Annotated in this window: 105 protein-coding genes and 1 pseudogene (1 of these 106 running past the window's edge); 57 read left to right on the forward strand and 49 right to left on the reverse strand. The window is 69.4% G+C overall.

Annotated features, from left to right (window positions below; all coding sequences use genetic code 11):
* On the reverse strand, window positions 1–746 hold a 746-nt coding region (locus MKL11_RS06690; RefSeq protein WP_243941496.1), incomplete at its 3' end, for an outer membrane protein.
* 294 nt (window positions 747–1040) lie between these two features.
* Window positions 1041–1811: a peptidoglycan editing factor PgeF gene (pgeF, locus tag MKL11_RS06695; protein WP_243941844.1), complete on the reverse strand. Its 771-nt coding sequence runs from the start codon at window positions 1809–1811 to the stop codon at window positions 1041–1043.
* A 146-nt stretch (window positions 1812–1957) separates the two neighbouring features.
* Between pgeF and MKL11_RS06700 the strand changes: the two genes are divergently transcribed.
* Complete coding sequence (locus MKL11_RS06700; protein ID WP_243941498.1) at window positions 1958–2155, forward strand: fibronectin-attachment protein (FAP); 198 nt, start codon at window positions 1958–1960, stop codon at window positions 2153–2155.
* Between the two features lie 33 nt (window positions 2156–2188).
* Here the strand turns inward: MKL11_RS06700 and MKL11_RS06705 are convergent, their stop codons facing one another.
* The 10 genes from MKL11_RS06705 to rpsF all read right to left on the reverse strand — a co-directional run bounded on the left by MKL11_RS06705 (window position 2189) and on the right by rpsF (window position 10942).
* Window positions 2189–3259, reverse strand: a complete 1071-nt coding sequence (locus tag MKL11_RS06705) for a class I SAM-dependent methyltransferase (protein WP_243941500.1) — start codon at window positions 3257–3259, stop codon at window positions 2189–2191.
* On the reverse strand, window positions 3256–4161 hold the full coding sequence (gene lgt / locus MKL11_RS06710) for a prolipoprotein diacylglyceryl transferase (RefSeq protein WP_243941502.1): 906 nt from the start codon (window positions 4159–4161) through the stop codon (window positions 3256–3258). Before lgt ends, MKL11_RS06705 begins: the two co-directional genes overlap by 4 nt.
* 83 nt (window positions 4162–4244) lie before the next feature.
* Window positions 4245–5147, reverse strand: coding sequence for a VOC family protein (locus MKL11_RS06715; protein WP_243941504.1), 903 nt, complete (start codon window positions 5145–5147; stop codon window positions 4245–4247).
* Entirely contained in the window at window positions 5144–6046 is a 903-nt protein-coding gene (locus MKL11_RS06720) for an SMP-30/gluconolactonase/LRE family protein (RefSeq protein WP_243941506.1), read from the reverse strand. Before MKL11_RS06720 ends, MKL11_RS06715 begins: the two co-directional genes overlap by 4 nt.
* An 11-nt stretch (window positions 6047–6057) precedes the next feature.
* Complete coding sequence (locus MKL11_RS06725) at window positions 6058–6507, reverse strand: cupin domain-containing protein (protein ID WP_243941508.1); 450 nt, start codon at window positions 6505–6507, stop codon at window positions 6058–6060.
* 93 nt (window positions 6508–6600) lie between these two features.
* Complete coding sequence (locus tag MKL11_RS06730) at window positions 6601–8088, reverse strand: replicative DNA helicase (protein WP_243941510.1); 1488 nt, start codon at window positions 8086–8088, stop codon at window positions 6601–6603.
* Between the two features lie 356 nt (window positions 8089–8444).
* Window positions 8445–9017, reverse strand: a complete 573-nt coding sequence (gene rplI / locus MKL11_RS06735) for a 50S ribosomal protein L9 (protein WP_243941512.1) — start codon at window positions 9015–9017, stop codon at window positions 8445–8447.
* 41 nt (window positions 9018–9058) lie between these two features.
* A complete protein-coding gene (locus tag MKL11_RS06740) occupies window positions 9059–10081 on the reverse strand; it encodes a DUF2232 domain-containing protein (RefSeq protein ID WP_243941514.1) in 1023 nt (340 codons plus the stop codon).
* 126 nt (window positions 10082–10207) lie between these two features.
* Entirely contained in the window at window positions 10208–10471 is a 264-nt protein-coding gene (gene rpsR, locus MKL11_RS06745) for a 30S ribosomal protein S18 (RefSeq protein ID WP_243941516.1), read from the reverse strand.
* A gap of 3 nt (window positions 10472–10474) precedes the next feature.
* Complete coding sequence (gene rpsF / locus MKL11_RS06750; RefSeq protein ID WP_243941518.1) at window positions 10475–10942, reverse strand: 30S ribosomal protein S6; 468 nt, start codon at window positions 10940–10942, stop codon at window positions 10475–10477.
* Window positions 10943–11308: 366 nt separating this feature from the next.
* Here rpsF and MKL11_RS06755 point away from each other — a divergent pair, with 366 nt between their 5' ends.
* From MKL11_RS06755 to era, 5 genes are all read left to right on the forward strand, one after another.
* Window positions 11309–12058, forward strand: coding sequence for a pyridoxine 5'-phosphate synthase (locus MKL11_RS06755; RefSeq protein ID WP_243941520.1), 750 nt, complete (start codon window positions 11309–11311; stop codon window positions 12056–12058).
* Window positions 12055–12465 carry a holo-ACP synthase gene (gene acpS, locus MKL11_RS06760; RefSeq protein WP_243941522.1) on the forward strand — a complete coding sequence of 137 codons (411 nt, stop codon included), beginning with the start codon at window positions 12055–12057 and terminating at the stop codon, window positions 12463–12465. The genes MKL11_RS06755 and acpS overlap by 4 nt, the downstream gene beginning before the upstream one ends.
* Window positions 12466–12716: 251 nt before the next feature.
* Window positions 12717–13517, forward strand: a complete 801-nt coding sequence (lepB, locus tag MKL11_RS06765) for a signal peptidase I (RefSeq protein WP_243941524.1) — start codon at window positions 12717–12719, stop codon at window positions 13515–13517.
* Window positions 13514–14293, forward strand: coding sequence for a ribonuclease III (gene rnc, locus MKL11_RS06770; RefSeq protein WP_409565821.1), 780 nt, complete (start codon window positions 13514–13516; stop codon window positions 14291–14293). The genes lepB and rnc overlap by 4 nt, the downstream gene beginning before the upstream one ends.
* A complete protein-coding gene (gene era / locus MKL11_RS06775; RefSeq protein WP_243941526.1) occupies window positions 14290–15276 on the forward strand; it encodes a GTPase Era in 987 nt (328 codons plus the stop codon). The genes rnc and era overlap by 4 nt, the downstream gene beginning before the upstream one ends.
* A 129-nt stretch (window positions 15277–15405) precedes the next feature.
* Here the strand turns inward: era and MKL11_RS06780 are convergent, their stop codons facing one another.
* Window positions 15406–17484 carry a prolyl oligopeptidase family serine peptidase gene (locus MKL11_RS06780; RefSeq protein WP_243941528.1) on the reverse strand — a complete coding sequence of 693 codons (2079 nt, stop codon included), beginning with the start codon at window positions 17482–17484 and terminating at the stop codon, window positions 15406–15408.
* Window positions 17485–17727: 243 nt separating this feature from the next.
* Between MKL11_RS06780 and MKL11_RS06785 the strand changes: the two genes are divergently transcribed.
* Window positions 17728–18633, forward strand: coding sequence for a class I SAM-dependent methyltransferase (locus MKL11_RS06785; RefSeq protein WP_243941530.1), 906 nt, complete (start codon window positions 17728–17730; stop codon window positions 18631–18633).
* A complete protein-coding gene (locus MKL11_RS06790; RefSeq protein WP_243941532.1) occupies window positions 18630–19370 on the forward strand; it encodes a pseudouridine synthase in 741 nt (246 codons plus the stop codon). The genes MKL11_RS06785 and MKL11_RS06790 overlap by 4 nt, the downstream gene beginning before the upstream one ends.
* Window positions 19371–19398: 28 nt before the next feature.
* On the opposite strand, the gene MKL11_RS06795 is transcribed toward MKL11_RS06790, so the two are convergent.
* Complete coding sequence (locus MKL11_RS06795; RefSeq protein ID WP_409565822.1) at window positions 19399–19692, reverse strand: hypothetical protein; 294 nt, start codon at window positions 19690–19692, stop codon at window positions 19399–19401.
* A 189-nt stretch (window positions 19693–19881) separates the two neighbouring features.
* Here MKL11_RS06795 and MKL11_RS06800 point away from each other — a divergent pair, with 189 nt between their 5' ends.
* From MKL11_RS06800 to MKL11_RS06810, 3 genes are all read left to right on the forward strand, one after another.
* Window positions 19882–20949, forward strand: a complete 1068-nt coding sequence (locus MKL11_RS06800; RefSeq protein ID WP_243941534.1) for a 30S ribosomal protein S2 — start codon at window positions 19882–19884, stop codon at window positions 20947–20949.
* A gap of 116 nt (window positions 20950–21065) precedes the next feature.
* Window positions 21066–21992: a translation elongation factor Ts gene (gene tsf / locus MKL11_RS06805; RefSeq protein WP_243941536.1), complete on the forward strand. Its 927-nt coding sequence runs from the start codon at window positions 21066–21068 to the stop codon at window positions 21990–21992.
* A 709-nt stretch (window positions 21993–22701) separates the two neighbouring features.
* Window positions 22702–23670, forward strand: a complete 969-nt coding sequence (locus MKL11_RS06810) for a sterol desaturase family protein (RefSeq protein ID WP_243941538.1) — start codon at window positions 22702–22704, stop codon at window positions 23668–23670.
* A gap of 546 nt (window positions 23671–24216) precedes the next feature.
* Here MKL11_RS06810 and MKL11_RS06815 read toward each other — a convergent pair.
* Together MKL11_RS06815 and MKL11_RS06820 are read right to left on the reverse strand one after the other, a co-directional pair.
* Window positions 24217–25032, reverse strand: a complete 816-nt coding sequence (locus MKL11_RS06815) for a metallophosphoesterase family protein (protein WP_243941540.1) — start codon at window positions 25030–25032, stop codon at window positions 24217–24219.
* Window positions 25029–25931: a diacylglycerol/lipid kinase family protein gene (locus tag MKL11_RS06820; RefSeq protein WP_243941542.1), complete on the reverse strand. Its 903-nt coding sequence runs from the start codon at window positions 25929–25931 to the stop codon at window positions 25029–25031. The genes MKL11_RS06815 and MKL11_RS06820 overlap by 4 nt, the downstream gene beginning before the upstream one ends.
* A 189-nt stretch (window positions 25932–26120) precedes the next feature.
* Here MKL11_RS06820 and pyrH point away from each other — a divergent pair, with 189 nt between their 5' ends.
* From pyrH to MKL11_RS06845, 5 genes are all read left to right on the forward strand, one after another.
* The gene (gene pyrH, locus MKL11_RS06825) at window positions 26121–26843 is read left to right on the forward strand and encodes a UMP kinase (RefSeq protein ID WP_243941544.1); all 723 of its coding nucleotides are present in this window, start codon (window positions 26121–26123) and stop codon (window positions 26841–26843) included.
* A gap of 105 nt (window positions 26844–26948) precedes the next feature.
* Window positions 26949–27512 (forward strand): ribosome recycling factor, encoded by a 564-nt coding sequence (frr, locus tag MKL11_RS06830; protein ID WP_243941546.1) that lies wholly within the window; start codon window positions 26949–26951, stop codon window positions 27510–27512.
* 19 nt (window positions 27513–27531) lie between these two features.
* Window positions 27532–28389, forward strand: coding sequence for a phosphatidate cytidylyltransferase (locus MKL11_RS06835; protein WP_243941548.1), 858 nt, complete (start codon window positions 27532–27534; stop codon window positions 28387–28389).
* A gap of 33 nt (window positions 28390–28422) precedes the next feature.
* Window positions 28423–29601 carry a 1-deoxy-D-xylulose-5-phosphate reductoisomerase gene (dxr, locus tag MKL11_RS06840; RefSeq protein WP_243941550.1) on the forward strand — a complete coding sequence of 393 codons (1179 nt, stop codon included), beginning with the start codon at window positions 28423–28425 and terminating at the stop codon, window positions 29599–29601.
* 426 nt (window positions 29602–30027) lie between these two features.
* Window positions 30028–30963, forward strand: coding sequence for a dienelactone hydrolase (locus tag MKL11_RS06845; protein ID WP_313900734.1), 936 nt, complete (start codon window positions 30028–30030; stop codon window positions 30961–30963).
* An 85-nt stretch (window positions 30964–31048) separates the two neighbouring features.
* On the opposite strand, the gene MKL11_RS06850 is transcribed toward MKL11_RS06845, so the two are convergent.
* Complete coding sequence (locus tag MKL11_RS06850) at window positions 31049–31693, reverse strand: TetR/AcrR family transcriptional regulator (protein WP_243941554.1); 645 nt, start codon at window positions 31691–31693, stop codon at window positions 31049–31051.
* Between the two features lie 139 nt (window positions 31694–31832).
* Here MKL11_RS06850 and MKL11_RS06855 point away from each other — a divergent pair, with 139 nt between their 5' ends.
* The 9 genes from MKL11_RS06855 to lpxB all read left to right on the forward strand — a co-directional run bounded on the left by MKL11_RS06855 (window position 31833) and on the right by lpxB (window position 43591).
* On the forward strand, window positions 31833–33077 hold the full coding sequence (locus tag MKL11_RS06855; protein ID WP_243941556.1) for an HlyD family secretion protein: 1245 nt from the start codon (window positions 31833–31835) through the stop codon (window positions 33075–33077).
* A 74-nt stretch (window positions 33078–33151) separates the two neighbouring features.
* Window positions 33152–34666 carry a DHA2 family efflux MFS transporter permease subunit gene (locus tag MKL11_RS06860; protein WP_279600331.1) on the forward strand — a complete coding sequence of 505 codons (1515 nt, stop codon included), beginning with the start codon at window positions 33152–33154 and terminating at the stop codon, window positions 34664–34666.
* A 186-nt stretch (window positions 34667–34852) separates the two neighbouring features.
* Window positions 34853–36007 (forward strand): M50 family metallopeptidase, encoded by a 1155-nt coding sequence (locus MKL11_RS06865; RefSeq protein ID WP_243941560.1) that lies wholly within the window; start codon window positions 34853–34855, stop codon window positions 36005–36007.
* Between the two features lie 419 nt (window positions 36008–36426).
* Window positions 36427–38997 (forward strand): outer membrane protein assembly factor BamA, encoded by a 2571-nt coding sequence (gene bamA, locus MKL11_RS06870; RefSeq protein WP_243941562.1) that lies wholly within the window; start codon window positions 36427–36429, stop codon window positions 38995–38997.
* A 50-nt stretch (window positions 38998–39047) separates the two neighbouring features.
* Window positions 39048–40106 carry a UDP-3-O-(3-hydroxymyristoyl)glucosamine N-acyltransferase gene (lpxD, locus tag MKL11_RS06875; protein WP_243941565.1) on the forward strand — a complete coding sequence of 353 codons (1059 nt, stop codon included), beginning with the start codon at window positions 39048–39050 and terminating at the stop codon, window positions 40104–40106.
* Between the two features lie 134 nt (window positions 40107–40240).
* Entirely contained in the window at window positions 40241–40717 is a 477-nt protein-coding gene (gene fabZ / locus MKL11_RS06880) for a 3-hydroxyacyl-ACP dehydratase FabZ (protein ID WP_243941567.1), read from the forward strand.
* Window positions 40714–41532 carry an acyl-ACP--UDP-N-acetylglucosamine O-acyltransferase gene (lpxA, locus tag MKL11_RS06885; protein ID WP_243941569.1) on the forward strand — a complete coding sequence of 273 codons (819 nt, stop codon included), beginning with the start codon at window positions 40714–40716 and terminating at the stop codon, window positions 41530–41532. Before fabZ ends, lpxA begins: the two co-directional genes overlap by 4 nt.
* An 11-nt stretch (window positions 41533–41543) precedes the next feature.
* Window positions 41544–42407, forward strand: coding sequence for an LpxI family protein (locus tag MKL11_RS06890; protein WP_243941570.1), 864 nt, complete (start codon window positions 41544–41546; stop codon window positions 42405–42407).
* A complete protein-coding gene (gene lpxB / locus MKL11_RS06895) occupies window positions 42404–43591 on the forward strand; it encodes a lipid-A-disaccharide synthase (RefSeq protein WP_243941572.1) in 1188 nt (395 codons plus the stop codon). Before MKL11_RS06890 ends, lpxB begins: the two co-directional genes overlap by 4 nt.
* 6 nt (window positions 43592–43597) lie before the next feature.
* Here lpxB and MKL11_RS06900 read toward each other — a convergent pair whose 3' ends face one another.
* Both MKL11_RS06900 and MKL11_RS06905 read right to left on the reverse strand, forming a co-directional pair.
* Window positions 43598–44257 carry a peptidase inhibitor family I36 protein gene (locus tag MKL11_RS06900; protein ID WP_243941575.1) on the reverse strand — a complete coding sequence of 220 codons (660 nt, stop codon included), beginning with the start codon at window positions 44255–44257 and terminating at the stop codon, window positions 43598–43600.
* 102 nt (window positions 44258–44359) lie between these two features.
* A complete protein-coding gene (locus MKL11_RS06905; RefSeq protein ID WP_243941577.1) occupies window positions 44360–44992 on the reverse strand; it encodes a 2OG-Fe(II) oxygenase in 633 nt (210 codons plus the stop codon).
* 292 nt (window positions 44993–45284) lie between these two features.
* On the opposite strand from MKL11_RS06905, the gene MKL11_RS06910 reads away from it, so the two are divergent.
* The 3 genes from MKL11_RS06910 to MKL11_RS06920 all read left to right on the forward strand — a co-directional run bounded on the left by MKL11_RS06910 (window position 45285) and on the right by MKL11_RS06920 (window position 48283).
* A complete protein-coding gene (locus MKL11_RS06910) occupies window positions 45285–45605 on the forward strand; it encodes a hypothetical protein (protein WP_243941579.1) in 321 nt (106 codons plus the stop codon).
* Between the two features lie 151 nt (window positions 45606–45756).
* Window positions 45757–47868 carry an ABC transporter ATP-binding protein/permease gene (locus MKL11_RS06915; RefSeq protein ID WP_243941581.1) on the forward strand — a complete coding sequence of 704 codons (2112 nt, stop codon included), beginning with the start codon at window positions 45757–45759 and terminating at the stop codon, window positions 47866–47868.
* A gap of 118 nt (window positions 47869–47986) precedes the next feature.
* Window positions 47987–48283, forward strand: coding sequence for a hypothetical protein (locus tag MKL11_RS06920; protein ID WP_243941583.1), 297 nt, complete (start codon window positions 47987–47989; stop codon window positions 48281–48283).
* 80 nt (window positions 48284–48363) lie between these two features.
* Here the strand turns inward: MKL11_RS06920 and eda are convergent, their stop codons facing one another.
* The 3 genes from eda to MKL11_RS06935 form a co-directional block, all read right to left on the reverse strand.
* A complete protein-coding gene (gene eda / locus MKL11_RS06925) occupies window positions 48364–48984 on the reverse strand; it encodes a bifunctional 4-hydroxy-2-oxoglutarate aldolase/2-dehydro-3-deoxy-phosphogluconate aldolase (protein WP_243941851.1) in 621 nt (206 codons plus the stop codon).
* Window positions 48985–49016: 32 nt separating this feature from the next.
* Window positions 49017–50843, reverse strand: coding sequence for a phosphogluconate dehydratase (gene edd, locus MKL11_RS06930; RefSeq protein ID WP_243941585.1), 1827 nt, complete (start codon window positions 50841–50843; stop codon window positions 49017–49019).
* A gap of 490 nt (window positions 50844–51333) precedes the next feature.
* Window positions 51334–52455: a type II asparaginase gene (locus MKL11_RS06935; RefSeq protein ID WP_243941587.1), complete on the reverse strand. Its 1122-nt coding sequence runs from the start codon at window positions 52453–52455 to the stop codon at window positions 51334–51336.
* A 167-nt stretch (window positions 52456–52622) separates the two neighbouring features.
* On the opposite strand from MKL11_RS06935, the gene MKL11_RS06940 reads away from it, so the two are divergent.
* Window positions 52623–52850, forward strand: coding sequence for a hypothetical protein (locus MKL11_RS06940; protein ID WP_243941588.1), 228 nt, complete (start codon window positions 52623–52625; stop codon window positions 52848–52850).
* A gap of 133 nt (window positions 52851–52983) precedes the next feature.
* On the opposite strand, the gene MKL11_RS06945 is transcribed toward MKL11_RS06940, so the two are convergent.
* The 7 genes from MKL11_RS06945 to MKL11_RS06975 all read right to left on the reverse strand — a co-directional run bounded on the left by MKL11_RS06945 (window position 52984) and on the right by MKL11_RS06975 (window position 62152).
* On the reverse strand, window positions 52984–54006 hold the full coding sequence (locus tag MKL11_RS06945) for an acyltransferase family protein (RefSeq protein WP_243941590.1): 1023 nt from the start codon (window positions 54004–54006) through the stop codon (window positions 52984–52986).
* Window positions 54007–54193: 187 nt separating this feature from the next.
* A complete protein-coding gene (locus MKL11_RS06950) occupies window positions 54194–55132 on the reverse strand; it encodes a DMT family transporter (RefSeq protein WP_243941592.1) in 939 nt (312 codons plus the stop codon).
* 61 nt (window positions 55133–55193) lie between these two features.
* The gene (locus MKL11_RS06955; protein ID WP_243941594.1) at window positions 55194–56462 is read right to left on the reverse strand and encodes an arsenic transporter; all 1269 of its coding nucleotides are present in this window, start codon (window positions 56460–56462) and stop codon (window positions 55194–55196) included.
* Window positions 56463–56496: 34 nt separating this feature from the next.
* Window positions 56497–57798: a metallophosphoesterase family protein gene (locus MKL11_RS06960; protein ID WP_243941596.1), complete on the reverse strand. Its 1302-nt coding sequence runs from the start codon at window positions 57796–57798 to the stop codon at window positions 56497–56499.
* 26 nt (window positions 57799–57824) lie between these two features.
* Window positions 57825–59150 carry an MFS transporter gene (locus MKL11_RS06965; protein ID WP_243941597.1) on the reverse strand — a complete coding sequence of 442 codons (1326 nt, stop codon included), beginning with the start codon at window positions 59148–59150 and terminating at the stop codon, window positions 57825–57827.
* A 147-nt stretch (window positions 59151–59297) separates the two neighbouring features.
* Window positions 59298–60704 (reverse strand): sigma-54-dependent transcriptional regulator, encoded by a 1407-nt coding sequence (locus tag MKL11_RS06970; RefSeq protein WP_243941599.1) that lies wholly within the window; start codon window positions 60702–60704, stop codon window positions 59298–59300.
* The gene (locus tag MKL11_RS06975) at window positions 60689–62152 is read right to left on the reverse strand and encodes a sensor histidine kinase (RefSeq protein ID WP_243941601.1); all 1464 of its coding nucleotides are present in this window, start codon (window positions 62150–62152) and stop codon (window positions 60689–60691) included. The genes MKL11_RS06970 and MKL11_RS06975 overlap by 16 nt, the downstream gene beginning before the upstream one ends.
* A gap of 251 nt (window positions 62153–62403) precedes the next feature.
* On the opposite strand from MKL11_RS06975, the gene MKL11_RS06980 reads away from it, so the two are divergent.
* Window positions 62404–62751: an Hpt domain-containing protein gene (locus MKL11_RS06980; protein ID WP_243941603.1), complete on the forward strand. Its 348-nt coding sequence runs from the start codon at window positions 62404–62406 to the stop codon at window positions 62749–62751.
* Window positions 62752–62754: 3 nt separating this feature from the next.
* On the opposite strand, the gene MKL11_RS06985 is transcribed toward MKL11_RS06980, so the two are convergent.
* The 8 genes from MKL11_RS06985 to MKL11_RS07020 all read right to left on the reverse strand — a co-directional run bounded on the left by MKL11_RS06985 (window position 62755) and on the right by MKL11_RS07020 (window position 72723).
* Window positions 62755–64002: a sensor histidine kinase gene (locus tag MKL11_RS06985; protein WP_243941605.1), complete on the reverse strand. Its 1248-nt coding sequence runs from the start codon at window positions 64000–64002 to the stop codon at window positions 62755–62757.
* A gap of 259 nt (window positions 64003–64261) precedes the next feature.
* A complete protein-coding gene (locus MKL11_RS06990; protein WP_243941607.1) occupies window positions 64262–65893 on the reverse strand; it encodes an ABC1 kinase family protein in 1632 nt (543 codons plus the stop codon).
* Window positions 65894–66024: 131 nt separating this feature from the next.
* Window positions 66025–67350 carry an MFS transporter gene (locus MKL11_RS06995; protein ID WP_243941609.1) on the reverse strand — a complete coding sequence of 442 codons (1326 nt, stop codon included), beginning with the start codon at window positions 67348–67350 and terminating at the stop codon, window positions 66025–66027.
* Window positions 67351–67416: 66 nt separating this feature from the next.
* Entirely contained in the window at window positions 67417–68118 is a 702-nt protein-coding gene (locus tag MKL11_RS07000) for a substrate-binding domain-containing protein (RefSeq protein WP_243941611.1), read from the reverse strand.
* A 29-nt stretch (window positions 68119–68147) separates the two neighbouring features.
* Window positions 68148–68987 (reverse strand): NAD-dependent epimerase/dehydratase family protein, encoded by an 840-nt coding sequence (locus MKL11_RS07005; RefSeq protein ID WP_243941614.1) that lies wholly within the window; start codon window positions 68985–68987, stop codon window positions 68148–68150.
* Window positions 68988–69003: 16 nt separating this feature from the next.
* The gene (locus tag MKL11_RS07010; protein ID WP_243941616.1) at window positions 69004–70299 is read right to left on the reverse strand and encodes an MFS transporter; all 1296 of its coding nucleotides are present in this window, start codon (window positions 70297–70299) and stop codon (window positions 69004–69006) included.
* A 41-nt stretch (window positions 70300–70340) separates the two neighbouring features.
* Window positions 70341–71402, reverse strand: coding sequence for a lactonase family protein (locus MKL11_RS07015; protein ID WP_243941618.1), 1062 nt, complete (start codon window positions 71400–71402; stop codon window positions 70341–70343).
* A gap of 13 nt (window positions 71403–71415) precedes the next feature.
* Window positions 71416–72723, reverse strand: a complete 1308-nt coding sequence (locus tag MKL11_RS07020) for an alpha-hydroxy acid oxidase (protein WP_243941620.1) — start codon at window positions 72721–72723, stop codon at window positions 71416–71418.
* Between the two features lie 159 nt (window positions 72724–72882).
* On the opposite strand from MKL11_RS07020, the gene MKL11_RS07025 reads away from it, so the two are divergent.
* From MKL11_RS07025 to MKL11_RS07035, 3 genes are all read left to right on the forward strand, one after another.
* Complete coding sequence (locus MKL11_RS07025; protein ID WP_243941622.1) at window positions 72883–73935, forward strand: LacI family DNA-binding transcriptional regulator; 1053 nt, start codon at window positions 72883–72885, stop codon at window positions 73933–73935.
* A gap of 95 nt (window positions 73936–74030) precedes the next feature.
* The gene (locus MKL11_RS07030) at window positions 74031–74702 is read left to right on the forward strand and encodes an aspartate/glutamate racemase family protein (protein WP_243941624.1); all 672 of its coding nucleotides are present in this window, start codon (window positions 74031–74033) and stop codon (window positions 74700–74702) included.
* A 3-nt stretch (window positions 74703–74705) separates the two neighbouring features.
* Window positions 74706–75497 carry a hydroxypyruvate isomerase family protein gene (locus MKL11_RS07035; protein ID WP_243941626.1) on the forward strand — a complete coding sequence of 264 codons (792 nt, stop codon included), beginning with the start codon at window positions 74706–74708 and terminating at the stop codon, window positions 75495–75497.
* On the opposite strand, the gene MKL11_RS07040 is transcribed toward MKL11_RS07035, so the two are convergent.
* Both MKL11_RS07040 and MKL11_RS07045 read right to left on the reverse strand, forming a co-directional pair.
* Window positions 75494–76522 carry a hydroxyacid dehydrogenase gene (locus tag MKL11_RS07040; protein ID WP_243941628.1) on the reverse strand — a complete coding sequence of 343 codons (1029 nt, stop codon included), beginning with the start codon at window positions 76520–76522 and terminating at the stop codon, window positions 75494–75496. The two genes, MKL11_RS07035 and MKL11_RS07040, sit on opposite strands and share 4 nt — an antisense overlap.
* Before the next feature lie 4 nt (window positions 76523–76526).
* Window positions 76527–77732 (reverse strand): amino acid aminotransferase, encoded by a 1206-nt coding sequence (locus tag MKL11_RS07045; protein ID WP_243941629.1) that lies wholly within the window; start codon window positions 77730–77732, stop codon window positions 76527–76529.
* 230 nt (window positions 77733–77962) lie between these two features.
* Between MKL11_RS07045 and MKL11_RS07050 the strand changes: the two genes are divergently transcribed.
* The 3 genes from MKL11_RS07050 to MKL11_RS07060 all read left to right on the forward strand — a co-directional run bounded on the left by MKL11_RS07050 (window position 77963) and on the right by MKL11_RS07060 (window position 80558).
* Window positions 77963–79105 (forward strand): branched-chain amino acid ABC transporter substrate-binding protein, encoded by a 1143-nt coding sequence (locus tag MKL11_RS07050; protein ID WP_243941631.1) that lies wholly within the window; start codon window positions 77963–77965, stop codon window positions 79103–79105.
* 212 nt (window positions 79106–79317) lie between these two features.
* Entirely contained in the window at window positions 79318–79593 is a 276-nt protein-coding gene (infA, locus tag MKL11_RS07055; RefSeq protein ID WP_007561169.1) for a translation initiation factor IF-1, read from the forward strand.
* Window positions 79590–80558 carry a DMT family transporter gene (locus MKL11_RS07060; RefSeq protein ID WP_243941633.1) on the forward strand — a complete coding sequence of 323 codons (969 nt, stop codon included), beginning with the start codon at window positions 79590–79592 and terminating at the stop codon, window positions 80556–80558. The genes infA and MKL11_RS07060 overlap by 4 nt, the downstream gene beginning before the upstream one ends.
* Here the strand turns inward: MKL11_RS07060 and MKL11_RS07065 are convergent.
* On the reverse strand, window positions 80528–80830 hold the full coding sequence (locus tag MKL11_RS07065) for a hypothetical protein (protein WP_092042366.1): 303 nt from the start codon (window positions 80828–80830) through the stop codon (window positions 80528–80530). The two genes, MKL11_RS07060 and MKL11_RS07065, sit on opposite strands and share 31 nt — an antisense overlap.
* 176 nt (window positions 80831–81006) lie before the next feature.
* On the opposite strand from MKL11_RS07065, the gene MKL11_RS07070 reads away from it, so the two are divergent.
* Window positions 81007–81612: a sulfite oxidase-like oxidoreductase gene (locus tag MKL11_RS07070; RefSeq protein WP_243941635.1), complete on the forward strand. Its 606-nt coding sequence runs from the start codon at window positions 81007–81009 to the stop codon at window positions 81610–81612.
* Entirely contained in the window at window positions 81587–82324 is a 738-nt protein-coding gene (locus MKL11_RS07075; RefSeq protein WP_243941637.1) for an FAD-binding oxidoreductase, read from the forward strand. Before MKL11_RS07070 ends, MKL11_RS07075 begins: the two co-directional genes overlap by 26 nt.
* Here MKL11_RS07075 and MKL11_RS07080 read toward each other — a convergent pair whose 3' ends face one another.
* Window positions 82325–83416, reverse strand: a complete 1092-nt coding sequence (locus MKL11_RS07080; RefSeq protein WP_243941639.1) for a calcium:proton antiporter — start codon at window positions 83414–83416, stop codon at window positions 82325–82327.
* 299 nt (window positions 83417–83715) lie between these two features.
* On the opposite strand from MKL11_RS07080, the gene MKL11_RS07085 reads away from it, so the two are divergent.
* Entirely contained in the window at window positions 83716–85488 is a 1773-nt protein-coding gene (locus tag MKL11_RS07085) for a DEAD/DEAH box helicase (RefSeq protein ID WP_243941641.1), read from the forward strand.
* Between the two features lie 43 nt (window positions 85489–85531).
* Here MKL11_RS07085 and MKL11_RS33055 read toward each other — a convergent pair whose 3' ends face one another.
* Window positions 85532–86386 carry a hypothetical protein gene (locus MKL11_RS33055; protein ID WP_279600326.1) on the reverse strand — a complete coding sequence of 285 codons (855 nt, stop codon included), beginning with the start codon at window positions 86384–86386 and terminating at the stop codon, window positions 85532–85534.
* 262 nt (window positions 86387–86648) lie between these two features.
* Here MKL11_RS33055 and MKL11_RS07095 point away from each other — a divergent pair, with 262 nt between their 5' ends.
* The 7 genes from MKL11_RS07095 to MKL11_RS07125 all read left to right on the forward strand — a co-directional run bounded on the left by MKL11_RS07095 (window position 86649) and on the right by MKL11_RS07125 (window position 92012).
* Window positions 86649–88124: an ATP-binding protein gene (locus tag MKL11_RS07095; RefSeq protein ID WP_243941642.1), complete on the forward strand. Its 1476-nt coding sequence runs from the start codon at window positions 86649–86651 to the stop codon at window positions 88122–88124.
* Window positions 88121–88795, forward strand: a complete 675-nt coding sequence (locus tag MKL11_RS07100) for a response regulator (RefSeq protein WP_092042374.1) — start codon at window positions 88121–88123, stop codon at window positions 88793–88795. The genes MKL11_RS07095 and MKL11_RS07100 overlap by 4 nt, the downstream gene beginning before the upstream one ends.
* A 15-nt stretch (window positions 88796–88810) precedes the next feature.
* Entirely contained in the window at window positions 88811–89503 is a 693-nt protein-coding gene (locus MKL11_RS07105; protein WP_243941644.1) for a TenA family protein, read from the forward strand.
* Between the two features lie 16 nt (window positions 89504–89519).
* Window positions 89520–90302, forward strand: a complete 783-nt coding sequence (locus MKL11_RS07110; protein ID WP_243941646.1) for a DJ-1/PfpI family protein — start codon at window positions 89520–89522, stop codon at window positions 90300–90302.
* Window positions 90303–90412: 110 nt separating this feature from the next.
* On the forward strand, window positions 90413–90874 hold the full coding sequence (locus MKL11_RS07115; protein ID WP_243941649.1) for a TerB family tellurite resistance protein: 462 nt from the start codon (window positions 90413–90415) through the stop codon (window positions 90872–90874).
* Between the two features lie 16 nt (window positions 90875–90890).
* Window positions 90891–91292, forward strand: coding sequence for a CidA/LrgA family protein (locus tag MKL11_RS07120; RefSeq protein ID WP_243941651.1), 402 nt, complete (start codon window positions 90891–90893; stop codon window positions 91290–91292).
* 3 nt (window positions 91293–91295) lie between these two features.
* Window positions 91296–92012, forward strand: a complete 717-nt coding sequence (locus tag MKL11_RS07125; protein WP_243941653.1) for an LrgB family protein — start codon at window positions 91296–91298, stop codon at window positions 92010–92012.
* 4 nt (window positions 92013–92016) lie between these two features.
* Here the strand turns inward: MKL11_RS07125 and MKL11_RS07130 are convergent.
* Window positions 92017–93102 (reverse strand): annotated as a pseudogene (locus MKL11_RS07130) (NAD(P)/FAD-dependent oxidoreductase).
* Between the two features lie 301 nt (window positions 93103–93403).
* Between MKL11_RS07130 and MKL11_RS07135 the strand changes: the two are divergent.
* Window positions 93404–93811, forward strand: coding sequence for a MucR family transcriptional regulator (locus MKL11_RS07135; RefSeq protein WP_243941654.1), 408 nt, complete (start codon window positions 93404–93406; stop codon window positions 93809–93811).
* A 40-nt stretch (window positions 93812–93851) separates the two neighbouring features.
* On the opposite strand, the gene MKL11_RS07140 is transcribed toward MKL11_RS07135, so the two are convergent.
* Window positions 93852–96503: an MGH1-like glycoside hydrolase domain-containing protein gene (locus MKL11_RS07140; RefSeq protein ID WP_243941656.1), complete on the reverse strand. Its 2652-nt coding sequence runs from the start codon at window positions 96501–96503 to the stop codon at window positions 93852–93854.
* Window positions 96504–96612: 109 nt separating this feature from the next.
* Complete coding sequence (locus MKL11_RS07145) at window positions 96613–97278, reverse strand: HAD-IA family hydrolase (RefSeq protein ID WP_243941658.1); 666 nt, start codon at window positions 97276–97278, stop codon at window positions 96613–96615.
* A 165-nt stretch (window positions 97279–97443) separates the two neighbouring features.
* Here MKL11_RS07145 and trpA point away from each other — a divergent pair, with 165 nt between their 5' ends.
* From trpA to MKL11_RS07165, 4 genes are all read left to right on the forward strand, one after another.
* On the forward strand, window positions 97444–98283 hold the full coding sequence (gene trpA / locus MKL11_RS07150; protein WP_243941660.1) for a tryptophan synthase subunit alpha: 840 nt from the start codon (window positions 97444–97446) through the stop codon (window positions 98281–98283).
* 83 nt (window positions 98284–98366) lie between these two features.
* Window positions 98367–99263: an acetyl-CoA carboxylase, carboxyltransferase subunit beta gene (accD, locus tag MKL11_RS07155; protein WP_243941662.1), complete on the forward strand. Its 897-nt coding sequence runs from the start codon at window positions 98367–98369 to the stop codon at window positions 99261–99263.
* Window positions 99264–99272: 9 nt separating this feature from the next.
* Window positions 99273–100598: a bifunctional folylpolyglutamate synthase/dihydrofolate synthase gene (locus MKL11_RS07160; RefSeq protein ID WP_243941664.1), complete on the forward strand. Its 1326-nt coding sequence runs from the start codon at window positions 99273–99275 to the stop codon at window positions 100596–100598.
* Between the two features lie 207 nt (window positions 100599–100805).
* Entirely contained in the window at window positions 100806–101705 is a 900-nt protein-coding gene (locus MKL11_RS07165) for an outer membrane protein (RefSeq protein WP_243941665.1), read from the forward strand.
* 186 nt (window positions 101706–101891) lie between these two features.
* On the opposite strand, the gene trxA is transcribed toward MKL11_RS07165, so the two are convergent.
* Window positions 101892–102215, reverse strand: a complete 324-nt coding sequence (trxA, locus tag MKL11_RS07170; protein ID WP_007561219.1) for a thioredoxin — start codon at window positions 102213–102215, stop codon at window positions 101892–101894.
* A 401-nt stretch (window positions 102216–102616) separates the two neighbouring features.
* Window positions 102617–106102: a double-strand break repair helicase AddA gene (gene addA / locus MKL11_RS07175; RefSeq protein ID WP_243941667.1), complete on the reverse strand. Its 3486-nt coding sequence runs from the start codon at window positions 106100–106102 to the stop codon at window positions 102617–102619.
* Between the two features lie 111 nt (window positions 106103–106213).
* Between addA and minC (MKL11_RS07180) the strand changes: the two genes are divergently transcribed.
* The 6 genes from minC (MKL11_RS07180) to minE all read left to right on the forward strand — a co-directional run bounded on the left by minC (MKL11_RS07180) (window position 106214) and on the right by minE (window position 110238).
* On the forward strand, window positions 106214–106969 hold the full coding sequence (gene minC, locus MKL11_RS07180) for a septum site-determining protein MinC (protein ID WP_243941669.1): 756 nt from the start codon (window positions 106214–106216) through the stop codon (window positions 106967–106969).
* Window positions 106970–107093: 124 nt separating this feature from the next.
* Window positions 107094–107372: a CopG family ribbon-helix-helix protein gene (locus MKL11_RS07185; RefSeq protein WP_243941671.1), complete on the forward strand. Its 279-nt coding sequence runs from the start codon at window positions 107094–107096 to the stop codon at window positions 107370–107372.
* Window positions 107360–107650 carry a type II toxin-antitoxin system RelE/ParE family toxin gene (locus MKL11_RS07190; protein WP_243941673.1) on the forward strand — a complete coding sequence of 97 codons (291 nt, stop codon included), beginning with the start codon at window positions 107360–107362 and terminating at the stop codon, window positions 107648–107650. Before MKL11_RS07185 ends, MKL11_RS07190 begins: the two co-directional genes overlap by 13 nt.
* 678 nt (window positions 107651–108328) lie before the next feature.
* Window positions 108329–109057, forward strand: coding sequence for a septum site-determining protein MinC (gene minC, locus MKL11_RS07195; protein WP_243941675.1), 729 nt, complete (start codon window positions 108329–108331; stop codon window positions 109055–109057).
* Window positions 109058–109087: 30 nt separating this feature from the next.
* Entirely contained in the window at window positions 109088–109903 is an 816-nt protein-coding gene (gene minD / locus MKL11_RS07200) for a septum site-determining protein MinD (RefSeq protein ID WP_243941676.1), read from the forward strand.
* A complete protein-coding gene (gene minE, locus MKL11_RS07205) occupies window positions 109900–110238 on the forward strand; it encodes a cell division topological specificity factor MinE (RefSeq protein ID WP_243941678.1) in 339 nt (112 codons plus the stop codon). Before minD ends, minE begins: the two co-directional genes overlap by 4 nt.
* Before the next feature lie 124 nt (window positions 110239–110362).
* Here minE and MKL11_RS07210 read toward each other — a convergent pair whose 3' ends face one another.
* Together MKL11_RS07210 and MKL11_RS07215 are read right to left on the reverse strand one after the other, a co-directional pair.
* Entirely contained in the window at window positions 110363–111799 is a 1437-nt protein-coding gene (locus MKL11_RS07210; RefSeq protein ID WP_243941681.1) for a cytochrome P450, read from the reverse strand.
* Window positions 111800–111884: 85 nt separating this feature from the next.
* Window positions 111885–113705: the 3' portion of an ABC transporter transmembrane domain-containing protein gene (locus MKL11_RS07215; RefSeq protein WP_243941683.1), read on the reverse strand. It continues 828 nt past the right edge of the window; only the last 1821 of its 2649 coding nucleotides appear in the window; the start codon falls outside the window, past its right edge; the stop codon is at window positions 111885–111887.

The following is a 113705-nucleotide window of genomic DNA, read 5'->3' on the forward strand; positions in this document are numbered from 1 at the left end:
TTGGCGGCGTTGACCACCAGGGCGCCCTGGTTGCGGTTGTTGCGGTCGAGGTTGACGTACAGGCCTTCGACCTTGAGCGTCACTGCCGAGGAGCGGAAGAAGTTCAGGAACGACTCGGTGGGGAGGGCGTACTCGATGCCGCCTCCGACGGCGTAGCCGGTGCGGAAGCTGTCGTTGCCGGCGTAGCCGCCAAACGAGCGGTCGGCGCTGCCCGAGCCGTAGGCGAAGCCGCCGGTGCCGTACACGAGGGTGCGGTCGAAGGCGTAGCCGAGGCGGCCGCGCACGGTGCCGAAGTAGTCGAGGCTCGACAGGCCGCGCGGGTCGGTGACGTACAGGCCCGAGGCGACGGCGCCGTTGAGGAAGGCGTTGTTCCGTTTGCGGCCGAAGTCGAGATACTGGGCGTCGGCCTCGATGCCGACGACCACGCCCGAGCGCGGGGTGAACTGGTAGTTGTAGCCGACCTGGGCGCCGCCGGAGAAGCCGTCCTGGCTGCGGTCGCGGAAGGTGGCGGTGGTGCCGGTGGTGGCGTAGGGGGCCGGGATGCCGAAGACCGAGCTGTTGGAGCGGCTGCTGGCGTCGAAGGCGTAGCCGGCGTTGATACCGAAGTAGGCGCCGGTCCAGGTGAACACCGGCACCGGGGTGAACACCGGCGGCGGCGCGGCGCGGCGCGGCAGGTCGGCGGCGAAGGCGGAGCCGGCGAGAGCGACGCCCGCGAAGGCGGTGGTGGCGCGAAGCAGGGATTTCATTATCTGGTCCTCACTGGTGGCCCCGCACCGGCCTCATAGGACCGACACGGAACACGGATCTGGCTGTATTCCAGCGGTTCCAGGGCGCTTTGCGCTCTGCGGTATCGCCGACCGCTCATCGCGGCCCCTTATGGCAATCCGCCGTTTTTCCCCGGCACCTCGTGCATCTAAACGCACCCGAATGGTCAAGGTTCGCTTACGGCCACGCTTTTTTCAGCCGCGGCCGTTTGACAAAGTGTCGCACTCTCTAGTCGACAGGGGGCATAGATGCGGTGGCGGCCCGGTTCGCCGGGGTCACGGCGTCAGCGCGATGGCGGAGATCAGGCGCCCATAATCGGGTTCGCCGCGGTGGGTGGTCCGGCGATAGCTGTAGAAGCGATCCGGGTCGGCATAGGTACAGAGGTCGAGCATCGCGGCCTCGCCGATCTCCGCCTCTCCGAGACGGGCCAGGATGAAGCCCGGGAGATCGAACTGCGCGTGGCCTTCCCGGGCGCCTGGCCCGAGGAAGCGTTCCATGCCGGGGGCTTCGGCGCGGAAGCGCGCGACGAAGTCCGGGCCGACCTCGTAGGAGGCTTGGCTGATGGTTGGACCGAGCACGGCCACGATCCGCTGCCGCCGCGCGCCCAGCGCCTCCATGGCCCGCACGGTCGCGTCGATCACGCCGGTGAGTGCGCCCTTCCAGCCGGCATGGGCGGCTCCGACCACCCCGTTCTCCGGATCGGCAAACAGGATCGGCCCGCAATCGGCGGTGGCGATGCCCAGGGCGAGGCCGGGGACCCGCGTCACCATGGCGTCGGCCTTCGGGCGGTCGGCGGCCGGGAATGGCGCCTCCACGGTGACGACCTCGGCGGAATGAACCTGGTACAGGCTCACGAGCCGGTCCGGCGGCAGGCCGAGCTGGGCGCACATCCGCCTCCGGTTCTCGGCGACGCGCTCCGGGACGTCCTGCGAGCCGAGGCCGCCGTTGAGGGTCGCGTAGACGCCCTCCGAAACGCCGCCCGACCGGGTGAAGAAGGCGTGGCGCACGCCGGAATGCGAGGAGAGTTCCGGCGCCTCGATGTACATGCCTGCGGTCACGGTCGCCTCCCTCGCGGTCCTGGTGTCGCGCTCGATACCGGAATGGCCGCCCCTTGACGATGTCGTGGAACCGTCAGATTCTTGCTGCATTGCAGCATGAGTCCGGGTTCCGGCTTCTTCCGAGAAGGATCGCAATGTCACGACGGACCGAGAACGACCCCCCGATCGAGACCAAGGCGCAGGAGGCCCCGGAGCACCGGAGCCCGAGCACGGCCGAGCATCCCGTCACGCGTGAGCCCGGCGACCTCGACCCCTCCAACCCGAACCCGCCGGCACCTCCCACGCCGCGGGCCCCGAGCGCTTCCGACGCGGGTTTCGGCTCGTTCGGCTGACACCATCCCGAGCCGACGTCCGGAGACCAAGCCTCAGGCTTCGGGAAATCCGGGCAGTGGCCCGAGAGCCGGGCCGCTCACGGCCAGGACCTTGAACAGACTGCCCATGCCGCCTCGGCTCGCATCCGTGAGCCGATGGACGGCCGAATCGATCGCCGCGGCCTGAGCAGCCGTGGCGCGGGTCTTGAGCCGCTCGGCCCGCGCGTTCAGGCCCAGGGCGAGCAGGAAGTCCCGCTGCGCCTCCGGCCCCTGGACCACCGCACCCTCCGCCTGTGCGGCCTTCGCGAGGGCCGCGAAATCGACGTGATGCGTGAGATCCGCCGCGCCCGGCGCTGCCAGCGGGTCGGCGAAGCGATGCCCCGACAGGGCCTGAAGCGTATCGCCGAAGCCCGGCCGGACATGGCCGTAATCGATCGCCAGCAGGGCGCCGCCGGCTTCGCGCAGGCGCCTTGCGAGCTGCCGCATCAGCGCCAGGCCAACGCCCGGCACGCTCAGCAGGGCACCCTCCGGGCCGTCGGCGTCGAGCCCCGGTGTCGCGTCCGGGGCGAGCCCGAAGACGAGATCGCCCTCGGGGCCGAGCCCGACTTGGCGCTCGTGCCAGCCGGTGGCACGGCGCTCGAATTGGCGCACCGGCAGACAGTCGAAGAATTCGTTGGCCAGAACGATCGCCGGGCCTTCGGGCAGGGTCTCGAGTCCGGCATGCCAGGTCGCGCCGGTCCCGGTGAGGGCTCGCTCCTGCGCGGCCCGCAGCACCGGGCTGGTCTCGACGAGATGCGGCCGCACCTCGGCGCCCGGGACCGCCGCCCGCAAAGCACGCAGGGCGTCCTCCATCAGCGTGCCGCGGCCGGGGCCGAGCTCCACCAGGACCAGAGGGTCCGGCTGGCCAATCCGGCCGTGAACGTAGGCCGTCCAGGCGCCGATCAGCTCGCCGAACATCTGGCTGATCTCGGGGGCCGTGGTGAAGTCGCCCTGCGCCCCGAGCGGATCGCGGGTGCGGTAATAGCCGTGGACTGGGTGACCGAGGCAGAGGGCCATGTAGCGGTCGATGCCGATCGGCCCGCCGTGGCGAATCAAAGCCGCGATCTCGGCCCCGAGCGGCGTCACGCCTTCGCGGGCGCCTCGCGCGCCGCCTCCCCCGGAGCTGCCGCGGCGATCGGATTGCGGGGGCGGGTCCGGCCGGTCGCCGCCAGGACGATGTAGGTGAGACCGACGATCATCATCGGCACGCAGAGCAGCATGCCCATGGTCACGCCGCCCCCCATCGGCCCGAGATGGTCGCCGAACAAGAAGCCGAGCTGCCGGTCCGGCTCGCGGAAAAACTCGCAAAACGTCCGGGCCAGGGCATAGCCGAAGACGAAAATGCCGCCGAGCAGGCCGGGCTTGCGGAAGCCAAAGCGGCGCACGCTCAGCGCCATAACGACGAACAGCAGCAGGCCCTCGGTGGCCGCCTCGTAAAGCTGGCTCGGATGGCGCGGCAGCGGCCCGCCCGTCGGGAACACGATCGCGTAGGGGAAGTCTGGCGCTACCCGGCCCCAGAGCTCACCGTTCACGAAATTCGCGATCCGCCCGAAGAACAGGCCGATCGGCACGACCACGGCGCCGATGTCGAGGAGCGTGTACCCGTTGAGCTTCTTGGCCCGGGCGAACAGCAGGAAGGCCAGGATCGCGCCCAGGAATCCGCCGTGGAACGACATGCCGCCGTTGCGGATCGCGAGGATTTCCATCGGGTCGGCGATGTACATCGGCAGATTGTAGAACAGCACGTAGCCGATCCGCCCGCCCAGGACGACGCCGAGCGCGACCCAAACGACGAGGTCGTCGATGTCGACCACCTGCGGGCGCTTGACCACGCCCCACAGGCTGTCGGCCATGACGAGGCGGCGCGCGTAGTACCACCCGCCGATCAAGCCGGCGATGTAGGCGAGGGCGTACCATTTGATCGTGATCGGCCCAATCGCGAGCGCCACCGGATCGATGGCCGGAAAGGGCAGGGCGAGGAGCGGCATCGGTCTGACCTCCGGGGCGGCCGGATTGGACGCGGGAGGGGCGGCGCGTCAAGTGCGCGGCGTGCACCATCCGTCCAGAGACGTCAGACGCTCAGGAACAGGAACCCATGCCCGTCCGGCCCAGCACAATAGACCGCTGATCCGTCGTCGGACGTGCGCGGCGCGAACCCCGCGGCGCGCAGCGCATGGAGAAGACCTGCGAGATCGTCGACTGCGAAGACGAAGCGGGTCGCGGTGCGGTCGGCCGGGCCGACTGGAGAAAGGAGCGCTTTCCGGCCGGACGGCCGCCGATAATGCAGCAGCTCGACATGCGGGGCGGGCGCGGGCGGTTCGAGGGCGAGCACGTCGACGTCCGGATCGTCGAGGCCGTCGAGTCGCGCCTGTTCGGGACCCTGGTTCAGCCCGGTCTGCGCGACCGTGAGGCCGAGGGGGCCGGTGAGGAATGCCAGGGCCGCGCCGAGATCGGTGACGGTGATCGCCGAATGGTCGATGCCGAGAAACAGGCCCGGCGCGTCGCGCCAGCGCTCGGCCGGCGGCCCGTCGGGAAAGGCAATCAGCTCCAGCGGGTGACCGTCGGGGTCCCGAAATTTGAAGGCGGTGACGCCCCCCGAGGAGGCCGGCAGGACCTGCGCACCGCCGCGGCTGATCGGCGTCGGCCCGAGCCGGGCGAGCCGCGCCATCGCGGCCTCCATGTCGCGCACCGGGATCGCGAGGTGCTGGAAGAACGGATCGGTCGCCGCCGGATCGGGGGGATAGGGCGCGCCGGGTGGATCGACGGACAGGACAGTCACGATCTGACCGCCGAGTCGCAGGCGCAGCTGCATCGCCTGCCGCCCCGCGATTCCCATCGCCTCAACTTCTGCGTCCGGCACCGGCTCTGGCGGGGCGACGCGCTCGAAATTGAGCCCGTCCCGATAGAAAGCCTCCGTCACCGCGATGTCCGCGACCGTGCGGCTGAAACCGGCGATGGCCCGTACGCCGCTCACAGCAGCCGCGCCCCGCGAACGTTGACGTAGATCGCGTAGAGGGTGTGCGAGGCGCACAGGAACAGGCGGCTGTCGTTGCGGCCGCCGAAGGCGAGGTTCGCCACCGTCGCCGGCACCAGGATCTTTCCCAAAAGTTCGCCGCCGGGGTCTAGGCAGTGCACGCCGTCGCCGGCGCTCGACCAGAGATTGCCGTGCTCGTCGCAGCGGATCCCGTCGGCATTGCCCGGGGCGATCGTGCAGAACACCTGTCCCCCGGACAGGTCGCCGTCCTCGCCCACGTCGAACACGCGCACATGCTGCAATGGATCGATAGCGAATTGCAGCCCGGTCTCGACGACGTAGAGTTTTCGTTCGTCGGGGGAAAAGCACAGGCCGTTCGGGCCCTGGAAATCGTCCGCGACCACGCGCAGCGAGCCGTCGCGGGGGTCGAACCGATAGAGCGCCGCGGGCAGCTCGGAGTCCTGCTTGCCGCCCTCGTAGTCGGTCTGGATGCCGTAGGGCGGGTCCGAGAACCAGATCGTGCCGTCGGACTTGCAGACGATGTCGTTGGGCGAGTTCAGCCGGCGGCCCTGGTAGCGCTCGACCAAGCTGGTGATGCGGCCGTCGAGTTCGGTCCGGTGGATGCGCCGGCCGCGATGCGAGCAGGAGAGCAGCCGCCCCTGGCGGTCCCGGGCGTGGCCGTTCTCGAAGTCGCTGGCCTCGCGGTAGACGCTCAGCCCGCCCTGGTCCGTCCAGCGCATCACCCGGTTGTTCGGCAGGTCCGAGAACAGCAACGCGTTGCGGTCGCCGAACCAGACCGGGCCTTCGGTCCAGCGGAAGCCGTCGGCGAGCTTCTCCAGGGGTGCGTTCGGCAGGACACACCCCTTGAAGCGCGGCTGCGTCAGCTCGATACCGTCCATGCCGCGGCCTCCTACTTGAAGCGGCCGGGCTGGTTCACGGTCGGCTCGACCTCAAGCCCCGTCACGATCATGGTGCAGGGCTCGTCGCCCACGGTGCCGGAGAGGTGACCCTTCTTGCCGTCACGCGCCCTGGTGTTCTGGTCCTCGCCCATCATCAGCTCGCCCGGGCCCATCTCGACCCGGTGGCCGTCCATGGTCTCCACGAACCAGCGACCCGAGAGGATCGCGATCCATTGCGGCCGCGGGTTCTCGTGCCACTCGCCGACCCAGCCGACCGGAAGGACCGTGAAGGTCACCACCGAGGGCGCCGGATCCATCTTGTCGTTCCATTGCGGCGCGGTCTCGGGGTTGATCCCCTCGAACTTGAAGCGCGCGATGGAAAAGAGTTCCTGGCGGCTCACCCCCTCCGCGTCGGTATAGACGTGCCAGTACGGCATCTTCGGAGGGGTCGGCTCGCTCATCGTCGATCCTGCGCGGCGGAAAAATCGTCTCCCGCACAACGGCCGGGTCCGGCGATGGTTCGCGGCGGCGATGGGCCGCCGCAACAAGCGCGATCACATCTGCTCGGGCAGCCGGTCGCTCTGCGCCAGGTTCGAGAACCGGGTGATGTTGGCGTCGAACTGCAACTCCACCGTGCCGGTGGGTCCGTGGCGCTGCTTGCCGAGGATCACCTCGGCCTTGCCGTGCACGCGGTTCATCTCCGCCTCCCAGGCGAAGAACTCTTCCGTACCCTCGCGGGGCTTCTTGTTGTTGACGTAGTACTCCTCGCGGAACACGAACATCACCACGTCGGCGTCCTGCTCGATCGAGCCGGATTCACGCAGATCCGAGAGCTGCGGGCGTTTGTCATCGCGGTTCTCGACCTGACGCGAGAGTTGCGACAGCCCGATGATCGGCACCGCCAGTTCCTTGGCCAGCGCCTTCATGCCGGTTGTGATCTCGGTCATCTCCTGCACGCGGTTGTCGCTGCGCTTGCCGGAGCCGGAGAGCAGCTGCAGGTAGTCGACGATCAGCACGTCCAGGCCCTTCTGGCGCTTCAGGCGCCGGGCTCGGGCGGCGAGCTGGGCGATCGAGATGCCGCCGGTCTGGTCGATGTAGAACGGGATCGTCTGCATATCCCGGGCGGCGTCGGTGATCTTGTAGAAATCCTCCGGCCGGATGTCGCCGCGGCGGATCTTGTACGAGGGCACGCCCGATTGCTCGGCGATGATGCGGGTGGCGAGCTGCTCGGCCGACATTTCGAGGGAGAAGAACCCGACGATGCCGCCGTTGACGGTCTGCATCGTGCCGTCGGCGGCCTTCTCGCCGCGATACGCCTTGGCGATATTGAAGGCGATGTTGGTCACCAGCGAGGTCTTGCCCATGGCCGGGCGGCCCGCGAGGATGATCAAGTCGGAGGGCTGCAGGCCGCCCATCTTGGCGTCGAGGTCGGACAGGCCGGTGGCGATGCCCGAGAGCTTGCCGTCGCGCTGGTAGGCCTTGGCGGCCATGTCCACGGCGGCGGTCAGCGCGTCGGAGAATTTCTGGAAGCCGCCGTCGTATTTCCCGGCCTCGGCGAGCTCGTAGAGCCGGCGCTCGGTCTCCTCGATCTGGTCGCGGGGCGCCTGCTCGACCGGCGCCTCGTAGGCGCCGTTCACCAGGTCCTCACCGATGGTGATCAGGCGGCGGCGGATCGCGAGGTCGTAGATCGTCCGGCCGTAGGCGCCGGCATTGATCACGGTCGTCGCGTCGGCCGCCAGTCGGGCGAGGTACTGCATCACCGTCTGGCCGCCGAAATCGGCATCGCCCAGATAGGTCTTCATGGTGATGGGCGTCGCGAGCTTGCCGGCCCGGATCAGGGACGCCGCCACCGAGAAGATCTGCTGGTGGGCATCTTCCATGAAGTGCTCGGCCAGGAGGAAGTCCGACACCCGGTAATAGGCGTCGTTGTTCACCAGGATCGCGCCGAGCAGCGCCTGTTCCGCATCGATGTTGTGCGGGGCGACGCGGTACTCGGCTTGAACGGCTTCCAGCTTGGCCGTGAGCGCATTGGGCAGGGCCATCGGCAGACGACTCCGAATCAGGCGCCAGGACGGGCGCACCAGGATCACACCGCGCGACCTTGGCCACGGTAAGGTTACCGAAGCCTGGAGCCTCGTCCGTATCCCAGAGTGGGGAACCACCCTTCGGGACGACGCTCCAGTCGACGGCGGGATTCATCCGGACCTCGGCCCGGACGAACGAACGCCCGCCGACTCTCGCGAGGGGCGGGCGTCCATGCTGGAACAAAACTGGAACGTGTCAAGTCTCGGAGGCTATGATCCCCAATCTTCACCGGTATACACGGAGCTGGCCTGCGCCATCCCGCGAGCGCCGCGGGGCCCTCACGGAAAGGCGCAGGCCGAGTCTCTAAAGAGAATCAGCCGCGGTCGTCGGCACCCTCGCCAGCATCGGCCAGCGCCGCGCCGACTTCCAGGCCGAGGTCGTCGAGGTTGAACGCCTCGCGCTCGGTGACCGACTCGCCGCGGGCCTGACGCTCGGCCTCCTCGGGGCTGCGGGCGACGTTGACGGTGATCTTCACGTCGACTTCGGGGTGCAACACCACCGGCACCGGGTGAAGGCCGAGCGTCTTGATCGGCTGGTTCAGGATGAACTGGCCGCGATCGACCGTGTAGCCGTCCTTGGCCACCACCTCGGCGAGGTCGCGGGTGGAGACGGAGCCATAGAGGACGCCGGACTCGCCCGACTGGCGGATCAGGACGAAGCTCTGGCCGTTCAGCTTCTCGGCGACGGCCTCGGCGTCCTTCTTGCGGTCGAGGTTGCGGGCCTCGAGCTGGGCGCGCTGCGCCTCGAAGTGCTTCTTGTTGGATTCCGTCGCGCGCAGGGCCTTGCCGCGGGCGAGCAGGAAGTTGCGGGCGAAGCCCGGGCGGACGTTCACGGTCTCGCCCATCTGGCCGAGCTTGGCCACGCGCTCGAGCAGGATCACTTCCATCGTCTTTCTCCTTCAGTTGGTCGGCCTCGCGGGCCGGGGACTCACGGCGCCGGGTTGTCCTTGGGACGGCGGCGATCGAGGGCGGTGTCGGCCAGGCCGAACAGGGTGAGTGCCACCAGGGCGACGCCCTGGGTCACGAACAGGATCAGGTACATGCCGAACAGCATCAGCCCGCGCCCGGGCCGGCCGCGCGAGCGGTCGTGGAAGGCGGCGAGCCCCTGGAGCGCGAAGGCCGCGCTGAACGCGCCGACCAGAGCGACGCCGAACACGCCGACGAAGCCGGGGGCGAAGCACATCAGCACCGCCGCCGCCAGGGTCACCAGGGTGGTGCGCGGCATGGCGGTCGCGGGCAGGTCGGGCCAGGGCCGCGGCAGCCGGCCGGAGATCTTCACGATCCTGGCCGAGGCCCAGAGATAGAAGGTCAGGAGCAGGGCGAGCCCGTTGGCCGCGAAGGCCGGGACCACGCGGGCCAGGGCGTCGGCGACCTCGGTCCGGGTCACCTCGGCCTCGTCGGTGGCGGGCTTGGGCGCCGGGTCCGGCGCCTCCTCCGATCCGGACTCGTTCGCCTCGGCCCGGGGCGTGTCCGCACGGCCATCCGTCGTCCGCGTGGCGGGATTCTGCACCTGCACCAGCGTGCGGGCGAGACCGCGCAGCTGCGCATCGAAGGCCGCGTGGTTCGGCGAGGACAGGACCGCGATGGCGATGAAGGCAAGGGCGGCCGTGGCGGCGGTCCAGCCGAGCAGGCGGCCGGTCGGGTACCATTCGAGGCCGGTGGGCGTCTCGCGGCCGAGCAGCGTCAGGTAGGCGAGCCACCAGGCGGGGAGGGCGATGTAGGCTGCGAAGGCGAGGCCCATGAAGGGCGCGATCACCAGGGCCAGCGCGAGGCTGCCGGCCGCCGCCGCCGCGAGGGCTGCCTTGTGGCTCCAGCCGAGGCCGACGATCAGGATCGGCAGTGGTGCCACGAGGTAGAGCACGATCGCCAGCGGGGTCGCCTTCAACAGCACCCCGAACAGGAGTGCGGAGACGAGGCCCGCGCCGATACCGATGCCGATATGCTGTGCCATGGGTTCCGCTGTCCCGCTGCCCGTCCGGCAGGGTTAGAGGCGACGCTGCGCCCCAACGATCGAGCGATGCCAGATCGCTCTGTGAAGACCGGCCCGGATCGATCCAGGCCGGTCTGTCGAATCAGCCTACTTGATCACGTAGGGCAGCAGGCCGAGGAAGCGGGCGCGCTTGATCGCCTGGGCGAGCTCGCGCTGCTTCTTGGCCGAGACCGCGGTGATGCGGGAGGGAACGATCTTGCCGCGCTCGGAGACGTAGCGCGACAGGAGCTTGACGTCCTTGTAGTCGATCTTCGGCGCGTTCGCGCCGGAGAACGGGCATGTCTTGCGACGACGGAAGAAGGGACGGCGTCCGCCGCCAGCAGCTGCGCCTGCACCAGCACCAAATGCCATGGTTCAGCCCTCCCCGCCGAAAGTGCGCTCGGGACGATCGCCGCCGCGATCACCCCGGTCCGGACGGTCGCCGCCGAAGCCGCCGCCGCCACCGAAGCCGTCATCGTCGCGACGCCGGCCGCGCTCGCGATCCTTGCGGTCGTCGCGGTCGCGCTTCTGCATCATCGCCGACGGCTCCGAATCGAGATCCTCGACCCGGACGGTCATGAAGCGGAGCACGTCCTCGGAGATCTGCATCTGGCGCTCCATCTCGGCGATGGCGGCCGGAGGGGCGTCGATGTTGAGGAGCGCGAAATGCGCCTTGCGGTTCTTCTTGATGCGGTAGGCCAGGGACTTCACGCCCCACATCTCGATCTTCTCGAGGCGGCCGCCGTTCTGCTCGATCACACCCTTGTAGGTGTCGATCATCGTCTCGACCTGCTGGGACGTCACGTCCTGCCGAGCCAAGAGCACGTGCTCGTAGAGAGGCATGTTCGGGCCTTTCAGTGTCAAAAGGAGCCCGGCCGCTGACAGGCGGCTGGTTCGGGCCGGTTCATTCGCGAGACGCTCGGCGCCAAGCCCTTCGAGCCGATTTTCAGGCCCGAGCGGTTGATCGAAGGCGGAGACACCGGACGACGGATCGGTGAAGACCCTATGCCGCAAGCGGCACCATCCGTTCAGCCCCCGGCCGGAGCGAACGCGAGGGGCGGCGCATAAGGGTTTTTTTGCGGGCTGGCAAGACCGGAGGCCCACGACGGGTCCGTGAGCCGGCCCGGCTTGCCGGTGGGGCGCAACGCCAGCATATCGGCGGTTCGAGGGCGCATGCCGGAGCGTGGCGGCCCCGGGACGAACGAGCCCATGATCAGTGAAAAGCAGCGCCTCGGCGTCAACATCGACCACGTCGCCACCGTGCGCAACGCCCGCGGCGAGCATTACCCGGACCCCGTTCGGGCCGCCCTGCTGGCGGTCGAGGCCGGGGCGGACGGCATCACCGCGCATCTGCGCGAGGACCGCCGCCACATCCGCGATGCCGACATCGCCGCGCTGAAGCGCGATCTCACCGTGCCGCTGAACTTCGAGATGGCCGCGACCGACGAGATGGTGGCCCTCGCCGTCGCCACCCGGCCGCATGCCGCCTGCCTGGTTCCGGAGAAGCGTGCGGAGCGCACCACCGAAGGCGGCCTCGATCTCGTCGGCGGGCGCGATCATCTCGCCCCCCGCATCCGCGCCCTGGCCGAGGCCGGCATCCGCGTCTCGCTGTTCGTCGAGCCGGAGCCCGCGATCATGGCCGCCGCCCGGGCGCTCGGGGCGCCGGTGGTCGAGCTGCATACCGGCCGCTACTGCGAAGCCGTCATCGCGGGCGAGGATGGGCGCGTCGCGCACGAGCTGGCGCGGATCACGCGGGCGGCCGAGCACGGTGCCGGGCTCGGGCTCGAGATCCATGCCGGGCATGGGCTCACGGTCGAGAGCGTCGGGCCGGTGGCGGCATTGCCGCAGATCCGGGAGCTGAATATCGGCCACGCGCTGATCGCCGAGGCGATCTTCATCGGGCTCGCCCAGGCCGTGCGGGACATGCGATCCGCTATGGACCGCGCGCGGCGCGCATGATCATCGGCATCGGCTCGGATCTCTGCGACATCGACCGGATCGCCCGGACGCTGGCGCGCCACGGCGACCGCTTCACCCACCGCGTGTTCACGGACGGCGAGCGGGCGCGCTGCGACCACCGCGCCGCACGTGCGCCGGGCTACGCCAGGCGATTCGCCGCCAAGGAGGCCTGCGCCAAGGCCCTGGGCACAGGTCTCAGCAACGGCGTGTTCTGGCGCGACATGGAGGTCGTGAACCTGCCCTCCGGCCAGCCGACCCTGCGGCTCTCCGGCGGCGCGGCGGCGCGCTTGGCCGAGATGCTGCCCCCGGGTCATGAGGGCCGGCTGCATGTGAGCCTCACGGACGATCCGCCGATGGCTCAAGCCTTCGTGATCATCGAGGCGCTGCCGACGGTTCCGCCCGGTTAAGATCCGCGGCCGTGGATTAGCCTGTCATCCTCGTGCGTTGCGAGGGGCTCGCGCTTGGTCTAGACCGCCGCACCAGCGGACACGATTGCGGCGCATTCCTCGGGACAACCGCAGATCAGCCGCAAGCGGCGGGGCCAAGCCCCGCTCGCGGCTGGCGTATGATGCGGAAAAGCGAGGTCCGGTTTTCCGAAGCTATCATGCGATAACGGAAGCGCCGGGGCCTGCTCCGGCGACGGGATCTGAGTCTGAAGATGGAACGCGCACGCGTGGATCACGACGGCAAGCCGCTGACGAAACCAGCCGAGACCGGCACCTGGGCCAGCATCCGCGAGACGCTCAAGGTTGGCGTTCAGGCGCTGCTGATCGCCCTCGTGGTGCGGACGCTGCTGTTCCAGCCGTTCAACATCCCGTCCGGATCGCTGGTGCCGACGCTGCTGATCGGCGACTACCTGTTCGTCTCGAAGTACTCCTACGGATACTCGAAATACTCGCTGCCCCTGTCGGAATACATACCGATCCAGGCTGACGGGCGCGTCTGGGCGGCCGAGCCGAAGCGCGGCGACATCGCGGTGTTCAAGCTGCCCAAGGACAACGCGACCGATTACATCAAGCGCGTGATCGGCCTGCCGGGCGACAAGATCCAGATGATCGACGGCGTGCTCAACATCAACGGCAAGGCGGTCAAGCGCGAGCGGATCGCCGATTACGAGACCACCGATCCGTACGGCCAGGCGACCAAGGTCCCGCAATACATGGAGACGCTGCCCAACGGCGTCGTCCACCGGGTGATCGAGCGCGACGGCGACAACGGTTTCTGGGACAAGACCGAGCTGTACACTGTGCCCAGCGGCCATTTCTTCATGATGGGCGACAACCGCGACAACTCCACCGATTCGCGCGATCTGGCCAGCGTCGGCTACGTGCCCTTCGCCAATTTCGTCGGGCGTGCCGAGATGATCTTCTTCTCGATCGACGAGGGCACGCCGGCCTGGCAGATCTGGAACTGGCCGGCCCATGTGCGCTGGTCGCGCCTGTTCTCGACCATCCATTGAACGGCCCGAACTTGGACGAGGCTGGACAGGCCCGACCGTCTTCCCGGGCGCGGCGGTCCCACAAGCCCAGGCCGCCCCTTGCCGTCCTGGAGGAGCGGATCGGTCACAGCTTCGCCGACCAGACTCTGCTCACCCGCGCCCTGACCCATACCAGCAAGGCCACAGGCCGCGGCGGCAGCTACCAGCGCCTGGAATTTCTCGGCGACCGCGTACTCGGGCTGGCCGTGGCGGACCGGCTCTACGGTGCCTTTGTCGACGCGGACGAGGGCGACCTGTCGCGCCGGCTTGCCGGACTCGTGCGCCGGGAGACATGCGCGGCGGTGGCGGCTTCCTGGGAGGTCGGGCCTCACCTGATCCTCGGCCAGGGCGAGGTGATGGGCGGCGGCCGGCGCAACCAGACGATCCTGGCCGACGTGTGCGAGGCGATCCTCGGGGCGGTCTACCTTGATGCCGGCTTCGATGCGGCCCGGGCGATCGTCGAGGCGCATTTCCACCCGACCGAGCCCTTGTCGGCCCATCGCGGCCGCGACGCGAAATCCGCCTTGCAGGAATGGGCCATGGGACGGGGCCTGCCGATCCCCGTCTACGCGGTGGTCGAGCGCACCGGCCCGGATCATGCACCGCGCTTCCGCATTGCGGTACAGGTCGAGGGGCTCGAGCCGGGCCAGGGCGAGGGCACCTCGAAGCGTGTCGCCGAGCAGGAGGCCGCCCGCGCGCTGATGGAGCGCGAGGGAATCGGCACCGTCCCGGAGACGGGGCCGACGGAGACAGCATGATAGACCACGATCACGACGACGGGCACGACGACGGTTCCGCCGAGGGACCGGCCCGGAAGGCCCCCACGGCGCTTCCCGGCACGCCCGCCGATGCGCGCGCGGGCTTCGTCGCGCTGATCGGCGTGCCGAATGCCGGCAAGTCAACGCTGCTCAACAACCTGGTCGGCACCAAGGTCTCGATCGTCTCGCGCAAGGTGCAGACGACCCGGGCGCTGGTGCGCGGCATCCTGATCGAGGGCTCGGCCCAAGTCATCCTGGTCGATACCCCCGGCATCTTCGCGCCGAAGCGCCGGCTCGACCGGGCGATGGTCCATTCGGCCTGGAGCGGTGCCGCCGACGCGGACGCGGTCTGCCTGCTGGTCGACGCCCGCAAGGGCCTGGACGAGGAGGTCGAGGCGATCCTGAGCCGCCTCGGCGACGTGAAGCGCGAGAAGATGCTGATCCTCAACAAGATCGACTTGATCCCGCGCGAGCGGCTGCTCGATCTCGCCGCCAAGCTGAACGCGGCCTCCCCCTTCGCCGAGACCTTCATGATCTCGGCCCTCAAGGGCGACGGCGTCGGCGATCTGCGCCGGGCGCTCGCCGCCCGGATGCCGGCTGGCCCGTGGCTCTACCCGGAGGATCAGGTCTCGGACGCGCCGCTGCGCATGCTCGCCGCCGAGATCACCCGGGAGAAGATCTACGACCGGCTCCATGAGGAACTGCCCTACCGCTCGACGGTCGAGACCGACCAGTGGCAGATCCGGCCGGACGGCTCGGTGCGGATCGAGCAGACGATCTTCGTCGAGCGCGAGAGTCAGCGCTCGATCGTGCTCGGCAAGGGCGGCCAGACCATCAAGGCGATCGGCCAGGCGGCCCGGATCGGGATCTCCGAGGCGGCGGATGCCAAGGTCCACCTGTTCCTGCACGTGAAGGTGCGTGAGAACTGGGCCGATGACCCCGCCCGCTACCGCGAGATGGGCCTGGAATTTCCGCGCGGCTGAATCGGGTTCCCAAAGGGCACAGCCCTTTGGCTGGGTTCGGGGGCGGAGCCCCTGATCATCGGGCGGAGCCCGACTGCAGGGCTCCACCCTGCACCCGCAAAAGGTCGAAGACCTTTTGAAACCGAGATTTCAGGCCTCCGGTACATCCCAGCCGATCGAGCGGCGCAGGAACGTCAGGCCCAGCGCCAGGAACGCGGCGGTCTCGGCATTGTCCTTGCCGTAGCCATGGCCGCCGGACGCGGGTTCGTAGAAGGACGCGTCGTAGCCAAGGGCGTTCAGCTTCCGCGCCATCTTGCGGGCGTGGCCGGGATGCACCCGGTCGTCGCGGCGGCTGGTGGCGAGCAGGATCGGCGGGTAGGGCCGCCCCGCCTCGGCCGCATGGTAGGCGGAGATCGCGCCGAGGAACGCCCAGTCCTGCGGGTCGTCCGGGTCGCCGTATTCCGCGATCCAGCTCGCCCCGGCCAGGAGCTTGGTGTAGCGGCGCATGTCGATCAGCGGGATCGTGCAGAACAGCGCCCCGAACCGCTCCGGGTAGCGGGTCAGCATGTTGGCGATGAGCAGGCCGCCGTTCGACCCGCCCTCCGCGGCGATCCGGCCCGGCCGCGTTACGCCCCGCGCCACGAGGTCGGCCGCGACCGCGGCGAAGTCGTCATGGGCCAGGGCCTTGCCCTCCCAGCGCCCGGCATCGTGCCAGCGCGTGCCGAACTCGCCGCCGCCGCGGATGTTGGCGACGACGCTTCTGCCGCCCCGCTCCAGCCAGAGCTTGCCCAAGACCGGCTGGTAGCTCGGCAACAGGGGAACCCGGAAGCCGCCATAGGCGGTCAGGTACATGGGAGCCTCGCCGGTCAGCCCGTCCGGCCCGGTCTGGACGTAGGGAACGCGCGTGCCGTCCGCCGAGACCGCCTCGTGGCGGGTGACCCGCAGGCCCTGCGCGTCGAAGGCCGGCGGTGTCCGGCGCAGCACCGTGGGCGCTTCCAGGCTCGGTGGAATGCTGAGCAGCGTCGCAGGCGTTACCGGATCGTGCACGGTCGCGAGCAAGGTGCCGTCCGCCTCCTCGGGGTCGCCGTCGAGGGGCCAGACGTGGACGCTGCCGAGAGCCGGCAATCCCTCCAGGGGACGCGTCGTCCATCCTCCCTTGTCTGGGGTGCAGACCGTGTAGGTGGGGCGCAGGTCGTCGAGCGCATGCACGAACAGGCGTCCGGCGGACCAGAACACGTCCTGGAGCGCCCGGCGCTCATCCGGCCGCCACAGCACCGCGAAGTTGCGGCGTCCGGCCAGGAACCCGGAGAGGGGCAGCGCCAGAACGGTGTCGGTCGCGTGCTCCACATCGCCCACGCGCCAGGGCCGGCGCGGCCGCACGGCGAGGTAATCCCGGTCGATCTGCACCTCCGCGTCCGTGGGCAGGTCGAGCTCCGTGCGCGGACCCGTCCGGTCCCCGAGGTGGATCTTCGTGTCGAAGAAGCCGACCTGCTCGATGAACACGAGCCGCTCGACGCCCGTCTCCCGGTCGACCGAAGCCCAGGCCGCCATGCTGGTCTCGGGCACGGCGAACAGCACCGCGGCGGCCTGCGGATCCGATCCCCGCGGCAACACCCGGATCGTGCGCGGGTAGCCCGCGCGCGTGGCCATGCCGTCGCCGTAGGCGCTCGACACCAGCAGCGTGTCGCGGTCGAGCCAGGTCGCCCCGCCCTTGGCCTCGGGCAGGACGAAACCGTCCGCTACGAAGCGGCGGGCGGTCAGGTCGAACTCACGTACGACCTTGGCGTCGCCGCCGCCCCGGCTGAGGGAGAGAAGGGCGCGTTCGTGGCCGTCCTTCAGGACCGAGGATCCGGCCCAGACCCAATCCTCGCCCTCCGCGGCGGCCAGGGCGTCGAGGTCGAGGAGGATGTCCCAAGCCGGCGACCCGGTCCGGAAGCTCGCTGCGTCGGTGCGCCGCCATAGGCCGCGCGGGTGCTCGGCATCGGTCCAGAAATTATACAGCAGACCGCCGCGGCGCGAGACGAACGGGATGCGGTCCGGCCGGTCCAGGATGGTGCGCGCGAAGTCGCGGTCCCGGGCGAAGGCGGCATCGCCGTAGCGGGCCAGGGTCTCGGCGTTGCGCGCCTCGACCCAGGCCAGCGCCTTCGGCCCGTCGATCTCCTCCAGCCAGAGGTAGGGATCGTCATCCGGGTGCTGCAGGGACGGGCGCGGATCGATCGGAGAAGTCATGGCGGACACGATAGACCCGCGTTGGGGGATTCGTGAACGGCTCAGACTGCGTCAGGTTGGGCGCACGCATAGGTTGCTGGACCATGGCTCGAATTCCGGACCATGCGGATCCGGAGGCTGGGCTTCCGGGCCCTTTCCGGGTAACAGGCGACGTTCCCCCCGGATGATCCGAGTCGGGCGCGGGTTTCCCGCTCCGCTGTGGATTCGCGTTCCGATGCCAGCTCTCCAGAACCTGAATCATTCATGCGCCACGCCGTTTACGGCCTGCCGCCGGTCGACCTCGCCGAGGTCCCCGGTGACGCCGTCCAGTTGTCCCCCCTGATTCCCGGCTCCGCCCGGCTCGAAGATCTGTCCGAGGGCAGCCTTGATGCCGCGACCGTGCTGGCGCCGCCCGGCACGATCGAGCGGCGTTACGTGCTCGCTCATACGTTGCGCGCCCTCGTACCCGGCGGCCGGATGCTCGCGCTCGCCCCGAAGGATCGGGGCGGCACCCGGCTGGCGAAGGAACTGGCGGCCTTCGAATGCCACGCGGCCGACGAGCCGCGCCGCCACCACCGGATCTGCCGGCTCGTGCGGCCGCCCGAGCCGGCCGGGATCGCCGCCGCCATCGACGAGGGCGGCCCGCGCCACGTCGACAACCTCGCCCTGTGCACGCAGCCCGGGATCTTCTCCTGGGACCGGCTCGATCCCGGCACGGCGCTGCTCCTGGCCAACCTCCCGCCGCTGAAGGGGCGGGGGGCCGATCTCGGCTGCGGCCTCGGAATCCTGTCCCGGGCGATCCTAGGCTCGCCCGCCGTGACCGCGCTCACATTGGTTGAGATCGATCGCCGGGCCGTCGAGATGGCGCACCGCAACGTTGCCGATCCGCGCGCCACGATCGTCTGGGCCGACATCCGGGCGGCTGGCACGGTGCCGGGCAGCCTCGACTTCGTCGTGATGAACCCGCCGTTTCACGACGGCGGCACCGAGGATCAGGCGCTCGGCCGGACGTTCATTGCCCGGGCCGCCGAGGCTTTGCGCAAGGGCAGCACGCTGTGGCTCGTCGCCAACGCGCATCTGCCTTACGAGACCGCCCTGTCGGCGGCGTTCCGCGACGTCTCGGTCGCGGTGCAGGCCGGGGGCTACCGGGTCTACGAGGCGCGCAAATGACGGCCGCGAAATCCGTTCGCCTCGACAAGTTGCTCGCCAATCTCGGCTACGGATCGCGCCGCGAGATCCAGGGGCTGGCCCGGGCCGGTACGATCCTGCTGGATGGCGCGGAGGTGGCGGATGCCGGCGACCGGATCGCCCTCGATCCCGATCTTCCGGAGCGGCTGACGATCGACGGCGCGCCGGTCGATCCGCTGCCGGGCCTGTGCCTGATGCTGCACAAGCCGCTGGGCGTGACCTGCTCGCACAAGGAGGCCGGCCCGCTGGTCTACGGGCTGCTGCCCGAGCGCTGGCGCCGGCGCGACCCGCCGCTCTCGACGGTGGGGCGCCTCGACAAGGAGACCTCCGGTCTGCTGCTGCTCACCGATGATGGCGCGCTGCTGCACCGGATCATCGCCCCCAAGGCGAATGTCGCGAAGCGCTATCGGGTCACTTTGGATCGTCCGCTCGACGGCACCGAGGGAGCGGTCTTCGCGTCCGGGACGCTGATGCTGGAGGGCGAGGAACGCCCCTTGCTGCCGGTGCCGCTGGAGGTGGAGGATCTCACCCATTGCGCGGTGACGCTGACCGAGGGGCGCTATCACCAGGTCCGCCGAATGTTCGCGGCCATCGGCAACCATGTCGTGGATTTGCATCGGGACCGGGTCGGCGGCCTCGACCTGCCATCGGACCTGCCGGCCGGGGGCTACCAGGTGATGCAGGGGGCGGATGTAGCGGCCGTGTTCGCCAGCCCTTGAGTGCCTGCCCTGCGGCCCTGCCCCCGCCTCAGTGGAGCGACCGGGCAAGGGCGACCACGGCACCGATGACGGCCACCGTCTGAAAGCCGATCAATCCGGCGACCCAGCGCACGATCTCGGCCCGGGTCTCCGCTAATTCGGCGCGGAGATCTGCTTTCGTAACGAGATCGCCTTGCAGCGCTTCAGCCATGGCATCGGCCATCCCCTCTGCCTGCCCGGGTGAGAGCTTGGCTTTGTCCCGGAGCGTCCCGGCGAATTTCAGCGTATCGAATGCTACGCTATCCATCCGGGCATTATCGGAGCCGAAGGCGAAAGGTTGCAAGCGCCGCGCGCTGCGGCACCCGTCCCATCACCCGAATCCTTGCGTCCGGCCCCGGACTCTGCTAAGCGCCCGCCCATCCCACACGCGGAGCCGGCCTCATGCCTGAATGAGGCGTCTTCCGGTGGCCGCCCGAATCTTTTGGGCGGCTGCATCCCTCCGCGGCGGATCCAACCGGAGAGTACAAAAGATATGGCCGTCGATTTCTCTATGCGTCAGCTCCTCGAGGCGGGCGCCCATTTCGGTCACCAGTCGCACCGCTGGAACCCGAAGATGCAGCCGTACATCTTCGGCACGCGCAACAACATCCACATCATCGATCTGGCCCAGACCGTGCCGGCGCTGCACACGGCGCTGCAGGCGGTGAGCGACACCGTCGCCAAGGGCGGCCGCGTGCTGTTCGTCGGCACCAAGCGCCAAGCGGCCGACACGATCGCCGACGCCGCCAAGCGCTCGGCCCAGTACTACGTCAACTCCCGCTGGCTGGGCGGCATGCTCACCAACTGGAAGACTATCTCGGGCTCGATCTCGCGCCTGCGCAAGGTCACCGAGACGCTGGAGACCGGCGGCCCGGGCCTGACCAAGAAGGAGCGCCTGATGCTCTCCCGTGAGAAGGACAAGCTCGAGAAGGCGCTGGGCGGCATCAAGGACATGGGCGGCGTGCCGGACCTGCTGTTCGTGATCGACACCAACAAGGAGCAGCTGGCGATCAAGGAGGCGAACCGCCTCGGGATCCCGGTGGCCGCCATCGTCGACACCAACTGCAACCCGGACGGCATCACCCACATCGTCCCGGCCAACGACGATGCCGGCCGCGCCATCGCGCTCTACTGCGACCTGATCGCCAAGGCCGCCATCGACGGCATCTCGCGCGCCCAGGGCTCGTCGGGCGTCGATCTCGGCGCCTCCGAGGAGCCGCAGGCCGAGGAGCTGCCGGCCAACGACGACGCGGCCGTCACGGTCGAGTCCGACGCGCTCGATCCGGCCGACGTGGCGATGCTCGCCGAGACCACTGAGCATTTCGAGCTGCTCGCCGCCCCGCGCGGCGCGCCGGACGACCTGACCAAGCTGCACGGCGCCGGTCCGCAGATCGTGCAGAAGCTCAACGACGCCGGCATCTACCATTACTGGCAGATCGCCGCGATGACGCCGGAGGAAGTCGCCAAGGTCGATTCCGACCTGAAGCTCAACGGCCGCATCGACCGCGATTCGTGGGTCTCGCAGGCCCGCGGCTTCGTCGAGGCCGCCGCCGCGGTCTGATTCTCGGTCCGTCGCGGCGCCCCGTCATCGGGGCGTCGTGAACCCAGGCATACCGGGCCCGGCCGCTCACCCGCGCGCCGGGCCTCTCTCATCCAGACCACACGAAAGGGACCGCCATGGCCAACATCACCGCCGCGATGGTGAAGGAGCTCCGGGAGAAGACCGGCGCGGGCATGATGGACTGCAAGGGCGCGCTCAACGAGACGCAGGGCGACATCGAGGCGGCCATCGACTGGCTGCGCAAGAAGGGTCTCGCCAAGGCCGCCAAGAAGGCCGGCCGCGTCGCCGCCGAGGGCCTCGTCGCCGTCGAGTCCGCCGGCCATCACGCCGCGATCGTCGAGGTGAATTCCGAGACCGACTTCGTCGCCCGCAACGACGCCTTCCAGGCCTTCGCCCGCGAGGCCGCCAAGATCGCCCTCAACACCGACGGCACCCTGGAAGGCCTCCAGGCTGCGAAGTTCCCGGGCGCCACCGAGACCGTCTCGGAGAAGCTGCAGAGCCTGATCGCCACCATCGGCGAGAACATGAACCTGCGCCGGGTCGCCAAGCTCGAGGTCAAGAAGGGCGTCATCGCCTCCTACGTTCACAGCCAGGTCTCCGAAGGGCTGGGCAAGATCGGCGTGCTTGTGGCCCTCGAGTCCGAGGGCGACGTCGAGGCCCTGTCGGCGCTCGGTCGCCAGATCGCCATGCACGTCGCCGCCACCAACCCGGTGGCGCTGGACGCGTCAGGCGTGGACGCCGCCACCCTGGAGCGCGAATCGAACATCCTGCGCGAGAAGAACGCCGGCAAGCCGGACCACGTGCTCGCCAAGATCGTCGAGAGCGGCCTGAAGAGCTACTACAAGGAGGTCACCCTCTTGGAGCAGCCCTTTGTGCATGACGGCTCGAAGACGGTCAGCCAGGTGCTCAAAGAAGCCGCCGGCAAGGTCGGCGGTCCGGTCACCCTGACGGGCTTCGTCCGCTACGCGCTGGGCGAGGGCATCGAGAAGGAAGACGGCCCGGACTTCGCCACCGAAGTCGCCCAGCAGGCCGGCCGCGCCTGATTTTCTGGGCCTTTCGGACTGAGGATGTGGAAGAACCCCGCCCGGCGAGAGCCGGGCGGGGTTCTTTTTTGTGCCGGGGATTGGCCCGGCCGCGATGACGGGTTTCACAGGAAGACGGCGCTGCGGGCTGGCCCAAGCGAGCCGACACCTGCCCAACCCATCCGCGCCCTAGAACCGTTCCCGATCGCGTTGCGACAGGGAACGGCTCTAAATCCTTGTCTAGCCGCGCTCGCTCAGGCCGAACCGGTGTCAACTTCGGCGGAGAGCGCTCTGTGTGGAGGAGCTTTCGGGCAGCGGAAGCCTCGGCAACACCCTCCACAGACTGCTGTGGCATCTTTGTCCCGCTTGGAAGGCCCGCGTGCGCGGGCCCCTTCCAATGCGGGCAGCGGGCGAGGAGGATCCTCGTTCCCTATCGCGACAGCTGCAGACGTGAGCGCAGCCTCGTGACGACGTCACCCCAGGAAATTTCGGCTCCTGAAATCGCCCCAACGTTTAAAAACAATCCACAATCCGAGCCTGAGTACTTTTGACGCATAACCTTTTCGGCTACTGTCGTGTCTAAGCTTGGGTCGACCGAACGCGTGTTCAGTGAACGACGTCGGGCGAAGCTAAAACAGTGCTCAGTTGCGTCGGTCGTATATCGATTTTCTGTGCAAAAATTACCGATACAGCCTCAGTAATCATACTCATCGAGAATCAGAGTTGTCACATGATCGATTTTTTCATGTTGATACATCCGTTTATTTTAACCTGGATAACATTCTTTATTGGCGGATTCGCATTTGTAATATTTCAATCTTCCAGAAACGAATTTGATCTATCGGTCAACGAGATCAGACAGCATTTTTTTCCGTTCAATCCATTCAAATCAACAAGTGTTCGAATGGATGCAATAATCTATTTGTTCCGAAAACTTACGGACTTTGTCTTTTTAATGCCGGGGCTGGTCATTTTCACGTTCGTCGCAAGCCAATCCGAGCGGCTGATGCAGATCCTGGTTGGCTCTCGTTCGGGACTGTCCGTGACACAGTTATCCGCGTTCGGCTGCACAATCGTCATGATGCTAGCCGTCGAGCTATCCGAATACGTCATTCATTACTTCGAGCATAAAGTTCCATTCTTGTGGGAGCTGCATAAGGTCCATCATTCGGCCGAGCACATGACTCCTTTGACCACGAAGAGGGAGCATTCTTTCCTGCAGTTCGCTAGTGGGCTGACCGGCGGCATCGTGAAGGGTGTTCCTGCCGGCGTGATCATGTTTCTCTACAATCTTGGTGTGGTTGAAACGACATTGCTCAGCATCATCGCGAACAGGATCTTACTTGTCTGGACCCTTGATCCTCTCAAGCATTCTCACATCCCGATCGGTCTTGGCTGGTTCGACAAGGTCTTCATCAGTCCCCATATGCATCAGATTCATCACAGTAAGACACAGGCTCATTGGGATCGGAACTTCGGAACGAACCTCTCAATCTTTGATTGGATATTCGGAACCGCGTATAGGCCGAGCAGGGGCGAGAAGGCTGTATTCGGGATTGCTGGCTATAGCGATAGTTCTCTGAATAAGTTCAATACGCTTCACGGAGCATTCATCAATCCGATCAAGCGTAGTTATAAGCGCCTCGCCAAGTATGTCCCGGCCGGCCTGTCCCAGAACGAAGGGGCCGTCAAGCCGTGAGGCTATACGGCGCAACGTATGGTTTCTTCTTGGGTGTGGTGGCGCAACTCACTTGGGGCCAGGGGGTGAACGGCGTGAAGAGGTGACGCTGCTTCTCCGGTTGGGCCGCGGCGAACAAAGTCTGGCGGAACGCAGGATGTATCGTTTCGTATTCAGAGCGAGACGAGGGAAACGACATCGCCACGCTTCGCTGAAACGCCGATTGCTGTCGTGCCGAAGGGGATGAGCGGGTCGGCAATCTGACCAGCCCCGGCATGCCGGAGCTCCGCAACGCGACCGGGATGGTGGAAGAGCACGAAGACATTCCGATCGAAAGATCATTCGCCGCGGAGCGAGTTCAGCGCTGCGTTTCCATCGCGTAATCCCTGACGCGTCGTGTTGCAGCGCACACCGAGCGGGCGACCGGCGCGCTACATTACGCTCATGGCATTGAAATCGTTCTCCTATCTGATGATCGGTGTATTCGCGTCCGGTCTCGTCATGACCCTCCTGGGCTCCGTCGGTGTCTTCGCCGGGAGCTGAACATCGGCGCCGGTGTGACATGCGTCATGCCGGCGCTGCATCGACCCAGGCGCGCCCGTCCCACAGTCGCACCGCGACGGTGGCGCAGCCTTCCGCGATGGTGATCCGGTTGTAAGCGTTGGGTTCGTTGCCCCGCAGCCGCGTCGAGGTCGCCGAGCCGGCCTGGACCGCCAGGAGCCGTCTCGGACGCGACCGGATCGAACCCCGATCCAGCATTTCCGGCGCAGGCTCATCCGCGTCCGTGTAACGCGCGTAGTGCCGGTGCAGGTGACCCGCCAGGGTCAGACCGACGCCGCAACTCCGAAAGACCGCGAGCGCTCGATCGGCCCGCCCGACCATGCGAGCTTCCGCGTCCCAGGGGGGCGGCAGGAACGGGTGGTGACCGACCACGATCTTGAACAGGTGCTCCGGCATCGCCGAGATTCGCGCCTCGGCCCGGGCAATCTGGCTTCGGCGGATCACGCCGTGCGACCAGTCCGGCTCCGGCGCCCAGCGCCGCACCGTATTCAGGCAGACGATCCCGATCTCTTCATCCTGAAAGCACGGCTCGGTCTCGGCCGCGATGGCGCGCCGGTAGCGCGTGAACGGGGATACGAATCGCTGGACCAGCCGGAACGGCGAGATGTCGTGGTTGCCCGGCACCCCGATCCAAGGCGGCGCCAGGCGGTCGAGGAACGCCCGGGCCTGCGCGAATTCCGAAGGCCGCGCCGCCATGGTGAAATCCCCCGAGGCGACGATCAGGTCCGGCGCATCCGCGTTCAGCTCGTGGACCAGGGCCTCCACCACGGCCGGGTCGGTGCGGCCGAAATGCAGGTCGGAGATATGGCTGATCCGTCTCACGGATGCGCGCTCGACCGAGGCACGATCACCGTCAGGGCCTGACGGTGGATCCGGTAGCGCAGAGGCGCGGGGATCAGCGCCACCTCGCCGTCGTTCATGACCCGGAGCGCCCTGGCCTCCGACGCGATGGTCAGGTTGGCCGCCGGCAGCCGCTCGACGTCCGGCAGCCGCCGCCAGTCGCCCAGCGCGAAGCCGAGGGCGAGACGCAAGGTCCGCCACGGTGACAGATGCGCCAGGACATAGAGCGTGAGCTGCCCGGCATCGACCGGCGCGCGCACCAGCACGTGGCCCGGCCGCTCGACATAATCGCCGATCACCACCGCCAGCAGCCGGAACCGCCAAATCCGCGCCGCGCCGTCGATCGTGCCGGTCACGGTGATCCGCGGATACCGGCCGAGATGGCGCAGCACGCCCAGGATCCATCGCAGCAGGCTGCGCAGGCCGAGATGCCGGCGATGCGCCTCCCGGTGCCGCGTCACCCGGGCGGGAAGGCCGAGCACCGAGTTGATCAGGAATGTGCGGCCATTGACCTCACCGACATCGATCCGCCGCCTGGCGCCCGTAACCAGCATGGCGACCGCGCCGTCGATATCGAGCGGCACCCCGAGATCCCGGGCCAGGAAATTCATGGTGCCCAACGGCAGGATGCCGAGCGGGATCGCCTTGCCGACGAGGGCCGCGGCGGCGCACGCGATGGTGCCGTCGCCGCCGGCCACCACGAGGGCGTCGATATCGGGCTCCGACGCGGCGGCCGCGATCCGCACCGGCAGGGGCGCCCCCCGGTCGGCCTCGCCCAGGAGCTCGATCCCAGTCGCGACCAGCTTCTCCCGGATCGCCTCCGGCGTCGTGCCGGACGCCACCGCCCCGGAGGCGCCGTTGATGACGAGGGCGATGCGCATGGGATCCCGGAGCGTCCATCTCGACGACGAGCCCCGCTCCTCTGCCAAAGCTGCACGTCGATCGCGTGTCGGTAGTGAATCGTCCCCGTGATCCCCGCCCGGAACGGCCGCCGCCCCTCGACGCCGCTCCCGCGGCTGACGTAGAAGCCTCGCGGGTTCGGGTGATGCGGTATGGAGCCGGAGATCGAGATGCCGGAAGCGACGCCGTTTCGCCGGATCCTCCTCAAGCTGTCGGGCGAGGCCCTGGCCGCCCCGGACGGCTACTGGCTCCATCCGCCGACCCTGGCCGCGCTCGCCGAGGACATCGCCCGCACCATCGAGTCCGGGGCCGAGATCGCCATTGTGGTCGGGGGCGGCAACATGATCCGCGGAGCCCGCATCTCGGCGGCCGGCTGGATCGACCGGGCCACCGGTGATTCCCTCGGCATGATGGCCACGGTGATGAACTCGCTGGCGATCGAGACCGCGCTCAACGCCGCCGGCGTGCCGGCCCGGACCATGTCGGCGGTGTCGATGCCGACGATCTGCGAGACCTATGCCCGCCAGCCGGCCCTGCACCATCTCGACAAGGGCCAGGTGGTGGTTCTGGCCGGCGGCACCGGCAACCCGTTCTTCACCACCGACACCGCCGCGGTGCTGCGCGCCGCCGAATTGCGCTGCGACGCCGTGCTCAAGGCCACGCAGGTCGACGGCGTCTATTCGGCCGATCCGAAGACGGATCCCTCCGCCACACGCTACGACCGGCTGACCCATGACGAGGCGATCGCCCGCGACCTCAAGGTGATGGACACCGCCGCCTTCGCGCTCGCCCGGGAGAGCCGGCTGTCGATCGTCGTCGGCTCGCTGCATCCGCCGAGCTCGATCGCCAAGATCCTGTCCGGCGAGGCGCCCTCGACCCTCGTGGCGCCCTGAAGGCTCGGCCCGAAAGGTTTGCGGCACCGGGAAAATTCCGCCATTGAGGCCGCGACTGCCCGTACCGGGCGAGAAGACAACGTCAGACGTGTCGGGACGACCACCATGGCCACACCGGAATTCGACCTCAACGACATCAAGCGCCGCATGCAGGGCGCGGTCGCGTCCCTCTCCAAGGATCTCGGATCCCTGCGCACCGGGCGGGCCACGCCCTCGCTGCTCGATCCGATCCAGGTCGACGCCTACGGCTCGTCGATGCCGATGGCGCAGGTCGCCACCGTGAGCGTGCCCGAGCCCCGGCTCCTGTCGATCTCGGTCTGGGACCGCAGCATGGTCACGGCCGTCGAGAAGGCGATCCGCGAATCCGATCTCGGCCTCAACCCGCAGACCGAGGGCCAGACCATCCGGCTGCGCATCCCCGAGATGAACGAGCAGCGCCGCAAGGAGATGGTCAAGGTCGCCCACAAATACACCGAAGAGGCCCGCGTCGCCGTGCGCCACGTCCGCCGGGACGGCCTCGACCACCTCAAGAAGCTCCTGAAGGACAGCGCCATCTCGGAGGACGACGAGAAGCGCCAGGCCGCCGACGTGCAGAAGGCGACCGACCAGTTCATCGCCGAAGTCGATGCAGTGCTGGCCTCGAAGGAGAAGGAGATCATGCACGTCTGAGGCGAAGGCCGAGACGCGCGTGACCCCCACTGCCACCCCGGCTGCGCGCCCCTCCGGACGGCGCGAGCTCCGGCTGCGCGTCGCCTCGGGCGTGGTGCTCGCCCCCGCGATCCTGGCGGCCCTGGTGTACGGCGGCTGGCCGTTCGCCGGGATCTGGCTCGCCGCCGGCATCATCGGCTTCGCCGAATGGATGGTGATGAGCCGGACCGAGCCCCGCGAGGTGCTGATCGCCCTGGGCGCGGCGACGCTCGCAGCCCTGCTGCTGTGCCAGCGTGGCGGCGCTCCGGCCCCCGCCTGCATCGCCGTGCTGCTGCTGGGGGCCGCGGCCTGCGCCACGGTGGCGCGCACCGGCTTCGGCCGGATGCGGGCGCTCGCCGGCGTGCTCGGAGCGGCGGCGATCGCCTCGGTGCCGGTGGCCCTGCGCGACGATCCCGGGATCGGCCTGATCGGGCCGGCCTGGATGTTCGCCGTGGTCTGGTCCACGGACATCGCCGCCTATTTCGCCGGCCGCAGGATCGGCGGCCCGAAGCTGATGCCCCGGGTCTCTCCGAACAAGACCTGGTCGGGCGCCATCGGCGGCCTGATCGGTGCGGTCGCGGCCGGGTCGATGGTGGTGGTAGCCGCCGACCTCGCCGGGCTGGACCTTCCGACCGCCGCCTCGCTGCCGGTGGTGGCAGGCGTCAGCGCCCTGGCCTCCGTGCTGAGCCAGGCCGGCGACCTTCTCGAATCCGGCCTGAAGCGCCGCTACGGGGTGAAGGATTCGAGCAAGATCATTCCGGGCCATGGCGGCGTCATGGACCGGCTCGACGGATTTTTCGCGGTGGCCGTGCTGGCCGGGCTCTATCTCGCGCTGCGCGGGAGCGGTCTGATCCCATGATTCCGATCCCATGACGATGAGGGAGTTTCACCCGTGACCCAGATCGTCACCGTCTTCGGCGCCACCGGCTCGATCGGCCGCTCCACCGCCGACCTGCTCGCTCAGCACCCGGACCGGTTCCGCACCGGTGCCGTGGTCGGCGGCCGCGACGCGGTCGCGCTGGCCAAGGTCGCGCGCGAGCTGGGCGCCGCCTTCGCGGCCTTGGCCGACGAGACAGCCGGTCCGGCTTTGGCCGAGGCGCTCTCGGGCAGCGGCATCCCCAACGGGGCGGGGGAGGGCGCCGTGATGGAGGCGGTGGCCCGCGACGCCGACATCGTGGTCGCAGCGGTGAGCGGCGCGGCGGGCTTGAAGTCCACCCATGCCGCGCTCCGGCTCGGCCGCACGGTGGCGCTCGCCAACAAGGAGAGCCTGGTCTGCGCCGGCGACGCCTTCATGCGCGACGCCGCGCGCTACGGCGCCACGATCCTGCCGATGGATTCCGAGCACGACGCCCTGAGCCAGGCGCTGGCCGGCCGGCCGCTGGCGGACGTCCGCACCATGATGATCACCGCCTCGGGCGGCCCGTTCCGGACCTGGACCCGCGAGCGGATCGCCGCCGCCTCGGCGGCCGAGGCCGCGGCCCATCCGACCTGGTCGATGGGCATGAAGATCAACATCGATTCGGCCAGCCTGATGAACAAGGGCCTGGAGCTGATCGAGGCGCACCACCTGTTCGGCATCGAGCCCGGGCGCCTGGACGTGGTCGTGCACCCGCAATCGGTGATCCACGGCCTGGTCTATTGGCTCGACGGCGCCGTCACCGCGGAGCTGGCCCTGCCGGACATGCGCGTGCCGATCTCGCACTGCCTGGGGCTCGGCGACCGCCTGACCATCGCCCGGGGCCGGCCCCTGGACCTCGTGACGCTCGGGTCGCTGACCTTCGAGGCGGCGGACGAGGCGCGCTTCCCGTGCCTGCGGATCGGTCGGGCAGCGCTCGCGGCCGGCGGCGCGGCCCCGACCGTGATGAATGCGGCCAACGAGGTCGCGGTGGCGGCCTTCATCGCCGGCCGGATCGGCTTCTACGGGATCAGCGACCTGGTCGAGCGGGCCTGCGCGCATTTCGCCGGCGCGTACCGGACCGCACCGGCCGACGTGGACGAGGCGCTGGCCATCGACGCCCATGTCCGGGTCTGGAGCTCCGAGGCCCTGCCGAAGCTGCGCGCGGCCGGTTGAGGCGGCTTCTTTGATTTGCTTCGCCTCCAAAACGGCAGCGCAACATGACGATCGCTTCCTGGCTATAAGCTTGGTGCCATCGTGGGTGGCCCTCTATTGCGCAAGTGGGGAAGGGCTCCCTCCAAATCTCCAAAGCGACATCCTCCCCGTCCTCCAGCCGCAACGCAGACGTGTTCCGTTCGGCTCCGAGAACCCCCGAGCGCGCGTTAGGATACCCGCACGCCGTACATGGCAACGGGGTCGTCAAATGTGGACGTCCTAATCGTCATGAGATAGTATGATCTCGTGTCCAGAATTTACAGAATATGCTCCTAAAAGCGATTGAAAATTAAAATCTAAAACTTTATATGTCAGTTATTAATTACAAATTTTGGGGCAAAAATGTGTCTAAATCGATTTTTTATTGCAACAATATTGAGTCTTGCGGTGACCGCTGCTCAGTCGGCGGGCTTTAAAATATTCTCGGTCCCATCCGACACGGATAGTCCGGCTTTGGAAGCGGCCATGTGGTCGCCGTGTGCTGCCCCCGCCAAAGACATCCACCTTAGGATCACCGTCATTCCCGGTGTCCGCGATTGCCCGATCGCGGGTCAAAATTTACCGCTTATTGTCGTTTCTCACGGATTCGGCGGATCTTACCTCGGCCACCACGACACAGCGGAAGCTCTTGCGGATGGGGGCTTTATCGTCGTAGCGATCAATCATCCTGACGATACTTACGCAAACCAAGCAAGATTTCGCGATTACCGGGCCTTGATCAGCCGTCCCACGGATATCAAACGCCTTATCGATTTCTTGCTAGGCCCGGCATCAGACCTAGCGAGTATCGACTCGAATCGGATCGGCTTTTTCGGGTTCTCGCGAGGGGGTTATACTGGCCTCGTGCTTGGCGGTGGCCAGCCCGATTTTCGCGCTTGGTTCTCGCCTTGCACAGGTTCCAACGCAGAGAGATGCGCGCATGGAAGCCCGGACGTCTGGTCAATTCACAACTTAATTCATGACACGCGAATCAAGGCTCTCGTTATAGCTGATCCTTTCAGCAGGATGTTCCCGACGAGCGATAGCCTGAAAATGATCTCAATCCCCGTCCAGCTCTGGGGGTCCCAGTCAGGGGGCGACGGCGTGTTTCCTGAGGATGTCGCCACGATCGCTCGGAATTTGCCCGGAAAATCTGAATTTCATCTTGTGCCGCGAGCAGCACATTTCGCATTTCTGAGACCCTGTCCAGAGGAGTTAAAAAACTCTAAGCCAAATATTTGTGTCGATGATGCGGGCTTCGATCGTGTAGCCTTCCACAAAGATTTCAATCAACGAGTGCTCACCTTCTTTCGACAGCACCTCGGTGCAGGCGAACACCCTTAGGCTAGACACGGGAACGGGGCCGATGAATCCGATATCGTCCTCGCGATCAAAATGTCTTCCACCCGTCCGGCCGGGCACGGGCAAGTTAGGTCGAGGTATCCGGCCCGTATCCGGCTAGGAACATCCGCACCGCCTCCGCCACCTGAAACCGCTTCCGGGCTTCGTCGGCCATGCCGCCGGCGGCGAACAGGAGGCGGGTCAGGAGGCCCGCCAGGCACAGATGCAGGAAGTGCTGCGCGGCGAGGGTCGTATCCGTGATGCGAAGCCGGCCGCCCTGCACCTGCACGTCGAGATAGGCCGCCAGCCGCGCGACCCCGCGGGCCGGGCCGGCTTCGTAATAGACCTGCCCGAAATGCGGAAACTTCTCGCAGACGCCGATCACCATGCGGTGCACCGAGATATGCTCCGGCTTGGACATTTCGGTGAGGAAGCTCAGGCCCAACCGCGTCAGCACCGCGGGGATATCCGTGTCGGCCGGGTCGAAGGTGAACAGGGTCTCGGCCAGGCTGGTCTTCTCCAGGATGATCAGGGCCTCGAACAGCGCCTCCTTGCTGTCGAAGTAGACGTAGAGCGTGCCCTTGGAGACCCCCGCGGCCCGGGCGATCTCACCCATGCTGGCCCCGTCGAACCCCGACGCTAGGAACACCCGGCGGGCGCCGTCGAGGATCTGCCGCCGCTTGTCGCTCTCGACCTGCGACGGTTCCCGCTCCAGCACCACGCCCTGAACCATCACCCTGCTCCGCGTCCGAGACGCTGCTCTGCTTGACCGAACCGTTCGGTCAATCTACCCTGAAGCCAGATTCGACGTGCGTCAAGGCGCGTCCAAATGATTGACCGAACGGTTCGGTCATGAGTTCAGAGGCGCTGAGATGTCCCTTCGCGAGGATGGCGACCGGTCCGCTGCGGGCATCGAACGCATGGACGACGATCGTGCCGAGGGTCCGGCCCCGATGCGCGCGCAGCCCCGTGCCACCGAAGCCCCCCCCGCGGCGGCCCCGATCGCGCCGGAACCCGGCCCAGCCAAAAAGCGCCCGCTCAAGCGCGTGCTGCTGTTCGGCCTCCTGGCAACGGCCCTTGGCGGCGGCGCCTATGAAGGCTGGCAATGGTGGAGCGTCGGGCGGTTCTTCGTCTCGACCGACGACGCTTACGTGCAGGCCGATATCTCGATCCTGGCCGCCAAGGTCTCGGGCTATCTCGAATCCGTCCCCGTGGTGAACGGCATCTCCGTCAGGAAGGGCGACGTGATCGCCAAGCTCGACGACGGCGATTACCGCCTCGCGCTCCAGGCCGCGCAGGACAAGCTCGCCACGCAGGAGAGCACGATCGTGCGGATCGGCCGGCAGGTCGAGGCCGCGCAGGCGCAGGTCGCCCAGGCCGCCGCGCAGATCGACGCGAGCCGGGCCGACGCGGTGCGCGCCCAGGCGGATTTCACCCGGGCCACCCAGATGCAGGCCGATTACGTCGCCAAGTCGCGGATCGATCAGGCTCGCGCCGACCGGGACCGGACGGAAGCCTCGGTGAAGGGCATGGAGGCCGGGCTCCTGGCGGCCCGCGCCAATGTCGACGTGCTCCAGGCTCAGAAGCGCGAGGCCGAGCGTCTCTCGGCCGAGCTGCGCACCGCCGTCGACCGCGCCCGGCGCGACCTCGACTTCACGGTGATCCGCGCGCCCTTCGACGGCGTGGTCGGCAACAAGGCGGTCGAGGCCGGGGCCTACGTGGCGCCGGGCACCCGGGTCGCCGCCCTGGTGCCGCTCCAGAGCGTGCGGATCGATGCCAACTTCAAGGAGACGCAGGTCCAGCGCATGCGCCCCGGCCAGCCGGTGATCGTGACGGTGGACGCCTACCCGGACCGCGAGATCCAGGGCGTGGTCGAGTCGTTCTCGCCGGCCTCCGGCTCGGTGTTCAGCCTGCTGCCGCCGGACAACGCCACCGGCAATTTCACCAAGATCGTCCAGCGCCTGCCGGTGCGGGTGCGGGTACCCGAGGCGGTCGCCCGCGAGGGCCTGCTGCGGCCCGGCCTCTCGGTGGAGGTGCGGGTCGATACCCGCGCCGGCACCGATCGCTCGGTCCTCGACCACGCCGAGGACGGGCGCTTCAACGCCGCGAGCCGCTGAACCCGTCCGTGGCCGCAACCGCCGCCATCTCGGCCGGAGCCCCGGCCGCCGAGCCGCCGCTGGACCGCCGCCGCATGGTGGCGTTCTTCTGCATGGTGTTCGGGATGTTCATGGCGATCCTGGACATCCAGATCGTCTCGGCCTCCCTCAACGAGATACAGGCCGGCCTCTCGGCCTCCGGGGACGAGATCCCCTGGGTCCAGACCAGCTACCTGATCGCGGAGGTCATCTCGATCCCGCTGTCGGGCACCCTGTCGCGGGTGCTCTCGACCCGCTGGATGTTCGCGCTCTCGGCGGGCGGTTTCACGCTGATGAGCGTGATGTGCGCGACCTCCTCGTCGATCTCCGAGATGATCGTCTGGCGGGCCGCGCAGGGCTTCATCGGCGGCGGCATGATTCCGACCGTGTTCGCCGCCGCGTTCACGATCTTCCCGCCCTCGAAGCGGACCATCGTGTCGCCGGTGATCGGCCTCGTGGCGACGCTGGCGCCGACCATCGGCCCGACGATCGGCGGCTACCTCACCGACCTGATGTCCTGGCACTGGCTGTTCCTGATCAACGTCGTGCCGGGTATCGCGGTGACGATCTCGACCTGGATCCTGATCGATTTCGACAAGCCGAACTACGACCTGCTGAAGTCGTTCGACTGGGCCGGCCTCGCGTTCATGGCGGGATTCCTCGGCTGCCTCGAATACGTCCTCGAAGAGGGGCCGAACCACGATTGGCTGCAGGACGAGGCTGTCTTCGCCTGCGCGATCATCGGCGGGGTCTCGGGGCTGCTGTTCTTCTGGCGCGTCCTCACGGCGCAGCAGCCGATCGTCGACCTGCGCGCCTTCTCCGACCGCAACTTCGCCAGCGGCTGCGTGGCGAGCTTCGTGCTTGGCATCGGGCTCTACGGGCTGACCTACATCTACCCGGTCTACCTCGCCCGGGTGCGCGGCTACTCGGCGCTGATGATCGGCGAGACCATGTTCGTCTCGGGCCTGTGCATGTTCGCCACCGCCCCGATCGCCGGCCGGCTCTCCGGCAAGGTCGATCCCCGGATCATGATGGGTCTGGGCTTTGCCGGCTTTGCCTGCGGCACCTGGATCGTCACCGGGCTCACCAAGGACTGGGACTTCTGGGAGCTGCTGTGGCCCCAGGTCCTGCGCGGCTGCTCGCTGATGCTATGCATGATCCCGATCAACAACATCGCGCTCGGCACGCTGCCGCCGGCCCGGATGAAGAACGCCTCCGGGTTGTACAACCTCACCCGCAACCTTGGCGGCGCGGTCGGCCTGGCGCTGATCAACACCGTGCTCAACGCCCGCTGGGACCTGCACCTCGCCCGGCTGCACGAGCGCTTCACCTGGGCCAACACCACCGCGCTGGAGCGCCTCGACACGATGCAGCGCGGCTTCGGCTCCTACGGCAGCGCCGCGTCGGACATGGCGCTCAAGGCCATGACCAACACGGTGCGGATCCAGGGGCTGGTCATGGCCTTCGAGGACGTGTTCCTGGCGCTCACCGTGCTGTTCCTGGCGATGGCCTGCGCCGTGCCGCTGATCCGCCGCCCCCGCGCCGGGGGCGCCGGCGGCGGGGGGCACTGACCGCTTCGGAACGCGGATCACGGGGATCGTTTTCTCCGATAGGCGCCGCGCAAGTCCCGCGACCACCACCCGCGACCACCCGCGACAGCCTCGGCGGATTGCGTTGGCGGTAAGCCGCACCGATCTGCTAAACCGGCCCGATGGCCGGCCTGAGAAGCCGGCGCAGAGACGGCCAGGGATCGGCTTATGGACTTCCTCAACGCGATGGGCGGGACCGCCGGCGGCTTCTTCGGGGCCGTGATCCCGTTCCTGTTCGTGCTCACGGTCGTGGTCTTCGTCCACGAGATGGGCCACTTCCTGGTCGGCCGCTGGTGCGGGGTCGGTATCCACGCCTTCTCGCTCGGCTTCGGCCCGGAGCTGTTCGGCTTCAACGACCGCCGCGGCACGCGCTGGAAGCTCTGTGCCATCCCGCTCGGCGGCTACGTCAAGTTCCATGGCGACGTGAACGGCGCGAGCGTGCCGGATCCCGAGGCGATCGCCCGGATGTCCCCGCAGGAGCGGGCGATCAGCTTCCCGACTCAGCCTGTCGCCAAGCGCGCCGCGATCGTCGCCGCCGGGCCGGTGGCGAACTTTTTGCTGGCGATCGTGCTGTTCGCCGGGGCGATCTGGCTCGCCGGCCGCTACGAGCTGCCCGCCCGGGTCTCCTCGGTGGAGCCCGGCAGCGTCGCCGCCCAGGCCGGCTTCCAGCCGGGCGACGTGATCACCGCCATCGACGGCGAGAAGATCGGCGACTTCAACGCCATGTACCGGACCGTGACCGGCAGTGCCGGCACGCCCCTGACCTTCACGGTGGAGCGGGGCGAGCAGCCGGTCACCATCCAGGCGACCCCGGCCACCTACGAGGAGAAGACTCCCTTCGGCCGCCACCGGATCGGCCGGCTCGGCATCCGCTCCCCGGCGGGCTCTGAGGCGAGGCTCGTCCGGTACGGGGCGCTGGACTCCCTCGATCTCGGGGTGCGCGAGACCTATTTCGTGGTCGAGCGGACCTTCTCCTACCTGAGCAAGCTCGCCACCGGCCGTGAATCCGCCGACCAGCTCTCAGGCCCGATCGGCATCGCCCGGGTCTCCGGCGAGGTCGCCAAGAACGGCGGGGTCGGCGGGCTGGTCGGCCTGATCGCGCTGCTCTCGGTCTCGATCGGCCTGCTGAACCTGTTCCCGGTGCCGCTGCTCGATGGCGGGCACCTGCTGTTCTACGCCTTCGAGGTCGTCCGCGGCCGCCCGCTGAGCGAGCGCGCCCAGGAGATTGGCTTCCGCATCGGCCTCGCCCTGGTGCTGATGCTGATGCTGTTCGCCGCCTGGAACGACATCCTCAACCTCGGCGCCTCCTGGCGGAACACCTGATCGCGGGATCCGGCGCGGGCACCGGTTCCGGTCTCCACCGGAATCGGTGCCCCAATCCCGCCGCGATGCCGCCCGGGGGCCGCCTGAAAGGCGCCGTGTCGCCGGCCCGTAAGGTGCTTAAAACACGGTTAACCGACAGACTATCTGTCGTAAAAACAGTCATCGCCACAAAGATTTACAGGCCATTCACCACGATTGGCGCTTTGTCCACACGGTGCGGGCTCCGTTAAGTGGCGCGAAGGCCACGACCCCCCAAAATCCCCTGACGATGGCCTCCCGCGCGTTTGCTTGGCAGGGGAATCCCGCTAAGAGCTACGCTTGGACCTGAAGCCACGCTTGGACCAGGGTGACAGGACGACCGGTCAACGGTCGCCTGTGACGGGCTAACCCCCGCGACCAGAACAGAAACGGGCGATTGCATGATGTCGTTGACGGGGAAGCCCCGACGTAAGTCGGTGCGGAAGACCATCGTCCTAGTCGCTGCCGGTGCGGGCCTGGTCCTGAGCGGTGCCGCCCAGGCGCAGCAGATCGTCGTCCAGGGCAACCAGCGCGTCGACGCCGACACCATCCGCTCCTACGTGACGGGGACCGCCTCAGGCTCCTCCGAGGAGGCCAGGCGCAACCTGCTCGCCAGCGGCATGTTCTCGGATGTGAAGGTCGCCCAGTCCGGCGGCCGCACGGTGGTCACCGTCCGCGAGAACAACCTGATCAACCGGGTGGTGTTCGAGGGCAACAAGAAGATCGAGAAGGCCACCCTTGAGGGCGTGGTCGAGGCGAAGGCGCGCGGCCCCTACAGCGAGGCCATCGTCAACGCCGATCTCGCCCGCATCCGCGACGTCTACAAGCGCTTCGGCCGGGGCACCGCCAAGGTCACCTACCGGACCGTGGACCTGCCCAACGGCCGGGTCGACGTGATCTACCAGATCGACGAGGGCGACAAGACCGGTATCATCTCGATCAACTTCGTGGGCAACAACGCCTATTCGGAGCGGACCCTGAAGGGTCTGATGAGTTCCTCCGAGATGAACTTCCTGTCGTTCATCAAGACCTCCGACGTCTACGATCCCGACCGCATCACCAGCGACCTGGACCAGGTGCGCCGCTACTACCTGAAGAACGGCTATGCCGACTTCCAGGTGGTCAGCGCCGACGCCCGCTACGTCGAGGGCGACAACTCGGGCTACGTCATCACCGTGACGGTGAACGAGGGCGAGCAGTACAAGGTCGGCGCGGTCGCGGTGGATTCCCGCCTGCCCGGCATCGACACCGCCAAGCTCGACGGCAACATCACCGCCGCGGTGGGCGACGTCTACAACGCCGACGACGTGGAGCGGACGCTCAACAACGTCACCCGCGAGGTCAACCGCGCCGGCTACCCGTTCGCCCAGGTCCGCCCAACCGGCCAGCGCGACCCCGCGACTCACCAAGTCTCCCTGGGCTTCGTGGTCGAGGACGGCCCGCACGTCTACGTCGAGCGCATCAACATCCGCGGCAACACCCGCACCCGCGACTACGTCATCCGTCGCGAGCTCGATATCGCCGAAGGCGACGCCTACAATCGCGTGCTCACCGACCGGGCCGAGCGGCGCCTGAACGGCCTCGGCTTCTTCAAGAAGGTCCGGTTCTCCAATGAGCCGGGCTCCGCGGCCGACCGCGTGGTCATCAATATCGACGTCGAGGATCAGCCCACGGGTTCGTTCTCGGTGGCGGGCGGCTACTCCACCCAGGACGGCATCATCGGCGAGGTCTCGGTCTCCGAGTCGAACTTCCTCGGCCGCGGCCAGTATGTCCGCCTCGCCGGCACCGGCGGCCAGTACTCGCGCGGCGTCGATTTCTCGTTCACCGAGCCGTACTTCCTCGGCTACCGGCTCGCCGCCGGCTTCGATGCCTTCTACAAGTACTCCGACCTGACCCGGTACTCGCGCTACGAGACCACGGTGTATGGCGGCCAGCTGCGCCTGGGCCTGCCGATCACCGAGGAGTTCGGCATCACCCTGCGCTACTCGCTGTACAACACCGAGCTGAAGGTCCCGAACACCCTCAAGAAGCCGTACAACGACTGCTCGATCCCGATCCCGGGCTACACCGCGACCTATCCGGCGAACTTCATCGACCCGAATACCGGCCGCAACATCGGCGGTCAGGCGCTGTATCCGAACTGCGCCTATGACGGCGAAGCCTCGATCGCCATCAAGGGCTCGCAGGGCAACACGCTGACCTCGCTGGCCGGCCTGACGCTCGCCTACTCGACCCTCGACGTGGTCGGTGCGCCCCATAACGGCCTCTACGCCGAACTGAAGCCCGACGTGGCCGGCCTCGGCGGCGACTCGAAGTTCTTCCGCGTCACCGCGGATGCGCGCTACTACAAGGAACTGTTCGAGGACGTGATCGGCTTCGTCCGGTTCCAGGGCGGCCATATCCAGTCGATCAACGGAGAGCCGCTGCGCGTCACCGACGAGTTCTTCCTCGGCCCGTCGCTGGTCCGCGGCTTCGCGCCCAACGGCATCGGCCCGCGCGACGTCGGCATCGCCGACGCCCGCTCGAACGCCATCGGCGGCTCCACCTACATCGGCGGTACCCTCGAAGTGCAGTTCCCGCTGCCCCTCATCCCGCGGGATCTCGGCCTGAAGGGCGCCCTCTTCGCCGATGCCGGTACGCTGTTCGGCTACAACAGCCGGCGGACCTTCGACGTGAACGGTGACGGCTTCATCAACGGCATCGCGCCGCAGACCGGGAAGTGCAACTTCTCCGCCTTCACCATCGGCGTCGAGCCGGAATGCGTGAACGTCCGCGACACGGCCGCGATCCGCTCCTCGGTCGGTGCGTCCATCCTGTGGAACTCGCCGCTCGGACCGATCCGGTTCGACTACGCCTACGCCCTGACCAAGGACGAGGGCCAGTCGGTCTACGTGCCGCTGCTCGGCAAGGTCGGCCATATCGGCAAGGATCAGACCCAGGCGTTCCGCTTCTCCGGCGGCTCGCGGTTCTGATAAAAACCTGGCGCGCCGGCCGGATTCTTCCGGCCGGCGCGTTGTCACGCATGGCAGATCCCGATTTCTTCGCCGCGACCGGCTTTCTCACCCTCGCCGATGTCGCCGCCGCCGCCGGCACGTCCCTGCCCGAGGGCGCGGATCCGGAATACCGGCTCACCGGTGCCGCGCCGCTCGAGAGCGCCGAGCCGGATCACCTCGCCTATATGGACAATGCCCGCTACGGCGAGGCACTCACCACGACCCGGGCGGGGGCCTGCCTGGTGAGCCCACGCTTCGCCGCGCGCTGCCCCGCCGGGACGATCGCGCTCGTAAGCCGGGACCCCTATCGGGCCTACGCGGCTCTGCTCGGCCGCCTGCACCCGGATGCCCTACGTCCAGGCTCGCAATTCGGCGGCCGCAGCATCGCCCCGGGCGCCCATGTCCACCCGGATGCGCGGCTGGAGGAGGGGGTCACGGTCGATCCCGGCGCCGTGATCGGCCCGGGCGTCGAGATCGGCACGGGCAGCGTCATCGGCCCGAACGCCGTGATCGGTCCCGGCGTGCGAATCGGGCGCGACTGCTCCATCGGCGCCGGCACCACGCTCAGCCACGCACTCGTCGGGAACCGGGTGATCCTGCATCCCGGCGCCCGGCTCGGCCAGGACGGCTTCGGCTTCGCCATGGGCGCGACGCATCTCAAGGTGCCGCAGATCGGCCGGGTGATCGTTCAGGACGATGTCGAGATCGGCGCCAACACCACGATCGACCGGGGCGCCTCGCGCGATACGGTCATCGGCGAGGGCACCAAGATCGATAACCTCGTTCAGATCGCCCACAACGTGGTGATCGGCCGCCATTGCGTGATCGTCTCGGGGGTCGGCATCTCGGGCTCCACGACGCTCGAAGATTACGTGGTGCTCGGCGGCCAGGTCGGCGTGGTCGGCCATCTGCGCATCGGCCGCGGCGCCCAGATCGCCGGCTCGTCCAACGTCAACCGCGATGTCCCGCCGGGCAGCCGCTGGGGCGGCACTCCGGCCAAGCCGGTGCGGGCCTGGTTCCGCGAGCTGACGACCCTGGCCCGGCTCGCCGAGCGCTCGGGCAAGGATCCCACCCCCGACGCGGAGTGATCCGGCCCGCGATATCGGCTGCGTCGCCCGGAAACCCTTGCATCGCCGCCGATTTCTTCCGAAGAGGGCGTCCGCCTGTCATGGGGGGCGGATATCGGTCCGCCCGATGGCGGTGAGGCAAGGTACGGGATTCGATGAGCGAGGCGGCGCGCGAGACCAACGAGGAGCTGGGCACAGCCGACATCCAGACGCTGCTGGAACTGCTGCCGCACCGCTACCCGTTCCTGATGATCGACCGCATCGTCGAGATCGATCGCGACGAATCCTGCATCGGCATCAAGAACGTCACCGCCAACGAGCCGCAATTCATGGGGCATTTCCCGGGGATGCCGGTCTTTCCCGGGGTGCTGCTGATCGAGGGCATGGCCCAGACCGCGGGCGCGATCTGCTGTCGTCACATCCGGACGGACGAGCTGCGCACCAAGCAGGTGTTCTTCATGACGATCGACAAGTGCAAGTTCCGCAAGCCCGTCACCCCTGGCGACCAAGTGCGCTTCCACATGAAGAAGATGAACCACCGCCGGACCATGTGGTGGTTCCGGGGTGAGGCCCGGGTCGAAGGCGTGCTGGTGGCGGAGGCCGAGATCGGCGCCATGCTGGTGACAGAGTGAGCGACGCCCTCATCCACCCGAGCGCCGTGATCGAATCCGGCGCCGCGATCGGCGACGGCGTGCGGATCGGCCCGTTCTGCCACGTCGGTCCGGAGGTCGTGCTCGGCGAGGACTGCGAGCTCCTCAGCCATGTCGTGCTGGCCGGCCGCACCACGATCGGGCCGCGCACCCGGATCTTCCCGTTCGCCTCCATCGGCCACCAGCCGCAGGACCTGAAGTACCGGGGCGAGGCCTCGACGCTGACGATCGGGTCCGATTGCCTGATCCGCGAAGGCGTCACCATGAACCCCGGCACCAGCGGGGGCGGCCTCGAGACCACGGTCGGCGATCACTGCACCTTCCTGGCCAATTCCCATGTCGGCCATGATTGCCGGGTCGGCGACCACGTCATCTTCTCCAACAACGTGATGCTGGCCGGCCATTGCAGCGTCGGCGACTACGCGATCCTGGGCGGCGGTGCCGCCGTGATCCAGTTCGCCCGGGTCGGCGCCCACGCCTTCGTGGGCGGCCTCTCGGGGCTGGAGAACGATTGCATCCCCTACGGCATGGTGCTCGGCAACCGCGCGACCCTGTCGGGGCTCAACATCATCGGCCTGCAGCGCCGGGGCTTCGCCCGGGAGGATATCCACGCCCTCCGGCGGGCCTACCGCCTGCTGTTCGCCCCCGAGGGCACGCTGATGGAGCGGGTCGAGGACGTGGCCGCGACCTTCGAGTCCCACACCGCCGTGGCCGAGATCCTCGCCTTCATCCGCGCCGGCGGCAAGCGCTCGATTTGCACCCCGCGTGAGCTCCCGGTTCCGATCGGGGCCGCCTGATCCGCCCCGCCATGGCCGAGGCCGCTCCGCTGCCCAAGGGCACGCTTGTCCTGATCGCCGGCGCCGGCCGGCTGCCCGAGCTGGTCGCCGAGTCGCTGACCCGGACGCAGAGGCCGTTCCGGCTGATCGCCCTGCGCGGTTTCACCGAGCGGTCCCTGCGCGCCCGGGCCGACGCCACCGTCGACCTCCTCGACCTCGCCGCGATCCTCAAGCTGCTGCGCCGCTGGGGGCCGGCTGTGATGGTGCCGGCCGGCGGCGTCTTCCGGCCGAGTCCGGCCGCGCTCCTCAACGCCGGCGCGGCTTTGCGAAACCGCGAGACCCTGCGGGCGATCGCCGGCGGCGGCGACGACCGCTTGCTGCGCGCCGCCCTGGCGCTGGTGGAGGAGGAGGGCCATCGGGTGCTGGGCGTCCACGAGGCCGCGCCGGACCTGCTCTGCCCGGAGGGTCGGCTCGGGCGCTTGGGTCCCAATGGCGATGCCGATACATCGATCCGCACCGGGCGCGGGGTGCTCGACGCACTCTCGCCCTTCGATCTCGGTCAGGCGGTCGCCGTCTCGGGCGAGCGGGTGCTCGCCGTCGAGGGGCCGGAGGGGACCGACCGCATGCTCGCCCGCGCCAGGGCGCTCGGACGCAAGCCGTTCGGTCGGGGGCGGGCGCTGCCCGCGACCGTGCTGGTGAAGGCACCCAAGATCGGCCAGGACCTGCGCATCGACCTGCCCGCCATCGGTCCCCGGACTGTGCGCAACGCCGCCGCCGCCGGCTGCGTCGGCCTGGCGCTGGAAGCCGGCGGCACCCTGGTGATCGATCGCGCCGCCACCGCCGCCGAAGCAGACCGCCTCGGGCTGTTCCTAGTCGGCTACGGAACCGAGCCATGAGCGCCGCGTCCGGGTCGCCCTCCAAGACAATCTGGCTCGTGGCCGGCGAGGATTCCGGGGATCAGCTCGGGGCCAAGCTGATGCGGGCGCTGCGGGCGACGGCGCCCGGGACCGTGTTCGGCGGCGTCGGCGGCGAGGCCATGGCCGAGGAGGGTTTTTCCTCCCTGTTCCCCCTCGATGACGTCGCCGTCATGGGCTACCTGCCGGTGCTCGCCCGCGCCCGGACCCTGCTGCGCCGGATCCGCGAGACCGCGAACGCCGTGGTCCGAGCCCGGCCCGACGTGCTGGTGATCATCGACAGCCCGGGCTTCACCCACGCCGTGGCCCAGCGGGTCCGGAAGGCCGCCCCCGGCATCCCGATCGTCGATTACGTCTCCCCGAGCGTCTGGGCCTGGCGGCCGTGGCGCGCGAAGGGCATGCGCGGCTTCATCGACCACGTGATGGCGCTGTTGCCGTTCGAGCCCGACGCGCATTTGCGGCTCGGCGGCCCGTCCTGCACCTATGTCGGCCATCCGCTGATCGAGCGGTTTTCGGAACTGCGCCCGTCCCCGGCCGAGAACCGGCGCCGGGAGGCGGTGCCCTATAGCCTCGTGATCCTGCCGGGGTCGCGCCGCGCCGAGATCGACCGGCTGATGCCGGTGTTCGGGCGGGTGCTGGAACAGGTCGCGCGCATCCTGGAGGTCGAGGCGATTTTGCCCGCCGTGACCCGCCACCGGGCGCTGATCGAGCGCCTAGCGTTGGACTGGCCGGTGCCGGTGCGGGTCCTGACCGGTGAGGCCCCGAAATACGCCGCCTTCCGCGGTGCTCGGGCTGCGCTCGCGGCCTCTGGCACGGTCACCCTGGAACTGGCGCTGGCCGGCGTCCCGATGGTGGTGGCCTACAAGGTCTCGCGCGCGGAGGAGTTCATCGCCCGGCGCCTGATCCAGGTCCCAAGCATCGTGCTGCCGAACCTGATCCTGGCCGACAACGCCATGCCGGAATTCGTCCAGGCCGCGTGCACCCCCGAGCATCTCGCGCGGGCGCTGCTGCCCCTGCTGGTCGGCGGCCCGGAGCGGGACGCGCAATGCGACGCGCTGGCCCGCATCGACGGACGGATGCGGCTCACCGGCGACGACACGCCGAGCCAAGCTGCGGCGCGGATTGTCCTGAACGCCGCCAAGGGGCGGGTGATCGGGATCGCCTGACGCCCCTCAGCCGCCACGCCGCCCGCAGCGGACATAAGCCGCGGTGCCGCGGCCGCTGGACCATGTGAGGCGGTCTCCGGCGACCATGAGGCGGACCTGGGAGGACCAGTGCCGGCCGCGGTCGCTGCATTCGGCACTCACCACCCAGGCGTTGCCGACCCGACGACCGTCATGGAAGTTGCAGATCGTCCGCCCGGCCCGGGCCCGCTCCTGCGTGATCGTGGCCGGGAGGTAACCCAGGCGTCGGGAGCGCGCCGCGCAGGCATCAACGGTCGGACCCCAGACGCCGACGAACTCGGCATTGGCCGCGCCTGTCGGCTTGGCGGTTGCGGGCACCGCCGGCGGGGCGGCGATCGCCGCCGACGTGCCCGGGGATGCCTGGCTCGGAGCCGCCTGCGTCGCAGCCTGCAGCGCGGCATCCGGGCGCTGCACGTCCGGGATGGCCTCATCCGGCATGTCGAGCATCACGACCCGGCGTCCGAGGGGCTTCGGCGCCGCGCGGGTCTCGGCGGTCTGCTGGCGGAACGGCATGTCTTCGGTGAGGTAGGCCGCGCTGTAGGCGAACAGCCCGGCCCAACCGAGCACGAGGAGGGCGGGCACGACGAAGCGACGCTTGGAACCGGTACGGGTCTCCTCACCCGGATCGGCCAGCACCACCGCGCCCATCCTATCCGCCTCCCTGGTCCAGGGTTCCGGCGCCGATTCGATCCTCGGGCCGCCGATGAAAAACATGCCCCAACAAGAGCCTGGGTGAAACTGCCGCGTCGCTCAGCGTCCGAAAATTCCTTTCAGGAACTGCGCGGTGCGGTTGCGCTTGCGCTTGCGCTCCAGTTCCGCGGCATCCTTGAGCCAGGCGACCTGCACGACGCGCCGCTCGCCCTCGAACGGCTCGTGGCCGTGCCAGGAATTGTCGGCCCGCAGGAAGGCGAACATCGTGCCCATGGTCGGCGGCACCTCGACCGCGAAAGGCGCGTAATTGCGGCCGTCGTAGAGCACGCGCAGGCGGCCGGCGGCCGGGGCGTCCCAGGCGTCGTTCATGTAGACCAGCAGCGTCAGCACCTTCGACGGGCCGTCGGTGTGGATCGAGCCGTATTTCAGCTGGCTCTTCCGCATGATCGTGGTGAGCCGCGGGCAGGAGACGAGGTCGATGCCGAACTTCTCACCGAGGATCTCCGAGAACGCGTCGCTCTCAAGCTCGTCGATCAGCGCCTTGAACCGGCCCTTGAGGGCGACCTCGTCCACCGTCAGGTAGCCGGGCTTGGCGATGTCCGGGAAATCGCGCCGGATCGCGTCGATCGCGTCCGGGTTCAGGACGTTGGTGCCGAGTGTGTAGGGGTAGGGCTCGCGGGCCAAAGGGGCGGCGCGAACGGCCGAAACGTCGAGGATCGAGAGGGCGGACATCTGCGGGTCCCTGGGCTCCAGCGCGCGACGGCCGGCACGCGAGGCGCCGGGAGGCGCGTGCCGGAGGGCCAACCGGGGCGGCTCGTACCGGGCTCGCCCAGGGGCGTCCGCGGTCGCGACGTTCAACGGCTCTCGGTGGTCCCGGAATCCCATAATCCGGTGATTGCGGCGGTCCAACGGCGAAAGCCGTGTGGTGGCGCATTCCGGTGACAGTCTCGGGCCGCCCGGCCGTGCAGGATGGCGCGAGGCCTGAGGACTTTCTTCTCGGGTGCGTATCCGGAACCCGTTCGCGATGAGGCCGCTGGTCCTCGCCTTGCTGTGCATTCACCTTGTCGCGATGGCGACCGGGGCGGGCGCGTTCGCGCAGCAGTCGCGGCCGTCGCGCCCCGCCGGAATGACGCGGATGACGTGCGCGGACGCGATGGCGCTGGTCAAGAACGAGGGAGACGTGGTGATCGCCGGGGGGACGAACCCCGAGCGCTTCGTCAGCGGCCCCAGCCTGTGCAGCGGCTCCGAGATCGCCGAGCTGCGCTTCGTCCCCACCCGCGACAATCCGCAATGCCCGATCGGCTATCGCTGCCGCGAGCCGGGCTTCGAGGAGTGGAACTGGTAGCCCAGGAAGCGGCCTGAGGTCGCGGCCGCCGGATCGTGACCAAACTTTCACGTGACAGGGCATGCGAAGTGCCACGTTCTCGCCATGACCCAGGGCCAAGGCCGCTCGGTTGCGTTCCGGAAGGTGCGCTCACGTTAGGCGGGAGAAACGCGTGGCTTCACTCAGGACCGGGCTCGGGATCCAGGCCGTGCTCACGGCCGTGGCCGCGCTGATCCTGCTTGCGCTCCCGGGTATCCCCAGCCCGCCGCTCTACGTCTCGCTCGCCGGCTTCGCGATGGCCGGCATCCTGGTCGCGTCGAACGGCATCTCCGCCTACCTGAAGGTTTTCGTCTCGGTCTACGGCTTCGGCTACCTGCTGCTCGCCGGCCTGAAGACGGTGGCCGCCATGGGCCTGCTCCCCCCGGTGGTGGCCGCGCTGCTGCCGCCGGACTTCGCCGCCACCGGCGCCGTGGTGTTCGGCGCCATCGTGCTCGGCGCGTCGTATCTCGAGCCGATCCGGGCGATCACCGACATCGCAGACCCGTATTTCGCCAACCGCGACACGCCGACCAAGGAGATCGGCCTGTTCCGCCGGTTCGGCAGCACCGAGGGCCGGATCGGCCGCAACCTCGTCGCCCTGTCGATCTTCGTGAACTTCGCCGACGTGGCGCTGACCCTGCGGTTCAACTTTTTCTACCGCGACATCTACAACGCGCTGCAGGAATACGACGCGTCAGCGTTCTGGTACCAGCTGCTCTGGATCTTCATCCCGCTGGCTACGCTGAACATCGCCATCGGCATGTTCGACCTGTTCGTCGATTCCTCCCTGCACATCCGCTGGCGGACCTGGCTCACCCACAGCCTGTACGAGCGCTGGCTCGGCAAGGGCACCCATTACCGGATCCCGTTCACCGACGAGGAGGCGGATAACCCGGATCAGCGTATCCAGGCCGACGTCAACCTGTTCATCCAGCAGACCGCGAGCCTGTCGATCCGGCTGCTCAGCCAGGCGGCGCAGCTGGTCTCGTTCATCGTGATCCTCTGGACCCTGTCGCGCGACTTCGTCGTGCCGTTCACCGACACGGTGGTGCCGGGCTTCCTGGTCTGGCTGGTGATCGCCTACGCGGTGGTCGGCACCTGGCTGACCCACCTGATCGGCCGGCCCCTGATCGGGCTCAACTTCCGGCAGGAGCAGGTCGAGGCCGATTTCCGCTTCTCGCTCGCCCGCAACCGGATCTACTCCGAGCAGATCGCGCTGCTGCGCGGCGAGCGTGCGGAGGCTTCGCGGCTCGGCTCGCTGTTCCACTCGATCATCGACAATTACGTCGGCATCATCTTCCGCCGGATCAAGCTGATCGCCTTCACGTTCAGCTACCGGCAGGCGAGCGTGATCTTCCCGATGGTGCTCGCCGCGCCGTCGTTCTTCGCCAAGAAGATCACCCTGGGGGCGCTCCAGCAGACCTCGCAGGCGTTCGGACAGGTGCAGAGCTCCCTGTCGTTCTTCGTGGATTCGTACACGACTTTGGCCTCCTACAAGGCCAACACCATTCGTCTGGGCTCCTTCCGCCGGGCGATGAGCAAGGCCGAGGCGCTGGAGGCGGCCGGCTACGGGCTGGTCCAGGGCAACGACACCGCCAACGGCGTGACGACCCGGGGCCTGGTCCTCGCGCTGCCGGACGGTCGCGAGATCGTCTCCGCGCCGGAGCTGACCCTGCCCAAGGGCGGCGCGACCCTGGTCACCGGTCCCTCCGGCTCCGGCAAGTCGACGCTGTTCCGGGCGATTGCCGGGATCTGGCCGTTCGGCAAGGGCCGGGTCGACGTGCCCGCCGGGCAATCGACGCTGCTGCTGCCGCAGCGGCCGTACATCCCGCAGGGGACGTTGCGCGGCGCCGTCGTCTACCCGAACACCACCGACCAGTTTTCCGATACCGCGATCCGGGATGCGCTGACGGCGGCGCAACTGCCCCATCTCGTCGATCGCCTCGACGAGACCGACACCTGGGAGCGGCGCCTGTCCGGCGGTGAGCAGCAGCGCCTCGCGATCGCCCGGGCGATCCTGGCCAAGCCCGCCTGGCTGTTCCTCGACGAATCGACCGCCTCCCTCGACGAGCCGTCCGAGGCGAAGATCTACGCGATGCTGCGCGAACGGCTGCCGGACACCACCATCGTCTCCATCGGCCACCGCTCGACGCTGGACGCATTCCACGACCGGCGCATCGTGCTGGAGCCGCAGGGCGGCCTCTTCACCCCGCGGGAGCGCCGCGAACCGCAACCGGCGGAATAAGTGGACTTGGTCACGCCAGCCCAGGGAAAATGCCCCGCAGAAGTTGCGAGTTGGAAATATTAAGGAACCTGTGACTGCGGGGTCCGTTTGTCAGGCGCTGAATAAATCGGAGGAACGCATGACCAAGATCAAGACCCTTGCGGGTGCCGGCGCTCTCATCCTGATGTCGACCGCCGCCTTCGCGTCGCCGTGTGCGACCGGGACGACCGTGACGCGCGACAAGGACGCCAGCAAGGCCTCGAATGTCGATCCGAGCGTGAAGAACCCGACCTCTCCGGGCGCCAAGGCCGAGTCCCCCGGGACCGTCGGTGCCATGACCAATGCCGGCACCGCGACGTCGCCGTCGGACGTGCAGGCGCAGTCGCAGGGCAAGCCCACCGCCGCGCAGGCTGGCAAGGGCGGCGACGACTGTTGATCGTCGCCAACGCATTTCCCGGATGATGGAACGCCCGCCCGGCCCTGCCGCGGCGGGCGTTTCTTACTTCCGAGCTGCGTTCAGGCGACCTTGCGGAGACCGGAGGCGGCCCGTGCCGCTCCTTCAATGGCCGCGCGGTCCGGAATCCCCGGCTTCACCACCCAGCTGCCGCCGACACACAGCACCGATGGGACTGCGAGCCATTCCGGCGCGGTCGCCTCTGTGATCCCGCCGGTCGGACAGAACCTCGCGTGGCCGAACACGGCGGTGAGCGCCTTGAGCGCCTTGATCCCGCCCGCGGCCTCGGCCGGGAAGAACTTGAACCGGTCGAGCCCGTGGTCGAGCCCGCGCATGATATCGGCCGCCGTGGCGATGCCCGGCAGGTAGGGCACGCCGTTGGCCTTGGCCGCGTCGGTCAGCGGCGCCGTGAGCCCCGGCGAGACGATGAATTTGGCACCCGCCGCCAGGGCGCGTTCGAGATCGGCCGGGTTCAGGACCGTGCCGGCCCCGACGACCGCGCCCTCGACCTGGCTCATCGCGCGGATCACCTCCAGGGCGGCCGGCGTCCGCAGGGTGACCTCCAGCGCGGTCAGACCACCCGCGACCAGGGCCTCGGCGATCGGCCGGGCCTGGGCGACATCCTCGATCACCAGGACCGGGATGACGGGCACGGAGCGCATCAGCGCGTCGATGCTGGTCAGATCGTTCATGATCGGCTTCTCCCGTTCGACGTTCAAAGGCCGGCTGCGGCGAGCATCGCGGAGGCGCCCCGCTCGGCGGTGTCGGCCCCGTGGCGCATGAAAGCGAACAGCTCCCGCCCGGTACCGGCCTCCGGCACCGGCTGGACCGCCTCCTCGCGGGCGGCCAGCTCGGCGTCGTCGACCAGCACTTCAAGAAGGCCCTCGGCGGCGCTGAGGCGGACGATGTCGCCGTCGCGGATCCGCCCGATGGCGCCGCCGCCCAACGCCTCCGGGCTCAGGTGGATGGCGGCGGGCACCTTGCCGGAGGCGCCGGACATGCGCCCGTCGGTGACCAGGGCGACCTTGTGGCCGCGGTCCTGCAGCACCCCGAGCGGCGGGGTCAGCTTGTGCAGCTCCGGCATGCCGTTCGCGCGCGGCCCCTGGAACCGCACCACGACCACCACGTCGCGCTCCAGTTCGCCGGCCTTGAACGCCTTGAGCACGTCGTCCTGATCGGAGAACACCCGGGCCGGGGCCTCGATGGTCCGGCGGCTCTCCTCCACGGCGCTGGTCTTGAACGTCGCCCGGCCGAGATTGCCCGTTACGAGCCGCATGCCGCCATCCGCCTGGAACGGGTTGCCGGGCCGGCGGATCATCGTGTCGTCCAGGCTCTCGGGCACCGCGTCCTCGAAAACGAGCTCGTCGCCGTCGAGCTTCGGATCGCGGGCGTGGTCGCGCAGGGACTGGCCGGCGACCGTGAGGATGTCGTCGTGCAGCAGCCCGGCATCGAGCAAAGCCGCCATGACAAAGCTCATGCCGCCGGCGGCGTGGAAGTGGTTCACGTCGCCCGCGCCGTTCGGGTAGACCCGCGCGATCAGCGGCACCGCGTTGGACAGTCGGTCGATATCCGCCCAGTCGATCACGATCCCGGCGGCGCGGGCGATGGCCGGCAGATGGATCGCGTGGTTGGTCGAGCCGCCGGTGGCGAGCAGGCCCACCGCGGCGTTCACGATCGCCTTCTCGTCGACGCACAGGCCGAGCGGCCGGTAATCGTTGCCGGCTGCGCCGATCTCGGTGAGCCTGTGGATCGCGGCTCGGGTCACGGCTTGGCGCAGCTTCGTGCCGGGGTTGATGAACGAGGCGCCCGGCATGTGCAGGCCCATCATGTCCATCATCATCTGGTTCGAGTTGGCGGTGCCGTAGAAGGTGCAGGTGCCGGCCCCGTGATAGGAGGCGGATTCGGATTCGAGCAGCTCCGCGCGGCCGACCTTGCCCTCGGCGTAGAGCTGTCGGATTCGCTGCTTCTCCTTGTTGGCGAGGCCCGAGGGCATCGGACCGGCCGGGATCAGGATCGTCGGCAGGTGGCCGAAGCGCAGCGCGCCGATCAGCAGGCCCGGCACGATCTTGTCGCAGATGCCGAGCAGGGCGGCGCCATCGAACATGCCGTGGCTCAGGCCGACCGCGGCGGAGAGGGCGATCGTGTCCCGGGAGAACAGCGACAGCTCCATGCCGCGCTGGCCTTGCGTGACCCCGTCGCACATCGCCGGCGTGCCGCCCGCCACCTGGGCGGTGGCGCCACGCTCCCGGGCGAACACCTTGATCTGGTCGGGATAGCGTCCGTAGGGCTGATGCGCCGACAGCATGTCGTTGTAGGCGGTGACGATGCCGATGTTCATCACCGTCCGGCCGTCGCGGAGCGCCGGCTTATCCTCTCCGGAGGCGGCGAAGCCGTGGGCGAGGTTGCCGCAGGCGAGGGTCGGCCGATGCACGCCCGAATCGCGCTCGCGGGCGATCAGGTCGAGATAGGTCCGCCGGGACTCGCGGGAGCGCGCGACCACGCGCTCGGTGACCGCCGCGACCTCGGAATGAAGCTCGATCATGCTCGTTCCTCCGTGCAGGATGGCGATGAGCCGCAGCGCCGGCGCCGATCTGGGCCGCGACCGCGTCGCACTGGGCTATCTAGGCGGTGCCCGGGACGTTGTAACCCGGTTGTGGCGCAGGGCGGTTGGGCGCGATGGCGTATGACCGCCGCGATCGATGGAGTGGCCGAAGCTTCTGCTCCAACAGGCCGGGTCTCTCGATCCCGACCCGGATCGCCCGCTGCCGGATGAAACGCCACGAGAATGGACACGCGCCCTTCCTCCCCCCTCTGCGGGGGAGGGTGGCCCCTGCGTCAGCAAGGGTCGGGAGAGGGGAGCGACGCGTCCGGAAGAGACGCGACGGGAGCTACATCCTGCATCGTCGCGCTGCTCCTCTGCCGACGCGCTTCGGGGTCTACCCTCCCCCGCAGAGGGGAAGGGGGAGGCGCTCGTCTCATGCCTTCAGCCTCACAATGAGGTCGAGGGTTGGAAACGCGACTAGAAGAAGGTCTCAGTATTCCCAAAAGATCCGCTGCAGCTCCTTGGTGTCCTGGGTCTTGGTCAGCGCCACCGCGGTCAGGATCTTGGCCTTGGCGGGGTTGAGGTCGTGGGCGACCACCCAATCGTAGGTGTCGTCGGGCTGCTCGGCGTTGCGCAAGACCAAGCCGTCCGGCACCCGCGAGGAGCGGATCACGATCGTGCCCTTGGAGCGGATGTCCTTGAGCTTGTCCACGAGGTAGCCGGGCACCGACCCGTTGCCGGTGCCAGCGTTGACGATGGCCTTGGCGCCGGCCTGGACCTCGGCATCGTAGACCCCGGGGATCATAGTGCCGGAGCCGTAGACGATGCCGACCAGGGGCAGGCTGTCGATCGTGTCGATGTCGAACTCGGAACTGGTGTTGTGGCGCTTCGCCAGGGAGCGGACGAAGTAGGTCTTGCCCTCGATCACCATGCCGAGGGGGCCCCACTGGCTGTAGAAGGCGCTGGGCACCACGTTGGTCCGCTTGTTCACGTCGCGGCCCGACTGGATCGTGTCGTTCATCGTCACGGTGACGCCCTTGCCGATCGCCTCCTTGCTGGCCGCCACCGTCACGGCATCGAGCAGGTTGAGGGCGCCGTCAGCCGAGATCGCCGTGCCCGGGCGCATCGATCCGACGACCACGATCGGTTTGTCGCTCTTGACCACGAGGTCGAGGAAGAACGACGTCTCCTCGAGCGTATCGGTGCCGTGCGTGACGACCACGCCGTCGACATCGTCCTGCTTCAGCAGGGCGGAGACCCGCTTGGCGAGCTGGACAAGCTGCGCGTCGGTGAAGCTCTCCGAAGCGATCTGGAAGACCTGTTCGCCGCGCACGTTGGCGATGGTGCTGACCTGCGGCACGGCCGCGAGCAGCTTGTCCACCGGGACCTTGGCGGCGGTGTAGGTGGCGCTGTTGGCCGCGTCGGCGCCCGCGCCCGCGATCGTGCCGCCGGTGGCCAGGATGACGACGTTGGGCTTCTTCACCGCCGCCGCATTGCTGGCATCCGTCATCTCGCGGGCGCGGAGCGGGGTCGCCCCGAGCGTGCCGGCCAGCGCCAGGGCCAGGGTCGCTCCGCGCAGGGCATGGCCCGCGCCGCTTCGGCAGGAGATCATCGGGGATCCTTGATATCTGAAGATGAATCGCGAGTCGGGCTCGCCGCCGGGATCGTAGACCCCGCCCGGCGCGAGGCAAGTTTCGTGCAGCGCCTCGCCGGGGGACGGATCCTTTTCGTAAGCTTGGGCGTTCTTCTCTGTCGTCGTTCGTTCGGAGGTAGACCCCCATGCTGCATCTCGCCGGACTGCTCGACGAACTCGAGCGGAGCGAGCCCGCGCGGGCCGCCATGGCGATCCTCGAATCGGCCCTGGCTCGCCGATCCGTCGAGGAGCAGACCGCGTTCTGGCGGGCGATCGATCTCTATTATGTCTCTCGCAAGGCCCCGCCGGAGGCCGCCGAACAGATGCTCGGCGCCCCCGTGCAGATGGTGCCGCAGATGGCCGCGGCCATCTAGACGGGGCGGGATACCGCCGTCCAAACGTGTCCAGCGTCGTGCGGTCGCCGCCAGCCCTCGCTCCGTCTTTCCGGGGCTTCGCATCGCGGGCCCCGGGAAGGCAGGGCTGATCGTGGCAGCCGTCGCGATCGCTTCAAGACGCTGCGATCGTCTCTATCCGACCCTCGTGCCGACCGGCCTGCGCGTGCTCGAACAGGCGGTTGAGGTAGCCCCGCATCGGCCTCTCGATCAGGAACAGGCTCGCGATGCCCGTGGCGATCGCCAACAGCGCGGAGGCACTGCTGATCCAGCTGCCCATCGCCTCGTGCAGCACGTAGAAGGGCTGCTGCCACAGGTAGATCGAGTACGACCAGACTCCGAACAGCAGGAGCGGCGTCGAGGTCAGGCCCTTCCGCAAGGCTGCCGGCGCCCGCGGGATCGTGGCGACCGCGGCGGCGAGCAGGGCGGTGCCGAGGCTGTACTTGATCGGATCGGGCACGATGTTGACGTTCATCAACAGGCCGACCAGCAGCAGGAGGGCGGGCCGCCAGGACGGCTTCCGGCGCGTCGGGTCGCCCCGGCCGAACTTCAGATAGGCTGCGGCCCCGAGCAGGATCGACGCCCCCCGGACATCGCTGCGCCAGTACACGGCCGTGTAATCGGCGCCGATCAGCGTCGAGACTAGGCCGTCCAGGCAGGCCAGGGCCGCGAGCGCGGCGATGACCGGGAACAGCGGGAAGGCGAACCGGCGCCAGACCAGCGCGATGAGGCCGAGCAGGATGTAGCTGTGCTCCTCGACGCAGAGGGACCAGATGTGGTCGACGCTGGGCACTTCGCCGAACCACACGTGGTAGTAATTGTAGGTCAGCGTCAGCGCCGCGAGGCAGCCATAGATCTGCCGGCCATGGCCCGAGGCAATGGCGAGAACGCTCATCGCCAGCACGAAGCAAGTCAGCGCCGGGTAGATGCGCGACGCGCGCCGGACGAAGAACGTCGTCAGCGGCGTGGCGCGGTCGAACAGGATCTCGGCCATCAGACGGCCGCTCAGGACGAAGAAGAACTCCACCCCGAAGCGGCCGAGATTGATCCCGCGGCTCGTCGCGAAATGGCCGATGAGCACCAGCAGGATCGCGCAGCCGCGCCAGCCATCGAGCACGGGAAGGTGACGCGGGGGCATGAGGCGCCTGTCGAGCACAGTTTAATGAGATTCTAAGGAGGCCGGGTCCCCGAGCGGCACCGAGATGGTCTTAAGCGGTAGGATGCGCGTGCCGACGCGCCCGGCCCCTCGAAAGGCGTACCGGGACGCGCCGGCTGCGAGCGGCGGGCGTCGCGGAGCGGCGACGCCCCGGCGGTTCAGGGGTCGATCAAAACACCGAGATCAGGACGATCCCGCCGGCCATCAGCAGGCCGCCGATCAGCCGGCCGATCCCGGCCCGGACACGCTTCATCCCGAGCCAGCCGAAATGGTCGATGGCGATGGAGGTGAACAGGTTCGCGGTGATCAACAGGCCGTTGAAGGCGCCGGCGCCGACCTTGTCGACGAACAGCAGGCCGGCGAACACTGCCACAGCCCCGGCGATGCCTCCGAGCGCGCCCCACCACGGCACCCGGGCGACATCGGCCCGGTTCGGCAGCGGCGACGGCCGGAGCAGGAACACGAACAGGAACACCAGCGCCACCGGGATGAACGACACGGTCGCGGCGAGCCAGGGGTTCACCAAAGCCCCCCGCAGCTGCGCGTTCAGCACCACGCCGACCGCCTGGAGCGAGCCCGCGACCAGGATGAACGGATAGAGCAGCTTGGCCATCAGGCCACCCTCGCTGCCCTCGGCCTTCTCCGCCTCCGATTTCGGGCCGGTGGCACGGGCGATGAACACGATGCCGACGACCATCAGCAGGCCGCCGAGCCAGGGCATCGGCTTGAAGCCGCCGGCCTTGAGGCCGAACAGGCCGAGGCTGTCCAGCGCCAGCGAGGTCAGGATGTTGGCCGTGATGGTCAAGCCGTTGAACGGACCGGCGCCGACCTTGTCGACGAAGGCGAGGCCGCCGAACACGGCCACCGCGCCGGCCACCCCCCCGAGCGGCGCGTACCAGGGCATGGTGCCGAGGGTCTGCAGCGTCGGCAGCGGCGTCGGCATCGTGAAGAACAGGATCGTAAACACGATCACGATCGGCGTGAACGAGTAGGTCGCCGCAAGCCACGGGTTGACCAGCGCGTCGCGCAGGCGCGCGTTCATGGAATTGCCGAGCGCCTGCAACGCGCCGGCGACCAGGATGAAGGGATAGAGCAGGGCGGCGTTCAAGGGTGGGGGCTCCGGGGGCGGGAGGGCGAGGCGGTTCGGGCAGGATCCGTCGAGCGAGCCGTCAGACGAGCAGCAACGCGCCGAGGGCGAGCACCAGGGCGGGCGGCATCACCAGCAGCCCGAGCTTGAGGAACTGCCAGGCCGACACGTCCTCGCCCTCGCGGCGGATCGCGGTGAGGCAGAGGATCGTGGCGAGCGAGCCGGTCACCGACAGGTTCGGCCCGAGATCGACGCCGATCAGGATGGCGCCGGCGACCTTCTGGGAGACCTGCGCGGCCTGAACCGCCGCGCCGGCCAGCAGCCCGGCCGGCAGGTTGTTAACCAGGTTGGTGCCGACGGCGATCAGGGCACCCCCGGCCCAGGCGGTGGCGGCGGGGTCGCTCTGCGCGTAGCCCTTCAGGGTGTTCGCCAGCAGGGTGAGGACGCCGGTCTTCTCCAGGGCCTCGACCAGCACGAACAGGCCGGCCACCAGCGGCAGCACCGCCCAGGACACGTCCTTGACCACCTCGACCAGACCGCCGCGGTTCAGCGCCACCACCAGCAGGGTCGTGGCGAGGCCGGCCACGAAGGTCGGCAGGCCGAGCTCGATACCGGCGGCCGAGGCCCCGATCAGCGCCAACGCGGTGGCGATGATGCCCAGGCCCGCGACCTTGCCGCCCATCCCAAGGCTCGGCGTCTCGACTTCGGTCTTGATCGTCTGACCCTTGAGCCGGCTGTTCTGGGTCAGCCGCAGCACCGCGTAGGTGGCGACAATGGCGAGCAAAGAGGGCAGCGCGAAGGTTGCGAGCCACTGGCCGAGCGGCGGCATGTTGGTGGCGAACACGACGAGGTTGGCCGGGTTGGAGATCGGCAGCACGAAGCTCGCCGCGTTGGCGATGAAGGCGCAGATGAACAGGTAGGGCAGGGGCTCGGCGTCGGCGGCCTTGGCGGCGGCGTAGACCGCGGGCGTCAGCACCACCGCGCAGGCGTCGTTAGAGAGAAACACCGTCACCACGGTGCCGACCACGTAGATCAAGAGGAACAGCCGGGTCGGCGAGCCCTTGGCGGCCTTGACCGCCAGACCCGCCAGCCAGTCGAACAAACCTTCCTTCCGGGCGATCTCGGCAAGCAGCATCATGCCGACCAGGAACAGATAGACGTCGGTGCCCTTCGAGACGCCGTCGAGGGCGACCTGCCAGGGCAGCAGGCCGAGCACGACCAGCAGGGCGGCGCCGAGTACCGCCCAAATCGCCTCCGGCCACGAGAACGGGCGCACGATCACGCCCAGGGTGGCGAGGGCGGTGATGCCCCAGGTCGCCAAATTCGGTGTCAGGGTCAGTCCAGCGAACACGTCTAACGATCTCCCCCCGGAGTCGTGGTGAGGATCACCACTTACGGCCGTAGCGGTTGGGCCCGAGCTGGTCGCCACGCACGCCCTTCCGGACCCAGGATTGGATCCGGCCGGCGTCGCTACCAGGTTTTTCCGGCATCGGCGGCAGGGCCGCGCTGTCCGAGAAGGTGATGACCGGCTCGATCACGTCGGTGTCGACATAGTCTGGGCCGTGGCCGGGCCAGGATTCATGCACCGCCTCGACCTGGATGCTGCGCCCGCCCCCGTCCCAGGGCAGGGCGACCTCGTAGCAGCGCGCGCCCTTCGCCCGGTGCATCTCGATCCAGGGGCCGGTGTCGACCCGGCAATGGACGTAGCGTGGCGGCGCGTCGGACAGCACGACCGCCCGGACGGTGATCTGCCCGTCCGCGTCGAGCGCCATGCCACTGCTCTCCTGCGTGGTCGGCAGCGTGGCGACGCGGCGGTCCGCCGGGCTGGTGATCAGCACGAACGGCCAGGTCCGGTCGAGCGCGCGGAAGCGCCAGCTCGTCACCGGCCCGTCGATGGCCGCGACCGCGTAGCCCACCGAGCCGTCCTCGTTCTGCCCCACGGAGCGCGCAGCCGCGTAGAGGGTCCGGCCGTCCGGGGCGAGCTCGTTGTAATGGGTATGGCCCATCTCCACGAGGCGGACGCGCATCGCCCAGAACAATCCGCCGATGTCGAGGCGGTCGTCGGGCTCGCGCAGGTCGTCCGGATAGTCGTGCATGAACACGGCGCACGGCTTCTTTTCGGCTGCGGCTTGCGTGAGTTGCTCGCTCAGCCACTGGGTCTGCGGGCCGCCGAGCCGGAAATCGAGTCCGATGCCTTTCCGGCCGAAGCCGGGGCTGACCATGTCGACGAACAGGCAGCGGACGCCCTGAATTTCCGCGCTGGCGCAGTAATGCGGGATCGGTAGGACCGGCCAGGTCTCGGGGCAGCCGGAGGGCGGCTGCTCCAGATCCCAGACGATCGGCTTCGGCAGGCGGCCGCCCAGGCTCGCCGCGAAGGCGTGGAAATGATCCATCGTCCCGTGCTGGCGATCGTGGTCGCCCGGGATCAGCCGTACCGGCAGGTCGGGATGATCGCCCAGCGCTGCCGTCAGGATCTGATACTCCGAAGCGTAGCCGTTCTCCGCCAGGTCGCCCGGCAGGTAGACGAAATCAAACATCGCCCGCGGGACGATCGTCGCGATCTGGTCGAGGATCGCGTTCAGGTCGATGGCATTCCGGGCGCCCGCGTCCTGCAGGTGCAGGTCGCCGACATGCAGGAAGACGAGCGGCCCGCACATCGGCACGGCGTGGGGTTCGGTCTCGGACATCGGGGCGATTCCGTCTTCAGCGCGAGTCAGGCGCTCGCCGGCACGGCCGGGGGCAGTCCGGTACCGCTATCCGGGGAGCCGCTCGCGGCTGCGCCGCCCCGGGTCTCAGGCATCAGCGTCAGGTAGAGGACGAAGCCGAGACCGGCGATCGCCGCCAGAGCCAGGAATGCGGTGGAATAGCCCGCCGACACGATGATCAGCCCGGCCAAGGTCGCGCTCACCGAGGCGCCGACCCCCTGAGCCGTGGCGACGGCGCCCTGGGCCGCGTTGAACCGCCCGGCGCCCCGGGTCAGGTCGGCGACCACGATTGGGAACAGGGCGCCGTAGATGCCGGCCCCGACTCCGTCGAGGAGTTGGACGCCCACCAGCCAGAACGGGTTGTCCGAGAGGGTGTAGAGCACGCCGCGCAGCGCCAGCACGCCGAAGGCCGCCAGAAAGATCGGCTTGCGCCCGATGATGTCGGCCCGGGCGCCGACGAAGATCGCCACCGGCACCATCACGCATTGCGCGGCGACGATGCACACGGCGATCAGCGAGGTCGCGTGGTCCTTGCCGGAGAGATGGGTGAGCAGTTGGCCGACCGAGGTCAGCATCGCGGCGTTGGACAGGTGGAAGATCGCGCAGAGCACGGCGAACAGCATCAGCGGCTTGTTCTGCAGCAGGGTCGCCAGGCCCGAGGGCTGCTCGTCCGCCTTGGCTTCCGCCTCGGTCATGCCCCGGGCGAGGTCGTCGTCGATGGCATCGGCCGGGACCAGCAGCATCGCGCCTATCGACAGCGCGGCCAGCACGCCCATCAGCCAGAACACCACGATCGGCCCGAAGAAATAGGCCAAGCCGCCGGCGATCGCCGCCGAGGCGGCGTTGCCGGCATGGTTGAAGCCTTCGTTGCGGCCGATCCGCTTGGCGAACATCTTTGGGCCGACGACACCCAGCGTGATCGCCGCGAGGGCCGGCGGAAAGATCGTGCCGGCCACGTGGGCGATCGATTGCGTCGCGGTGACGAGGTAGAAATTGGAGATGAACGGCAGGATCAGGCAGCTCACCGTGACCGCGATGGCGCCGCCGATCACCACAGCGCGCTTGTGGTTGGTGGCGTCGATCAGCGCACCGGCCGGCGTCTGCGCGACGAGGCCGAGGATGCCGGCGACGGTCATCACCAGGCCGGTGGTGGCCTCGTTCCAGCCCTGGTCCGGTCCCCGCACGGCGATCAGATAGATCGCCAGATAAGGCCCGAGGCCGTCGCGCACGTCGGCGAGGAAGAAGTTGAGCGCGTCGAGGCCGCGCAGGGCCTTGGAGGAGGGAGCCCGGGTGGTCGCGCCGCGCGCCGCTCCCCCGCTGTCGGTCCTGTCCATCCTGCCCCGATCCCCCGATCGCATGTCGTCGCGCCGGAACGCCGTCAACGGCGGCCCGATCCGACCACGACGCCCGCTCGATCCATCAGTTCCCTGGAATTGTTCGAGGTGAGCCGATCCAGGCGGAATCCGTGGCCGGTGAGGAGTTTAACCCACCTCCGGGTCGTCCGATGCGTCGGGATTCCCGACATCCACCGTCGTGTCTGCGGACAGATCCGTCCCCGGAGCGCCGAGGCCGTAGCGCTCGATCTTGGCGTAGAGCAGCTGGCGCTGGATGCCGAGGCGGCGGGCCGCCCGAGCCCGGTTGCCCTCCGCCTCGCGGAGCGCCATGGCGATCATGGTCCGCTCGAGGCGGGCGACCGCGCCGGGCAGGTCCCCCGCCAGCCAATCCACCGGCACGCCGGCCTCCTCGGCCCGGGAAGCCGGCCGCTCGGTCGGCAGGTCGATCGCGTCGGGTGCGATCACCCCGCAGCGCACCAGAACGGCGGCGCGCTCGACGGTGTTGCGCAGCTCGCGGACATTGCCCGGCCAGCCATAGGCCAGCAGCCGGGACGCCGCCCCCGCGCTCAGGCGCTTGCCCGAGGGCGCGAGGAAATGCTCGGCCAGGGGCACGATGTCGGCGAGGCGCTCACGCAGGGGCGGCAGGAGGATCGGCACGACGTTGAGCCGGTAATACAGGTCCGCGCGGAACCGGCCCTGGTCGACCAGCACCGGCAGATCGCGATGGGTGGCGGCCACCAGGCGGACGTCGACCCGCACCGGCCGGCCGCCGAGCGGCGTGACCATGCGGTCCTGGATCACCCGCAGGATCTTGGCCTGCATGGGCGGGGGCATGTCGCCGATCTCGTCGAGGAACAGCGTGCCGCCCTCGGCCTGATGGAACGCCCCGGCCCGGTCGCCGACAGCCCCCGTAAAGGCGCCGCGGACATGGCCGAACAGCTCGCTCTCCAAGAGGTCCGGCGGGATCGCCGCGCAGTTGATCGGGATGAACGGTCGCCCCCGGCGCCGGGAATAGGCGTGCAGCGCGCGGGCCACCTCTTCCTTGCCGGTGCCGGTCTGGCCCTGGATCAGCACGGTGGAATCGGTGTCGGCCACGAGCCCGATCGTCTTCTGGACGCGGCGCATCTCGGCGCTCGACCCGATCAGCCCGGCATGGCCGCCGTCCACGGCCGCGTCCGCCGGATTCGGCTGCGCGGTCGACAGCATCGATTCGAGAACGGCGGCGAGGTCGGAGCGGCCGATCGGCTTGGTCAGATGATCGTGCGCGCCGAGGCGCATCGCCTCGATCGTGTTGGCCGGGCTCGCGAAGGCGGTGAGCACCGTCACGGGCGGCCGGCGCGGCAGGGCGCAGATCCGCGCCAGGGTCGCCATGCCGTCGAGGTCGCCCGGCATCCGCAGGTCGAGCAGAACCGCGGCCACCGGTCCCTCGCGCAGAAGCGCCAGGGCCTCCATGCCGGAGGCGGCCGGCAGCGGCCTATGGCCGAGATCGGCCACGGTTTCGGCCAGCCCCTCGCGCAGGGCGGAATCGTCGTCGACGATCAGGATGGTCGCCATGGCAGGTCCAGCACGAAGGTGGTCTCGGGCACGTCATCGATCAGCCCGACCGCACCGTGATGCGCCAGAGCGATCTCGCGCACGATTGCGAGACCGAGGCCGGTCCCGTCCGGGCGCCCGGTCACGAACGGCTCGAACAGGCCGGGGCGGATCGCTGGGTCGATCCCGGGGCCGGTGTCGCTCACCCGCAGGCGCAGGCGCACCGCGCCGTCGATCGTCACCCGCTCGGCGGCGAGGCGGACCCGGCCGCCCGGGGGCGTGATCTGGAGGGCGTTGAGCAGCAGGTTGTCGAGGGCGCGGGCGATCTGGGCGCCGTCGATCTGCGGCCGGTCGGCCCCGGGCAGCGCGCCGGCCTCGATCTCGACCCGGACGGCGCGGGCATGCGCCAGATCCTCGTGCAGATGCGCGCAATCGGCGAGCAGTGCGGCGATGTCGGTGGGCGTGCGAGTGAGCGTGCGGGCCTGGGTGAGGTTCAGGAGGTCGCGCAGCAGGTGATCGACCCGGGCGATCTGGCCGAGCACGCTCTCCAGGGCCACCGTGGCGCGGTCCGGATCGCCGCTGACCAGGGCGTTCTCGGCCTTGAGCCGCATCGCCGCGATCGGGTTGCGGATCTCGTGGGCGATGCTGGCTGCGAGCCGGCCGACCGCTGCCAGGCGCTCGGCGGCCACGACCCGGGCGCGGGCCTCCCGGAGGCGTCCGCCCGCGGCGTTGAGGGTGTCGACCAGGCGGTCGAGTTCGCGCTCGCCGGTCGGCTCGAGGCGGGGCAGGTCCTCGCCGTCCGGGCGGGGTGCCGCCAGGGCGAATTCCAGCCGGGCGATCCGGCCCGAGAACCCGTACAGGAACCAACCGAGGAACGCCGCCGAGCCCAGCACGGTCACGGCCAGGAAGCCGAGGCCCGCCAGGAAGCGGGTATAGGCCGGGCCGTCGTTGACGTGGGCGCGGCCCATGGTCCAGGCGGTGAGTCCCGGCTCCGGGCCGTGCAGGGGGCAGCCCTGAAGCAGCAGCACCTGCGTGCGGCTCGGCCGGCGGACCGACACGGCGTGGTCGACCCGCAGCGCCTGGGCGTTCACCGCGGCGATGCTGTCGCGCTCGGCCTCGGGGAGGTCGGTCTTCGGCCCGGTGCCCTCGTAGGTGGGATAGGCGTAGGCGAGGGGGCCGTCCGCGGCGCTCCAGATCCCGCCCTCGATGCCGGGATAGAGGTCGAGCGCCGCCCCGACGGTCGGGCCGAACTCGCTCCTGGCGATGCCGCCCTTGCCGCGGCGGCCCAGGGCGGCGTAGCGGTCGATGATCTCCCGGCAGGCGCGCCCGACTGCGACCTCGGCCTGGGCGACCTGGACAGCGGTGGACTGGCTGTAGAAGCCGAACATCAGGTAGGCGGTGGCCGCCGCCGAGGCGAGCAGCAGGATCCACAGGGCGAGCAGCCGGGCGCGCAGGCTGTAGGCCGTCACGGCGCAGGTCCCTCCGGGGGCTGATCGCCCCGACCGAAGCGCTCGCCGGGTTGGCGTCAGCGAGCGCGGCAAATCAATGGCTCGGAGTCGAGCCCGATTGCAACGCGATCCGGAACGGCTCTCAGCGAATATCCGGCTGGGCACCCTGTGGAAACGGTGGCAGAGTCTATCGGGATCGGATTCGGCCGCTGGACCGCGCGGCGATTGCACGCTTCAGTCGGAGCGTTCCATAAATCCGCTGCCGGAGACGGATGGTGTCACAGTCCCTCGTCGATCGGGCGGCGCTCGACGAACTTGAAGGTGCCATCGGCACCGAGAAGCTCGCCCGCCTGCTCGATCGCTTCACCGCCAGCCTCGCGACGGCCTTCGACGGCGCGGATCGGGCCGAGGCCGAGTACGCTCGGGAGGCCCACACCCTGGTGTCGATGTCGGGCATGCTGGGCTGCGCCGACTTGTCCCAGGCCTGCCGAACCTTCGAACAGGCCGCGAAGACTGGCGGCGGCGACCTCGCGGCGCAGCTCGCGACGCTTCGAAGCCTGCGCGACGCAACCGTCGCGGCCCTGCGGGATCTGCGCGAGCACGCGCATGCCACGCGGTAGCGTTCAGCCGGCAGTCACGGCAGCCAGCGGCGCCTCGAAGGTCAGGATCGCACCGGTTGGCGGATAGCTCAGCTGTGCGGTCCCGCCGAAGCTGTGGGCGAGGCTGCGGGCGATCAGGCGCGTCCCGAACCCGGTGCGGGTCGGCGGGTTGACCGGAGGGCCGCCGATTTCCTCCCAGCGGAATTGCAGAATGGCGCCGTCGCCGGAGCCGGCGATGGCCCAAGTGATCACCACATGCCCGCTGGGTACCGAGAGCGCGCCGTATTTGGCGGCATTGGTGCCGAGCTCGTGCAGCATCAGCGCCAGGACCATGCCGTGGCGCGGGCCGAGCGTCACGTCGGCGCCCTCGACCCGGAACCGGCCCGCGACCCCGTCGCCATGGAGCGAGACCGCCCCCTCGACCAGCCCGACCAGGGAGGCCGCCGCGAAGGAACCCTGCAGCAGCACGTCGTGGGCTTGCGCGAGGGCGAGCAGCCGGGCGGCCAGCGCCTCGCCGGCGGCTTCCAGCGAGCCGGCATTGCGCAGGGTCTGCGCCGCCACCGCCTGGACCATGGCCAGGGTGTTCTTCATCCGATGGGACAGTTCCTGCATCAGCAGGGTCTGGCGCGCCTCGGTGAGCTTCAGCTCGGTGATGTCGCGGGACGCCGCCAGGATCCGCTCTGGATGGCCGTGCCGGCCGCCGACCGGAGTCACCGCGATATCCCACCAGCTCACCGCCCGGCCGGTCTCCAGCTTCGCCTGGAAGCGGCTTGCCCCGCCCAGCCGAGCCTTGGCGAGCGCCGCGTCCACTGCCTCCCGGTCCTCGTCGCGGGTCCAGATCTCGATCCAGGGGCGGCCGATCGTGTCCGTCGAATTCCGGCCGCAGAGGCCGGCCGGACCGCTCTCGCCGGCGGTGATCAGGATTCCGTCGCGATCCAGAACCTCCAGGACGTCGGCAGCCACCTGCAGCATCCCGGGGGCGATCAGCTCGCCGGCCCAGGACGGCGCGGACCACGTCTCGGTGCGGCCGGATTCGTGGTGATGCAGGGATGGGTGACCCTGGGCGTGCCAGGGTTCGCGCCCGAGGCGGCCGGCTTCGACGCGGCTCGCAGCCTCAATGATGCGGCCAAGCCGCCGGCTGCGCTGCCGTTCCGAATCCGCCTGTCCCGTCGCCTGCATCAGCAGGGCCCGCAAGCGGATGTTCTCTGCTTCGAGCGCGACGAGACGCCGTTCCGTTCCGTCCGCGCGCGGCAACACGAGGCCCGCATCCATCGCCCGCCCCCCTTCCCAGCTTCCATCCTCCGAGGCGCCCGCGCGCCACGAAAGACCCACCGAAAACGCGGTGCGGCGACGCGATGTCGAGGCTCGGAGGCGCCGGCGGATCGGACCGCTTCTGGTGACGCACTCCGCTCGCAACTTCGCGAATCGAAGGGTGCCTCAGGCTACCACGGTATCTGCGATAATCAAACGAACTGTGTATTCGTCAGCGCCGAGCAACTAGAACGGTCAATCCGAGCGAATACGAAATACGTCACTTGTTTCGCATCAGCAGCACGAGCCAACCGATGCCGAGGATGAAGATCACCAACCCGATCGAGATGAAGACCGGGGTTCCCATGTCGATCAGCCGCGGCGCCAGCTGGGTGGCGAACGCCGCCACGACCAGGGCGACCGCGACCCGGGCGGCGGCCCGCTCGATGCCGCGGGTGACCTTGTCGAGGCCCTTGATTTCGATCTCGACGGTGACGCGGCCCTGCTTCAAGCGCACCAGCATCAGGTGGATCAAAGTCGGAAGTTCGGACGCCGCACCGTAGAGGCCTACGCCCAGGGCCTCGGCCTTCTGCTTGAGGGCGCCCAGGGAGAACTGCGTCTGCATGCTCGCCTTGACGGTGGGACCAGCCGCCGCGAACAGGTCGAAATCGGGATCAAGGTGGCGCATCACGCCGTCGGCGGTGACCAGGCCCTTGAACAGGATCGCCAGGTCGGTGGGCATCGCGAGGTCGTTTTCGCGGGCCATGTTCATGAAGTCGGTGAGCACCAGCCCGAGATTCAGCGGGATCGAGGAGTGGCTCTCGACGAAGGACGTGGCCGAGACCTGGAGGCGGGTGAGATCCGGGTTGCTGGTGCCGGTCCAGTCGAGCAGCACCGCCATCAGGCCGTCGGCATCCTGCTTGAGCATGGCGCCGATCAGCACCAGCAGCTGTGAGCGCCGCCGCTGCGACAGCCGGCCGATGATGCCGAAATCGATGAAGCCGATCCTGTTGCCCGGCAGCGCCAGCATGTTGCCCGGGTGCGGATCGGCGTGGAACACGCCCTCGATCAGCGCCATCTGCAGGAAGGCGTCGGTGCCCTTCTGGGCCAAGAGCTTCTTGTCGAGCCCGGCAGCGCGCAGCGCCGCCTCGTCGTTCGGCGGGATGCCATGGATGAAGTCCTGGACCAGGACCCGCTCGGAGCAGTATTCCCAGTGGATCTTCGGGAACACGATGTCGTCGCGGTCCTCGAAGATCTGCGCCAGCAACTCGCAGTTGCGCGCCTCGTTGAGCAGGTCGAGCTCGCCGTTCAGGCCGTCGGCGAGGTGGCGCATCTGCTCGCGGGGCTGATAGCGGGCCATGTCCGGCCACTCGTTCTCGACGATGCGGGCGCCGTGCGCCATCAGGCGCAGGTCGGCCTCGATGATCTTGCGCAGGTTCGGCCGCAGCACCTTGACGATGACGTCCTCGCCCGAATGCAGCCGCGCCCGGTAGACCTGGGCGATCGACGCGGAGGCGATCGGGTTCATATCGAACTCGGCGAACACCTCATTGGGCGGGGCGCCGATATCCTGTTCCAGCTGCGGGCCGATCTGCTCCCACGGCACCGGCACGACCTGGCTGTGGAGCTTCTGCAGCTCTTCGGTCCAGGTCGGCGACAGCAGGTCCGGGCGGCTCGCCAGGACCTGCCCGAACTTGATGAAGGTCGGCCCCAGCGCCTCGATCGCCCGGCGCAGGCGCTCGGGCTCGGACAGCCGGGTGACGTCGAGCCGCGGCCGGCGCCGCGGCAGCAGGGGCAGATAGCGCAGCCCGAGGCGGTCCACGACGCGGGTGACGCCGAAGCCGATCAGGATCGACGCGATCTCCGACAGCCTCTGACGGTCGCGGGCGGCAACGAAGGCTGTCTTCAGCATGAAGGGGGCGATCCGTTCGGACACGATTGGGCGTCCGGACAGCACGAGCATAAGGACTTTTTTGCGGTCGCGAAGTCCGAGACACCTTCGACGGCGACAATAGGGCCGCCGAGGGCGCGAGCGTACGGGTGTTACGTTCGCGGTGCAGCCGCCGGCAGGGTCGCGACGACCGCCGGCCGCCGCGCGTCGCCGAAACGGGCATTGACCACGAGCAGCGTCACCACCACGGCCGAGAGCGCGAGCGCGGCCAGAAAGTACAGGCCGGCCTCGAAGCTGCCGGTGGCCTCGCGGATCCAGCCGACGATCGAGGGGGCGACGAAGCCGCCGAGATTGCCGATGCAGTTGATCAGCGCGATCCCGCCCGCGGCGGCACTCCCGCTCAGGAACACCGAGGGCAGCGCCCAGAACGGCGCCTTGGCGCCGTAGAGCCCGGCGGCGGCGAGTGCCATGAACGCCACGGCCCAGAGCGAGCCGGTGGCGAAGCCGGCCAGCGCAAGCCCGGTCGCCGTGAGACCGAGGGCGGTGGCCAACGTGATCCGGCGGTCGTCGTAGCGATCGGAGATCCAGCCGACCGTGAGCCCGCCGATCACCCCGAACACGTAGGGCACGGCCGTCATCAGGCCGGTCTGCATGTCCGACAGGCCGGTGCTCTTCAGGATCTGCGGCAGGAAGAATGCCAGGCCGAGATTGGCCCCTGTATTCGCGAAGTAGATGAACGACAGGGCGACCAGCCGCGGATCCGAGAGGGCTGCCCGCAGACTGGTCCCGTGGGCGCCGGCGACGCTGCTCTGCTCGGAATCGATCAGGGTCTGCAGGGCGGTGCGGTCCGCCGGGGCGAGCCAGAGTGCGTCCTTGGGGCGATCGGGGATCAAGGCCAGGAACACGAAACCGAACAGGGTGGTCGGGATGCCCTCCAGCAGGAACAGCCACTGCCAGCCCTTGAGGCCCAGGGTCCCGTCGAGCTGCAGGATGGTGGTCGAGAGCGGGGCGCCGATCGCCAGCGAGACGGGGATGCCGACCGCGAAGGCGCCGAAGATGCGGGCGCGATACGCTTTCGGGAACCAGTAGGTCAGGTAGAGGATCACCCCCGGATAGAACCCGGCTTCGGCCGCGCCGAGCAGGAGGCGCAGGATCAGGAAGCTGGTCGCGCCCTGCACGAACATCATCGCGGCCGAGAGCAGGCCCCAGGTGATCATGATCCGGGCGATCCAGCGCCGTGCGCCGACCTTCTCCAGGATCAGGTTGCTCGGAACCTCGAAGATGAAATAGCCGATGAAGAAGATTCCGGCGCCGAGCCCGAACACGGCCGGCCCGATGCCGAGATCGGCGTTCATCCGCAGGGCTGCGAAGCCGACATTGATCCGGTCGACATAGGCCATGACGTAGCCGACGAAGAGCAGCGGCATCAGTCGGAAGAACACCTGCCGGACGATCCGGTCCTGTTCGCTGGCGACCATGGTGTCCTCGTCGGTTTTGTTTGTCGTGCGCTCGCGGCGGCGGTGAAGGTGCCGCCTGCCAGGCGATCAGAAGGCCGGCTCGAGACCGCTGGCGCGGTAGGCCGCGGCCGCCTCCGGCGTGGTCAGTCCGGCGAGGAAGCGCAGGGCGCCGTCCCGGTCGGCGGCACCGCGCAGGATCGCGGCCGAGAAGGTCGTGACCTCCTGCACCGGCTCCGGGAACGGCCCGACCACCTCGATGCCCGGCACCACCATCAATTCGCTGATCTGCTGGACCGCGATATCGGCCTCGCCCGAGACCAGTTTTTCCGCCGTAAAACCCTGCGGGATGATCGTCGCTTGGGCGTTCACCACCTCGGCCAGCCCGAGCCGCGGGAGCAGGCCGGCGAAGTAGATGCCGCTGGCGCCGGTGCGCGAATAGGCGACCGAGCGCGCCGCGACGAGCGTCCGCTTGAGTGCCTCGACGCTGCCGATATCGGGATGCGCCGCGCCGGCCTTCACGGCGATGCCGTAGCGGGAGCGCACCGCGTCGACCCTGGTCGCCGGTTCGACTTTTCCGGCGGCGATCAGCCGGTCTAGGGCGTCGGAGAGCACGAACACCGCGTCGGCCGTCTCGCCGGCGTCGAGCCCCTTCATGATCACCGCTGTAGGCGCCCAGTCGATCGCCGCCCGGCCCCCCGCCGCCTCGAAGGCGGGGACGACATGGGCGTCGAAGGCGCCCCGCACCACCAGAGCGCATTTCAGCCGCGTCGTTCTTTGGTCGTCCGCCACGCCGGCTCCCATTGTCTCGGAGTTCGTCATCACCGGGCCGGCGGCTCGGCGCGGGAATAGGCGAGGGCGGTGAAGCCGCCGCCCTGGTAGCGCTCGATCACCGGGTTGCCGCTGGTCTTGGACTCGAGCGCCGCCGCGTAGGCATCGGCGCTGTCCTGCGGCGCCCAGCCGATCACGTCGCGGCCGTCCCGGCGCCACCAGGTCATGCGGCTGTTGTGCGAGGCGCCCCAGATCACCACCGTCCCCTTCGGCCCCAGGCTCGCAGCCAGGGTGGCGCGGCTCACCAGGCGGGTCATGTCGGCGTAGGACAGCCAGGTGGACAGCATCCGGGCGTCGGTGGGATCCGGGAAGCAGGAGCCGATGCGCAGGAAGACGCTCTCGACCCCGTGCTTGTCCCGGTACAGGCCGCCCATCAGCTCGCCATAGGCCTTGGACAGGCCGTAATAGCCGTCCGGGGCGAGGGCGCAGTCGTCGTCCAGCACCTCGGTCCGCTCGTGGAACCCGATCGCGTGGTTCGACGACGCGAACACCATCCGGGCGCCTTCACGGCGGGCCGCCTCGTAGGCGTGGTAGAGGCCGCGGATGTTCGGGCCGATCACGGTCTCGAACGGGTGCTCCACCGAGATCCCGCCGAAATGCAGGATCGTGCCGCAGCCTTCTGCCAGGCGCAGGATCGCCGGGCCGTCCTCCAGGTCGGCAAGCTGGAAGCGCGCGCCCTCCGGCAGCGGATCTGGGAACGGCACCCGGTCGGTCAGGCGCAGCGTCCAGCCCTGCGCGTCCAGCGCCTTCGTGAGCACCCGCCCGAGAGCGCCGGAGGCACCGCTGAGCAGGACGGGTTTTTGCGGGACCGTGTCGGTGAGTTCGCTCATCGGGTTCGCTCCGGGATCAGGCGGTCTTCACCGCGTTGAGGGGCGGGGCCGCCTGCGGGCTGTGCGGGCGCTTCACGAAGATCGCCATCGCGACGACGCCTGCGGCCGCGATCACGGCAGCGATGACGAAGGCGCTGGCGTAGCCGCCGAGATACTGTACGGCGAATCCCGTGGCGGTCGGCCCGATGATGCCCGAGATGTTGCTCAGCAGGTGGATGAAGCCGCTGACCCCGCCGACCCGCGCTTCCGGAACCAGCTCGTGGATCGTCGCCCAGCAGGATTGCACCGAGCTCGTCAGCATCAGCACCGCCAGCGCGATCAGCGAGACCGCCACGGCGGCGTTCGGCGCGGCGTTGACGGTGATCAGTGCGACGCCCGCGATGGCCAGCGGCACGATCGTGGTGATCTTCCGGGCCGCCAGCTTGTCGTCCATGCGCTTGTACAGCAGGTCGGCGACGATGCCGCCGCCGACATAGCCGACGAAGCCGCACGCCCACGGGATCGAGGCCACGAAGGCCATCTGCTGCACCGGCATGTGCAGGGCGTCGGTGAGGTAGCTCGGGAGCCAGGAGAGGAAGATGTACAGGGTGTAGTTCACCGCGAACATGCCGAGCCCCAGCGACAGCGTGCTCGGCAGGAACAGGTAGCCGCGCAGGGACCGCTCGTGGTCGGAGGCGGCGAGGTGCGACACTGCCCGGCTGCGCTCGACGAGTTCGATCTCCTCGGCGGAGACCCGCGGGTTGTCCCGCGGCCTGTCGGTCATGAAGATCCGCCACGCCACCACCCAGGCCAGACCGACCGCGCCGATGGCGACGAAGGCCACCCGCCAGCCGTACTGGATCGCCAGCAGCCCGACGACGGGCGCCGCGACGGCGCTGCCCACGGTCTGGCCCGAGAAGGTGAAGCCGATCGTCCGCGCCGTCTCCTCGCGGGGGAACCACGTGGTGATGGTGCGGTTCGTGGTCGAGTTCATCGGCCCCTCGGCGAAGCCGAACAGGGCGCGGACCACGAACATCTGGCCGAACCCGGTCACAGCGCCGGTGAGCATGCACAGGACCGACCAAGCGGTCGCCGCCCAGGTGTAGACGCTGCGCGGCCCGTAGCGGTCGGCGAGTTGGCCACCCACGAAGGCGAACAGGGCGTAGCCGAAGAAGAACGTGCTGAAGATCACCCCCAACTCGGAGGGCGAAAGGTTGAGATCCTGCTTGACGAAGGGCGCGGCCACGCCGAGCGCAGCGCGGTCCATGTAGTTGATGATCCCGGCGATGAAGAGCAGAGCTGCGATCAGGAACCTGTATCGTTTGGCGAACATCGGGCTTCCTCCGGTCTTGTCATGTTTTTGTTTGTATTTTTCTACAGGAACGCGATCGTGCAGGGGCTCGGGCTGTGGCGTGAGCCCGTCTGGGTGAGGTCGCCGCTGCCCGGGTCGATGGTGAATTCGACCAGGCTGTCGCCCTGCTCGTTGGCAACCAGCAGGTGGCCTCCGTCCGGCGCCAGCGTCATGAAGCGCGGGTCCCGGCCGCCGGATGGCGTCCAGCCGGCCGGTTCGAGGTGGCCGCCGTCCACCCGGAAGCGCGCGATCCCGTCCTGGCCGCGGTTCGAAGCGTAGACGAAGCGCCCGCAGGGCGTGACGACGATCGCCGCCGCCGTGCTCGCGCCGAAGAAGTCCGGCGGCAACGTTGGCACGAGGTGGAGCGGCGTGAGCGTCCCGGCTTCCGCATCCCACCGGCAGGTCGCGACGCTGGAATCCAGCTCGTTGACCAGGAAGGCCAGCGCTCCGCCGGGATGGAACGCGATATGGCGCGGCCCGGCGCCCGGGCGCAGTACGGTCTCGGAGACGATCTCCAGGCGGTCGCCGGCGAGCCGCAGGACGAAGACGCGGTCGAGGCCCTTGTCGGGCACGAGGATATGGCGGCCGTCCGGCGACAGGACGACGTGGTGCGGATGGGCGCCGGCCTGCTCGGTCCGGTGCGGGCCGGGCTCGCCCGGCATCGGCAGGACCTGCGCGGCCGGTTCCAGGCCGCCATCGGGCCGCAGGGGCATCAGGGCCACCGAGCCGCTGGCGTAGTTCGCCACGATCAGGAACCGGCCGCCCGGGTCGATGGCCTGATGGACGCTGTTGCTGCCGCCGGTCTCCGCGCTGCCGAGGCTGCGCGGCGAACCGTCGGGCATCACCGCGAAGGCGGTGGCCGATGTGCCGTCGCCCTGGACGGTGTAGAGCACGGCGCGCCTGGGATCGGGGACCAGGAAAGACGGGTTGTCCAGCCCGTCGACCCGGCCAAGATGCGTCCAGCCGTCGAGCCCGGCCCCGACCCGGTAGATATCGATGCCCTGGCCGCGCGCCCGGCGGCGCGCGGTGGTGAAGCAGCCGACGAAGGCGAGGCCGCGGGTGGCGTGGGGCGCGTCGTCGGTCATGCCTCTCTCCGGGTCAGCTCCGCCGCGGGACGCGGCGCAGGAAGTCCGGGTTGAGCTCGGACAGGCGGTTGATTCCGATCAGCGCCATGTCCCGATTGAGCTCCTCCTTGAGGATCCGCATGGCGTGCTCGACGCCCGCCACCCCGCCGAGCGCCGCGCCGAAGATGAACGGCCGTCCCAGCAGGACGAAGTCGGCGCCGAGTGCCAGGGCCTTCATCACGTCGGTGCCGCGCCGGATGCCGCTGTCGACGATGATCTTGAGATTGCCCTTCCGGGCGGCGATCTCCGGCAGCACGTCGAGGGGCGCGATGGCGTGGTCGAGCTGTCGGCCGCCATGGGTCGACAGGATCACGCCGTCGGCGCCGCAGCCGCGGGCGATCTCGACATCCTCCGGGGCGAGCAGCCCCTTCACCACGAGGTTGCCGGACCAGCGCTTGCGGATCGCCTCCAGGTTCTTCCACGAGAGCTGGTCCCGGGCGAGGGTGTTGCGCACCGCCCCTTGCGACATCATCGGCGGGCCGCGCTCGGCCTCGGTGTTCTCGAAATGCGGGGCGCCGTGCTTGAGGAAGGTCCGGGCCACGGTGCCCAGCAGCCAGCGCGGGTGGGTCGCGCTCTGCCAGGCCACCTTGGGCGTGACCTTGATCGGCATCGAGAAGCCGCTGCGGGTGTTGTGCTCGCGGTTGCCCAGCGTCGGGGTGTCGGCGGTCACCACGAAGGTCCGGTAGCCGGTGGCCGCGACCCGGTCGAGCAGGCGGTCGATCCGGGTCTGGTCTCCCGGCAGGTAGCCCTGGAACCAGGCCTGCGGGTTCTGCGCAAAAACGTCCTCCAGCTTGATCAGCGAGGAGGCGCTGAGGATCATCGGCAGGTTCATCCGCCGCGCCGCATCGGCGAGCACGATGTCGCCGCGATAGGCGATGAACGCCGCGCCGCCGAGAGGCCCGACTCCGAAGGGCGCAGCGTAAGTGTGGCCGAACAGCTCGGTGGCGGTATCGCGCCCCGAGGTGTCGCGCATCAGACGTGGCACCAGCGCGTAATCGGCATAAGCGCCGCGGCTATGGGCGAACGCCGCCCCGGTCTCGGCGCCGCCGGCGACGTACTGGAAGATCATGTGCGGCAGGAGCCGCTTGGCGTGCCGCTCGAAATCGTCGAGCGCCAGCAAGTCGCGGAACCGGTAGGGCGTGACCGCATCGCTGCGCCTGAGGCTGGTGACGAGAGCCTTCGGGCCGGCGATGCCGGGCGCCTCGGCATCGGCCTGGTCCACAATGGCCGAGTCGCGCTCCGTCGCCCCCGGGCCGGAGGCCGGCTGGTCGAACGTCGCCATCCGCGTCTCCCTAGATTCCGTCTCGGCCCGATATCGCGGAGCCGCGTGGTTTTTGAAAGCGCTTTCAGATAGCCAGGATCGCAGTGGAGTGTCAATATACTGCCGGTCCCGATCGCCGCCCGAGGCGTGGGCGGCAATGGCCGGGGGAGTCGGATTTCAGTGCTGGACCTGCCGGGGGAGATTCTGGAACCACTCGCGCGCAGCCCGGTGGCGCGGGACGTGGCCCATCGCGCCGGGGTCTCCACCGCGACGGTGTCCCGGGTCCTGAACGGCTCGGCCGGGGTCCGGGCCGACAAGCGCGAGGCGGTGATGCGGGCCGCTCAGGATCTCGGCTTCGTCGCCAACGGCGCCGCCCGGGCGCTCTCGACCCGCCGGTTCATGGCGGTGGGCGCCGTGGTGCCGAACATCGAGAACGAGGCGTTCGTGCGCGTCCTCTCGAGTTTCCAGGAACGGTTGCGGCAGGCGGGCTACACCCTGGTCGCGGCCAATGCCGGCTATGACCTCGAGGACGAGCTGCGCGAGGCGACCTTCCTGCTGGAACGCGGCGTCGACGGGCTGATGCTGGTCGGCGACATCCATCACCCCGATCTCCATACCCGCATCGCCCGGCACGGCATCCCGATGGTGCAGACCTTCAGCCTGTCGCGGGAGCGCCCCTGCGTCGGCTTCGACAACGCGGCGTCCGCGGCTCGGGCGGCGAACTACCTGATCGATCTCGGCCACCGCCGCATCGGCGTGATTTCCGGCCTGCGCAAGGACAATGATCGCGGCGGCGCCCGCGTCACCGGCATCGCCCAGGCGCTGGCGGCCCGGGGCCTGACGCTCGCCCACGAGCACGACATCGAGATCTCGTACGGCATCGGCGGCGGCCGCGACGGCTTCCGGCAGATGCTGGCCGGCGGCCCGCCGCCCACTGCGATCATCTGCGGCACCGACCAGATCGCCTTCGGGGCGATGATCGAGGCCCGGGCCCGGGGGCTCGACGTGCCCGGCGACCTTTCCGTGATCGGCCACAACGATTCCGACTTCGCGCCCTTCCTCGACCCGGCGCTGACCACCATCCGGATCCATTCCGCAGAGATCGGCCACGCCGCCGGAGACCACCTGATCGCCCGCATGCAGGGTCGCCCGGTGGTGCGCCTGACGCAGATCGACGCCGAGCTGATCCTGCGCGCCAGCACGGCGCCGCCAAGAGAACAGGACCGCGGCTGACGCAGATCGGCGATATCTTGCCACCGTTTTGAAATCGCTTACAAGACCGTCAACGGCGACCGGACGTCGAACCGCGCAACATCCCGGGAGACAGCATGGCCCCCCGCATCGTCCTTCTGCACGCGACGCCGGTCGCGATGGCTCCGATCCAGGCGGCCTTCGCCGAGCGCTGGTCCGAGGCCGAGACGGTCAATCTGCTCGACGACGGCCTGTCCCTCGACCGCGCCAAGGAGCCCGGCGCGATCTCCGAAGGCATGATCGACCGCTTCGTCCGGTTCGGACGCTACGGTTACGACATGGGCGCCGACGGCATCCTGATCACCTGCTCGGCCTTCGGGCCGGCCATCGACCGGCTGATCGAGACCGTGCCGGTGCCGGTGCTCAAGCCCAACGAGGCGATGTTCCGCGCCGCCATCGCGCAGGGCACCCGCATCGGCATGCTGGCGACCTTCGGCCCCTCGATCGGCACCATGACCGACGAGTTCGAGGAGTTCGTTGGCCAGTCTGGCCGGTCCGCGACCCTGCGCACGATCCTCGTCGACGACGCCATGACGCGCCTGCGTGCGGGCGACGCCGAGACCCACAACCGTCTGATCGCCGAGCGCGCGCCGGAACTCTCCGAGTGCGACGCGATCATGCTGGCGCATTTCTCGACCTCCCGGGCTTCCGAGGCAGTGCGCGCCGTGGTCGATGTCCCGGTCCTGACCGCCCCCCACGCGGCGGTGGACCGGATGCGCGCCATGATCGAGACGACTGAGAGGGCCTGACTCATGAAGCTCGGTGCTTTCTCAGACCGCCTCAGCGGCCATTGCGGCTTCCTGTTCACGGAGCTGCCCCTGCCCGAGCGGTTCGCCGCCGCGGCCAAGGCCGGGTTCCGGGCGGTGGAGCATCCAAACCTGTTCGCGACCCCGGCCCGGGAGGTCGCGAGCTGGCTCGATCGGGCCGGCGTGCCGCTCGTCCAGACCGGATTTCCGGCCGGCGACGCGTCCAAGGGCGAGAAGGGCTTCGCGGCCTTGCCCGACAAGGTCGCGTATTACCGCTCCACCATCGCGCCCACCCTGGACTACGTCGCACAGCTCGGCTGCCGGATGGTCCACCCGATGGCCGGCGTCCGGCCCGCCGGAGTCGAGCCTGCCCGGCTCTGGGACACCTATCTCGACAACCTCGCCTTCGCGGCCGACGCCGCCAAGGCCCGCGACATGACGGTGATCGTCGAGCCGATCGGCCCCGGCTCCATCGCCGATTACGTGATCGACGACCCGCTGAAAGCCGTGGAGGCGATCCACACGGTGGGCCGGGACAACGTCAAGCTGCTGTTCGACGCCTATCACTGCGTCTGCCTCGGCTACGATCCGGCGGCGCTGATCCGCGCGCACGCGCCGCTGATCGCCCATGTCCAGATCGCCGACGATCCGGGTCGGCACGAGCCCGGCACCGGCACTATCGCGTTCGGGCCGATCTTCGAGGCCCTGGAGGCGGTGGGCTATGCCGGCTTCGTCGGCTGCGAATATCACCCGGCCGCCGGCACCGAGGCCGGCCTCGGCTGGATGCGGGCGGCCTAACCGAGCAGCCGCGCCCGGCGCTCCAGGACCGCGGGCCAGACCTCCGGATTGACCAGGCGGGGCGGCATCGCGCCCATTAGGAGGCCGACGATCTGCTCGGCGCCCCAGGAGGCGACGTTGCGGCGCGCCTCATGGGTGACGCCGGCGGTGTGGTAGGTCGCCACGACGGTGTCGAGCGTGAGCAGCGCCGAGCCGAGGGGCGGCGGCTCCGGTGCCCAGACATCGAGGCCGGCCCCCGCCAGATGGCCGGAGGCCAGGGCCTCGGCGAGCGCCGCCTCGTCGTGCACGCCGCCGCGCGCCGTGGTGATGAACAGCGCGCCGGGCTTCATGGCGGCGAAGGTCTCGGCGTCGAAGCTGCCCCGGGTCGTATCGTCGAGCGGGCAGTGCAGGGAGACGATGTCGGACTCCGCGAGCAGCCGCGCGCGGTCTACCGGCTCGCCGCCGCGGGCCCGGATATCGTCGGCCGAGAGCAGCGGATCGTAGGCCAGGACCCGCATGTCGAAGCCGCGGGCGAGCTTGGCGACCTCCCGGCCGGTATGGCCGATGCCGACGAGGCCCAGGGTCGCGCCGCCGATCTCATGGCCCATCAGCGATTCCCGCGAGAAGCCCCGTTCCGTCCGCAGCAGCCTGTCCGACACGCAGATCTTGCGGGAGACCGCGAGCATCAGGCCGATGGCCAGCTCCGCCACCGAGCGGGCATTGCCGCCGACCTGGTTGACCACCGCGACGCCGGCGCGGGTGCAGGCGGCGGCGTCCACCGTGTCATAGCCCGCCCCACCCGAGGAGACCGCGAGCAGGTTCGGGCAGGCGGCCAGCAGGTCGTCCGTCACGTGCCAGCGGCGGGGAAGCTCGTCCCGGGCGGGCGAGACGTGGAAGACGTGAGCCTGCGCCAGCAGGGCCTCAAGCGCTTCTGGCGGCCCCTGCAGGTCGCCGACCTGCAGGTCGATGTCGGGCTCGGCCCTCAGCCGCGCGTCGAAGACCGGGTTGATCCAGAGATTGAACCGGCAGACGCGCTTGAGGGCCACCGGGTCAACCCCTCACCACTGCATCGATCGCGTCGACCACGTGGTCGATGTTGTGGGTGTTGACCGCCGCCACGCAGATCCGGCCGGTCTCCAGGGCGTAGACCTCGTGCTCCTCGCGCAGGCGCGTGGCCTCCGCTGGGGTCAGGCCGGTGTAGGAGAACATGCCCTTCTGGGCCTTGATGGCGTCGAAGCCGCGCTCGGGGTGGCGCTGCTGCAGGCTGTCCGCCATGCGCACCCGCATGGCGCGAATCCGCTCGCGCATCTCGGCGAGTTCCCGCTCCCAATCGGCGCGCAACTCCGGATCGTTCAGCACCATCTCGACGATGGCGGCGCCGTGGGTCACCGGGTTCGAGTAGCTCGCCCGCACCAGACGCTTGGCCAGGGACTCCACCTTGGTCTTCATGGCCGGGTTCTCGGCCACGATCGTCAGGGCGCCGACGCGCTCGCCGTAGAGCGAGAACGACTTCGAGAACGAGGAGGCGACGAAGAATTCCTGGCCGGATTCGGCGAACAGCCGCACCGGCGCGGCGTCTTCGTCCAGGCCGTCGCCGAAACCCTGGTAGGCGATGTCGAGGAACGGGATCAGGCCGCGCTCGGCCAGCAGGGGCGCGAGGTCGCGCCACTCATCGGGGGTGAGATCGGCGCCGGTCGGGTTGTGGCAGCAGGCGTGCAGCACCACGATCGAGCCCTTCGGCAGGCCTTCGAGATAGGCGCGCATCGCCGGGTAATCGACGCCGCCGGTCTCGGCTGAGAAATACGGATAGTCGACGACGGTGAAGCCGGCCTGGGTGAACAGCGCCTTGTGGTTCTCCCAGCTCGGGTTGCTCACCGCCACGGTGGCGCCGGGATTGAGCCGGGCGAGCAGGTCCGCGCCGGTCTTGAGTGCGCCGGTGCCGCCGATGCTCTGGAGCGTCGCGGTGCGATTCTGCTTGAGGATCGGGGCGCCCTCGCCGAACAGCAGGGCCTGGACCGCGTCGCGGAACGGCTTGGTGCCCTCGATCGGCCGGTAGGTCTTCGGCAGGCCCTTCTCGATCCAGCGCTTCTCGGCGGTCTGCACGGCGCGCAGGCGCGGCACCTTGCCGTCGGCATCCGTGTAGACCCCGACCACGAGGTTGAGCTTTTTGGTGCTCGGGTCGGCGTTGAAGGCCTCGAACAGGCGCATGATCGGGTCGAGCGGCGCGTCCTGGATGCCGGCGAACAGCGAGGTCATGATCGTCAATCGTCCCAGAGGTCTTCGATGCGGCGCGTGCGGGCGGTTCTATCCAAAGTCGCGGGCCGGCCGACGCCCTTATTTCGCACATCGCGTCCGCCCGCCAGCGCTTCCGCGCGCGGCAGCGTCCCGATCCGCTCAAGGATGAGCCGGTTCTGAAACCGTGATCACGCCCGCGAAGACGCCGATGCGCGCTTTCCGCCCGGGCCGGCCGACCCTAACGTGTGCGGATGAAGCACAGTCTCGCCCTGATCATTGCCAGCCTCCTGTTCGCGGCACCGGCCGCCGCGCAGGCGCCGGTGCGGATCGGCCTGTCGGCGCCGCTCTCGGGGCCGGATGCCGCCTACGGGCAGGGGCTCCGGCAGGGCGCCGAGCAGGCGGTGGCCGATCTCAACCGGGCCGGCGGCGGGCGGCCGAAATTCGCCCTCGTGCAGGCCGACGATGCCGGCGACGCCCGGCAGGCTGTCGCCGCCGCGAAGAAGTTTACGGCCGACGGCGTGCGCTACGTGATCGGACCGTTCGAATCCGGGGCGGTCGCCGCGGCGGCGCCCATCTACGAGGAGGCGGGCGTCGTCATGGTCGCGCCTGGCGCCACTTACGCGCCCCTGACCGGCCGCGGATTCGGGATCCTGTTCCGCCTAGCTCCGAGCGATGCCCAGCAGGGGCGGGCGGCGGGGAGCTATCTCGCCAAGGCGTTCGCCGGCCGGCGCATCGCCATCCTGAACGACCGCTCGACCTATGGGCGCGGCCTCGCCGAGGCGGTGGCGGCGCGGCTGAAGGAGGCCGGCACCCCGGAGGTGCTGTTCGACGGCTTTCCGCGCGGCACCCGCGACCTCTCCGATCTCGTCGGACGGCTGAAGGCGGCCCGGGTCGACGCTGTGTATTTCGGCGGCCTCGCCCCGGAGGCCGCCACGCTCGTTCGCGCCCTGCGTGAGGCCGCCATCGGCACCCCGCTGGTGGCGAGCGACGGCATCCTCGATCCCGCCTTCGCGGCCAGCGCCGGTTCGGCCGGGGAGGGGACCGTGATGACCTTGCCGCCCGATCCGCCGCGCCTGCCCGAGCCGAAGGGCGGCAAGGCACCGGCACGCAGTGCCGAGGCCGAGAGCGTGGCGGCCTCGGGCTACGCGGCGGTGGAGGTTCTGGCCCAGGCCTTGGAGCGCGCCCGCGCGGCGGATCCGAAAACCGGGCGCATCCCGGACGGCCGCAAAGTCGCCGAGGCCCTGCATGGCACCCAGCCGGTGCGCACGATCCTCGGCCCGGTCGGCTTCGACGAGCGCGGCGACCGGACTGCAGGCGCGGTCACCCTTCGGGTCTGGCGCCGGACGCCGGACGGACGCCTCGACTACGCTGGCAACGACGTGTCGGGGCCGTGAAACCCGGCAAATCATGTCCACGACTCACGGCGCCGAGGAGAGCATGACTTGCCGCGGGATCGTGTGACGACTACATGCGGGCGGCGTCGCTCAGCAGGCGCGGACCGTCCGTCGGATCGGATCCGCGCCCTGCGGCGTTTCCCGAGCTTGATGACAGCCGAAAAAATTTTGCCGGAACGCCTGCTGCCGGACGGTCCGACTGGAGAAGGTGCATGGCGAAAGAAGAATTGATGCAGTTCGACGGTCTCGTGATCGAGATCCTGCCGGACGCGCGCTACCGCGTGCAGCTCGACCAAGGCCACGAGATCGTGGCCTACACGGCCGGCAAGATGAAGAAGAACCGCATCAAGACCCTGGCGGGCGACCGGGTCACGGTCGAGATGTCGCCCTACGATCTGGAGAAGGGCCGCCTCGTGTTCCGGCACAAGGACGAGCGCTCCGCGGGTCCGCGCCCGCAGGTGCGAGGCGGTCAGTTCCGCCGCCGTTGAAGCCCGTGCGCGCGACCCGGGTCTCCTCGGTCGCGCCGGCCTATCTGCTCCTCACCCTCACGGCCCTGCTCTGGGCCGGAAACGCCGTCACCAGCCGCTGGGCGCCGGGCCATATCTCGCCCCAGGTGATTACCACGTTGCGCTGGGCGGTCGCCTGCGCGGTGCTGGCGCCGTTCGCGGGTCGCAGGCTCGTGGCGGAATGGCCGCTCCTGCGCCGGCACTGGCTGCGCATCCTGCTGATGGGCGGGCTCGGCTACACGGCCTTCAACTGCCTGTTCTACGCCGCCGGCGTCTACACCAGCGCGGTCAACCTGGCGCTGTTCCAGGGGGCGATCCCGGTCCTGGTGATCGTGATGAACCGCCTCGCTTACGGCGTGCCGGTCACCCCCGGCCAGATGATCGGTGTGGTCCTGACGCTGATCGGCGCCGGCCTGGCGGCGACACACGGCGACCTTTCCGTGCTGACGCGCCTCGACTTCAACCGGGGCGACGTGCTCGTGTTCGGCGCCTGCCTGCTCTACGCGGGATACACGATCTTTTTGCCGAAGCGCCCGAAGGTCTCGGCCCTAGCGTTCTTCGCCGCCATGGCGATCGCCGCCTTCGTGACCTCGCTGCCGCCGCTCGCGGTCGAGTGGGCCTCCGGGCACGCTGTCTGGCCGGGGCCGGAGGGCTGGGCGATGGTCGCCTTCGTCGGCCTGGGGCCGTCGCTGCTGGCGCAATTGTTCTTCATGCGCGGGGTCGAGCTGATCGGCCCGAACCGGGCCGGGCTGTTCGTCAACCTCGTGCCGATCTTCGGCGCGATCCTCGCCGTCCTGCTGGTCGGCGAGCCGTTCGGGGCGATCCAGGCGATCGCCCTGGCCCTGGTGCTCGGGGGGATCGCCTGTGCCGAGCGCCTCAAGCCGGCGCCGGCCGTGGCGGCGACCCCCGAAGCCGCCTATTCGCAGACGCGCACGCGCCGGATGTAGACGTCGCCGTAGGGATCGACGGTGCGGCGGCGCTCGAAGTGGCAGACCGGACCGTAATCCTCCTCCACGTAGACCGGCGGCGGGGCGCGGTAGACCGGGCGGCCGGGATAGTAGCCGTTGTTGGCCGACGCGATGGCGCCGCCGACCGCGAGGCCGCCGAGAACGCCGAGGGCCGCCGCGCCGCCGGCGCCGATCCCGTCACGGGCCTGGGCGGCCGGCGCGAGGGTGGCGAGGCTCCCGACGATGAGGCTCGTCGCGAGAAGGTACTTCATGACATTCCCCCTGATGGGTGCGATTCGATCCGGGATAGCCCGACTATCACACCCTAGCTTTGGGGCGTTTGTTCGGCCGCACATCGCGACGTGATGGGGCGACTTGACGTGGGGTGTTCCGACGCACCAAACCCGGGGCGAACCCACCAGAACAACAACCGAGCGCGGAGGCCGGCATGGTGACACGGGGCTTCGTCGGGCGCAGGCAGCCGCCCGAGACCGGCGCGCGCATCCCGCCCGGCCAATATCTCACCGACGACTTCCCGATCCTGCAGATCGGCCCCAACCCGACGGTCGACCTCGCCACCTGGCGGTTCACGTTGCGCGAAGGCTCGCGGCCGATCAAGGCGTGGAGCTGGGCGGACTTCGAAGCGCTGCCGCGCACTACCTGGCAGGGGGATATCCACTGCGTCACCAAGTGGTCGAAGTTCGACACCGCCTGGGAGGGCGTGAGCGTCGACGACCTGCTGGCCGATGCCGGCATCGCTGCGCCGACCGCCTTCCTGCTGGCGGAATCGTTCGACGATTACACCACCAACGTGCCGGTGGCCGACCTCGTGAACGGCCGCGCCATGGTGGCGACCCGCTATGCCGGCCAGCCGATCCACCCGGACCATGGCGGCCCGGCGCGGCTGCTCGTGCCGCACCTGTACTTCTGGAAGAGCGCCAAATGGGTGAAGGGCTTACGCTTCACGACAGTCGACACGGCCGGCTTCTGGGAGCTGCGCGGCTACCACATGTACGGGGATCCTTGGCGTGAGCAGCGCTACACCGGTGACTGAGCCGATCGTCTTCCGTTGGCATCACGCCGAGATCACCGCCATCGCGCCCGTCACCCCGCAGGTGAAAAGTTTTCGGCTGCGCTGCGACCTGGCGAAGGCCTACCGCGCGGGTCAGCACGTCGACGTCCGCCTCACCGCCGAGGACGGCTACCAGGCCCAGCGCAGCTACTCGATTGCCTCGGCGCCCGACGGCAGCGGCACCCTGGAGCTGATGATCGAGGCTCTGCCCGACGGCGAGGTCTCGGGCTGGTTCTCGCAGGCCGCCGAAATCGGCGACCGCGTCGAGCTGCGCGGGCCGATCGGCGGCTCTTTCTCCTGGGACGGGCCGGACGGCGGGCCATTGCTCTTGGGGGCCGGCGGCTCCGGCGTGGTGCCGCTGCTGGCTATGCTGCGCCGGCGCGCGCAGGTCGCCCCGCAGATCCCGGCGGCCTTGATCTACTCCGCCCGCACCCGCGCGGAGGCAATCGCTCTGCCCGAGCTGGAGCGCCTCGCCGGCAACGGCACGGGTTTCTCCCTGCACCTCACCACCACCCGGGATTCCGGCGGCCGGCGGATCGACGCCGCCCTGGTGGCCGGCGCCCTGGCGCGGATCGGGCAGCCGCAAAAAGTCTTCCTCTGCGGCTCGAACCGCTTCGTCGCCGCAGCCTCGGACCTGATCCTGGCGGCGGACGTCCCGGCGGGGATGATCCGCACCGAGCGGTTCGGGGCCTGATCAGGGGCTGAAGATCAGCACGAGGTAGACGAAGAACACCACGAGGTGCACCGCCCCCTCCAGCACCGTCGTGCGCAGGCCCGAGAAGGTCTGCATGCTCAGGATCAGCGTCACCGCCAGCAGCGTCATCTCGGTGGGCTTCAAGCCGAGAACCACGGTCTGGCCGGTGAGCAGGCCGATGGTGAGGATCGCCGGGACGGTGAGGCCGACCGTCGAGGTGGCCGCCCCCAGGCACAGATTGATCGCCCGCTGCAGCTCGTTGCGGGCGATGGCCTTGAGCGCCGAGATCGCCTCCGGGGTGAACACGATCGCGGCGATCAGCACGCCGCCGAGCGCCGAGGGCGCGCCCAGCGCCGCGATGCCGTGGTCGAGGATCACCGCCAGGCTTTTGGCAAGCAGCACGATCGGCACGACGTTGGCGAGCAGCAGCACGACGTGCTTGGCGATCCCGCCGCCCGAGATCGAACCCGCGCCGGACCCGGCTTCCGCCTCGACCTCGGAATCCTGAAAAAAGTCGCTGTGGCGGCTGGTCTGGATCAGCAGGAATACGCCGTAGAGCGCCAGGGTGAAGACCGAGAAGGTCACCGCCTGAAGGGTGGTCAGCGTGCCGTCGGCGGTCGAGCTGGTGAAGTTCGGGATGATCAGCGCGATGGTGGTTAGCGGGATGATCACCGACAGGAAGGCCGAGGCCCCCTGCAGGTTGTAGCTCTGCTGGTGGTGGCGCAGGCCGCCGACCAGGAGCCCGAGGCCGACCACGCCGTTCAGCACGATCATCAGCACGGCGAACATCGTGTCGCGGCCGAGCGTCGGCGCATCCTTGGCCGAGAGCATCACGGCGGAGATCAGCGCCACCTCGATGATCACGATGGAGAGCGTCAGCACCAGGGTGCCGAGGGGCTCACCGAGACGATGGGCCAGATCCTCGGCCTCGTGCACGACCCCGAAGGCCGACCAGACGATGACCGCGAGCAGCCACGCGAACAGCCCGCCCGCGAACCAGGGCTGTGCCAGGTCGCCGAGCCAGGTCTTTCCGAACCACGCGAAGGCGAGGACCGTCGCCCACGCCACCGCCAGCCGCAGGACTCCCGTCATGGTCTCGATCGTCTCCGGTCGGATCGCTCTGATGGCACGATGCACAAGCCCAAGCCGTGTCTTAGGTCAGATGACCGGTAAGGCCAGGGTTGCCGGATCGCAGCGGGGATTTTGAAGTGGACGACGCAGGCCCACTGCGTCCGTCTGAGCCGGCGCAACCGGCCCATGCCGTGGCGGGAGTGGTCAGAAGGCCCGGTTGGCGCTACCATCAGGCACCCGAATAAAGTCCGGTGCCTGATTCCTCCGCCGCGCGATGGCGCGCTGCCGGGCGCGGCGCGGCCGTTGAGAGTTTCCGTAACTTGCCCTTCCCGACCCTGCCCGCCCCTCTCGCGCGGGCCCTGTCCGAGCGCGGCTACGCCGATCCCACCCCGGTCCAGGCCGCGGTGCTGGAAGCGGCCGCCGGCGCCCGCGACCTCCTCGTCTCCGCCCAGACCGGCTCCGGCAAGACCGTGGCCTACGGCCTGGCCATGGCCAACATGCTCATCGGTCCCGAGGCCGGCGAGGCCGAGATGCTGCCGCCCCCCGGCGCGCCACTCGCCCTTGTGATCGCCCCGACCCGGGAGTTGGCGCTTCAGGTCCAGCGCGAGCTGCTCTGGCTCTACGCCCCGGCCGGCGGACGCGTCACCGCCTGCGTCGGCGGCATGGATCCCCGCCGCGAGGCCCGGATGCTGGCCGACGGCACCCATATCGTGGTCGGCACCCCGGGCCGCCTGCGCGACCATCTGGAACGCCGCAACCTCGACCCGACCGGCCTGCGCGCCGTGGTGCTCGACGAGGCCGACGAGATGCTCGATCTCGGCTTCCGCGAGGATATCGAGTTCATCCTCTCGGCCACCCCGCCGGAGCGGGCGACCTACCTGTTCTCGGCGACCCTGCCGAAGGCGATCGAGGCCCTGGCCGAGCGCTACCAGCGCAACGCCCTGCGGCTGGCGATCAAGGGCGAGAGCAAGGGCCACGCCGACATCGCCTACCGGGCGGTGCGGATCATGCCCCGGGAGACCGAGCACGTGGTGCTCAACCTCCTGCGCGAGGCGGATGCGCCGACCGCGATCGTATTCTGCAACACCCGCAACGCCGTGCGCCATCTCCAGGCGAGCCTCACCGAGCGCGGCTTCTCGGTGGTCGCGCTCTCGGGCGAACTCGGCCAGGGCGAGCGCAACGCCGCCCTCCAGGCGCTCCGCGACGGCCGGGCGCGGGTCTGCGTCGCGACCGACGTGGCCGCCCGCGGCATCGACCTGCCGTCGCTCAGCCTCGTGATCCATGCCGACCTGCCGCACGACGCCGAGGTGCTTCAGCACCGCAGCGGGCGCACCGGCCGCGCCGGCCGTAAGGGCACCTCGGTGCTCCTGATCCCGAATTCGCGGCGCCGCCGCGCCGAGCAGATGTTCGCCATCGCCAAGGTCAGCCCGGAGTGGTCCGGGCCGCCCTCGGCCGACGATATCCGGAAGCTCGATGGCGAGCGCATGCTCTCCGACCCGCTCTTCTCCGAGCCGCCGGCCGAGGAGGATATCGCGCTGGCCGGCGCCCTGCTCGCCGGCAAGACGCCGGAAGAGCTCGCCGCGCTGCTGGCCCGGGTCTACCGCACCCGCCTGCCGGCGCCCGAAGAGGTCAGCGATCCCGGCGAGGGCCGTGCGCCTCGCGGTGTCAGCGAGCGCCCGCCCTACGACCCGATGAACCCGGAGCAGATCGCCGCCCTCGGGCCGGCGGTGTGGTTCCGGCTCAATCTCGGACGGCGCGACAACGCCGATCCGCGCCGCCTTCTGCCGATGCTCACTCGCCGCGGCGGCATCGGCCGCCAGGAGATCGGGGCGATCCGGATTTTCGACCGGGAGACCAAGTTCGAAATCCGCGGCAACGCGGCGGCGCGCTTCGCCGAATCCTTTGCCCGCAACGGCTCGCCGGAGATCCAGGTCGAGGCGCTGGCGGGCGACGCCGGTCCCGCCGAGCGCAAGAGCGGCCCGAGCGGCCCGAAGGGTTTCGCCAGCCCGCGGGCCGGCAAGCACCAGCGCCACGCTGAGCGGTCCGGTCCCCGGTCCGATGCCAAGCCGGGCCGGAATACCGGCCGCAGCTAATGTTTTGGATTACCGCCTGGGGCGTCGTCCCCCGGCGGTAATGTCAAAAAACCTTTTTGACGGCGTCGCCCAGCGCGTCGACGCTTTCCTTCAGCTTCCGTCCGGCCGGCGCCAGGGACGGAAGCTTGATGCCGAGCACCTCGGTCTCCTCGTCGGCCGGCTCGGCCTGCGCGACGGTCGCCGCGGCCGCGCCGGGCTTGGCGGTGTCGGCGGTCTTCTTCGCCACGGGCGGCTTGGTCGCGGCCACCGCCTTGCGGGCGGGTCTCTCGGGCGGAGCCGCGGCCGGCGTCGTGGCGACCGGCTTGGCCGCGGGCACCGCGGCGGGCACGACCACGTCGCGTGCCCGGACGGTTTCGGAGGCACGCGGCGGCTGCAAAGCAGCGGTCCGCGTCGGGGGCAGGGGCATCACGACCTGACGGGCGGCGGCGATCGGCATCACGGGGGTCGGGGTGGGGATACGCTGGGTCGGCGCCTCGGGCACGGCCACGCTCCTGGCGGGCGTCGGCCCTGCGACGGGCAGGGCCTTCGCCGAAGCCGAAACAGCGGGACTCGCGGCAGCCGGCGCCAACGCCTCCGGCAACGCGGCCATGCGCAGAGCCGGCTTCTCCGGTTCCGCGGGCTTCGCCGCGACGGGGGCCGCCGGGGCGACGCCGGCCACGGCCGGGAGGCCGTCCTTCAGCTCGGGCCAGTCGGCGGCCCGGCTCATCGGCGCGCGCTTGACCGGCGTGGGGGCGGCGAGCCCGGCCATCAGGGTCGAGGCGGCGACGCCGAAGCCCGCGACGGCGCCCGCGCCGACCAGCCCGACTAGGACGAGCCGCAGATTGGATTTGCGTCCGGGACGGGCCTCCGGCGACCGATGCGGTCTTGTATCGGACGGGTCCAGGGCGAGATCGATCATGGTCCGGGGTCTCTAGACACGATGCACGGCGCGCGCGACCGGGCTCCCCATGACCGGCCGCCTCTCTCCGTTATTCGGAGATGGGTCGACACCAGAGCCGATAGAGGAACCGCAATACGGCGCAAAGATGTCGGCTCGAATTGCGTTCCCGGCCAGTCGAGGATCGGCTATCCACAAGATAAGCCGAGATCGCTTAAGGATCCGTCATCGCATCCACCCCGGCAGGGCGGATGCCCCCCCCCCTTCCGCGCCGGGCCGGGGCATGGACATCGCCGACACGCCCGCTATGCGTCTGACCGTGGATACGACACCGAGCCTGCTGCCGACACCTGCGCCGCCGCCGACATCCCGCCGCTCCGGCTTCCGGCCTTGGGCCGACGGGTCGACCCGGGCGCGGCTCGTCGCCGTGGTGCTGTTCATCGATGCGCTGGCGGCCCTGATCTCCTGCGGGGTGATCGTGTTCAACGCCCGCAATGCGGTGCGGGTCGAGACGCGCGCTTCCCTCGCCACCGTGGAGTCCCTGGTCGCCGACACGATCCGCCTGTCCGACACGACCTCGCCCGACACGCTGCTGCAGACCCTGGACCTGCGCTTCAAGGTCCTGCGCCACGTCCGGGTCGCGGTCCTCGAGCCGGACGGCGACCAGGTCGGCAAGCCGATGCCGCCGCAAAAATCCGAGCGCGAGGCGCCGCGCTGGTTCGCTGATCTGATCATGCCGCCGATCGAGCGCCACACCCTGCCGATCGTCGTCAACGGCCAGACGCTCGGCACCGCGCAGATCACCACCCAGCCGATGGACGAGATCGACGAGATCTGGGGCTATGCCCGGGCGCTCTCGATGACCACGCTGGCGATCAACGCGGCGATGCTGATCGCGCTCTATCTCGCCCTCGGGCGCATCCTGGCGCCGCTGCAGCGGCTGGGCGCCGGCCTGACCCAACTGGAGCACCACGACTACACCGCGCGCCTCTCCCCCCCCGGCGCCCGCGAACTCGCGGTGATCGCCGAGCGCTTCAACAAGGTCGCCGCGGCTCTCAGCGAGGTACGCGGCGCCAATGGCCGGCTGAACCGCCAGCTGCTCACCGCTCAGGACGACGAGCGCCGCCGCACCGCCCTGGAACTGCACGACGAGTTCGGCCCCTGCCTGTTCGCCCTGGAGGCCAACGCTGCCTCGATCGCCCGGATCGCCTCCGGCCCGGCCGAGCCCAATCGCGAAAAACTCGCCGCCCGGGCGGCCGAGATCAGCGCCATCGTCGGGCAGGTCCAGACCGTCAACCGGGAATTGCTGAACCGCCTGCGTCCGCACGGGCTCGGGCAGGCGCCGCTTTCCACCTGCCTCGACCTGCTGCTGCGGGGCTTCGGCCAGCGGCATCCCGCCACCAGCTTCGTCGGCCGGTTCGACGGCCTGGCCCGCGGTTACGGCGAGCTCGTGGACCTCACGGTGTTCCGCTGCGTGCAGGAGAGTGCGACCAACGCCGTCCGCCACGGCGGCGCCAGCCGGGTCGAGGCCGAGGCCGTCGAGGTGGACGGCAGACTGCGCGTCACGATCCGCGACGATGGCATCGGAATCCCCCACGAACATCGCACCGGGCTCGGTCTGTCGGGGATGCGCGAGCGTGTCGAGGCGCTGGATGGGACCTTCGCCCTTGACAATGCCGGCCCCGGCGCAATCGTCACGATCCTGATCCCCGTTCCGCCGGAGCGGGTCGACGAGAACAACAACGCGCCGAGCGCATGAACGCCATCGCCTCCCAGATCGACGCCGCCGCAACACGCCTGCCGGTCCTCGTGATCGACGATCACCCGATCGTCCTGCAGGGCTGTCGACGAGTCCTCGAGGACTCCGGTGTCGAGACCATCGCGGAGGCGACCACGGTGGTCGGTGGCTACCGGATCTTTCACCGGCTGCGGCCGCCGGTGGTGATCTGCGACCTGACCTTCCAGGGCAGCGGCATGGCCGGGCTCGGCCTGATCCGGCGCATCCGCGCGGTCGCGCCGGAGACGCGCATCCTGGTGTTCAGCATGCACAACGATCCGGTGATCGTTGCCCGCGCGCTGGAGGCCGGGGCGCTGGGCTACGTCCTGAAGGACCACGCCTCGGCCGAGCTGTTCGAGGCGTTCGGCAAGGTTCGGATCGGCGAGGTCTATCTCGACCGCCGGCTCGCCACCGAGGTGGCGATGCTGCGCGCCGATGCCCGCCGCACCCCGGAATCCCAGCTCACCCCCCGGGAGCAGCAGATCCTGGCGCGGCTGGCCCAGGGCCGCTCCTACGGTGCCATCGCGGCCGACCTGTCGGTGAGCTACAAGACCGTCACCAACGCCTGCTCGCAGATGCGCCAGAAGCTCGGCGTGCGGACGCTCGCCGAGCTGATCCACGTGGCCGTCACCCACGCCCAGCGGCAGGGTTAGCAACGGATCCCGGAGATGCCTTTGACCGACGGTGACGGTGGCCCGAACGCTTTCTCTCGCGATGCCTGGGCGCGCAACGCAGGCGCCTATGAAATTATCCGGACGATGCCGTTCAACGCCGAGTTGGCGGCCGGCACGCTGCGGCAGGATCGGTTCCGCCACTACATCGTCCAGGACGCACACTACCTGATCGGGTTCGGCCGGGCGTTGAGCCTCGCCGCCGCGAAGGCCCCGGACCCGGACGGGATCGTCCAGTTCTCCCGCGCTGCCCAGGACGCCATCGTGGTCGAGCGCGCGCTCCATGGCGGTTTCTTCCGCGATTACGGGATCGGCCCGGAGACCTTCGCGGGCACGCCGCTGACGCCGGCCTGCCATCACTACGTCTCCTACCTGCTCGCAACGGCCTATGCCGAGCCGTTCGAGGTGCTCTGCGCGGCCCTGCTGCCGTGCTTCTGGATCTACAAGGCGGTGGGCGACGACATCTTCGCACGCGCGGTACCGGACAATCCCTACCGGGCCTGGATCGACACCTATGCGGGCGAGGAATTCGCCGAGGCCGTGGCAAGTATGATCGCCGCCACCGACCGGGCGGCGGCGCAGGCCTCGCCGACCACGCTCGCGCGCATGCACGACGCCTTCACGCAGGCGACGCGGCTCGAATGGCTGTTCTGGGACGGCGCCTACCGGGACGCATCGTGGCCGCTGTGATCCGCCCGGCCCGGGCGTGACGCCGCCGGACCTCAGCCGCCGGGCCGTCCTGGCGGCGGGTGCCGCGTCGGTGGCTTTCGGGCCTGCCCGGTCCGAAGCCGCCGACGCGCCGGGCCCGATCCCGCAGGACCGCCCGGTCCGGATCGCCATGATCCTCTTTCCGGGCATGACCGCCCTCGACCTGGTCGGGCCGCAGGCGCTGCTGGCCGGCCTAGCCCCCGGGAGTCTGTATCTCGTCGCGCAATCCGCTGGGCCCGTCGCCAGCGATACGGGCCTCAGCCTCGTGGCGACGCACGGGTTCGAGGCCTGCCCACCCGATCTCGACGTCCTGTTCGTCCCCGGCGGCGACGGCACGCCGGCGCAGATGCGCGACCCGGCCTTGCTGGCTTTCCTGCGCGATCGCGCGCCCCGCACCGCCTGGGTGACGAGCGTCTGCACCGGCTCGCTGATCCTCGGGGCGGCCGGCCTGCTCAGGGGCTACCACGCGACCTCGCATTGGTGCGTGCGCGACGCGGTGCTGCCGCTGCTCGGCGCCGTCCCTTTGGCCGAGCGCGTAGTGTTCGACCGCAACCGCGCCACCGCCGCCGGCATCTCGGCCGGGCTCGATCTGGGCCTGGCGCTGGCCGCCCGCCTGCGCGGCCCCGACTACGCCCGCACCGCGCAGCTGGTCGCCGAATACGCCCCGGAGCCGCCGTTCCAGGCCGGAACGCCCGCGCAGGCCGGCCCGGCGATCGTTCGCGCGGCGGACGCGATCCTGGCGCCGCTGGTCGCGGGGGCGACCGAGGCCGCGCGGGGCTGAGCCTCGCGAAAGCGATGCAGCCGCGCCACGCTGCCCACCGACGTGATGCGCCGTCCTTGACGGGGCGTCGCCCGAACCGAACTGTGCCGTCAGGAACCCCCGGAGCCGACATGTCCCTGATCGCCCGCCTGCGCGCCTACGCGACCGAGGCTCTCGGGGTCGGCGCCTCCGACCCGGTGGACGACACCCATCTCGCCGCCACCGCACTGCTCGTGCACGTGGCCCGGGTCGACGGCATCCTGGCGCCCGCCGAGAGCGAGCGCCTAATCCGGATCGTGCAGGGCCGCTACGCCGACGGGCCGGACGCCGCCCGGGCGCTGATCGAACGCGCCGCCGCGATCGACGCCGAGACCCGCGACGTGGCGAGCCTCGTCGAGATGATCCCGCACGAGGCCAACACGGCCGAGCGGCAGGAGCTGCTGACAATGGCCTGGTCGGTAGCGGCCGCGGACGGGAATGTGGACGAGTTCGAGGAGGCGCTGGTCGAGCGCCTCGGCCGGATGCTCGGCTTCGACGAGGCGGCGGTCACCGCGGCCCGGCGAACCGGGCAGCACGCCGTCGGCGCCGTCTGACCGCGCGGCCCGGACGATGATCGCCAGCCTGGCGCTGATCCTGCTCGCCCAGCTCCTGGGCGAAGCCCTGGCCCGCGGGGCTGGCGTGCCGATCCCGGGGCCGGTGATCGGCATGGGTCTGATGTTCGGCTTCCTGCTTCTGCGCGACAGCCGCCTCGGCCTGCCGCGCGTCCTGCCGAAGCCGCTCACCGACGGTACCCTGGAATCGACCGCGCGCGGGCTCCTCATGAACCTGTCGCTGATGTTCGTGCCGGCCGGCGTCGGCGTCGTCGGGCGCCTCGACCTGTTGCGGGCTCAGGGGCTCAAGCTGGCGATCGTGCTGGTCGTCTCGACCGCCCTGTCGCTTCTGGTGACCGTGCTGGTGTTCCGCGCCGTGGCGTCCCGCGTCGAGGGGCGCCGCCCCGACGGGGAGGCCTGAGCGGTGTCCGGCGAATTCTCGCTCTGGGTCTATCTGGCCCGCACGCCGCTGCTGTGGCTGACCGTGACCCTGACCGCCTACGTCCTGGCCGACCGGATCGCCGCCGCCACCGGGCGCCACCCGATCGTCAACCCGGTGCTGATCACGGTGGTCTTGGTCGGCACCGTCCTGGCGGCGACGGGGACGCCGTATCCGACCTATTTCGAGGGCGCGCAGTTCGTCCACTTCCTGCTCGGTCCGGCGACCGTAGTGCTGGCCATGCCGCTTTACGAGCGTCGGGCGACGGTCCTGCGCGCCCTGGTGCCGATGCTGGCCGCCCTGGTGGCTGGCGCCGCCACGACGCTCGCCGTCGTCATCGTGCTGGCCCGGCTGCTCGACATCCCGCAGCCGATCCTGATCTCGCTGGCGCCGAAATCGGTGACCTCGGGGGTGGCCATGGGTATCGCCGAGGCGCTGGGCGGTGACCCGACGCTGACCGCGATCCTGGTGATCCTAACCGGCATCATCGGGGCGATCCTGGTGACGCCCATGATGAACCTCCTGCGGATCCGCGACATGCGCGCCCGCGGTTTCGCGGCCGGGCTGGCGGCCCACGGCATCGGCACCGCCCGGGCCTTCCAGGTGAGCGAGACGGCCGGCACCTTCGCGGGCATCGCCATGGGGTTGAACGCCTTCCTGACCGCGATCCTCGCGCCTTTGGCGCTGCACCTGCTGTTCTGACCGCTCAGGCGTCGAGCTGCCCGGCCACTGCCTCAGCCATCGACAGGCTCGACGTCAGCCCCGGGCTCTCGATCCTGGACAGGTGGACGAGGCCAGCCAGTCCGTGTTCCTCCGGTCCGTCGATCCAAAAGTCCGCCGCCGGCGCGCTGGGGCCGGTGACTTTCGGGCGCAGGCCAACATAGTCCGGGTACAGCACCCCGTCCGGCAGGCCCGGCCAGTTGCGGCGGATCGCGCCGCAGAAGCTTTCCGCACGCCCCGGGTCCACTTTGTTGTCGAAGCCCTCGACCCATTCCACGTCGGGTCGAACGCGGGTGCGGCCTGCCAGATCGAGATTGAGGTGGATGCCGAGCTCGCCGTCAATGCGCGTCGCCGGATAGATCAGTCGCGAGAAGGCCGGCTTGCCGGTGCAGCCGAAGGAGTTGCCCCGCGCCAAACGCAGCAGCGGCACCCGCTCGGCGGGGTAGCCCTCCGTCTTTGCCGCGAGCGCTGACGCTCCGAAGCTCGCGGTATTGCCGACGGCGTCGAAGGCCATCTCGCCCGGCTCGCGGCCGCCGAACGCCGCGTGCCATTGCCCGTCCCGCCGGGACAGGCGCTCCGCCGGCGTGTGCGGCGCCAGGACGCCGCCGTGATCCTCGATCTCCCCGCGGAGCGCGAGCTTCAGCGCGTGGCTGTCGACGATGCCGGTGCAGGGCGCATGCAGAGCGAGGTTGGGCTCCAGGCGCCGCACTGCGGCGGCGTCGAGCAACTCCAGGCCGGGGACGCCGTTCGCGGCGCCTTGCCGGCGGATCGCCGCGACCGTGTCGGCCTCCGCATCGTCGCCGGCGGCGATCAACTTGCCGCAGGCGCGATGCGGCACTCCATGATTCGCTCAGAAGTTGTATAACTTCTCGGCGCCATTCACACAGTGGCGGGCGCGCTCCGAACCGGACGGGTAGTACATGCCGCCATGGATCACTTCGAAGCTGCGGGCCGAGACGCCGGTCCCGAGCGATGCCTCGGCCTCCGCGACGATCACCGCATGGCCGCGCAGGGCGAAGGACCGTCCCACGGCCAACCCGACCACGCCGGCGCATACGACCAGAACCGCCATCGCAGCGCCTTCAACCCTCGCCCTTACAGGACTCATGAGTCCGCAATACCGCACCCAAGCCGCCTCGAAGGCCTGCATGTTGATTCGGCGTTGACCCTAATTATCAATTCTAAGTAGAAACAGCCGCGCAATAGATGCGCGCTCTGGTTGTAAGCGTACCCGGCCGGCGCATAATGCCAAGACGCGCTGCCCGAGGGCGGACCGGTTTTCTACCCGGGCTCCATCTTCGACAGCCGACAGCACTGCCCTTTCGCGACACGACAAAGCCGCATCTTCCGATTGGAAACCTTAGGAGATGACAATGCTGACGACCTCTCCGAGCGTCGAACTCGCCGCCAAGATCCTAAGCGCCTACGTCACCAAGAACAGCGTGCCGGCTGCCGTTCTCCCGAGCCTTCTGTCCGAAGTGCACCGCTCGATCACCGCACTCGACGCACCGGTGGAGCGGCAGATCCAGCGGCCCACCGAGGCGCAGATCCGCGCGTCGATCCGGCCCGACACGATCATGAGCTTCGAGGACGGCAAGTCCTACAAGGCGCTGCGCCGGCACCTGACCCTGCGCGGCCTCACCCCGGAGGCCTACAAGGCCAAGTGGGGCCTGCCGGTGGATTACCCGCTGGTCTCGGCCGCCTACAGCGCTCGGCGCTCGAAGATCTCGCGGGAGATCGGCCTCGGCCAGAAGCTGCGGATGCAGCAGGCGGCGGAATAACGGCTTTTCACCTCCTGTCGGGCAGGGCCGGCCGTGCGCCTCACGGCCGGCTCTTTGCTGCGGAGACCTCCTGGATCAGCAGGGCCACGAGGCCCGACCAGCCGGTCTGATGGGAGGCGCCGACCCCCCGGCCGGTATCGCCGTGATAATATTCGTAGAACAGCACCAGGTCGCGAAAATGCGGGTCGTCCTGCTCGATCCGGCTGTCCCCGTAGACCGGCCGGTGTCCGTCCGGGCCCCGGGTCGACAGGCCGATGAGCCGCCGCGAGAGGTTGTCCGCGATCTCCCGGAGCGAATAGGTCCGTCCCGAGCCGGCCGGCGCCTCCACGCGGAAATCCGGGCCGTAATAGTCGTGAAACTGTTTCAGCCCGGCGATCAGCAGGTAGTTGACCGGCATCCAGACCGGCCCGCGCCAGTTCGAATTGCCGCCGAATAGGCGCGAGCGCGATTCCGCCGGCTCATAGGCGAGGCCCAGGTCCCGGCCGTCCCACGGGAAGCAGAACGGCTGCTCGGCGTAGCTGCGCGAGACCGCCCGCAACCCGTGTTCCGACAGGAACTCGGCCGGGTCGAGGGCGCGGCGCAGCAGCGCCTTCAGCCGGTGGCCGCGCAGCAGCGACAGCAGCACGGACAGACCTTCGCCGGGCACGTTCCAGCGCGAGACCAGGGCCGCCAGGTCCGGGCGGTTTTCCAGGAAGAACCGCATCCGGTTCCGGAGCGCGGGCAGCTTGTCCAGATCGTGCGCGCTGATCGTGGTGACCGCGAAGATCGGGATCAGTCCGACCATTGTCCGTACCCGGATCGGCAGGCGCTGTCCGTCGCGGGTTTCAATCACGTCATAGAAGAAGCCGTCCGCCTCGTCCCAGACGCCGTCGCCGGTCGCCGCCGCGATCAGCAGGAAATGCTCGAAGAACTTCTCCGCCATATCCTCGTAGGTCGGGTCCTGAAGCGCCAGCGCGATGGCGATGCGCATCAGGTTCAGCGCGTAAGCCGCCATCCAGGCGGTCGCGTCCGACTGGGTCAGGGTGGCGCCGTCGCCGACCGGCTTCGAGCGGTCGAAGATGCCGATATTGTCGAGCCCGAGGAAGCCGCCCTGGAACAGGTTGCGGTCGTCGGAATCCTTGCGGTTCACCCACCAGGTGAAGTTGAGCGTCAGCTTGTTGAAGATCCGCTTGAGGAACACGTGGTCGGGCGTGCCGGTGAGCGCCCGGTCAAGCTCGAACACCCGCCAGGCGGCGAGCCCGTGGATCGGCGGATTGGCGTCCCCGAACCCCCATTCATAGGCCGGCAGCGCCGCGTTCGGGTGGGCGTAGGCCTCGTCCACGAGCAGCAGGAGCTGGTTCTTGGCGAAATCGGGATCGATTAGCGCGAACACGATCGCCTGAAGCGCGAGGTCCCAGGAGGCGAACCAGGGGTATTCCCAGGCATCCGGCATCGAGATGATGTCGTTGGCGCGCAGATGCGTCCAATCGGCGTTGCGGCCGTGCCGGCGCGCGGGGGAGGGGGCCGGCTGGGCCGGATCGCCGGCGAGCCACTCGCGCACGTCGTAATGGTAGAGCTGCTTCGACCAGAGCATGCCGGCGAGCGCCTGCCGCTGCACGAGCCGCATCTCGGGATCGGGGATCGACGCCTGCAGGGCCGCGTAGAACGCATCCGCCTCGGCCTCGCGGGTCGCGAACACCGCGTCGAAATCCGCGAAGGGCTCGCCCGGGGCGGTCTCGGGGCGCAGCCGCAGCCGTAGCGTGCGCGTCTCCCCGGGGCCGAGACGGCAATCGTACCGAGCCGCGCATTTCGTGCCGGACAGGGGGTTGGCCGCCCCGGCCTCGCCCTGCACGATGCGCCGGTCGATCCCGTCCTTGTAGAAGCCCGATGCCGGGCCGCTGCCGTAGAGTCGGTGGGTGTTGGTCTCGTTCTCGGTGAACAGCAGTTCGGCCGCGCCCTCGGCGAAGAAGCGCATCGGCGGCAGGGCCGGATGGCGCGCCCAGACCGATCCGTCCGAGCCCGCTTCCAGCTCCGGTTTGGCGGTCCCGGCCTTCCACGACCACAGGTTCCGCGCCCAGAGCTGCGGCAGCAGGGTGAGGTCGGCCGGTTCCGGGCCGCGATTGGTGGCGGTGACCCGCATCAGGATGTCGTCGGGGCCGGCCTTGCCGTAGGCGATCACGACGTCGAAGTAGCGGCCCTCGTCGAACAGGCCGGTGTCGAGCAGCTCAAATTCCGGATCGTCGAGGCCGCGGTGGCGGTTCTCCTCGATCAGACGCGCGTAGGGGAACGCGCCCTGCGGGTACTTGTACAGCATCCGCATGAAGGCGTGGGTCGGGACGCCGTCGAGATAGTAGTACAGCTCCTTCACGTCCTCGCCGTGGTTGCCCTCGGCATTGGTGAGGCCGAACAGGCGCTCCTTCAGGATCGGATCGCGGCCGTTCCACAGGGCGAGCGCCAGGCACCAGTTCAGGTTACGGTCGCCGAAGCCGCCGATCCCGTCCTCGCCCCAGCGATAGGCCCGGGACCGGGCATGGTCATGGGGTAGGGAATCCCAGGCCTCGCCATCGGCGCTGTAATCCTCCCGCACCGTGCCCCATTGCCGGTCGCTGAGATACGGCCCCCAGCGCCGCCAAGCCGGGTCGGTCCGCGCCTCCACGAGCCGCTGCCCCTCGACGGTGTCGAAGAGACCGGGGACGCCGTTTGGCTTGGTCATTCGGTCGATGCTCCGGTGCGCGTCTTCGTGGATTTGCGCTCGGATAGTGCCGTGGTTCGGTAGGGAGAAGTCAACGTTGAGGCGCTGATCGCACCGAGCGCGCCTTACCTTAGATGGCGGAGAGAATACGCAATCCGTCCGGAGCCGCATCAACGGTCAGCGCGCAATAATCCGGGATCGTCGCATGCCGCGTCGCGATCGGCGCGTGATGGATCGCGGTGACCACGACGATTTCGGCGCCGGCCGCCTCGCCGGCGCGGATGCCGGCCGGCGCGTCCTCGAACACCAGGCAATCCGAGGCCGCCACGCCCAGGCGCTCGGCCGCCAGCAAGAAGCAATCGGGGGCGGGCTTGCCTTGGCCGATATCTTCGGCGGCGATCAGCAGGGCCGGGACCGGCATGGCGGCAGCGTCCAGGCGGCGCAGGGCGAGTTCCCGGGGCGCCGAGGTGACGATCGCCCAGCGCGCCGGCGGCAGCGCCCGCAGGAAGGCCCGGGCGCCCGGGATCTCGGAGATGTCGCCGACATCGGCGATCTCGGCCCGGGTGATCGCCGCGGCCTCGGCCGCGGGATCGACGCCCGGAAGGCCGAGCCGGCGGATCGTGTCCACCGAGCGGACTCCATGGATTGTCGGCAGGAGGCTCGCTGCGTCGAGGCCGTGGCCTTCCGCCCAGCGCGTCCAGGCGCGCTCCGCGGAGGCGATCGAGCTGATGAGCGTGCCGTCCATGTCGAACAGGAACGCGGCGAAGCGGCGCGTCGGGAGCGATTCTGCGGTCATGTCCCAGGGCTACGTGGGCGCGGGCGGCTCGACAACCGCGCGGCGCGCACGGCCGCCGCCCGCTCGGGCTCGGGCGCCCGCTTCACGGGCCGATCCCGATGGTGTAGCGCGGATACAACCCTGGACCGGATCCGGTCCTGCACGCGCGAAAACCGTATCAGACCCATGCCGAGCCGCATCGACGCCACCTTCACCCGCGCTCGCGCGGAGAACCGGGCCGTCCTCGTCACCTACGTGATGGCGGGCGATCCAGACCCGGAGACCTCCCTGGAGGTGCTGAAGGCGCTGCCCGGCGCCGGCGCCGACATCCTGGAATTCGGCCTGCCCTTCACCGACCCGATGGCCGATGGCCCGGCGATCCAGGCCGCCGGCCTGCGGGCCCTCAAGGCCGGCCAGGGCGTGGCCGGCACCCTCGACCTCGTGCGCCGATTCCGGGCGGAGAACGACGGCACGCCGATCGTGCTGATGGGCTATTTCAATCCGATCCACACCTACGGGGTCGAGCGGTTCCTGGACGATGCGGTCGCCGCCGGAGTCGACGGGCTGATCGTGGTCGACCTGCCCCCGGAGGAGGATTCGGAGCTGTGCCTGCCGGCTTTGGCCAAGGGCCTCGCCTTCATCCGGCTCGCCACGCCGACCACCGACGAGCGCCGGCTCCCGGCCGTCCTCGCGAACACCGCGGGCTTCGTCTACTACGTGTCGATCACCGGGATCACCGGCACGGCGACCCCCGACTTCGGCAAGGTGTCGGAGGCGGTGGCCCGCATCCGCCGCCACACCGACCTGCCCGTGGTGGTGGGCTTCGGGGTCAGGACCGGCGCCCATGCCGCGGCGATCGCCAAGGGCGCCGACGGTGTCGTGGTCGGCTCGGCCCTGGTCGATACCCTGGTCCGCTCTCTAGATGCCGAGGGCCGGCCGCAGGCCGGCACGGTCCCGGCCGTGGCTGAGCTGGTCCGCGAACTCGCCGCCGGCGTGCGCCCGGGCGGCGTGGGCCGGGCGGCCTGAACCCGAAGATCGCCGCGGACCCTGGCGGCGGGGGCCACACCACCTGATATCAGCGCGAGCTTGAAGCGAACGGACGCGAGTCGATGGTCGAACCGATGAACTGGATTTCGGAGGTGGTGCGCCCCCGGATCAAGACCCTGTTCAAGCGCGAGACGCCGGAGAACCTCTGGGTCAAGTGCCCGGATACCGGCCAAATGGTGTTCCACAAGGAGGTGGAGGCCAATCACTGGGTGATCCCGGGCTCCGAGCATCACCTGAAGATGAGCGCCGCCGCGCGCCTCAAGATGATGTTCGACGAGGGCACCTGGATCGATGTGGCGCTCCCCGAGGTCGCCACCGACCCGCTGAAGTTCCGAGACGAGAAGCGTTACGTCGACCGCCTCAAGGAGGCGCGCGCCAAGACAGGGTTGCAGGACGCGTTCAAGATCGGCTTCGGCCGGGTCGGCGGCCTGCCGATGACCCTGGCGGCGCAGGAATTCGGCTTCATGGCCGGCTCGCTGGGCATGGCGGCCGGCGAGGCCTTCGTGCGCGGCGCCGAGACGGCCCTGGAGAAGCGCACCCCCTACGTGCTGTTCTCGGCCTCCGGCGGCGCCCGCATGCAGGAGGGCATCCTGTCGCTGATGCAGATGCCACGGACCACCGTGGCGGTGCGCCGGCTCAACGCGGCGCGCCTGCCCTATATCGTGGTGCTCACGAACCCGACCACCGGCGGCGTCACCGCCTCCTACGCGATGCTCGGCGACGTTCACCTGGCCGAGCCAGGCGCCCTGATCTGCTTCGCCGGCCCCCGGGTGATCGAGCAGACCATCCGGGAGAAGCTGCCGGATGGGTTCCAGCGGGCCGAATATTTGCGCGACCACGGCATGGTCGACCAAGTGGTTCACAGGCACGCCCTGAAGGAGACGATCGCGCGGATCTGCGGCTTGCTCACCAATGCCGATACGGCCGAGGTTCTGGGTTCCGCCCAGGCCGCGGCCTAGCCCGCCGCCATGGCCTCCTCCGACGCCCTCATGGCGCGATTCCTCGCGCTCCATCCGCGCACCATCGACCTGTCGCTGGGCCGGATCGAGCGGCTGCTGGCCCGGCTGAACCACCCGGAGCGGCGCCTGCCGCCGGTGATCCACGTCGCCGGGACCAACGGCAAGGGCTCGACCATCGCGTTCATGCGGGCGATCCTCGAGGCCGGCAGCCTGGCCGCCCACGTCTACACCTCGCCCCATCTCGTCCGGTTCCACGAGCGGATCCGGCTCGGCGGGCTCGGCGGCGGCCAGTTCGTGGACGAGGACCGGCTGGCCGACGCGTTCTCACGGTGCGAGGCCGCCAATGCCGGCGAGCCGATCACCATGTTCGAAATCACCACCGCGGCGGCCCTGCTGCTCTTCTCGGAGAGCCGGGCCGACGTGCTGCTGCTCGAGGTCGGGCTGGGTGGCCGGCTCGACGCCACCAACGTCATCGCCCAGCCGGCCTGCGCGGTGGTGACCCCGATCGGGCGCGACCATGCCGAGTATCTCGGCGACACGGTCGAATCGGTCGCCGCCGAGAAGGCCGGGATCTTCAAGCGCGGCTGCCCGGCGGTGATCGCCGCGCAGGATTACGCTGAGGCCGACGCCGTACTGTGCCGCCATGCGGAAGCCGTGGGCGCGACGCCGATTCTGGTCGGCAACCAGGATTTCTCCGCGCACGAGGAGCGCGGCCGCATGGTCTACCAGGACGAGACCGACCTGTTCGACCTGCCCCGGCCGCGGCTCGCCGGACGCCACCAGCTGGTCAACGCCGCCACCGCGATCACCGCGTTGCGGGCAGCCGGGTTCGGCGATATCGGCAACGCCGCCCTGGAGCGGGGTCTCACCGAGGTCGACTGGCCCGGCCGGCTGCAGCGGCTCGGCCGCGGGCGGCTCGCCGCGCAACTCGATCCAGGGGCCGAGCTGTGGCTCGACGGCGGCCACAACATCGACGGCGGCCGGATCCTCGCCGCCGCTATGGCTGATCTCGGCGAGCGCAGTGACGTGCCGCTGGTGCTGATCGTCGGCCTGCTCAGTACGAAGGACGCCGACGGATTCCTGCGCAACTTCGTCGGCCTGGCGCGGGCGCTGATCGCGGTCCCGATCACGACCTCGATGGCGGCACGGCCCGCCGAGGAGGTAGCGCGGATCGGCGAGGCCGTCGGCCTGTCGACCCGGACGGCGCCGAGCATCGAGGCCGCGCTGGGTCAGGTGAAGGACATCGCCTTCGAGCAGCCGCCGCGAATCCTGATCTGCGGCTCGCTCTACTTGGCCGGCCTGGTCCTCGCAGCCAACGATACGCCGCCGGTCTGAGTCGCAGACCGATTCTTGTGCTGGGCCCTGGATTTTTCCGGAGATCTGGTTAACGGCGCGTTCATTGCCGTCGATTCGCCGCATTCGAAGACTCGAAATGCTGCCCACGGCCACGCTTTCCCCCGGCTGTGGCCGCGAAGCTACATCTTCGGTGGGCCCCTTCGCCTAGCCTTGGCGTCGATCGGGCTTGTGCTGGGGATCACAGTAATGAAGACGCTTCTCACCTCTCTCGCGGCGTTTACCGCGCTCACTGCCGCCGCTTCCGCCGCCGACCTGCCGCGTCGTGCGGCTCCGCCGCCGGTGTTCACCCCCGTTCCGGTGTTCACCTGGACCGGCTTTTACTTCGGTATCAACGCCGGCTACGCGTTCGACGCCAGCAGCAGCGACAGCAACCGCGGCTTCGTCCAGACCGCCGGCAGCCCGGCCGTCCTGACCGGCGCCGGCCTCGTGCCCTACCGCGCTCTCGCGCCGCTCGGCTCTACGCTGATCTACAACCGGAACAACCGCGAAGGCTTCTCCGGCGGTGGTCAGATCGGCTATAACTACCAGTTCACCCCGGGCTCGGGCGTCGTGATCGGCTTCGAGGCCGACGCGCAGTACCTCGATTTCGGCGGCCGTCCGCGCTACGCCACGAACGCCGCTGCGATCAACCAGGGCTTCATCCCGGTCAACGGCACGCTGAACACGCTGGACTTCTTCGGCACCGTGCGCGGCCGCCTCGGCTACGCCTTCGACCGCACCCTCGTGTACGCCACCGGCGGTTTCGCTTACGCCACCGGCGACCAGGGCACCCAGGGCGTCGCGTTCCAGAACTTCGCTGGCAGCCGCGACAACTTCAAGACCGGCTACACCGTCGGCGGCGGCGCCGAGTTCGCGCTCCCCACCGACTCGTTCCTGAACTTCTTCCGCTCGTCGGCGGTGACGTTCAAGGTCGAAGGTCTGTACGTGAGCCTCGACCGCAACCGCACCGGCCTGCCGCTGGTCGGCGCCTCGGTGAACACGGGCGCCGTCCTGCCGGTCTACGCCGTCACCGGCAACACCAGCCGCAACACGAACGACTTCGCCGTCGTCTGCGCCGGCCTGAACTACAAGTTCGGCTCGTACTAAGACCGGACGATCGGTCCCGGGCGCCGAGCCCGGGACCTCAGAAAACGGGTCTCGGAACCGAGAAAGCCCGGCCTTGCGGCCGGGCTTTCTTTTTGACGTCGCGACAGACCCACACCGGGTGCGGCGGGAGTTCGGGGCGTTGGAGCCGTCCGCGCCGGCAGTCCGACCGCGGACGATTCCGGCCGCTCAGGCGACCTGCGCGCCGATCCAGCGGGACAGGTCTCCCTTCGGGGCGGCGCCGACCTTCTGGTCGACACGCTCGCCGTTCTTGAACAGCAGCAGCGTCGGGATCGAGCGGATGCCGTACTGCGCGGCGATCTGCGGGTTCTCGTCGACGTTGACCTTGGCGATCTTCACCTTGCCCTGGAGATCGGTGGCGATCTCCTCGAGCGCCGGGCCGATCTGGCGGCAGGGGCCGCACCATTCCGCCCAGAAATCCACCACGACGGGCTCGGCGGACTTGAGAACGTCCTGCTCGAAGCTCGCGTCGGTTACTTTGACCGTCGCCATAACGTCACCTTTCGGAAGCGGCCGCCGATCGGGCGGCCTCGGACGGGCAGGGGCCCGCGCGGTTCGATCAGAATTGGCGACGGGCCGGCGCCCGGTCAAGCAGTCCGCCCGCCGATGCATGGGGGCGCCTCGAAGGGCGCATCGCGATGTGCGCTGGCGCATGTCGGGCGGCGAAGAGGAGCGGCGGGAAAGGGCAATCCCGCGGGAGACGCGTGTTCCCAATGACGACGAACCTTTGCAGGTCCATTCTGCGATCGATGGTGAACCGCCGCCACTTCGTCATTCCGGGCTCCGCTTCGCCGCCCCGGAATGACGAAGTGGCGGTTGGGTGCCCGCGCGATGCCTGAACCTCAGAAGGATCGATGTTCTCGGATGCGCTCACCTACCCAGGATGGCGCCCGTCAGCCCTCGATCCCTGCCTGTTCCAATGCCGCCCGGATGTCGTCTCCGCTCAAGGTCCGGATCACCGGGCCTGAGGTCCAAATCAGCATCGGCCGAATCGTCCGGTCCGGATAGATCTGGCCGAGAAGCTGCGCGTAGAGGGCGATCTGCCCGGCTTCGGCGGGCGGCAGCGGCTCGTCCGCGGCCGGGGGCCGGCCGGTCTTGAAATCGGCGATCCGGATCGTGTCGGCGGCGACGGCGAGGCGGTCGACCCGGCCCTGCACCACCCGCTCACCGCCGCCGGCCCGCACCCGGCCCGTCAGGTTCACCTCGGCCCGGGCCTCGGGGGCGAAGAGCGGGGCCAGCTCCGGATCGTCGATCAGGCGCAGCACCGAGCGGACGATGCCGGAGGTCGCCGGGCGCGGAAGGCCGGGGGCGCGGGCGCGCACGAAGGCGAGGCCGGCCGATTCCCGGCGCTCCGGCTCGATCCGGGGCAGGTGCTGCAGCAGGGAATGGATCAGGATGCCCCGGCGGCGCGCCTGGGCGTCGGCGAGGCGGGGCGGCGGCACCCGAGAGCCGTCGGCGGCCTGGAGGGCGCCGGATGGGTTGAGAACCGGGATCTCCGGCTCCGGCGGCACGGGGGTGCGCAGCCAGTCCGGTTCCGCCTCGCGGGCGATCGTCGGTGCCGGAATCTCCGGCGGGCGGAACGTCTCGGTGCCGTCCCGCCACAGGGTCGCGGGGCCGTAGGGCAGGTCCAGGGCCTGCCCGGCGCCGAGGGCGGCTTCCAGGCCGGCCCGGACCATCCGGCACCAGGCCGCCTCGCTCTCCCGCTCGTGGCCCCGGAACGGCGCCACGATCAGCCGGTCGGCCGCCCGGGTCATGGCCACGTAGAGCAGGCGGTTGTGCTCCTGCCGCGCCCGGGCGAGCAGCGCCGCCCGGGCCTCGCCGGTGGCCACGCAATCCAGCGTCTTGCCGCTCGACCAGACCGGCGGCAGCGCCGTGCCGTTGTCCGCTAGCGGCAGCAGCGGCGGGTCGTTGCGCCCGAACGGCTCGCAGCCGTCCATGACCACAACCACCGGCGCCTCGAGCCCCTTGGCCCCGTGCACGGTCATCACCCGCACCTCGTCGCGGCCCGATTCCATGTCGCGCTTGACCGTGTGGCCCGCCTCGGTCCCGACATAGCGGGCCAGGAAGCCGCCGAGGGAGGGCGCGTCCTCGCCAGTCTCGGCCTGGGCGGCAGCGGCCAGGAACACGTCGATGGCATCGCCCGCCTCGCCGCCGAGCCGGGCGACCAGCTTCGCCCGCCCGCCCTGCGGCCCGAGGAGCCGCGCGTAGAAGCCGAACGGGCCGTGGAGGCCCGCGAGCGCGATCCAGTCCGCGAGCGCCGCGAGCCCGCTTATCGCTGCGGGATCGCCCGCCTCGGCGTGGCGGTGCAGGGCATCCTCCAGCGTCTCCGAGAGTTCGCGGCGTGCCGCCAGGCGAACCAGATCGTCGTCGGTGAGACCGACCAGCGGCGTCTTGAGCGCGGTGGCGAGCGTCAGGTCGTCGGCCGGCAGTAGCCCGGCCCGGCCGGCGGCGACGAGGTCGGCCACCGCGATATGGGCCGAGACCTCCAGCCGGTCCTGGCCGGCGACCGGGACGCCGAGGCCTTTCAGGGACCGGATCACCTCCTCGAAGGCCGGCCCGCGCTTGCGCACCAGGATCAGTACGTCGCCCGGGCGCCAGACCCGGCCGGTGGCGTCGCCCTGGTTCGTCCAGGTCCGCACCGCCTGCGCCACCCTGCGGGCGGTGACGATCGCCGGGGCGCTGGTCTCGGGGGCGTCCACCGGCGCCGTCCAGGCATCTGGCTCCGGCGCAGGCTCGGGCTCCGCGATCGGCCACAGCTCCACCGCCCCGGGGGCGCCGGGCCGGGCGCTGGCATGGACGGTCCTGCGGGCGGTATCCTCGAAGGCCAAGCCCTCGTTGTGCGCGTCGATGGCGAACACCGCGTCGACCGCCCGGAGGATCAGGCCGGTGGAGCGGAACGACAGGGTCAGCGGCACGTCCTCGAAGGTGAGGCCGGCCGCGCGCGATTCCTGGATCCAGGCCGCCCGGGTGAGGGCGAATTCCCGCGGCTCGGCGCCCTGGAAGCCGTAGATCGACTGCTTCGGGTCACCCACGGCGAAGCGCGTCCGGGTCCCGGCCCGGGCGCCCTCGCCGGCGGCGAATTCCTGGGTGATCGCCCGCAGGATCTCCCATTGCTCCGGGTTGGTGTCCTGCGCCTCGTCGACCAGCACGTGGTCGATGCCGCGGTCGAGCTTGTACAGCACCCAGCCGGCCCCGACCCGGGCCAGCAGGTCCAGGGCCTTGTGGATCAGATCGTCGAAATCCAGCGCCCCGAGCCGGGCCTTCTGGGCCTCGACCCGGCGGTGGATCTCGGCGGCGAGCTGGAACAGGGCCTGCGTCCGGGCATGGGCCCGTGCGGCGCGGAGCCGATCGAACAAGGGCTCTAGCCGGTCGCGCTCGGCGATCAGGCTTTCCTTTGCCGACGCCGGGACGCTCTTGGTGCCGAGGCTGCTGTCGGCCTTGGGCTCGTCCTTCTGGGTGAAGAACACCGCCCGGTACAGGTCGAGCGCCTCGGTCCGGTCCGGCAGCCCCTCTGACCGCACCTGCTCGGCCTCGGCCGCCGCCAGGGCATCGGCCAGCTTCTCGTCGTTGGCCTTGCCGGTGCGCAGGGCTTCGATCAACGCTGCCCGATCCTCGGGGCTGCAACCCGGGCCGCCATCCAGGATCGCGGCCTCGATCCGCTCGGCGCTTTCCTCGGCGGCGAGACCCAGCGCCCCGTGCAGGCGCGCGAAGGCGGAATCCAGGTCGCTCCGGTCGCCGATCAGGCTGCGGGCGCGCATCGCCTGGCGGATCGCCGCCCGCAGGGTGTCGCCGGTGGCCTCGGGGGTGACCCGGGCCAGGGCGGCGCTGAGCGGCGTGTCGCCGTTCGAGACCGCGTCGGCCAGGACGTTGGCCATCTCGATGTCAAAAATCTCCCGGGCCTTGGTCTCGTCCAGCACCACGAAACGGGCCGGCACGTTCGCCTCGAACGGGAACATGTGCAGGAGCCGTTCGCACAGGGCGTGCAGGGTCTCGATCTTGAGGCCACCCGGCGTCTCCACCGCCCGGGCGAACAGGCGCCGGGCCATGCGCAGGCGCTCCGCGTCGGCCCGCTCGCCGGTCAGCGCCGTCAGTTCCGCCGCCAGTGCGGCATCGTCCAGGGTCACCCAGCGGCCGAGCAGGCGGAACACCCGGATCGCCATGTTGGCGGCCGCGGCCTTGGTGAAGGTCAGGCACAGGATCCGACCCGGGGGGGCGCCGTCTAGGAGCAGCCGCACCACCCGGTCGGTGAGCACCTTGGTCTTGCCGGCGCCGGCATTGGCCGAGACCCAGGCCGAGGCACGGGGATCGGCCGCCCGGCGCTGGTTGGCTTGGGTCAGGTCGTCGACGACGAAGGGGTTAGCGATGGGGGTGCTGCTCAACGGTCTCGTCCGGCTCGGCTGCGGCACCTCTCTACAACAGAAACGCGCCTGCGGCCCGAGCAAGGCGTCACACCGGGGTTTGCGGGATTGCCCCGGGCGCGGCCACGCCGCATGGATGCAGGTGACATCCTCGCGACACCGAAAACGCCCGTGACCCAGCCGACATCCGAGCCGGCGCGCCCGCCGATCCGCTTCCGGGGCCGCTCCTTCATGGCCACCGTGCTGGCTCCCGTGCCGCCCGTGGCCGATTGGTTCGGCGACCTCGACGCCCTGAACCGGCGCGCGCCCAACTTCTTCGCTGGCCGCCCGGTGATCCTCGACCTCGCCGGTCTGAAGCTCACCCGGGAGGATCTCGACGGCCTGCTGGCGGAACTCGCCGCCCGCAGGATCGCGATCCTGGGCATCGAGGGCGCGCCACCGTCGATCCTCACCCCCGAATTGCCGCCGGCCCTGTCGGGTGGCCGCCCGGTGGGCGAGATCGCAATGCCGGACGCAGATGCGCCGCCCGAGCCGGCGTCCAAAGAGGGCGCCGCGCGCTCGCTGATCCTCGACGCGCCGGTGCGCTCGGGCCAGACCGTGCTGCATCTCGAAGGCGACGTGACCGTGCTGGGCGCCGTGGCCTCGGGCGCCGAGGTGATCGCGGGTGGCTCGATCCACGTCTACGGCGCCCTGCGCGGCCGCGCCGTAGCGGGCGCCGCCGGCGACCCTGGCGCGCGGATCTGGTGTCGCCGGTTCGAGCCGGAACTGGTGGCGATCGACGGCCTCTACCGCGCCGCCGACGACCTCGACCCGGTTTTCCGGGGTCAGGCCGTGGAGGTGCGATTGGTGGCGGATGCGATCAAGCTGGGTTTGTTCGAGCGGGGGTGAGGGCACGGCTGCGATGCCGATCGGGCATTCGCTGCCGCATCGGCTGCACCTCCCAGCGCATGGACAGCGACCCAAGGGCGGCGATAGTAGTTGAAGGTATTACCTCCGCCGGAAGGGGCAGATCATGGCTGCACCGACATCGATCGAGCTCGATGACACGCTGAAAGGTCGGGTCCGGCATCTCGCAGAGATCCGCCGCCGCACGCCGCACTGGATCATGCGTGAAGCGATCATGCAGTACGTGGAGCGCGAGGAGAAGCGCGAGGCGCTGCGGAGAGACACGCTCGATGCCTGGGAGGATTTCCAGGCCACCGGTCTCCACGCGACGGCCGAGGAGGTCGAGACGTGGCTGGCGAGCTGGGGCTCCGAGAACGAGCTCCCGTCCCCGGAATGCCACGAGTAGTCTTCGCCCCGGCGGCACTCAGAGACCTCGAACGGCTCCGTGCATTCCTGCGTCCCAAGAGCCCTGCGGCCGCTAAGCGAGCCGGTGAAGCGATCGTCCAGGGCGTGCAAGACCTCGGTGCGCATCCCCGCATGGGCCGAACGATCGAGAACTTGCCCGAGCAATACCGAGACTGGCTGATTGATTTCGGAAATAGCGGTTACGTGGCCCGCTACCGCGTGGATGCCGATGTGGTCACGATCCTGGCTTTACGGCACCAGAAGGAAGCGGGTTTCTGAGATCGGTTTTTCATTGAATCGGTCGGTCTATCGTCCCTCGCCGTCATCGCGAGCGTCGCCAAGCAAACCGGGGACACGAAGGTCCGGGGCGCCTTTCGATGGGTTTCTCCGCGACGCTCGCGATGATGGTGAAAGCTGCCGTGCGTCCCTGATTCAGAGACCGTATGCCGAGGCGGCAACCTAGTGCATTGCAGTATTGAACGTTGTCGATGATGGATGAGCGCGCGTCACGATCACGGTCGTAGCGACCGGATTCCGAGGGCTGCCGCATACGGGTATGTTCGAAACGCGGGTTCCGACTGGTCATCAGGGACCAAGTCCACAATTCGGCGAACCGAAATTTTTGCCCTCAGAAGGCGAAACGCGCGTTGTCCTTTAGCCTACGGTCGATCCGAGTTCGGAAGTCACGGCACCGATGCGTTCGACCGCGGCATCTATGGAAAATTGTTATTTGACATAAGCTTAAGGTAGATTGACCCAGCGCGTTCGCACGGTTGATCCGCGCCGCCCGGCCCCAATGCTGCAGGTTGCAAGGCGATTGCGGCGGCCCGGCCGCACAGGCCCCAAGCTCTATCGATACCAGGATCCCGGCAGAATTTGCCGACCGGATCCAAACCTTAACCCTTCGGTAACCATGCACGCCGTCAATGGTCCGGTAAGGACTCTTAACGGGCCGACATGAGCGAAACCCTCCCCGAGCCGATCGACGACCCGAAGACCGCCCCAGCGGCGGCTCCCGCGCCCCGGCCGCTCAGCCTTCGCGGGCGGGCGTTCAAGGGCCTGGCCCTCACCCCCGAGCCGCCGCTGCCCGAGTGGCTCGCGGGCCTCGACGCGGCGCTCAAGCGCTCGCCGACCCTGCTGAAAGGCCGGGCCGTGATCCTGGACTGCGCCCAGCTCAAGCCCGAGCCGGACGCGCTCGAAACGTTAATGGCCGAGCTCAAGGCCCGTGGCATCGCGGTCCTGGGGATCGAAGGGATCGATACCGTCGCGTCCGGATTTCCGCCGCTGCTGGTGCAGGGGCGTCCGTCGGAGCGGGTCGAGATCCCGGCCGCCCCCGCCGAGCCGGAGCCGCAGGTGGTCACTTCGATCACCGTCGAGGGCTCTGTCCGCTCCGGACAGAGCGTGATCAACCCCACCGGCGACGTCACCGTGATGGGCTCCGTCTCCTCGGGGGCCGAGATCCTCGCGGGCGGCTCGATCCACGTCTACGGCGCCCTGCGGGGCCGCGCGATCGCAGGTGCGGCGCGCAATCCGCGGGCCCGAATCTACTGCCGCAAATTCGAGCCCGAGTTGCTGGGGATCGACCGCCTCGTGCGGACGGCGGAGGACATGGGCACGGCCCTGCGCGGCAAGGCCGCTCAGGTCTGGCTCGATGGCGGCAACATCCGAATGGCAAGCTTAGACTAGCGCAAGCTTAGAAATCAGGGAGATCGACGCGTGGCAAAGGTTCTCGTCGTCACATCGGGCAAGGGCGGCGTCGGCAAGACGACGACGACCGCGGCCCTCGGAGCGGCCCTGGCGCAGGGCGGGCAGAGCGTGTGCGTCGTCGATTTCGACGTCGGCTTGCGCAACCTCGACTTGGTCATGGGCGCCGAGCGCCGGGTGGTCTACGACCTCATCAACGTGGTCAACGGCGACGCCAAGCTGCCGCAGGCCCTGATCAAGGACAAGCGCCTCGACACCCTGCACCTGCTGCCGGCCTCACAGACTCGCGACAAGGACGCGCTCACCGATGTCGGCGTCGCCCGGGTGATGGAAGAGCTGCGCGAGCGGTTCGACTGGGTGGTGTGCGACTCGCCGGCCGGCATCGAGCGCGGGGCCCAGCTCGCCATGCACCATGCCGACGTGGCGGTTGTCGTGACCAACCCCGAGGTCTCCTCGGTGCGCGACTCCGACCGGATCATCGGGCTGCTCGATTCCAAGACCGCCAAGGCGGAGAAGGGCGAGGAGATGGAGAAGCACCTGATCCTCACCCGCTACGACCCCATGCGGGCCGACCGCGGCGACATGCTCAAGACCGAGGACGTGCTCGACATCCTGTCGATCCCGCTGCTGGCGATCATCCCGGAGAGCCAGGAGGTGCTGCGCGCCTCGAACCTCGGCTGCCCGGTCACCCTCAACAACCCCCTCTGCGCCCCGGCACGGGCCTACGCCGATGCGGCACGCCGGCTGAAGGGCGAGGCCGTGCCGATGAGCATGCCGACCGAGCGCAAGTCCTTCCTCGACAAGCTGTTCATGCGGAGGGCGGCATGAGCATCCTGGGCATCTTCCAGAAGCGCAATTCCGGCGCGGTCGCCCGCGACCGCCTGCAGCTGATCCTCGCCCACGAGCGCGCCGAGTCGGGTCGCCCCGATCTGGTGATGCAGCTCCGCGACGAGATCCTGGCGGTGATCGCCAACCACGTCTCGGTGGAAGCTGACAAGGTGAAGGTCACCCTGGAGCGCGGCGAGGGCGTCTCGACGCTGGGCCTCGACATCGAGCTGCCGCTCGGCGTCTCGGCCAAGCTCGATGCCAAACTGGCGGCCAAGCTCGCCGAGGTCGCGGCGAACGGGGCCGGGCGGAAGCCGGCAGCCAAGAAGGCCGCTTGAGCCGGACCGGGGATCGTCTCCGCCGACACGAACCTGCGCGAGCCGCGCCCGTTGAGCCGGGCGCGGCTTTTTTGACCTCCACCGCCATAAAGCCAGATCGCTCGCGTTCGGGCGAGAACGGGGATCAGGGGCCGACCGGATCCCGCGGGATCAGCCGGAACTTGGCGAAGCGCTGCGGCTGGGTGGTGACCACCGCGTGCGGCAGGATCGGCGCCCGGTCCTCCAGCACCAGTTGGAACCGCCCCAGCAGCCGCGCCAGCGACAGCACCGACTCGATCAGCGCGAACTGAGCGCCGATGCAGACCCGTGGGCCCGCGCCGAACGGCAGGTAGGAGAAGCGCGCCGGCGGCTTCGCCCCGGGCAGGAAGCGGCTTGGATCGAAGGCTTCCGGGTCGGACCAGAGCGCCCGGTGCCGGTGGAGCACCCAGGGGCTCACCATCACGATATCGCCCTTCTTCACCGGATGGCCCGCGATCGTATCTGGGCCGAGCGCCCGGCGGACGATCACGAAGGCCGCCGGGTAGAGGCGCAAAGTCTCGTCCACCGTCGCCCGAATCAGCGGCAACCGACCGTCGCCCTGGCAACCGGTCGGGTTGATGAGGTCGGCCGCCCGCGCCTCGGCGGCCAGGCGCTCCTGCAGTTCGGGGGCGAGCGCCAGCATGTAGGCGGCCCAGAACAGCGTGCCGGCCGTGGTCTCGTGTCCCGCCAGGATCATGGTGGCGACCTGGTCGCGCAGTTCGGCGGCACTGAACGGGGCGCCGGTATCCGGATTGCGGGCCGTGGCGAGCAGGTCTAGCAGATCGCCGGAATGGGCCGCCTCCCGCGTCGCGGCCTGACGCGCCGCGATGATCCGGTCGAGGAACGGGATCCAGCGCCGCCGGAATCGAGCCCGAGACCAGTCGAGCGGCACCGGCCAGCCCGGCGGGATCACGATGTCGGAGAGATGGGGGCGGCCGATCTTGACGCTGTACTCGGCGATGAACGCGCGCAGCTCCTCGCCATACTGATCCATCCCGACCGAGAACATGCTGCGCCCGGCGATCTCGAGCGCCAGGCGGTGGAACGCCGTGAACAGGTCGATCGGCCCCTCGGACGCCTCGGCGACGATCCGTGCCATCCCGTCATCGACGGCGGCAGCGATGTGGGGCACCAGCCCGTCGATCGCCCGGGGCGTGAAGGCTGGCGCCAGGGTCCGGCGCTGGTGGCGCCAGGCCGAGCCTTCGCTGATCAGCAGGCCGTCGCCCAGGATCGGGCGCAGGATCCGCACCGTGCCTGTGGTGCGGGCGTAGTTGGCCTGATTCTCAACCAGAAAATGGCGGATCGCCTCCGGCTCGTTCAGGACGTAGCTCGACCGCCCGAGCAGGCTGCGGCGGGTGATCGGCTCCTCGAAGGCGCGCTTGGGAAACCCGGCCAGTCCATTGTCGCGGATCGAGCGCAGATAGGCCGACAGCGGCAGCTCGCGCGCCGCCGGGACCGGGTGCGGCGGCACCAGGCGCGGTAGGCCGGCGAGGCTCGGACACGTCCGGTCCAGGCTCGCGATCGCATCCGTTGATACAGGCATGTGGGGCGATCCTGTGCCGGAGACGGGCCGCAGTGTAAACCGCCGCGCGGTCCGGGTCGTGCGTCGCGGCACCGGGCCGTCCGGATCACTCGGCGGCGTTGCGCAGGCGAGCTTCGACTTGGCGGAGCGACAGCCGCGTGGGGAAGCGTGCGGCCTCGGCCTCGCTGGACACGCTCGCCACCAGACTGCCGCGGGGCAGGAAAGCCGCCGTCACCTCGAGCAACGTCTCCGCGCCGCGCTCCAGCTGCTCGCTGACCCGGTCGACCACCAGGATCTCCGGATCGCGCAGCAGGGCGCGGGCCAAGCCGATCCGGACGCGCACGCGGTCGGTGAGGAGCTGGCCGCGATTGCCAACCTGCTTGTCGAGGCCGCGCCGCTGGATCGGGCGCTCCAGGTCGAACTGGCGGAACACCGCCCGGGCCTCGCGCTGGATGATCTGCTCGCCGTGCATCCGCGCCGTGTCGATGCGGCCGAACAGCAGGTTGTCGAGCACGGTGCTGCGTGGATTGATGCGGTTTGGATCGTAGGATTCGATATCGCAGCCGTCGTGGCCGTGCATGAATGCCTGCACCACGCCCCGCGCGCCCACGATCCGGAGCTTGCGCGGCTGGTCGAGCAGGCCGAAGCGCATCCGCGGCTCGACATAGGCGAGCGCGAGCGCCAGGAACGCCACGCTGTCCGCCTCGTTCAGGCGCCCTTCCGCGGGCAGGCGGGCGAGCCGGCTCAGATACTCGGGCAGGGCATCCGGGGTGATCAGCGAGAAGCGCCGGAACAGCGGGTGGCCCGGCGGCACGTCGGCGAAGATGTCCTTGAGGTTCTGGGCGATCGCCACGCCCATCCGGTCGAGTTCGTCCAAAAGCTTCGCCCGCTCCAGCGCTTCGCGGAACAGCCGCACGCCCGCCAGCCGTCGCGGATCCGTCAGGGCTGGGTCGCGCGGCACCCCGAACATCAGGTTCTCGGCCACTGTCGCCTGCGCGTTGTAGCTGCCGCGCGAGAACGGGATCACGAGGTCGGCGAGCCCGCTCCGGGCGAAGTGCTCGCGCAGATGCTCCCGGGCGGCGATCATGCGCTGGCCCGCCGGCGTGTCATGGACCACCGTGCTGAGGGCGCCGAGGCCGAACCGGTACAGGTCGTCGCCGAGATCGAGCTGGAAGAGCAGGTCGAGCAGGCGTTCGTCGAATTCCCGAGCGTCGCGGACGCCGAACTTGGCGTAGTCGATCCACGGATCGTCGATGCTGTCGGCGGGATTGCCGGTCTTCACCGCCTCGTTGATCCGCGCCTTGCTCAGGTCGAGGCTCGTCGTGCGCAGGGGTTTGACCCGCAGCCCGTACAGCAGGTTGTCGCGCACCGTCCCGGGGAACAGGACCGGTTCGAGATCCGCGAAGGCGATGCGGCGGGCCCGGATCGACCGCGGCAAGGTCGACAAATCGTGGTCGCCGATCCGGATCGAGCCGCTGGTCGGAACCCGCAGGCCCGCGAGCGCCCGTGCGAATTCCTGCGCGATCGGGCCGGGCTGGACTAAGCCGAACTGGCCCGGCAGCGCGGCCTGGACATCGCCGATCTCGATCGGCAGCCCGCCCTGCGGGTCGCGCAGCGCCAAGGCTTCGACCCGCAGCGGGCTGCCGAGCAGCGGCAGTGCGCCCTGTTTCTCCCGTTCCGCGGGCTGGAGACGCTGCGGCCCGAAATGGGCCGCCACGGTCTCGTACTTCACCTCAACGTCGAGGCGCTGCTGGTCCCAGTCAATGAGCTCCTTCAGGGGCGGCGGCAGGTCGCGATAGGCGGCGAGCACCGCCACGAGCTGACCGATATCGAGCTCGCCCTTGAGGGCGAACACGCCGCCAATGGCGTAGAACAGGAACGGCGTGATCTGCGCGAGCAGGTTATTGAGGTATTTGACCGCGAATTT

The sequence above is a fragment of the Methylobacterium sp. J-077 genome, assembly GCF_022829365.1.
GTDB lineage: Bacteria > Pseudomonadota > Alphaproteobacteria > Rhizobiales > Beijerinckiaceae > Methylobacterium.

Coding starts and splice junctions, on each gene's coding strand:
- pgeF (WP_243941844.1), bottom strand. CDS start 1,811: ATGTACATCGAGGCGCCGGAACTCTCCTCGCATTCCGGCGTGCGCCAC.
- MKL11_RS06700 (WP_243941498.1), top strand. CDS start 1,958: ATGTCACGACGGACCGAGAACGACCCCCCGATCGAGACCAAGGCGCAG.
- lgt (WP_243941502.1), bottom strand. CDS start 4,161: ATGCCGCTCCTCGCCCTGCCCTTTCCGGCCATCGATCCGGTGGCGCTC.
- MKL11_RS06720 (WP_243941506.1), bottom strand. CDS start 6,046: ATGGACGGTATCGAGCTGACGCAGCCGCGCTTCAAGGGGTGTGTCCTG.
- MKL11_RS06725 (WP_243941508.1), bottom strand. CDS start 6,507: ATGAGCGAGCCGACCCCTCCGAAGATGCCGTACTGGCACGTCTATACC.
- MKL11_RS06730 (WP_243941510.1), bottom strand. CDS start 8,088: ATGGCCCTGCCCAATGCGCTCACGGCCAAGCTGGAAGCCGTTCAAGCC.
- rplI (WP_243941512.1), bottom strand. CDS start 9,017: ATGGAAGTGATCCTGCTCGAGCGCGTGGCCAAGCTCGGCCAGATGGGC.
- MKL11_RS06740 (WP_243941514.1), bottom strand. CDS start 10,081: ATGGCACAGCATATCGGCATCGGTATCGGCGCGGGCCTCGTCTCCGCA.
- rpsR (WP_243941516.1), bottom strand. CDS start 10,471: ATGGCATTTGGTGCTGGTGCAGGCGCAGCTGCTGGCGGCGGACGCCGT.
- rpsF (WP_243941518.1), bottom strand. CDS start 10,942: ATGCCTCTCTACGAGCACGTGCTCTTGGCTCGGCAGGACGTGACGTCC.
- MKL11_RS06755 (WP_243941520.1), top strand. CDS start 11,309: ATGATCAGTGAAAAGCAGCGCCTCGGCGTCAACATCGACCACGTCGCC.
- acpS (WP_243941522.1), top strand. CDS start 12,055: ATGATCATCGGCATCGGCTCGGATCTCTGCGACATCGACCGGATCGCC.
- lepB (WP_243941524.1), top strand. CDS start 12,717: ATGGAACGCGCACGCGTGGATCACGACGGCAAGCCGCTGACGAAACCA.
- era (WP_243941526.1), top strand. CDS start 14,290: ATGATAGACCACGATCACGACGACGGGCACGACGACGGTTCCGCCGAG.
- MKL11_RS06780 (WP_243941528.1), bottom strand. CDS start 17,484: ATGACTTCTCCGATCGATCCGCGCCCGTCCCTGCAGCACCCGGATGAC.
- MKL11_RS06785 (WP_243941530.1), top strand. CDS start 17,728: ATGCGCCACGCCGTTTACGGCCTGCCGCCGGTCGACCTCGCCGAGGTC.
- MKL11_RS06790 (WP_243941532.1), top strand. CDS start 18,630: ATGACGGCCGCGAAATCCGTTCGCCTCGACAAGTTGCTCGCCAATCTC.
- MKL11_RS06800 (WP_243941534.1), top strand. CDS start 19,882: ATGGCCGTCGATTTCTCTATGCGTCAGCTCCTCGAGGCGGGCGCCCAT.
- tsf (WP_243941536.1), top strand. CDS start 21,066: ATGGCCAACATCACCGCCGCGATGGTGAAGGAGCTCCGGGAGAAGACC.
- MKL11_RS06810 (WP_243941538.1), top strand. CDS start 22,702: ATGATCGATTTTTTCATGTTGATACATCCGTTTATTTTAACCTGGATA.
- MKL11_RS06820 (WP_243941542.1), bottom strand. CDS start 25,931: ATGCGCATCGCCCTCGTCATCAACGGCGCCTCCGGGGCGGTGGCGTCC.
- pyrH (WP_243941544.1), top strand. CDS start 26,121: ATGCCGGAAGCGACGCCGTTTCGCCGGATCCTCCTCAAGCTGTCGGGC.
- frr (WP_243941546.1), top strand. CDS start 26,949: ATGGCCACACCGGAATTCGACCTCAACGACATCAAGCGCCGCATGCAG.
- MKL11_RS06850 (WP_243941554.1), bottom strand. CDS start 31,693: ATGGTTCAGGGCGTGGTGCTGGAGCGGGAACCGTCGCAGGTCGAGAGC.
- MKL11_RS06855 (WP_243941556.1), top strand. CDS start 31,833: ATGTCCCTTCGCGAGGATGGCGACCGGTCCGCTGCGGGCATCGAACGC.
- MKL11_RS06860 (WP_279600331.1), top strand. CDS start 33,152: ATGGTGGCGTTCTTCTGCATGGTGTTCGGGATGTTCATGGCGATCCTG.
- MKL11_RS06865 (WP_243941560.1), top strand. CDS start 34,853: ATGGACTTCCTCAACGCGATGGGCGGGACCGCCGGCGGCTTCTTCGGG.
- bamA (WP_243941562.1), top strand. CDS start 36,427: ATGATGTCGTTGACGGGGAAGCCCCGACGTAAGTCGGTGCGGAAGACC.
- lpxD (WP_243941565.1), top strand. CDS start 39,048: ATGGCAGATCCCGATTTCTTCGCCGCGACCGGCTTTCTCACCCTCGCC.
- fabZ (WP_243941567.1), top strand. CDS start 40,241: ATGAGCGAGGCGGCGCGCGAGACCAACGAGGAGCTGGGCACAGCCGAC.
- MKL11_RS06890 (WP_243941570.1), top strand. CDS start 41,544: ATGGCCGAGGCCGCTCCGCTGCCCAAGGGCACGCTTGTCCTGATCGCC.
- lpxB (WP_243941572.1), top strand. CDS start 42,404: ATGAGCGCCGCGTCCGGGTCGCCCTCCAAGACAATCTGGCTCGTGGCC.
- MKL11_RS06900 (WP_243941575.1), bottom strand. CDS start 44,257: ATGGGCGCGGTGGTGCTGGCCGATCCGGGTGAGGAGACCCGTACCGGT.
- MKL11_RS06905 (WP_243941577.1), bottom strand. CDS start 44,992: ATGTCCGCCCTCTCGATCCTCGACGTTTCGGCCGTTCGCGCCGCCCCT.
- MKL11_RS06910 (WP_243941579.1), top strand. CDS start 45,285: ATGAGGCCGCTGGTCCTCGCCTTGCTGTGCATTCACCTTGTCGCGATG.
- MKL11_RS06920 (WP_243941583.1), top strand. CDS start 47,987: ATGACCAAGATCAAGACCCTTGCGGGTGCCGGCGCTCTCATCCTGATG.
- edd (WP_243941585.1), bottom strand. CDS start 50,843: ATGATCGAGCTTCATTCCGAGGTCGCGGCGGTCACCGAGCGCGTGGTC.
- MKL11_RS06935 (WP_243941587.1), bottom strand. CDS start 52,455: ATGATCTCCTGCCGAAGCGGCGCGGGCCATGCCCTGCGCGGAGCGACC.
- MKL11_RS06940 (WP_243941588.1), top strand. CDS start 52,623: ATGCTGCATCTCGCCGGACTGCTCGACGAACTCGAGCGGAGCGAGCCC.
- MKL11_RS06945 (WP_243941590.1), bottom strand. CDS start 54,006: ATGCCCCCGCGTCACCTTCCCGTGCTCGATGGCTGGCGCGGCTGCGCG.
- MKL11_RS06960 (WP_243941596.1), bottom strand. CDS start 57,798: ATGTCCGAGACCGAACCCCACGCCGTGCCGATGTGCGGGCCGCTCGTC.
- MKL11_RS06965 (WP_243941597.1), bottom strand. CDS start 59,150: ATGGACAGGACCGACAGCGGGGGAGCGGCGCGCGGCGCGACCACCCGG.
- MKL11_RS06970 (WP_243941599.1), bottom strand. CDS start 60,704: ATGGCGACCATCCTGATCGTCGACGACGATTCCGCCCTGCGCGAGGGG.
- MKL11_RS06980 (WP_243941603.1), top strand. CDS start 62,404: ATGGTGTCACAGTCCCTCGTCGATCGGGCGGCGCTCGACGAACTTGAA.
- MKL11_RS06985 (WP_243941605.1), bottom strand. CDS start 64,002: ATGGATGCGGGCCTCGTGTTGCCGCGCGCGGACGGAACGGAACGGCGT.
- MKL11_RS06990 (WP_243941607.1), bottom strand. CDS start 65,893: ATGCTGAAGACAGCCTTCGTTGCCGCCCGCGACCGTCAGAGGCTGTCG.
- MKL11_RS06995 (WP_243941609.1), bottom strand. CDS start 67,350: ATGGTCGCCAGCGAACAGGACCGGATCGTCCGGCAGGTGTTCTTCCGA.
- MKL11_RS07005 (WP_243941614.1), bottom strand. CDS start 68,987: ATGAGCGAACTCACCGACACGGTCCCGCAAAAACCCGTCCTGCTCAGC.
- MKL11_RS07010 (WP_243941616.1), bottom strand. CDS start 70,299: ATGTTCGCCAAACGATACAGGTTCCTGATCGCAGCTCTGCTCTTCATC.
- MKL11_RS07015 (WP_243941618.1), bottom strand. CDS start 71,402: ATGACCGACGACGCGCCCCACGCCACCCGCGGCCTCGCCTTCGTCGGC.
- MKL11_RS07020 (WP_243941620.1), bottom strand. CDS start 72,723: ATGGCGACGTTCGACCAGCCGGCCTCCGGCCCGGGGGCGACGGAGCGC.
- MKL11_RS07030 (WP_243941624.1), top strand. CDS start 74,031: ATGGCCCCCCGCATCGTCCTTCTGCACGCGACGCCGGTCGCGATGGCT.
- MKL11_RS07035 (WP_243941626.1), top strand. CDS start 74,706: ATGAAGCTCGGTGCTTTCTCAGACCGCCTCAGCGGCCATTGCGGCTTC.
- MKL11_RS07045 (WP_243941629.1), bottom strand. CDS start 77,732: ATGACCTCGCTGTTCGCCGGCATCCAGGACGCGCCGCTCGACCCGATC.
- MKL11_RS07050 (WP_243941631.1), top strand. CDS start 77,963: ATGAAGCACAGTCTCGCCCTGATCATTGCCAGCCTCCTGTTCGCGGCA.
- infA (WP_007561169.1), top strand. CDS start 79,318: ATGGCGAAAGAAGAATTGATGCAGTTCGACGGTCTCGTGATCGAGATC.
- MKL11_RS07065 (WP_092042366.1), bottom strand. CDS start 80,830: ATGAAGTACCTTCTCGCGACGAGCCTCATCGTCGGGAGCCTCGCCACC.
- MKL11_RS07070 (WP_243941635.1), top strand. CDS start 81,007: ATGGTGACACGGGGCTTCGTCGGGCGCAGGCAGCCGCCCGAGACCGGC.
- MKL11_RS07080 (WP_243941639.1), bottom strand. CDS start 83,416: ATGACGGGAGTCCTGCGGCTGGCGGTGGCGTGGGCGACGGTCCTCGCC.
- MKL11_RS33055 (WP_279600326.1), bottom strand. CDS start 86,386: ATGATCGATCTCGCCCTGGACCCGTCCGATACAAGACCGCATCGGTCG.
- MKL11_RS07095 (WP_243941642.1), top strand. CDS start 86,649: ATGGACATCGCCGACACGCCCGCTATGCGTCTGACCGTGGATACGACA.
- MKL11_RS07100 (WP_092042374.1), top strand. CDS start 88,121: ATGAACGCCATCGCCTCCCAGATCGACGCCGCCGCAACACGCCTGCCG.
- MKL11_RS07105 (WP_243941644.1), top strand. CDS start 88,811: ATGCCTTTGACCGACGGTGACGGTGGCCCGAACGCTTTCTCTCGCGAT.
- MKL11_RS07115 (WP_243941649.1), top strand. CDS start 90,413: ATGTCCCTGATCGCCCGCCTGCGCGCCTACGCGACCGAGGCTCTCGGG.
- MKL11_RS07120 (WP_243941651.1), top strand. CDS start 90,891: ATGATCGCCAGCCTGGCGCTGATCCTGCTCGCCCAGCTCCTGGGCGAA.
- MKL11_RS07135 (WP_243941654.1), top strand. CDS start 93,404: ATGCTGACGACCTCTCCGAGCGTCGAACTCGCCGCCAAGATCCTAAGC.
- MKL11_RS07140 (WP_243941656.1), bottom strand. CDS start 96,503: ATGACCAAGCCAAACGGCGTCCCCGGTCTCTTCGACACCGTCGAGGGG.
- MKL11_RS07145 (WP_243941658.1), bottom strand. CDS start 97,278: ATGACCGCAGAATCGCTCCCGACGCGCCGCTTCGCCGCGTTCCTGTTC.
- trpA (WP_243941660.1), top strand. CDS start 97,444: ATGCCGAGCCGCATCGACGCCACCTTCACCCGCGCTCGCGCGGAGAAC.
- accD (WP_243941662.1), top strand. CDS start 98,367: ATGGTCGAACCGATGAACTGGATTTCGGAGGTGGTGCGCCCCCGGATC.
- MKL11_RS07160 (WP_243941664.1), top strand. CDS start 99,273: ATGGCCTCCTCCGACGCCCTCATGGCGCGATTCCTCGCGCTCCATCCG.
- MKL11_RS07165 (WP_243941665.1), top strand. CDS start 100,806: ATGAAGACGCTTCTCACCTCTCTCGCGGCGTTTACCGCGCTCACTGCC.
- trxA (WP_007561219.1), bottom strand. CDS start 102,215: ATGGCGACGGTCAAAGTAACCGACGCGAGCTTCGAGCAGGACGTTCTC.
- minC (WP_243941669.1), top strand. CDS start 106,214: ATGGATGCAGGTGACATCCTCGCGACACCGAAAACGCCCGTGACCCAG.
- MKL11_RS07185 (WP_243941671.1), top strand. CDS start 107,094: ATGGCTGCACCGACATCGATCGAGCTCGATGACACGCTGAAAGGTCGG.
- MKL11_RS07190 (WP_243941673.1), top strand. CDS start 107,360: ATGCCACGAGTAGTCTTCGCCCCGGCGGCACTCAGAGACCTCGAACGG.
- minC (WP_243941675.1), top strand. CDS start 108,329: ATGAGCGAAACCCTCCCCGAGCCGATCGACGACCCGAAGACCGCCCCA.
- minE (WP_243941678.1), top strand. CDS start 109,900: ATGAGCATCCTGGGCATCTTCCAGAAGCGCAATTCCGGCGCGGTCGCC.
- MKL11_RS07210 (WP_243941681.1), bottom strand. CDS start 111,799: ATGCCTGTATCAACGGATGCGATCGCGAGCCTGGACCGGACGTGTCCG.